Below are 115,343 nucleotides of genomic sequence, written 5' to 3'. Positions count from 1 at the left end.
TCCAAGCGTAACACGAAACAAAGTATCAATACCGCGTTCTGGTTTTTCTTTGTCTTTCTTTTTATTGTCTTCTTCAATTGCAGCGGCAGCTTTTAATTCTTGTTTGTTTATTTTTTTCTGAATCAAAAGCAGGTTTTTTTCTTTTAAAGGCTGCCATTTTCTTAAAGCATAATCCGTATAGAACCTGTGTTTATTTAATAAAAAATTCAGATTTTCTTTTGTCCACTCTGCATTTGTAAAACTAACTATTCCTGTGTTTTTTAATTCTAAACGCAGTAATTCACAGGTTGTCGTATACTCAGTTCCCATCAAATGGGCATAATCTGCATCTTTTATAATTTTTTCTAAATGTGTTTTAGGTTCATATTCTTTTACCGTAGCCAGAATTAAGCTGGAAACAAGTTCTATAAACTTATCTGATTTTCCTTTTTCTTTTAAAAAATCAGATGCAATTTTTACACTCTTGCTTTCATGGTTTTCATAACCTTCAACATATCCTGTGTCATGAAACCAAGCTGCCACTAAAAGTGCCTCTTTATCATCATGTTCAACATCTTCTTTTTTACATAACTCTTTTACCGCAGTAACAACTGTGAAAGTATGGTTAAAATTATGATAAGAATATAAATTAGAAAGTTTATCTTTGAGTAAATTACTGACGAAATCTTCGGATTGTTCTATTAGATTCATAAAAGAATATTTTTACACCACTAAATTATGAAATTGTTTTTGGATAATCATTTTATTGCTAAGATTAAAAACTTTTCATTAGCAATTATAACACTGCTTTTCATTTATTCCTGTGCAACGCGCAAAGCGCAATATGGAAAAAATGTGAGTGCTAACGAAACTGAAAACGCAACAGATACTATAAAAATTGCCCATACTTTTTATCTTGTTGGAGATGCCGGAAATGCTGACGAAGAACAGGCGCAGCAAACATTAGAATTATTGCATGACAGGCTTAAAAAAGCCAGTAAAAAATCGACTCTGCTTTTTTTAGGCGATAATATTTATCCAAAAGGTTTTCCGGCTGATAAAAATGCTGAAGATAAAGAACTTGCAGAAACCAAACTCAAAAATCAGTTAAAACTGGCTAAAGGATATAAAGGCAAAACCATTTTTATTCCCGGAAATCATGATTGGTACAGCGGTATTAAAGGGCTCGAAAGTCAGGCCGATTTTGTGACAAAAAAACTAGATGACAAAAAAGCATTTCTGCCAAGAAAATCCTGTGCCATTGAAGATGTCAAAATTGATAGCATTACAACGTTAGTAACCATTGACAGCGAATGGTTTCTGGAAGATTGGGATAATCACCCTACTATTAACGATAATTGCGAGATAAAAACCAGAGAAGCCTTTTTTGAGGAGCTTGAGAATATCTTAAATAAAAATCAGGAAAAAACAGTTGTTCTTGCCATTCATCATCCTTTGCTGAGCAACGGAACGCATGGAGGACAATTCTCGTTAGAGAAGCAGTTATTTCCGTTAGAGAAAAAAATTCCGCTTCCGGTAATTGGTTCTTTCATCAATTTGCTGAGAAAAACTTCTGGAGTAAGTCCGCAGGATATTCAAAACAAACAATATACTATTTATGCCAAGCGAATTAAAACGCTTTTGCAGAAACAGAAAAATGTAATTGTAGTTTCGGGTCACGATCACAATTTACAATATATCAGCAAAGAAAATATTCAGCAGATTATCAGCGGAGCCGGTTCAAAATCTGAAGCTGCGAGAGCAATCAACGAAAATGATTTTTCATACGGAGGCAATGGTTATGCAGCCTTAACTTTGTATAAAAGCGGCGATGCTAAAGTTTCTTTTTATGGAAATGAAAATAATAAAGAGAAACTGCTTTTTGAAAAAGAAATTATAAAAGCTAAAGAAATTAATTGGGCTTCTGATATTCCGAATAATTTTCCTCCAAGAATTACAACTTCTATCTATTCAACTAAAATGACAGATAAAAGTTTGTTTCATAAATTCTTGTTCGGACAACATTACAGAAAATACTACAGTATGCCAATTGATGTAAAAGTAGCCACTGTAGATACTTTAAAAGGCGGATTGAAACCTATTCGCGAAGGCGGCGGACATCAATCTGTTTCTTTAAGAATGTCTGATCCAAAAGGACGTGAATTTGTATTGCGAGGCATGAAAAAAAGTGCAACGGTATTTTTACAATCTGTGGCTTTTAAAGATCAATATGTGGTAAATGATTTTGAAGATACTTATACAGAAAGTTTTCTGTTTGATTTTTATACAACTTCGCATCCGTATGCTCCGTTTGTAATTGGCAGTATGTCTGATAAAATTGGTGTTTTGCATACTAATCCAATTTTATATTATGTACCAAAACAAAATGGTTTAGGAGAATTTAATGCCGGATTTGGAGATCAGCTTTATATGGTAGAAGAAAGACCAGCTGATAACCATTTAGACGGCAAAAACTTTGGAAATCCAAGTAATATAATTGGTACCGATGATATGATGCTGAATTTACACAAAGATGAAAAATACAGCGTTGACGAAAAGGAATATATAAAAGCGCGTTTGTTTGATATATTAATTGGCGACTGGGACAGACACAGTGACCAATGGCGCTGGGCAGAATTTAAAAAAGACGGTAAAGTTATTTACAGACCAATTCCGCGTGACAGAGATCAGGCCTTTGTAAAATATGATGGTGCTTTGCTTTCTATTTTAATGAATATTCCGGCACTTCGCCACATGAGAACTTTTAAAGACCGAATTGGCAATGTGAAATGGCTGAGCAGAGAACCATATCCAATGGATTTGGCTTTTTTAAGAACATCAGGCGAAAAAGAATGGGTTGAACAGGCTAAGTTTATTCAGGAAAATTTATCTGACAGCGACATCGAAAATGCTTTTAAAAATATGCCTAAAGAAGTTCAGGATGAAACGGTTGCTGAAATTATCCGAAAACTAAAAAACAGGAAAAAAGATCTTCAAAAATACGCAGCCCGATATTCTGATGTTTTAAGCAGAACAGTTATGATTGCCGGAACTGATAAAAAAGACAAATTTGTTTTGAACCATAATGCTAAAAAAAGTATTGAAGTTCAGGTTTACAGAGTTAAAAAAGATGGTGATGAATTGCAATACTCCAAAATACTTACTGATGCTAAAACCAAAAACTTATGGATTTATGGATTAGATGATAATGATGTTTTTGAAGTAAAAGGCGATCAAAAATCAAAAATTAAAGTTCGTTTAATTGGTGGTCAGAATAATGACACTTACAATATTGAAAACGGAAGAAAGGTTATTGTCTACGATTTTAAATCAAAAGAAAACACTTATAAGCTAGATTCGAAAACACAGACGCAGCTGACAGACGATTACGATGTTAACTTGTATAATTATGAAAAACCGAAATATAACGTAATTTCTGGTCTTCCAAATATTGGATTTAATCCTGATGATGGCGTTAAATTGGGTATTAATCTAAATTATACGGTGAATAATTTCAAACAGAATCCGTATACGCAAAGACATATTTTTAATGCTTTCTATTATTTTGCTACTGGTGGTTTAGAATTTAATTATGCCGCTCATTTCCCAGGTTTGTTAGGAAAATGGGTTATTGATGTTGAATCGCTTTATACTACGCCAAACTTTGCGATGAATTATTTTGGATACGGAAATGAATCTCAATATGATGATGATCTAAGTATGGATTACAACCGTGTACGCATTCGTAAATTTAATGCTTCGGGAGCCATTAGACACGTGGGAAGATACGGAAGTGAATTCAGCATTCAGCCTATTTTTCAGAGAATGACAGTTGAGGAAACGAGTAATAGATTTATTGACACTCCAAATATTGTAAATCCGGATGTTTTCAGCAGTCAGAATTACGGAAGCTTGAAAGTAAAATATCTTTTCAAAAATTCTGATTTTGCTGCCAAACCAACTCTTGGAATGTATTTTATGATTGCCGGAACTTGGACAACTAATTTAGACGAAACCAAGAAAAATTTCCCAACTCTTGAAAGTGTTTTAGGTTTTACACACCGAATTGACAAAAACGGTAAACTGGTTTTAGCAACTTATCTAAAAGGAAAAGCGATTTTAAATAATAACTACGAATTCTACCAAGGTGCTTCTCTGGGAGGAGATACTGATTTACGTGGTTTTAGAAATGAACGTTTTTTAGGAAATTCATATTTTTCTCAAAGTTCTGATTTGCGTTTAAGCATAGGCCGAATCAGAAAAACAATTGCTCCGTTTACTTACGGAATTCTAGGCGGTTTTGATTATGGAAGGGTTTGGCTTGACGGCGAAAATTCAAGAAAATGGCATCAGGATTACGGAGGCGGACTTTGGTTAAATGCCATTAATGTTTTAACTGCCAGAATCTCGTACTTTAAATCTCCTGATGAAATAGGACGAGTTATTTTTGGAGCCGCATACAGCTTCTAGCTGTTAGGTTCAGAGTAACAAAGCAACAAAGGCTCAAAGGTTTCTGCTGCGAATTACATCAATTTCCATTAATTTTTTATTAAATATAATTCGGGGAAATTGGTTTAATTCGCGGCAGACTTTTTTTGCAAAACAACTTTGTACCTATGTGACTTTGCCTCTTTGAACCTAAATTATTTCAACCTAAATTCATATACATTCCCTCCTATTTTATCGGCTTTTTCATCTGCGATAAGCAAGGTATTATTGTCTTTAAAAACTATTGCTTCTTTTTGAGAAAAATGATTTAATTCTATTTGGGTTTGAGTTCCTTTGTGGAATAAATCTCCTTTAAAACCTTTAAATAAAAGAACTTTATCGTGGCTTAACAAAGCTACTTTTTTTCCGTCAGGACTTATTGACGCACTGGTCAAAACACAATGATTGTAATTATTGCAGGTTTTAAACTCTCCTATTTTTACGGCTTTTTGAGTTCCGGATGCGTTTTTTATTTTGTAGATAAAGGCTGTTCCGTCAAAACCTTTGCTTCTGTTTTTTGTAAAAAGGTAGAAATATCCTCCATGTTCAAAAAAACCTTCCACATCATAAAACATTTCTTTTTTCTTTGGCGGAAATTCAGTTTGTTCAGGATAAGAAAATGAGATTTTATATTCGGCAGAAGCCACATCTTTACTTAACTGATTTTTAGCAACTTTGTAAATACACAAATCTCTGCGTTTGTTATCATTGTTTCCAAAATCCCCAATATAAATATTACCGGCTTTATCTTTTGTAATATCTTCCCAATCAACATTTGAAGCGTTCGAGATTGTAATCGTTTTTTCTATTTTTCCTTTAGAATTGATGGCATAAAGAGCATTTTTATTACCGCTGTCTTCAAGAGTGTAAATTATATTGGTTTCAGGAAAATAAGTAATTCCCGAAACTTCTTTTAATTTCTTCGGAAGCGAATAAAGCGTTTTCAAATCGTTGCCTGATTGCTGCTGGCAAGCCAATAAAACTATAGAAACGGCTATTAAAAAAGTTTTTTTCATAAGATTGTTTTTTGTTCAGGCACAGATTATGAGGTTTAAAGAATTGCAAAAAATCATTTTAATCTTTGAAATCTACAGCCTAAAAACTTTAAACTAAGTTTGTGTTTTTAAAATTACGCGTAATAAATTCAAAAGCGGCGTGCATGATATGTCCCATCGATTTGGCATTTTTAAATTTCATATCGTTGGTATATCGGTACAATTCCATTTTTAACTGATCTAAATGTTCTTGTGTCGAAATGGTATCGTGGCACATTATATTCAGTAATTTTTTTATTCTGGTCTCGGCAGAATGAATACGTTTTGCCAGAATCGCTCTTTCTTCGTCTTTGTACTGAATAATTGAACGTTCTTCTAATTTCTCTTTAATCAGCTTAATCATTGGATAATTTTCCTTGAAAAACTGCGGACGATAAACTTTGAAATTGCCTTCGTAGCATTGCTGGTCAAAATCAATTGGACGTATTTTATAAACTACCTGATCAAAATCGTGAATTGGGACAATTACATAATTGTACGCTCTCATATCGCCCAAGAGCCTAATCATACAGCGTTCGTTGAATTTTACAAATTCTTTCGCTATTTGTGCTTTCTCCATTTCGGTACATTTGTCCAGCAAAGTATCCATAAAAACATCGCCCGGAATCCCAATAATATGCTCCTCGATTAAAGTATCGTTATAAACCAAAAAGTTGATTTTATCCGGCGAAAGTATATCTTCTAATTCTAATCCGTAAATTCTCGAAGCATCAGCTTTTTTTATGTAAAAATGAACGTAATTGTCGTTTAGAATATTTCTTACTTTAATTCGAAATGGTTTTGAATTTCCAAAAGTGCAATAGTCAATGGCATCGACATTTAAATACTGAATGATCTCATTGTTCCCATCAGAATGTAAAAGAGAATAGATTTTTTTGAGATTTAGATCGATTTCATTTCTTTCAAATTCACTGTAATAAACCCGAATCCATAGAGTATCGGTTTCATTTTTATCGTAAACATTAATCGAACCCGAAAACCGCAGTAAGTCATCATAAAACACAGAAACTTTCGAAATACGTTCGAATCTGTCTAAATAACTTAAAAGTGGCTGTGTTAAAGGAAAAGACGGTTTTTTTAACACCATTAAAGGTTCGCTCATTTTGAATATCTTTATTACAAATTTACATCAATAAGATTATAAAAATAAATTTGGCGTAACAATATGTAAGTTGATTCGTCTTACTTAAAACTAAAACCGAAATAAATTTGGAAACCATCCTTACTATTCAGAATCTCAGTAAAAGATACGGGCGAATTCAGGCTCTTAAAAATGTATCTTTTAGCATACAAAAAGGCCATGTCTACGGAATTCTAGGCCCTAACGGAAGTGGAAAATCAACTACTCTTGGAATTGTTTTAAATGTTGTAAACAAAACTTCGGGCGATTATAAGTGGTTTGACGGAAACGTTGAAACGCATGAAGCTTTAAAAAAAGTTGGTGCTATTATCGAGCGTCCAAATTTTTATCCGTACATGACCGCCGAAGAAAACCTAAAACTGGTTTGTAAAATTAAAAGTATTGATTATTCTAAAATTAAAGAAAAACTTGATCTTGTTGGTTTAACCGAAAGAAAAGATTCAAAATTCAGCACTTTTTCTTTAGGCATGAAACAGCGTCTGGCGATTGCGTCGGCACTTTTAAACGATCCTGAAATTTTAATTCTCGATGAACCAACAAACGGTTTACATCCGCAGGGAATTCATCAAATTAGAGATATTATTAAAGAAATTGCTTCGCAGGGAACTACCATTTTACTGGCTTCGCACTTATTAGACGAAGTCGAAAAAGTATGTTCGCACGTTATTGTTTTGCGAAAAGGCGAAGTTTTATATTCTGGTTCTGTAGATGGAATGTCTGCCAATGAAGGTTTCTTTGAAATTTCTTCAAATGATAACGCTGCATTGAAATCTGTTTTAGAAGGACATCAGGCAATAGCACAGATTAAAGACGAAGACGGAAAGGTTCTGGTGTATTTAAAATCTGATTTATCAGCTTCAGAATTGAATCAGTTTTTATTCTCAAAAAATATTGTTTTAAGTCATTTGGTAAAACGTAAAAATAGTCTGGAAGCACAGTTTTTAGAATTAACCAAAAATACCAATCCAAAAATCTAACTAAGCCATGAACAGACTTATCTCTATAGAATTGCAAAAAATCTGGATGAACAAAGCCAGCCGTATCTTAACATTAACGTATTTTATCCTGCTTTCTTTTATCGCTTTAATTGCCTCAATTAAATTTGATATTGGTCCATTCAAATTTCATTTGGCCGAAATGGGAATCTTTAATTTTCCTTTTATATGGCATTTTAATACTTATGTAGCAGCTATCTTAAAATTGTTTCTTGCTATTGTAATTGTTTCTATGATGGCGAACGAATACAGCTATGGAACATTAAAACAAAACCTGATTGATGGTTTAAGTAAAAAAGAATTTATACTGTCAAAATTCCTTACAGTTGTTTTATTTGCATTTATCTCAACTGTTTTCATTTTTATTATGAGTTTAATATTGGGGCTTATTTTCTCTTCATACACCGAGATTGGTATCATTTTTAGCGATTTAGATTATCTTCTTGCCTTTTTTGTAAAATTAACCGGATTCTTTTCTTTCTGCTTATTCCTTGGGATTTTAGTAAAACGCTCTGCTTTTGCACTAGGTTTTCTTTTAGTCTGGAATATAATCGAAGCCATAATTAAAGGTTTCTTAGCTTTTAAAGTTTTTCCGGGAAGCGATATCGACAAAAAAATTACTCAGTTTCTTCCTTTAGAATCTATGTCAAATTTAATTGTTAATCCAGGTCCAAGATTATCTGTAGTTAAAAATATTGGATCTCAAATGGGAATTGATACAGACATTGATTACAGTGTAAGTTATTTTGCAATTTTAATTGTATTAGTGTGGACATTTTTATTCATATACTTTTCTTACAAACTATTAAAAAATCGAGATTTATAGTATATTTGCTATACTATGAATTATGCAAGAAGTTTTTTTATTATTCTATTTTTATGCATTTCATCTTTAACGATGAATGCTCAAGTTATAACTATTGATGATACAAAAACACCACAGCAGCTCATTGAAGATGTTTTAGTTAACAGCTCGTGTGCTGCTGCCTCGAATTCCACCGGAAAAGGCGATACTTTTAGACCCGGAAAACAAAGCTTTGCTTATTTCAACAGAAACGGAACGAGTTTTCCTTTTGAAGAAGGAATAATTTTAGCAACGTCAACAGCACAAAATGCGAGCGGTCACTTTGTCAGCAATCCAAATGATGGTGCTGATGACAGTGTTTTATGGGGGCGCGACACCGATTTGGATCAGACATTAGGTATAAATTCGATAAACACAACAGTTCTCGAATTTGACTTTATTGCAAATACAAATTCTTTGAGTTTTAATTATATTTTCGCTTCAAATGAATATCAATATAATTTTCCCTGTACCTATTCTGATGGATTTGCTTTTTTAATCAAAGAAGAAGGAACGGCTGATCCTTATAAAAATTTAGCCGTAATACCCAATACAAATATTCCTGTTTCTTCTGTAAATATTCACCCAAAAATTGAACCGGGAGTAAGCGTAGGAGGTATTAATTATCAAGGATGCGCAGCTTCAAACGAAAGTTACTTTAACGGTCTAAATACAAATACAAGTCCAATAAATTTTGCAGGGCAAACCGTTGTAATGACTGCATACAGCACAGTAACTGCAGGAAAAAAATACCATGTAAAACTCGTAATTGGAGATGCTGATGTTAGATATCAGACTTCGGCAATTTTCCTTGAAGCTGGAAGTTTTGCTTCAAAAATTGCCCTTGGAGAAGATCGTACAATTACAAATAACAATCCGGCATGTTTTGGAGAAAAAATTACTTTAGACAGTAAACTATCATCTGCTGATTATACTTTTAAATGGTATAAAAAAGAAAACCCTGCTGTTAATCTAAGTACAGCTTCAACTTATGATGTTACAGCCACAGGAAATTATGTCGTTGAAGCCACCGCAATAGGGACAACTTGTGTATTATCAGGAGAAATAAAAATTGATTATGCTCCTGAAATCCTTTCAACAAATACTACACTTTTACAGTGTGATGATAATACAGATGGGATTTCGATTTTCAACTTAAGCAAAGCCAATAATATTGTAAAAAACAATGTTACCAGCATTACTAATGAAGGATATTATGTAACATTAGCCGATGCTCAGACAAAAAACAACAAAATAACAACGCCGAATAATTATACCAATACAGCAAACAATCAAGTTGTATATGCTCGTTTAGAAAATCAATTTGAGTGTTTTAAAATTGCCGAAGTTACATTACAAATCGCTGCAACATCAATTGCTGATCCTGCTCCTATAAGTACTTGTGATGGAGATGAAACCCAGGATGGACTATATCAGTTTGATCTTAATGCTGAAGTTACTCCAAAAATCACGGCAGGACTTCCGAGTGGTTTAACTGTAAATTATTATTTGACTGCCAATGATGCTTTAACAGAAACAAACCCGCAATTAAATATCTTTAAAAACACAACTCCCTATAATCAAACTATTTACGCCCGAGTTGTAAATGGCCCGGATTGTTATGATGTTGTACCTGTTCCTCTCGTCGTAAATACTTTTGATCCGCCAAATTTTGAAAATGAATCTGAATATTTATGCAAAAATGATCAAATCACTTTAACCGTTGCAGCTGGATTCAGCAGTTATTTGTGGAGTAATGGAGAAACTTCAAATTCAACAATAATTACTACTCCCGGCGATTACTTCGTAACGGTAAAAGATGCAAACGGCTGTGAAAAAACTAAAAATTTTAAAGTTATATTATCAGAACCAGCCACAATAACAAATGCTGCTGTTAAAGATTTTTCCGGAAATGACAATTCTGTTTTAATAGAATATACCGGAACCGGAAACTACGAATTCTCTTTAGATGGATTAACTTTTCAAGATAATCCTTTGTTTACAGCTGTTGCAACAGGAACTTATAATGCAATTGCAAAAGATAAAAATGGCTGCGGATTATCAAATTCATTTTTGTTATATGTTTTAGATTATCCTAGATTTTTTACTCCAAACGGAGACGGTTATAATGACTTATGGGTTATTGAAGATTCTAATGTGCTGCCTAATTACACAATTCATATTTTTGACCGCTATGGAAAATTCTTAAAAGAGATGAATCAAAACAGTCCGGGCTGGAACGGATTATTTAATGGACAGCAGCTCCCGTCTGATGATTATTGGTTTACTTTGACCTTTGCAGACGGCAGAAATGTAAAAGGACATTTTAGCTTGAAAAGATAATGTATTAAAATTTCAATACCTGAAATTCTAAAGTCCGAATCCGAACTATACCATAAAAAAGAATCCCAAACTCCTAATGGAATTTGGGATTTTTTATATTGAAAGTTATAACTAATTAGATTTTATATCTTTTTCTATCAGTTTCACTTAAGTAAATCTTTCTTAAACGAAGAGATTTTGGAGTAACTTCAACATACTCATCTTTTTGAATATACTCTAAAGCTTCTTCTAAAGAGAATTTGATAGCTGGAATAATTCTAGCTTTATCATCAGCTCCAGAAGAACGTACGTTAGAAAGTTTTTTCGTTTTAGTAACGTTAACAGTCATATCGTCGCTACGAGTGTTTTCTCCAATAACTTGTCCTTCGTAGATATCCTCGTTTGGATCAACGAAGAATTTACCACGATCTTGTAATTTATCGATAGAGTAAGGAATTGCTTTTCCGTTTTCCATAGAGATTAACGAACCGTTGTTACGTCCAGGAATTTCTCCTTTGTATGGTTCGTATCCAATGAAACGGTGTGCCATAATAGCCTCACCAGCAGTTGCAGTAAGCAATTGATTTCTTAAACCGATAATTCCACGAGATGGAATGTTAAATTTAATGATCATACGCTCACCTTTACCTTCCATAGAAAGCATTTCACCTTTACGGATTGTTACGAATTCAACCGCTCTACCTGAAAGGTTTTCTGGTAAATCGATAGTTAATTCCTCAATTGGCTCACATTTAACACCATCAACTTCTTTGATGATAACTTGCGGCTGACCAATTTGAAGCTCGTACCCTTCTCTTCTCATTGTTTCGATAAGAACAGATAAGTGAAGTACACCACGACCAAAAACCATGAATTTATCAGCAGAATCAGTTTCTCCAACTTTCATCGCTAAGTTTTTCTCAAGCTCTTTAGTTAATCTTTCACGGATATGTCTAGAAGTAACAAATTTACCTTCTTTACCAAAGAAAGGAGAATCGTTAATTGTAAACAACATACTCATAGTTGGCTCGTCAATAGCAATTGTTTGTAAAGCTTCCGGGTTTTCAAAATCAGCGATAGTATCACCAATTTCGAAACCTTCAATACCTACAACAGCACAAATATCTCCAGCAACAACTTCTTCAACTTTTCTACGGCCTAAACCTTCGAAAGTGTGTAATTCTTTAATTCTTGATTTGATAACTTTACCATCTCTTTTTACTAAAGAAATTGGCATTCCTTCTTTCAAAGTACCTCTTTCAAGACGTCCGATAGCGATACGACCTGTAAAAGAAGAGAAATCTAAAGATGTAATCAACATTTGTGGAGTACCTTCAGAAACTTTAGGAGCAGGAACATTAGCAATAACCATGTCTAATAAAGGCTCGATGTTTTCTGTTTGGTTTTTCCAGTCATCAGACATCCAGTTGTTTTTAGCAGAACCGTAAACAGCAGGGAAATCTAATTGCTCTTCTGTAGCACCTAATTCAAACATTAAGTCAAAAACTTTTTCATGTACTTCTTCCGGAGTACAGTTTTCTTTATCAACTTTATTAATTACAACGCATGGTTTTAAACCTAAGTCAATAGCCTTTTGCAATACGAAACGCGTTTGCGGCATCGGCCCTTCAAAAGCATCTACCAGCAAACATACACCATCGGCCATGTTCAATACACGCTCAACTTCACCTCCAAAATCCGCGTGGCCTGGAGTGTCGATAATGTTGATTTTTGTTCCTTTGTACTGAACAGAAACGTTTTTAGAAGTAATAGTAATACCTCTCTCACGCTCTAAATCGTTATTATCAAGAATTAAATCACCTGTATTTTCGTTTTCACGAAATAATTGACAGTGATACATAATTTTATCAACCAAAGTGGTTTTACCGTGATCGACGTGGGCAATAATTGCAATATTTCTAATAGATTCCATTTGTGATTTTTAATGGGTGCAAAAGTACACTTTATTTTGTAAAAAAAAATGTTTCTGCGATAGTTTGCGTATATACAAGTAATTAGTTCATTAAAACAGTGTTAATTTACCCTCCAAAATGAACTTTACTTATTGTTTAGTTATAGTTAATTTAACTATATTTGATTGATGAAAAGTAAAACTCTCCAAATTACTCTTGTTTACGTTATCATATCGCTAATTATGGCAATTGTATGTCATAATTTAATTACTGACTACTTTTTTCAAACAAAATACTTTTATTTATTTTTCATAAAAGATGTACTTTTCATTATAGCTACTGCATTTATTTTCAAATACATACTTTCAAGAAACGAAAAGAAAAATATTTCAGTTTTTAAAAAATTAAAAAAGACAAATGAAGAAATAAAGGAGTCTAATGAAAAATATGACATAGTTGCAAAAGCAACAAGCGATACTATTTGGGACTGGAAAATACAGGAAGACCGAATAAATTGGAATAAAGGTATCGAGGGAATTTTTGGCTATAATCCGGAAGAAGTTGGAAAAACTTCAAAATGGTGGTTTGATAAAATTCACCCGGAAGATAGTATCCGAATGTCAATAAAACTATATTCATTTATTGAACAAAAAACTGAAAAATGGCAGGATCAATATCGTTTTAGATGTGCAGACGGAACATATAAGTATGTTTTGGACAGAGGTTTTTTACTTAAAGATGAAAACGGAAGAGCCATCAGAATGATTGGAGCGATTCAGGACATCACCAAACAAAAAGAAGAAGAACAGCGATTAAAACTTTTAGAAACTGTAATTACACAATCTAAAGACTCTATTCTTATTACCGAAGCTAATTCTGAAGATCGAAAAATTCCAAGAATAGTTTATGTTAATCCAGCATTTTCTCAAATGTCCGGATACGAATCAAACGAAATCATTGGAAAATCTACCAACATATTTAAAGGGCCAAAATCAGATTCAGAAGAATTAAAAAAACTTTTAAGAGCTATTAAGAACGAAGAAGAATGTGTTATAGAAACCATCACCTATACTAAATCTAAGGAAGAATATTGGGTGCGTTTTGCCATGATTCCAATTTTCAACAACGAAGGTGTAATTACACACTGGATTTCTATACAACGAGACATTACTGACGAGAAAAAGCTGGAAACAGAAAAAGAACATCTTATTCGTGAACTTACACAAAACAACAAAGATTTAAAACAGTTCTCTTACATCACCTCACACAATCTTCGCGCACCATTATCAAATTTAATTGGACTTTTAAATCTTATAGAAGATATTCCAATTGAAAACGAAGAACTTGAAGAAATTCTGGCAGGTTTCACAAAATCAACTCATTTATTAAATGAAACAATAAACGACTTGGTAAAAGTTATCATAATAAAAGACAACCCATCAATGCAAAAAGAGGAGGTTTCTTTAAAAGAGGTTTTTGAAAATGTTTTTAGCCAATTGTCTTTTCAAATCGAACTTCACAAACCTATTATAAAACTTAAATTTGACAAAGTACCGCTTTTAAATACAAATAAAGCGTATATTGAAAGTATTTTACTGAATTTACTAACCAATTCAATTAAATACAAATCAGAAAACAGAAAATTAAAAATATCAATTACTGCTGAGCAAATAGACCATCAGGCGATACTTACGTTCAAAGACAATGGAATTGGGATTGATTTAGAAAGAAATAAAGACAAAGTTTTTGGTCTTTACCAAAGATTTCATAATTATCCCGACAGCAAAGGACTAGGTTTGTATCTTGTAAAATCTCAGGTCGAAACCATGGGAGGAACAATTTCTATAGACAGTGAAGTTAACAAAGGCACCACATTTACTATAACTTTTAAAAACTAAATTCATTATGTTTGAGCAAATCTTATGCATTGACGATGACCCAATTACGTTGATGCTGTGTAAAAAAGTAATTTCAAAATCTTCGTTTGCAAATGAAATTATTACTGCTCAAAATGGAGAAGAAGCACTTCATCACTTCAATACTTTAAAATACAACAACAAAAATAAAGTAGAAAAAAAACCAGAATTAATTTTCTTAGACTTAAACATGCCAATTATGGGCGGATGGGAATTTTTAGATCACTTTACATCTGAAGCTTACTCAGAGTTTAACACCGCAAAAGTTATTGTATTGTCATCTACAATAGATCCTGAGGATTTAGCTAAAGCAAAAAAATATCCTATAATAATAGACTTTCTTTCAAAACCAATTACACAGGCAATGCTCGAATATCTCAAAAAGAAAATTGGGATATAAAATTTAAACCAATATTTAAATCTAATACTTTTTACTTATTTCATTCAAAACTTCAGACATATTGATTCAGGAATTTTTAAATTAAAATTCCAATAATACCTAAACAAAAAAAAGTCCTCGAAAAGAGGACTTTTTATATCTTATAATTGTATTTAATTACAATTTAGCAACGTGTTTCGTTAATTTAGACTTCAAGTTAGAAGCTTTATTATCATGAATGATGTTCTTTTTAGCTAATTTATCGATCATAGAGATTACAGTTGATAATTTAGCAGCAGCATCAGATTTATCAGTAGCTAATCTTAATGCTTTAATAGCATTACGAGTAGTTTTATGCTGATATCTGTTAAGAACTCTTCTTTTTTCGTTACTTCTGATTCTTTTTAATGCTGACTTATGATTTGCCATTTTCTTTTAATTTTAGATGTAATAATTATTATAAATACTAGTTAAAAAAGAAAAACCTCCCACAACTGTAAACAATCACTTTGGTTTTAACTAATAAAACAAGAACCGAGACACCAATTTTTGTTTTACAAAACTTATTTACAACTAATTCTGTAGTCCGTAGGGGAATCGAACCCCTGTTACCAGGATGAAAACCTGGCGTCCTAACCCCTAGACGAACGGACCAATATTCTCCTAAGTTGGAAACTTTTCAATATGTAATATAACTTGTAGTCCGTGGGGGAATCGAACCCCCCTTACCAGGATGAAAACCTGGCGTCCTAACCGATAGACGAACGGACCGCGCTTCTGTATTGCGGATGCAAAGATACATCTATTTTTTATTTGCGCAACACCTAATGCAAAAAAATCTATATTTTTTTAATAAGCCTTTGCAAAAAGCACTCTTTTAGAAGAAGGTTCCCCAGTAAACACGCAGGTTCCCGCCTCTTCAACAGCACCCAAAGGAATGCAGCGAATGGTCGCTTTTGTCAAATCTTTTATCTTTTCTTCAGTAGCTGCAGTTCCATCCCAATGAGCCGAAATAAAACCTCCTTTACCTTCTAAAACTTCTTTAAATTCCTCAAAATTATTTACTTCTGTAATATGAGTATTTCTATAAGTCAAAGCTTTGTCAAATAAATCCTTTTGAATCTGCTCTAATAAATCATTCACATGATCCACTATTTTTTCAGCAGCCACAACTTCTTTTGATAAATTATCACGTCTTGCAACCTCAAAAGTTCCATTTTCTAAATCTTTTGGCCCAACAGCAATTCTAACAGGAACACCTTTTAATTCCCATTCAGCAAATTTAAATCCTGGTTTTTGAGTTGTTCTATCATCATATTTCACAGAAATCTTAAGCTTTCTCAATTTAGCAGTCAATTCATTAACCGCTGCTGTAATTTGAGCTAATTGTTCATCTGTTTTATGAATAGGTACAATTACAACTTGTATTGGAGCTAAATTTGGAGGCAGCACCAATCCCTGATCATCAGAATGTGTCATAATTAAAGCCCCCATCAAACGAGTAGAAACTCCCCATGACGTTCCCCAAACGTGCTCTTGTTTTCCTTCTGCATTAGCAAATTTCACATCAAAAGCTTTTGCAAAATTCTGACCTAAAAAGTGTGAAGTTCCAGCCTGTAAAGCTTTTCCATCCTGCATCAAAGCTTCAATACAATACGTTTCATCTGCTCCGGCAAAACGCTCTGTTTCAGTTTTAAAACCTTTTACAACCGGAATTGCCATAAAGTTTTCTGCAAAATCAGCATAAACATTCATCATTTTCTCCGATTCCTCAATTGCCTCGTCTTTTGTAGCGTGAGCCGTATGCCCTTCCTGCCATAAAAATTCGGCAGTTCTTAAAAACAAACGTGTACGCATTTCCCAGCGAACCACATTAGCCCATTGATTAATAAGCAAAGGTAAATCTCTATAAGACTGCACCCATCCTTTATATGTAGACCAAATAATCGCCTCACTTGTTGGACGAACAATAAGCTCTTCTTCTAATTTCGCATTAGGATCAACCATAAGTTTCCCTGGTCTGTCCTCGTCATTTTTCAGCCTGTAATGCGTTACAACAGCACATTCTTTTGCAAATCCTTCAGCATTTTTCTCTTCAGCTTCGAACATACTCTTCGGCACAAATAAGGGGAAATAAGCATTTTGATGTCCTGTTTCTTTAAACATTCTATCTAACTCTGCCTGCATCTTTTCCCAAATTGCATAGCCGTATGGTTTGATTACCATACATCCTCTAACTCCTGAATTTTCAGCTAAATCTGCTTTGACAACCAGCTCATTATACCATTTGGAATAATCTTCTGATCGTGTAGTAAGGTTCTTACTCATATTATATAGTTTGGCACAAATTTTGTTTTAAATAATTTTAACTAAATAGTTTGACAAAACTAACTATTTTTGTAATGTGCAACAATAAAAAACACCACAGATATGAAAACTTATACTACTCTCCGCCAAAACTCAAGTCATTTTTACTTAATTGGATTACTGAGTTTTCTTTTAGCATCATGTGGTTCTTACCAAAACACATCTTATTATGACAGTGATGGTGTTTATGGTAATTCTACCAACAGATATGCTCAAACAAACAATACCACAGCAGCAAACAATCAATATAGAGATTATTTTAGATCACTACAAGAAGATGATCAGCCAACTGAAATTTTCACAGATGTAGACAATTATGGCAATTATTCTGAAAGCGACAGCACAAGAACCGCTTCTACAGCTTACCCTGCTTGGGGAAGCAGTAATTCAGATGTATCTGTAAACGTATACTCTACTCCGAGCTGGTCATTTGGACTAGGATGGGGATATCCTTATTACGGATGGGGTTACGGCGGATACTGGGGCGGAGGCTACTGGGGAGCCGGATGGGGTTATCCAGGATATGCTTGGGGATACCCTGGCTACTGGGGACCAGGATGGGGTTATCCAGGATACTGGGGAGGCGGCTATTACGGAAACTATTCATACAGCTACGGAAGAAGAGGGTCTGCTGCTTACTACAACAATAGATATTATTCTTCAAACAGAGCGTATGCTTCTAACAGAAACTACCTTTCAAACAGAAGTTATACTACCAACAGAAACAGTTTCTCTAACAGAAACAGCTATACTACAAACAGAAATTACACCAATAGATCAAACAGCTATTCTGACTACAGAAGAAGTTCATCTGTAAATGGAAGAACTTACGATAGTTCGAGCCCAAACTTCACTAATAGAAGAAGCTATTCTACTCAAGGCCAAAACAGCACTTACGATTATTCTAACAGAAGATCAAGCAGCAGTACTATGCCTTCAAACAGAAGCTACAACAACAGCAGCAACAGCAACTCATCAAGAAGCTACTCTCCTAGCCCATCACGTTCAATGAACAGCGGAGGAGGAAGCATGAGATCATCTGGCGGCGGCGGTGGCGGCGGAGGAAGATCTTACGGTGGCGGAGGAGGCGGAAGAAGGTAACATTTTCGCCCTTTTTCCAATCTAATATCACACACTAAATAATTACCCAATGAAAAAAATATTATTCCTATTTATTACAGGACTGACTGTCAGCGTCTCATATTCTCAGGAAGTTTCTGATGCTGTACGATATGCACAAGACAATTTGACTGGAACTGCAAGATTCAGAGCAATGAGCGGTGCTTTTGGAGCTGTTGGAGGAGATTTATCTGCCATTACTGTAAATCCTGCCGGATCTGCCGTATTTAACAACAATCAGGTTGGAGTTTCTTTCAGCAATCAAAATATTAAAAACAACTCTAACTATTTTGGAACACAAACTTCTGATAAAGAGAATTCTTTTATTTTAAATCAAGCCGGAGCTGTTTTTGTTTTTAAAGACCATAATCCAAATAACGGATGGAACAAAATTGCGATTGGCGCCAGTTACGAAAACACTAATAATTTTGACAATAATGTTTTTTCTGCCGGCACAAATCCAACAAATTCTATTGGATCATATTTTGTAAATTTTGCTAATGGAATTGAATTAGGAAATATAACAGGAATTCCTTACAGAGATCAGTTTTACAACGAACAACAGGCTTACTTTGGATATTACGGACACGTAATTAATCCTGTTAACGAAAACAGTAACACAAATACCCAATACACATCAAACGTTCCTGCAGGTGGAAACTACTATCAAGAAAATGGAATTCACACAAGCGGGTACAATAGTAAATTAAGTTTCAATATTGCAAGTTCTTACAAAGACAGACTTTATTTCGGAGCAAACTTAAATGTTCACGTTACAGATTATAGAAGATCGAGCAGTTTTTACGAAGATAACTCTAATCCGTTACAGCCTACTGCAACTATTTCTAATTTACGTTTCAATAATGAACTTTACACATACGGAAACGGCTTTTCTTTTCAGCTAGGAGCTATTGCAAAAGTAACAGAAGCATTCAGACTTGGTTTAGCTTATGAATCGAATACTTGGTACAGTCTTTATGACGAAGTATCCCAAAGCCTTGGCACAACAAGACAAGCAACTGGAGGACCGGAAATTTTTGAAAACATAAATCCAAACGTTGTAAATGTATACGAATCTTATACATTACAAACACCAGGTAAGTTTACTTTCAGCGGTGCTTATGTTTTTGGAAAATCAGGCTTAATTAGTTTAGATTACTCAATTAAAGACTACAGCAACACTAAATTTAAACCAACAAACGACACAGGTTTTAGAGGAGTTAACAACGACATCAGCAATCAGCTTACTACTGCCGGAGAATTAAGAGTTGGTGCCGAATACAAAATAAAACAATTGAGTTTACGAGGCGGATATCGTTTTGAAGGAAGCCCTTATAAAAACGGAACTACAATTGGAGACTTAAACAGCTATTCTGGAGGTTTAGGGTATAGCTTTGGTTCTACAAAATTAGATCTGGCTTACTCTTATTTAGAAAGAAAATCTAACCAAGGTTTCTTTACAACAGGACTTACTGACGGCGCAAACATTACATCAAAGTTAAACAATGTGACTTTGACCTTATTATTTGAATTGTAATTAAGAATAAATAGATGAATGGAAATTTCCGTCAGGTTTACTTGGCGGATTTTTTTTGACTGAAAATTACTAGAAACCTTTATAAAAAACACCTAAATAAAACCGAAACAAGCGGTGTTTGAATAAAAAAGTGTAATTTTGCACTCCAATTTATAAAAGTATGAGAACCAAGTCTTTAAAAAAGAACAAAATTAACGTAATCACTCTTGGGTGTTCAAAAAATGTATATGACAGTGAAGTGCTTATGGGACAACTTCGTGCTAACGGAAAAGAAGTTACACACGAAGCCACTGCTAAGGATGAAGGAAACATTATTGTAATTAACACTTGTGGATTTATTGATAACGCGAAAGCTGAATCAGTAAACATGATTTTGGAATATGCTGATAAAAAAGACAAAGGTTTAGTTGATAAAGTTTTCGTTACCGGATGTTTGTCTGAACGTTACAGACCTGATTTAGAAAAAGAAATTCCAAATGTGGATCAATATTTTGGTACAACTGAGTTACCTCAATTATTGAAAGCTTTAGGAGCCGATTATAAACATGAATTATTAGGAGAAAGATTAACTACAACTCCTAAAAATTATGCCTATTTAAAAATTGCCGAAGGATGCGACAGACCTTGCAGTTTCTGTGCAATTCCGTTAATGAGAGGTTCGCATGTTTCTCAGCCGATTGAAAAATTAGTTAAAGAAGCACAAGGTTTAGCGAAAAACGGCGTTAAAGAATTAATATTAATTGCTCAGGATTTGACTTATTACGGTTTAGATCTTTATAAAAAGAGAAATCTGGCAGAATTATTAGAAGCTTTAGCAGCTGTTGAAGGAATTGAGTGGATTCGTCTGCATTATGCTTATCCTACCGGTTTCCCAATGGATGTTTTGGAATTAATGAAACGCGAACCAAAAATTTGTAATTATATTGATATTCCATTGCAGCATATTTCAGATTCAATTTTGAAATCAATGCGTCGTGGTACAACTCAGGCTAAAACAACTCAATTATTAAAAGATTTCCGTGCTGCAGTTCCAGGAATGGCAATTAGAACCACTTTAATTGTAGGATACCCAGGAGAAACCCAGGAAGATTTTGAAATTCTGAAAGAGTTTGTTCAGGAAATGAAGTTTGACAGAATGGGATGTTTTGCATATTCACATGAAGAAAACACTCATGCTTACTTACTTGAAGACGATGTTCCGGACGATGTAAAACAGGCAAGAGCAAATGAAATCATGGAACTTCAGTCTCAAATTTCATGGGATTTAAACCAAGAAAAAGTTGGGCAAGTATTTAGATGTATCATTGACAGAAAAGAAGGTGCTCATTTTGTGGGAAGAACAGAATTTGACAGCCCGGATGTTGATAACGAAGTTTTAATTGACGCATCTAAGCATTATGTAAAAACAGGCGAATTTGTTAATATCAAGATAATTGAAGCAACAGAATTTGATTTATACGGAGAACCTGCTTAAATTTACCGTAAACAATTGCTAACGCAGACAAAAATATTTTTATGAAACCTATACAAAACTTAATTATTTTAGTTTTTACTTTATTCTGTTTCAACTCTGTTTCTGCCCAATACGGAAATGGATATGGAAATGGTTACGGCGGGTACGGTAACGGTTATGGCGGATATGGAAGAGGCGGCGGAATGGGAATGGACAGAAGCATGATGTCTGGACCACAAGCCAACACCAGTAAACCAAAAGAAATTCCTGTTGAAGAAACTGCTGCTAAAATTGTTGAACAAATGAAACCGGCTGTTAATCTTGACGAGCTTCAGTCAATTGCAATTACAAATGTTTTTGCTGACGGCTTAAGAGAACAAGGAATTCTTTTAAAAAATGAAAGCAGCTCTCAGGATCAGAAAATGGAACAAATGAAAGCTTTAAAAGAAAGCATGACAAAAAAAATCACTGCTTTTTTAAATCCAGATCAGGTAGAAAAATATACTGCTTTTATGGAAAATTTTAAAGAAATCAAAAAGCCAAAATCAAAGAAGAAAAAAGATAAAGACAATAAAGAAGAAGAAAAACCAGCTGAAAAAATTCAGGAATAATTGTTCCAAACTTCATAAAATGTAAACTATCATGGTAAGAAAACTTTTTTGTTATCTGATCTTAGCAATTATTATAACTTCTTGCTCAACAAATCCATATAAGACTACTGAAAAGGCATACGACCAGCAGTTAAAGACTTTAGAAAATCAAATTACAAGTAAAGAAGCACAGACAATACCGTCAGTAAGTCCGCTTATTATCGACACTACTTATGCATCGCAGCTTGGTATCGTAAAAGATACTTTATCAAAAACAGGTTCTACTTCTTTATTAAATGGAATTAGTACAGAATGGATTGGTACTGTAAACTTTAACTTAAGAAAACCAAGTTTTGTAATCATTCATCATACTGCACAGGATTCTTTACAGCAAACTATTAATACATTTACAAAAACAAGAACTCAGGTAAGTTCTCACTATATTATTTCTGAAAATGGAAAAGTAGTTCAAATGCTTAATGATTATTTAAGAGCGTGGCACGCAGGAAATTCAACCTGGGGAAAAAATACCGATTTGAATTCTTCATCTATAGGAATTGAACTTGATAATAATGGTTTTAAACCTTTTACAGAAGCTCAGATAAGCAGTTTGGTAGCTTTGTTGACAAAACTGAAAAAAGATTACAATATACCAACACAAAACTTTTTAGGTCATGCTGATATCGCACCAGGAAGAAAACAAGATCCAAGTGCTTTATTTCCGTGGAAAACATTAGCCGAAAAAGGTTTCGGAATCTGGCCTGACGCTGTTCTTGAAGAAGCACCATTTGATTTTAAAATTGAACCTGCATTAAGAATTATTGGTTATAACACTAAGAATCTTTCGGCAGCAATTCAGGCTTTTAAACTGCATTATATTCAAACCGATACAACTGCAACGCTTGACCGCAAAACAATTGATACGATATATTCTATATATAAAAAACAGATTCAGTAAAGACATCAATTAATAAATATATAAACGCATTTCTAATTTTATTGGAATGCGTTTTTTTTTCGCCGCAGATTAAGAGATTATAAAGATTATTATTCTCTTCTCTAGGCCTATTTTTTGCCTCGAATTTCACGAATTTTCACTAATTATTTACAGAGTAACAAGTACGTAAAATGTATTTCAAAGTTTGTGTAAAGAAAATTTGTAAGATCTTCTATCCTACTATAAAATTTAATTTGTGGAATTCGTGAAATTCACGACAAAAAACCTCAACCAAAGATTAAACAATCTATTTAATTCTTTTATCCCTATATCTATTGGGAACAGCAATAAAAAAGCTGCCAAAACATTAATATGTTTCGACAGCTCCAAAAAAAAAAAAAAAAATATCAATCTTTATCTCTAGAAAGAGTATGTTGTAGCAATTAATCCGAAGAATGAACCTCCTGTTGGAGCACCGTCTTTATCTAAAAAGATATCTTCAGAAGCAGCGTCGTATCTTAACTCGGGAATTATTGTCAATTTCCCTACTTTATAGTTTAATGAAATTGTATTAGCAAATACACTTGATCCTGTTAATGTTCCTAAACTTGGAGCAGCATCTTTAGCATCAAAATATTCCATTCTGTAAGCCAATAACAATGATGGACTGAATGAGTAATTTGCATATCCTACTAATGAGAACCATTCACCGTCTAATGTGCTGTCAAAATCATGTTTTGTTTTAGCATATGTTGCATTTAAACCCAATCCGAAACTATCGCTGATGGTTTTTGAAGCAGTTAAATCGAACTGTGTTTTATTTTCATTTGAAACCGGAATCAAACTTCCCGGCGTAGGGTTTGTACTTCCTGATGTAAAATTCAAATAAGCACTTCCAGTTTCACCTATATATCCAACTTGTCCGATATATGTTTTTTGGCTTGATCCGGCATCCATTGCAGATTTAAAGTCAGTTGGGTTGGTTATACCCAGCATGGCAGTAAATTTACCTGCAGTATATTGTGCTTTTACCCCTGTATTAAAAAATGGCCCATAAGAGAAAGCGTATGACATACTGTAGTTTTTATTGTCTACAGCATCTAACACTTCGTATCCAATGTGAGTACCAAAACTACCTGCAACCACTTTAAATTCGTCTGTAATCTGGTAAGTAAAAAATAATTGTTTAATTAAAAATTTAGCATTAATATCTTTATCTGTTGTTTCATTATATGAAAATTCCCCTGCTCTTTTCCCGAATCCTAAGTCAACAAAAACAGAAGCTTTTCCGAAAGTATGACTTGCTTCGATCGAAGCCATTCCTAATTCAAATGAATCCTGTGAGTTGGTAAAGCTCGTTAATCCATTCATTTGTTTAGAAAAATCATATTTATAGTATGCATCTGCAGACCCTCCCCAAGTTGTTGCCGGCGGAGTTGATGTTTCATCCTCTTGCGCAAAAGCAAAAGAACTCGTTAACGTGGCAGCTAAAACGTAAAATACTTTTTTCATGTGTTAATTGGTTTTTAGTTATTAATTGATTTTGGTTAGTTAATCTTTTATATATCTATTTAATAGTATAAGTCATTTTTAAAACCTTGAATCTTCCCCTAAAACCTCTTCATTTTCATTAGCGAATTTATTAACTTTTGTATGAGTAGAATAATTGAAAACTACTTTTTTGACGTTTTCAATGAAGAATTATGGATTACAAAAATTAAACTGCCAATAATTGTTATTTGGCATTTATAGCGTTTTGTTTTTGAAAAATCAACAACGCATTTCAAACCTTAAAACCAAAAAATACAGGGTAATTTAAAATTTATAATGAAAAAACAGACACAAAACAGACTTAAAAACAATTTAAAAAACAAAATACCCCATAAAAAAATGGGGTACTGATTAAAAAATAAAAAACAACAAACAAAACGACTTAATTTTACACTTATCAAAAACCTCACAAACAGACAATAATTTTTCCTACAAAAACACATACTCAAATTCACTCATTAAAACATGCTTGACTATCAAATTTTAGAGAATACAAAAACAAAAAAGCCTGCTCAAATTTGAACAGGCTTTCAATTTATACAAAGAGCTTTTTATCACTCTTGATTATTATATTTTCTTAAAAACTCTCTAACCTCTATTCCAGATTCTTTTAAATCTTCATCTTTCCACTTCCCTTCAGATTTTGCTGATTTTTTCAGAATAGAACAAGTTTCGTCTTTATCAGAAACTGACCAGGTAATCCAGCTGAGTTTTTTAGCTTCCATCCAGTCAATATATTCCTGCCAGGCTTTTACATTTAGCGGCCCGTCTCCAGAAGCTTCCATTCCTGCTGATTCTGAAATAAAAATCGGCAGACCTCTTTTTATTGCTTTATCTGTTTTATCTCTTAAATCTTTACCATGTGTTGCTGCATAAAAATGCATGGTATACATTATATTATTGTATCCTAAAATTGGATCTTCTGCCGGAAGGTCAACATCCTGATCCCAATGCGGACTTCCAACCAAAATAATATTATTTGGATCATTTTCTCTAATAACGCGTATTACTTCCTCAGAGTAGGTTTTCACTTCCCACCAGGTTTCATAATCGGGTTCATTAAATATCTCATATATAATATTAGGATACTTGGCATATTTTTTAGACATCTCGGCAAAAAAATCTTTTGCCTCTTTAAGGTTGATATTATGACTGTGCCAATCGATAATTACATATATATCTGATTTTATAGCACCGTTTATAACAGCTTCTATTTTTTCTTTTGAAAACTTCGGATCTTTAATATAGGAGTATTCTCCAAGTTCAATTCCCATTGCGGCGCGAACCACATTGCATTTAAAATCTTTTTTCAGCCAGCTTACTGCTTTTTCATTGTAAAATCTAGGCCACATACTATGCCAGCCAAAACTTAAACCACGCAGCACTATTGGCTGATTGTTTTGATCTACTAATTGAGTTCCTAAAACACTTAACCGGCCATGTTCTTTTACAAACTGTGCCTGCGAGAAACAACAGATTAATAAAAGAGCTGCTATAATTAAATTTGTTTTTAACTTAATCATATCATTATTTTTAAAGAGATAGTTTCAATGTTATGCAGTCATGAGAGGCTAATTCTGCCGTAAAGTTCTTTTTGGTATTTCCTGCTTCTTTATTTGTCCAAAGATTTTTTAATTTGAATGTTATTTTATTAAAATCAGCTTCATAACCAAAATCAAGATCTTTAAAAGCATTCTTTTTCCAGTCGAAATTAATCTTTTTAGAAACATCACTTCTATTTAAAAAAGTTACTGCCCAATTTCCATCAGACAAAGGTTTTACCCAAACTTCTAAACCGTCTTCAGCAGAATGTTTAAATCCTTGTATTCCTAATTTATCCTGATTTATCGCGATTAACTCCTTGTTTGTTAAAATTGCTAAGGTTTCTTTAGACATTTTTCTATAGTCATTTCCGGTAAACAATGGTGAAGAAAGCATACACCACATAGCAAAATGCGATTTATCTTCGGTATCGTTCATTTCGTTTCCTACTTCCATCATATCAAAATCATTCCAATGATCCGGGCCGGAATATTTACGGATATCTTTTCGCATTTCGGCAATTTTCATGAATCCCCACGAAGACCAATTTTCAGGGTGTTTGAATTCGCAGTCAAAACAAGGATAAATATCGCCGGATATTCTCCAAAGATTTCCAACTGGTTTTCCCCACTCCCACGGCTGATTATCGCCCCATTCGCAAAGACTGAAAACAATTGGCCTTCCAGCAGTTTTTAAAGCATTACTCATTGTGGTATAAGCTTCTGGCGCTGTAATACCTTTTGTATTACACCAATCGTATTTTAAAAAATCAATTCCAAGTTTGGCATAAAAACGAGCATCCTGATATTCGTAACCGCGAGTTCCCGGATATCCTGCACAAGTCTGCGTACCTGCGCAATTATACAACCCAAATTTTAAACCTTTACTGTGTACATAATCTATAAGAGCTTTCATTCCGTTAGGAAATTTAGCCGGATCAGGAACCAGATCACCATTTGCATCACGCTCCTTTGTCATCCAGCCGTCATCTAACACTATATAATTATAGCCTGCAGCTGCTAAACCAGACGAAACCATAATATCTGCTGTTTCTTTTACCAGTTTCTCATCTATATTAGTTGCAAAAGTATTCCATGAATTCCATCCCATTGGCGGTGTCATGGCAAGACCTTCAAATTTACCTCCTGTTTGTGTGTGCGTATTTCCTTGGCTGAAGCCAAAATTAAATGAGCTCAAAACAGCTAATAGTACTATTGTTTTTTTCATTTTACTTTATTTTTGATATTTTGTTTATTATGGGCTTATAGAAATATTTAAATAATATATAAAAAACTCCAAATCGATGTCTCGAATTGGAGTTCTTTCTTTTAAGAAGAACATTTTTTTTTAATTCACAGCTAAATTTTTAGTCTTCACAGTTCCATTTGCGTATGTTATCTGAAAAATATAAACACCAGTAGTTAATGACGGTATAGCGTTTCTAAGCGGAATGGATGTGTATGAATTAGTTAAAGAAAAGCTTAGTTTTAAAACACCTGAACTGTCATAAATTCTGCATGTTGCTACAGATTGTGAAGAAACTGCATTTGCTGTAATTGTTATATTACCATTACTATATGGGTTTGGTGACAACGTAAAATCATAATTTGTTCCCGGATTAGGAGTAGTATTAGCACAACCTGTTAAATTTAACGAAACCGAATTACCGTATGAAGTCGATGACAAAGTATTTGACTGACATCCTGATATTGGGGTTGTTTCTGTTATATTATATATAAAATAAGGCTGTCCGTTTAATGGCAGTTTTAATTCGAAAACATTTTTAGAGGTTTGAGTTATTACAATACTTGCATCTGCTATAGTTGGTGTAATTGAAAAATTGGTATTTGAACTCGGGTTTGGATTAGGAGTTACTGTAAGTACTATAATATGATATTGAGATGTACAGTAATCATTTGTTTTTGAAACTACATAACTAGGCTGTACGGGCATTTGCGGTGAAATAAACGCTAATTGTCTTTTTGCAACTACTACACCGGCATTTTTAAATTGTGCAGTAAGAGTATCTCCTGTGGCAATAAATCCTGGGCTTTTATATACTACTTTAGAAAGAGACAAAGGCGACGGATTTCCTGTAAAGGTTACTGCAGGATCTGTACACGACCATACTACTTCATCATATACTGTATTTGCCGGAGCAGTAACCGTGTAAGTGGGATTTGAAGCTAAACAGTAAGGATTTAAACCTAAAATTTCCTGAGCATTTAAATTAAAGCTCATTAAAATTAAGATAATGCTCAACAAACGAAATTTTTGTTTTGTTGAAAATTGAGAGTCATTTTTTTTCATATTTTTTTCTTTTTGATTTGTTAGAAGGAATTAAATTTAACCAGAAAAAAACATCAAAAAAGATACTATTTTTTCAAAAAACAATACTAAAACAACCATATAAAAACCTCAATATCAAAACAATAAAAAAATATTCCCTAATTGAGTAGATTAGGGAATATTTAAACAAAACTCAAAACCAAAAAAATGATTTTTATTTTAAAACAAATCCCATGTCATCCATAAGAATTGTATTTCCTCCAAAATTTCCAGACTCCTGAAGTGTCAGCTGATCAAATGTTGTTGGATTTCCAATTTCAGAAAACGGAATTTCAATTGTAGTCCATTTGTTCGTTAATGTTTTTTTAATCTGATATGCCCATCCTCCAAAAACAAATATTACACTAGCATCTGTTTTTGTAGAAACGCTTTTTACTTTTACTCTAAATGCTTTGTATTTTGAAACATCTCTTGAGTTAAATTTCATATCAGCTCCGTTCCATCCTCCAAAAACAAATTTAATTGCAGCTTGTCCCTGCACTACATCATCTTTAAAGTTGGTATCAAAAACATCATCTCCATTCCACATCCAGTGACCTGCATCACCTTGCATAACATCGTCGTACAGAGCAGATCCAACTGCTTCTTCAGAAGTAGTAGTTCCTGAGATATTAGTAACACTTACATATTTATCTGCTGCATTTGCCGGCATTTTAAATTTAATCTCTGTTAAAGTTGAAGAAACTACCTCAGCCTGAGTTGTTCCTACCTTAACTACAGGATCCAGAAAATAATCTCCATATATTGTAACAATATCACCTTCGGCCGCATTGATAGAATTAAAGCTGTTAAACTTAGGCGTTGGCGGCGCGATAACAAAATCATACAAAATTGTACCGTGATTTGTAACCAGTTTCAATTTATTACTTGCATCTGCATAAGGTGTTTTTTCATCAATTAAAACAAAAATTGCAGTATCTGTAACCAATGTTGGATTGAAATAAGTGTCAAAATCATTAAAGTAAATTTTTGTTACTCCAGCAAGACCTTTACCCTGAATGATATAGTAATTTTTTGGATCACCAATTGTAACCGGAACTAAATCACCTTCTACAGATTTTGAAATGCTTGTAATTACAGGCGCTCCTGAACTGCCGGAAGAATCGTCATTATCGCATGATGAAAACACACTCAGTACCACAAATGCCATCGTAATGAAAGGCAAAAGGTATTTTATTTTTATATTTTTCATATTAGTCAAATTTTAGAAATTATTTAAAAGTATACGGAACTGGTGCCTGCAATAACTTAGGGTTTTTAGCCACTTCGTTGTCCGGATAATCCATATAGAAATCATTTGTTGCGTGATCTTCACTATACACAGGTGTATAATGCTGTGCTGCATATCTGTCTCCTCTATTTTGTGCCGACATAATTGAGATTGCTTTTGTTTTGTCGATACGTCCTAAATCAAACCAATAATCTCCTTCAAAACATAATTCTTTCCTTCTTTCTAAAAATATATCATCAAAAGTAACTGAAGTCAAATCTGTTAAACCTGCTCTTTTTCTAACCGCATTGATTGATCTCAAAGCCGATGCATCTGATGTGCTTGCTCCTCCTGCCAAAACTGCCTCGGCATGAATTAAAAGCAGCTCAGCATAACGCATTACATAGGTATTATTATCCATCATGGCCCATGCATCGGCTTGACCTGTAACATTTCCGTTAACTACACCAATACAATATTTTTTAATTGCACCTCCAGATGCCTGAGCAAGATCTTTACCAGTTGGAACTGTAAATCCTATTCCTTGTGTGGTTTTAATTGTTGGGTAAACATCTCCAGCTGCCATTACAGTTTCGTGCTTTCTTACATCTCCTGCATCATATAAAGACAAAAGCACATCTTGGCTAGGACCAAATACTCCCGCATAAGAAGCGTTTGAAGTTGACAATGTTCCATCCTGAAATCCAAATTGTGTATTACAGTTGTTTGCAGACCCGTAATTACCATCACCTTTCCACTGAATAGCAAAAATAGATTCCTCATTATTATTATTTGCATACGTAAACAAATCTGCAAAACTTTTACCAGGAAGCTGATCTCCTCCTAAAAGCTTAAACTCACCGCTGCTGATAACAGTCTCTGCCATTGCTCTTGCTTTTGCATAATCTTTTTGGTACAAATACACTTTTGCCAAAAATGCTCTTGCAGAACCTTTAGAAACGTGCCCGTTATTGGCATAATTTGTCCCTCTGTTTTTTTCTACCAATAAATCAATCGCTTTTAAATAATCAGAAGTAATTAATGTATAAACATCTGCAACCGTATTTGTATTTACATAAGGATTACTTGTATAATCTAATGGGTTTTCGATAATTGGCACCGGCCCCCAAAGTCTTACTAAATCAAAATAAGCAGTGGCTCTCATAAAATAAGCTTCGCCAATAGTATTATTTAATACATCCTGAGATACCGCCGGACCAACTCTGGCAGAAAGGAAATTAATAATCATATTAGACTGCTGTACATTTGCCCATAAAGCCGACCAGCCGTTTACTAATTCAGGGTCGCTTCCATTTAAAGAAAATGTTCGAATACCACTTACGTCTGGCGAACCAGAATACATATTTCCTGAACCAACTTCTAATGCCCACCAAAACTTATTATACATTTGAAACCAGGTTCTGCTGTACATACCATTTGTTGCCGATGCTACCTGATCATTTGTACTGTAATAAGAATCTAAACTTATTCCGTCTTCAGAAGGTCTGTCAGTAAAATCATCCTGACAAGATCCGAAAGTCAAAAATGCCACTGCCATAAAAAGCAGGCTATATCTATTTAAAAAAGATTTCTTTTTCATTTTTCTTTAATTTTTAAAATTCTAGGTTAAGTCCAACTAAAAATGTTCTAGCTACCGGATATCTTCCGTTGTCAATTCCTGATAAAAGCACATTTTGATTAAATGAACCAATCTCAGGATCGTAACCTGAATATTTTGTAAACGTATACAGGTTTTGAGCAGATCCGTACAATCTTAATCTTGATATTTTATATTTTGAAATTACATCCTGAGGTAAAGAATACCCAAGCGTAACATTTTGAATTCTTAAGTAAGAACCATCTTCAACATAACGATCTGAAATAAGCAGGTTATTGTTTGAAGAATTTGCAATTGGTCTAGGGTTATTACTTGCCGTATTAGTTGGTGAATAATAATCTAATGCTTCTACTAATTGATTATCATATAATGAAGCATTTGTTGTACCCGCTCTTTTCGTTAAATTCATAACATCATTTCCGTATGATCCCTGAAGGAAAATAGAAAGGTCAACATTTTTGTATTTGAAATTGTTAGTGAATCCGTAAGTGAATTTTGGATGCGGGTTTCCGATGAAAGTTTTATCATTAGCATCAATTTTTCCGTCACCATTTACATCTACGTATTTAACATCTCCCAAAGCAGTTTCTCCAGCGCCTGTTCCTACAGCTTGTCCAAACTGAAGCGGTGCATTGTTTAAAACAGTTTGATCTTTAAAAATTCCGTCTGTTTTATATCCGTAAAACAATCCAATTGGGTTTCCAATCGTAGTATTGGTAACAACAACCGGCTGATATCCGTTAGTATTAACCTCCTGAGTCAATACAATTCCGTTTGCGATTTCATCCAGATTATTTTTGTAATGAGAAATAACCAAAGAAGTATCCCAATTAAATTTTCCAGTAGATCTTAAATCATATCCCAAAGTAATATCGTACCCTTTATTACTCATTGTTCCTAAGTTAGAATACGGAGCAGAAATTCCTCCATATTGTCCGCCGCCGCCAGTAAGGTATAATGGCAATGGCACCTGAAATAAGAAACCTTTAGATTTTTTGTCGTAAACATCAAAACTTGCAGAAAGTTTATTATTAAACAACGTAAAATCGATACCTAAATTCGTTTGGTTCAATGATTCCCAAACTAAATCAGGATTTGGATAATTTGACGGTAAAAACCCGCTTCCTAAACCTGAATTCTGTGCTCCTAACATAGCTGAATAACTATTGTTTGGAATCTGCTGATTTCCGGTTTCTCCATAACCCACTCTAAATTTGATATTGTCAATATATTTACGGGTTCCTTCCATGAAAGATTCGTTAGATAATTTCCAAGAACCAGAAATCGCATTAAAAACCCCTTTCTGGTTAGCTGTAGTTGGATCGAATTTAGAAGAAACGTCTTGTCTTATAGAAGCCGTAATACTGTACTTATCATTAAAGTCATAAATAATACGTGCAAAAAGAGACGAAAGCGAAGCACTTCCTTTATATTGTGTAATCGTATTATTATCTACATCAGCTAAATTAATGGTATGAATTGAATTTGTTTTAAATCCCTGGGCCGATGCAATTAAACCTTCCCAATGAGAATCATTTGCCTCCTGACCTGCCAAAAGGGTAATTTTATGTTTACCGAAAGTTCTGTCGTAAGTCAATAAGTTTTTAATGTTTGTAGAATACCAGTTTTGTCTTCTTACATCTAAATCTGCTAATAAATTCACCTGGCTTCCCCACGCGTATGATGGTCTAAAATCATCATTCTCAGAAAACTCTGTGTTTGCAGCGATCTCGATACGATATTTTAATCCTTTAAAAATATCAGCCTCAGCATAAATATTTCCTAAGAAATTTTTTCTAACTAATTTATTTTCTCTGGTTAATGCCTCAGCAACAGGATTATAGTAAGTAACACTTTGCTCAGAAGTTGGCGGTCCGGCAAATGAACCGTCAGTATTTCTAACCGGAATATCCGGTGCCTGCAATAAAGTATTTGAAATTAACCCAGAATAACTTTGGTTTACCGTAATTCTTTCATTTGTAATACCTCCAGTTAAATTTCCTCCCACTCTTAACCAAGATTTAATTTTTGAATCTAAGTTTAATCTAACTGTATATCTTTTTAATCCAGAGTTGATAATAGTTCCTTCGTTATTTAAATAACTTCCAGACAAATAGTAGCTCGTTCCGTCTTTAGCTCCCGAAAATGAAAGCTGGTGACTGTTTGAAATTGCGGTTCTATATACCTCATCCTGCCAGTTTGTACCATTACCTAACAATTCAGGATGAGAAAATTCCTGACGAGTCTGGAAGCCCCATTGTTTAGCCAAATTTGTTTTTAAAGTTGCATATTCTGACAGCGTTAAAACATCTAATTTATTAGCTACAGTTGCGAAAGAAGTATAGTTTTCATACGAAATTTTTCCACCGCCTTTTCTACCAGATTTAGTTGTAATAATGATAACACCATTTGCACCGCGAGATCCATAAATTGCAGTTGCCGAAGCATCTTTCAAAATATCCATCGACTCAATATCATTTGGATTAATCATAGATAACGGGCTCATTGCTGTATTACCGCTTCCTCCAGAAGCAGAAAACCCATCTTTACCTGCCAGAGTCTGACCGCTGGTAGATTTACCAGTTGCATCTCCTGAAATTGGCACACCGTCAATTACATATAAAGGTTCGTTTGTTCCGGTAATAGAAGTAGTTCCACGAACTCTAACAGACGCTGCACCACCCGGCTGTCCAGAGTTATTAGTAACCGAAACTCCGGCTGCTTTACCCTGAAGCATCTGATCGATAGAAACTTGTTTTAGATTTTCAATATCTTTTGATCTAACCGAAGATATAGCACCATTTACATCTTTCTTTTTCTGAGTTCCATATCCAATTACAACAACTTCTTTTAAGTCTTCTGAAGTTGATTTTAAAGAAATATTGATTTTTGTTCGGCCTGCAATGGCAATTCTTTGAGAATCAAAACCGATAAAAGTTACGACCAAAGTTCCGTTTGAAGGAGCATCAATGCTGTATTTACCATCAAAGTCTGAAGATGCAGTATTTTTAGATCCAACAACAGAAATGTTGGCTCCGGGAATTGTCATTCCCTTATCATCAGACACTATTCCTGTTATTTTAACCTGGGCAGTAATAAAATTACTAGTCAACAGCAAGAATAAAATCAAAGGAACCGCTCTGTGGTTAGCATTCCAATGAATAAAGTTAGTCATTAGTTTTTTCATAATAAATGTTTGGTTAGTTTAAATTTGTTTTAATCATAATTAAGCAATAAAGTGGTGTGATTTATCTTCTAAATTATTTAACAAATCTATAACACAACGAAACATCAAATCGATAGTATTACATCATTTAATGATAATATTTTTACTATACAGGCTTAAAAAAACATATATCAAAATAAAACCATACAAAAAATACATTATTCGCAATGATACAACTTTAATCCTTAAAAATTATGCATAAAAAGTAACGAAATCATCAAAATCAAACGATTTCGTTAAAAATAATATTTACTTGTGCAAAAAAAGTATCATTATAATATACGCTTCAATCCAGAAAAATCTTCTCTGTATTGGCTTGGTGTACAATTTTTAATAGCCTTAAAACTGCGGTTGAAGTTCGCAATATTATTAAAGCCGGATTTAAATGCAACTTCAGAAACACTCATATCTTTCTCTACAAGCCAGCGCGCAGCATATCCAATTCTGATATCATTTATATAATTGACAAAAGTTTTTCCGGTGCGCTTTTTTATAAATCGGTTAAAAGAAATAATCGACATACTGGCAACATTCGCTACATCTTCTAAAGTAATTTTTTCAGCAAAATGTTTTTGTACATATTCATATACCAGTTTCATTTTATCATAATCATCAAACTTATCATAATCTACTGTATAAGTAGAAAGCAGTCTTTGATTTCTTGAATTAGCAAGATCATATAATAAGGAAGTAATTTCTAAGAAATAATCTATACCATCCAGTTTAGAAAGCCTCACAAGCCTTGGCGTCAATTCTTCGGCCACTTTTTTAGAAAATAAAATTCCGTGAATCGAACGATTAAACATATCCCGAATTGGGTTCATAATACGTCGAGCAAGCAAAGATTCATGAAATAAATCATTATGAAACTGAATCGTAATTTCATGTATTTTTTTATTTGTACACTTATTAAGTTCCCAGCCGTGATATAAATTCGGACCAATTAAAACCAATTCGACGTTATCAATTTCCTCAATATTATCACCCACAACACGCCTTACTCCTTTTCCATTTAAAATAAAATTAATCTCAAATTCAGGATGATAATGAACCGGAAAATCAAAACTGTCTTTCACTCTGTCAAAAACCAAAAAACTATCTCCGGCAGAAAGCGGTGCTATCTCTCTATAAAAATTTTTAGCTGTACTCATTTTCTTAAAAACTGTTTTAGCAAAATTAGATTTCTTTTTTCCTGCAATAATATGATATATAATTGATAAAATAATATTGATTAAGCTATAAACATACATTTATCTTTGAAAAATAAAATTATCAACTTTACAAAAACAGTATTAATAATAAACAATAATCATTTTTAATACTTGACCTTTTTATAGTTTTAATAATTTTATCAGGAAAACAATACTGAATTACAAATAGACAAAAACAGCTTCAGCAGCTATCTGCAAATTTCCAGCAAATAGCAGAAATACGCTGAAAAACAATATTTTCACGAAATGAAAAAATACTTTTACACGCTTTTAATCACTGCTTTCATAGGAACTTCCTGTTCTGCACAGCATAACAATAGTAATACGAATTTGTCACTTTCAGATAAAAAAGCAACAGCCGAAACCGTTCTTCTATATAAAAACCTAAACAAACTGGTACAAAAAGGATATCTTTTTGGTCATCAGGATGACCTTGCTTATGGTGTAAAGTGGAAATACGAAAACAACCGAAGCGATATTAAAGATGTTGCCGGAGATTATCCCGCAGTTTACGGCTGGGACATTGCTGGCTTAGAAAAAGATGATGCCAATAATATAGACGGCGTTCCTTTCGAAAAAATGAAGCAATATATTATCGAAGCCAATGAAAGAGGCGGTATTTCAACCATAAGCTGGCATTTTGATAATCCCGCAACAGGAAAAAATGCCTGGGACAATACTCCAAATTCACTAAAAACAATTTTACCAGGAGGCGAAAACCATCAAAAATTTACTTCATGGCTTGATAAAGCTGCCAATTTCTTTCTTTCGTTAAAAGACAAAAAAGGAAAAAACATTCCAATTCTTTTTAGACCTTATCATGAACTTACCGGAGGCTGGTTTTGGTGGGGAAAAGGAAATTGCACTCCCGAAGAATTTAAAACAGCATGGAAATTTACTTTTGATTACCTTCAGAAAAAAGGCGTTCACAACTTAATTTATGTATACAACACCAGCAGTTTTAATACAAAAGAAGATTTTCTGGCAAATTATCCCGGCGATGATTTTGCCGATATTATAAGCTTTGATTCTTATCAAAACAATAATGATAAAGACGGACAAAAATTTATTGAAGAAGTTCAAAAACAATTGAAAATCATCGACGAAATTGGTCATGAAAAACATAAATTAACAGCCATTGCCGAAGCAGGTTACGAAGCTGTACCAGATCCAAAATGGTGGACAGGAACTCTCTCTAAAGCCATTGGCGATTATAAAATTTCGTATGTTTTATTGTGGAGAAACCACGGCTGGCAGGAAAACGAAAAGAAAATGCATTATTATGCTCCGTTTAAAGGACAAGTAAGCGAAAAAGACTTTATTGAGTATTACAATCTCGACAAAACCCTTTTTGAAAAAGACATAAAAAAAGCTTTAAAATAATTACCAGACTCAAAAATCAAACCTTAAAATAACCACTCAATGCACGACAAAATTAGTTTAAAAGAAAAAATTGGTTACGGACTTGGAGACGCCGCTTCATCAATGTTCTGGAAAATCTTTAGTATGTATCTTTTGTTTTTCTACACCGATGTTTTCGGACTAGCACCTGCCATAGTAGGAACTATGTTTTTGATTACCCGAATTTGGGATTCCTGCTTTGACCCAATTGTTGGCATCATCGCAGACAGAACCAAAACAAAATGGGGGAAATTCAGACCTTACTTATTATGGGTTGCCGTGCCTTTTGCCGTGATTGGAGTTTTAACTTTTTATACACCAGATTTTGACGAAAAAGGAAAAATAATCTACGCCTATGTAACGTATTCTTTAATGATGATGATTTATTCCTTAATCAACGTTCCATACGCATCACTTTTGGGCGTAATGTCGTCTGACAGAAAAGACAGAAATACTTTATCCTCTTACAGGATGGTTTTTGCCTTTGGCGGCAGTCTTTTAGCCCTTTGGCTTATTGAACCTCTTGTAAATTATTTCGGCGGAAACCTAAATTCTAAAACAGGCTGGCTCGCTACTATATCTGTTTTTGGAGTTATTACAACCCTATTTTTCTGGGCTTGTTTTTTCTTTACAAAAGAAAGAGTAAAACCTATCGAAAACGAACAATCAAACTTAAAGGAAGATTTAAAAGATCTTTTAAAAAATAAACCTTGGTGGATTTTATTAGGAGCCGGAATCGGGACTTTGGTTTTTAATTCTATTAGAGACGGTGCTGCCGTTTACTATTTCAAATATTATGTAAGCAGTAATGTAAATTTTGACTTTTCCCTTTTTGGAACTGATTTCCACATGACTCCAACTTCAATTTATCTGGTTTTGGGACAAGCTGCCAATATCATTGGAGTTATTATCGCGACACCAATCGCCAATAAAATTGGTAAAAAGAAAACCTTTTTTGGCGCTATGGCAATCGCTGCCATTCTAAGTTTAATTTTCTATTTCTTCGGAAAAGAAGATGTATTCTTAATCATGAGCTTTCAGGTTTTAATCAGCATTTGTGCCGGCTGTATTTTCCCTTTAATCTGGTCAATGTACGCAGACAGCGCTGACTATTCTGAATGGAAACAAGGACGGAGAGCCACAGGATTAGTTTTCTCAGCCTCATCAATGTCACAAAAATTTGGCTGGACCATTGGCGGAGCCGGAACCGGATGGCTTTTAGGATATTACGGTTTTCAGGCCAATGTCGAGCAGACTGCCGTAACCCAAAACGGAATTCAATTAATGTTAAGCATACTTCCTGCAATCGCAGCCGCAATATCTGTCGTTTTCATTTTATTCTATCCATTATCCGAAGAAAAACTGCAGACAATTGAACAAGATTTAAACGAAAAAAGAGACCAGGCAAACTAAAAAAATAAATCAGATACCGAAATCAAAGAATATGACAACAATATCCTCTGCGACTACTTTTCAAAACCGAAAAGCAGCATTAGAAAAAGAACATAAAACATTAATCGAACAAAAAAATGCACCGCAGGAAAATGCCGGAAACGGAATTTATCAGCGTTATCAAAATCCTGTGGTTACCGCATCACATGTTCCGTTAAACTGGCGTTTTGATTTAAATGAAAAAACAAATCCGTTTTTACAGGAAAGAATCGGGATGAATGCCGCTTTCAATGCCGGAGCCATGAAATGGAACGGAAAATACCTTTTGGCCGTACGCGTAGAAGGTATTGACAGAAAATCATTTTTTGCCATTGCAGAAAGTCCAAACGGCGTAGATAATTTCAAATTTTGGGACAAACCGTGTGTAATTCCTCAAACCGAAGAACCAGACACCAACGTTTACGATATGCGTTTAATAAACCACGAAGACGGCTGGGTGTATGGTATTTTTTGCACCGAAAGAAAAGACCCAAAAGCTCCAAAAGGCGATACAAGTTCGGCTGTAGCCAATGCAGGAATCGTACGCTCAAAAGATTTAGTAAACTGGGAAAGACTGCCGGATTTAATTTCGAATACAGGACAACAGCGAAATGTAGTTTTACATCCTGAATTTATAAACGGAAAATACGCCCTTTATACACGTCCGCAAGACGGTTTTATAGATGTTGGTTCTGGAGGCGGAATTGGTTTAGGATATGTTGATGACATGACAAATCCTGTTGTAAAAGATGAAAAAATCATTTTTGGAAAACAATATCATACCATTTATGAATTAAAAAACGGACTTGGCCCTGCTCCTATTAAAACCGAAAAAGGCTGGTTACATCTTGCACACGGAGTTCGTAACACCGCTGCAGGATTACGATACACTTTATATATGTTCATGACTGATTTAAATGATATTTCGAAAGTAACTCACGTTCCCGCAGGTCATTTTATGGGTCCGGAAGGTATCGAAAGAGTTGGCGATGTATCGAATGTTTTGTTCTCTAACGGATGGATTGAAGATGAAGACGGAACTGTGTATGTATATTACGCATCATCAGACACAAGAATGCATGTTGCTGTTTCTTCTGTAGAAAAATTAGTCGATTATGTTATTAATACTCCGGCAGATACTTTTATTTCAGCAGGTTCTGTTGAAACAATAATCAATCAGATTGAAAAAAATAACGCAATATAATACAACGTGCCAGCAAATCTAAAACAGCTTAAATCTGAATTGACAGCCGAACTTGACTCGATTTTAAATTATTGGTCAAAACATACGCTCGATAATCAAAATGAAGGTTTTGTGGGGCAGATTGATTTCAACGATCATATTGTTGCCAATGCAGAAAAAGGTTCCGTTTTGAATTCCAGAATTCTATGGACATTTTCATCCAGTTATCAGATCACAAAAAAAGAAAAACACAAAGAAATTGCAAAAAGAGCTTTTGAATATCTTTCCAAATACTTCTATGATCCTGAATTTAACGGACTTTTTTGGAGCATAAACGCTGATAAAACACCAAAAGACACTAAAAACCAAATCTATGCCCTAGCTTTTGCTATTTATGGATTATCTGAGTATTATGTTATTTCTCAAGATCAAAAAGCTTTAGAAACTGCTGTTAATTTATATAAAAGCATACAAAAATACAGTTACGATCCTGTAAACAAAGGCTATCTCGAAGCTTTTACACGCAATTGGCAGCCTATTGAAGATTTACGTTTAAGCGACAAAGACGCCAACGAAAAAAAGACGATGAACACGCATTTGCATATCATTGAAGCATATGCCAATTTATTTAAAGTCTGGAAAGATGAAACACTCAAAAAAGACAGCATCGAACTATTAGAAACAATAGAAAAACATTTTATTAATACCGAAACCGGACATCTTCGTTTGTTTTTTGATGAAAACTGGATCGAAAAACCAGACGTAATTTCATACGGACACGACATCGAAGCAGCCTGGCTTTTATTGCAATGTGCCGAAGTTTTAGAAGAGAAAAACCTAATTAACAATTATAAAAAATACGCTGTTCAAATTGCCGAAGTTACCAAAGAAGGATTAGATACTGATGGCGGATTATGGTACGAGTTTGAACCTAAAGAAAACGAATTAATTGCCGAAAAACACTGGTGGGTTCAGGCAGAAGCGCTGATTGGTTTTTACAATGCTTATCAATTAACGGGAAAAGAAGAATATCTGGAGATTGTTTTTGAAAACTGGAATTTCATTAAAAAACACATTCTGGATCATAAAAATGGTGAATGGTTCTGGGGAATTTACAAAGATTATTCATTGATCGAAAAAGACAAAGCTGGTTTTTGGAAATGTCCTTATCACAATAGCCGCGCCTGTTTAGAACTTATTAACCGAATTAAAACTTAAAAAAAATGAAGACTGCATTTCTTAAAATAGCATTTATAAGCCTCACTGTTCTAGCATTTATAAGTTGTTCTTCTGATAAAGAAGCAGGTCCTGTCATCATAATAGATCCAGTGGTAGAAGCAGATCCTTTAACAACTCAAAATGCTCCAACATTTATGGTCGATGCAAATGCAACAAAAGAAACCGTGGCTTTATTTTATAATTTAAAAAGACTTGCCAAAACTAAAACGGCAATTGGCCAGCAAGATGCGTTTAACAGCTTTTACCAGGATGCCGGCGGAGATTCTGACATCAAAAAAAACACAGGCTACGATCCGGCAGTTTTAGGTTCAGATTTCATGTTTATTACAGACAAAAACAATAATAACCAAGCAGATAACTGGTTTTATCAGCAGGAACAAAAAATTGTAAGCGATGTTAAAGCCGCTTACGCAAAAGGAATAATCAACACATTTTGCTGGCATTTGAGAGAACCTAACAAAGAAGATTCTTTTTATGCTGCCGATATGACAGCAGAACAAAAAGCAACAGCATTTAAAAGCATTTTACCCGGCGGAGCAAACAATGAATGGTACAAAAGAAATTAGATAAAATAGCCAGCGTTATTTTAAATCTAAAAGGTTCTAATAGTGAATTGATTCCAGTAATTTTCAGACCCTTTCATGAATTTGACGGAAGCTGGTTTTGGTGGGGTGCCAGTTTTTGCACGCCCGAAGAATACAAGCAGGCTTTTCAGTTTACTGTTGATTATTTAAAAAACACAAAAGGGGTTCACAATATTCTCTATGCTTTTTCTCCTGATAATTCATACACAACCGAAGCCAATTATTTAAGCCGTTATCCGGGAGATAAATATGTCGATATTATAGGAATGGATAATTATGGTGATTTCAATAACCAAGGTCAAACAGGATCTGACAAAGCAAATGCAAAACTGAAAATTCTTTCTGATTACGCTAAAGCAAAAGTAAAAATCGCAGCTTTAACCGAAACAGGTTATCGCGTTACCAGTAGAACGCCGGCCATTACAGATTGGTTTTCGACTTTATTATACAAAGCTTTAACCAAAAATGATATTCAGATAAGTTATGTCATGTTTTGGAACAATAACAAAGACGGGTATTATGTACCAACCGGTTCAGTTTCTAACGCAGTAGATTTTAAAACGTATATTTCTAAAACAAAATCAGCATTATTAAACACACTGCCTAAAATGTATGAAATGCCGAAATAGCACAAAGTAAGTCATTGCGAGGAACGAAGCAACCACACTAACAATAAGCACATTTGCTGATAAAGTAAAGGAATGAGATTGCTTCGTTCCTCGCAATGACAATAACAAAACAAACCATGAAAAATAAACTTCTCAAAACCTTCAGCTTATCTTTAATTTTCTCCATAATTGCTTGTCAGGCACAGGAAAGAATTACTGTAAAAGGAAATGAATTCTTTAAAGGTGATAAACCTTACGCTTACATTGGAACCAATTATTGGTACGGAAGCATGCTTGCCTCAAAGAAAATTGGCGATCGAAAAAGACTGCTTCGTGAATTGGATGTAATGAAGAAAAACGGAATTGATAATTTGCGTATTTTAGTTGGGGCTGATGGCGGAAAATACGATTTTACAGTTCGTCCAGCATTGCAATACGAGCAGGGAAAATATGACGAAGATTTATTAGACGGATTGGATTTTCTTATCAGCGAAATGAGCAAACGTAAAATGTATGCCGTTTTATACCTAACCAATAACTGGGAATGGTCTGGCGGAATGTCACAATATTTAGAATGGAATGGTAAAGGCGCAATTCCAGTTCCGAATATTCCACCAAATACCTGGCCTCAATTTATGTCGTATACAGAACAATTTCACAGCTGCGAACCTTGCATGGAAGCACTGAACAATCATGTAAAATTTATTATTGGCAGAACAAACGCTTATTCTAAAAAGAAATACAACGAAGACAATACCATTATGTCTTGGCAGGTTGGAAACGAACCTAGGCTTTTTACGATAGAAAATGAAGCAAAATTCACCAAATGGCTCAATAATATTGTGGATTTGATCGACAGTTTAGACAAAAATCATTTGGTTTCTACAGGTTCTGAAGGAAAAAACAGTTCTAATGACAGTATGGAAATCTTCGAAAGAACACATAAAAACCCAAATATTGATTATTTAACGATGCACATCTGGCCTAAAAACTGGAACTGGTTTAAAGCAGATAATGCCGAAGCTACAATACCTGCAACAATAGAAAATGCTGGTAAATATATTGATGCCCATATTAAAGTGGCAGACAATTTAAAAAGACCAATCATCATTGAAGAATTTGGACTTCCGAGAGAAAATGAAAACTTGAATGCAGGAGCATCATCTATTTACAGAGATAAATTTTACAGTTATATTTTTGGAAGAGTTGCAGAAAGTGTCAAAAATAACGGTCCTTTAAGAGCTGCAAATTTCTGGGGTTACGGAGGCGAAGGAAAAGCAGTTCATCCAGACGGAAAATGGAATCCGGGAGAGCCTTTCACAACAGATCCACCGCAAGAACCACAAGGTTTAAATTCGGTTTTTAATGAAGATAAATCAACATTGGAAATTGTCAAAAAATACAATTTAGAATTAAAGAAAAAGTAATTTCTCCATATAAGCTGAAATTAAAATTCCGTAGGAATGATTTATATTGCAGCAACGGATTTCAATCCGTTGAATAAAAAGATCAACCTAATAGAAGAGTTCCGTAGGAACGTAACACATGATACTGCAAATAAAATGTTTCGATCCTACGGATCTCTTTTATTGATGCATTTATAAATAACCGGATTGAAATCCGGCCCTAAAATATTAATCGAGCCTTAGGCTATTTTCTAAACTGAACTTATATAACTTATATGGTTTAAAAAACATCCAGATGAAAAATGCAATTATTCTTTTTTGTTTATTATTTCTAAATCTTTCTTTTTCACAGCAAAAACAGAACTTTACTGTTAATTCTCCTAATGGAAAAATCGAAGTTACAGTTGCTGTGAGTGATAAAATTTCATGGACGATTTGGCATCAAAAAGATTTGATTTTGGCACCTTCTGAAATGTCGATGACTTTAGATAAAAATACCGTTTTAGGAAAAAATCCGGTTGTACTAAATACAAAAAAAGAAAGTGTAAATACTGAATTTGAAACACCTTTATACAAAAAGAAAACAGTTCAAAATAAATACAATCAGCTTGTTTTAAATTTTAAAAATGATTTCAGCATCGAATTTCGCGTTTTTGATGATGGCGCTGCTTATCGCTTTATTACCAAAAAGAAAAAGAATATTACTGTAAAATGGGAAAACGTTTCTTTAAATTTCGATCAGGATTACAATACTTTAATGCCGTATGTGCGTGATTTAAGAAACCCTAAAGATCAATTTATTTCTTCATTTGAATCGCATTACGAAAACAAAAAAATAAGCGGATTTTCTAAAGATACTCTAGCTTTTTCTCCTTTTTTAATTGATTATAAAAACCACAAAAAAGCCGTTTTTCTGGAAGCTGATTTAGAAGATTATCCAGGGCTTTTTGTAACCAATAATAAAAACAAAACAGGTTTTGAATCTCGTTTTTCTAAATATCCAACTCAAGAAACCAACGGCGGATTCAACTACCTCAACAAGTTAATTACCGAAAGAGCTGATTATTTAGTTAAAACCAAAGGAACGAGGACTTTTCCGTGGAGAGCGATTGTTATTACTGAAAATGATGCAGCTTTAGCCAATAATGATATGGTTCAGAAATTAGCCGAACCATCCAAAATAAAAGATATTTCGTGGATAAAACCCGGAAAGGTGGCTTGGGACTGGTGGAACGACTGGAATATTTACAACGTTGATTTTAAAGCGGGAATTAATACGCAGACTTATAAATATTACATTGATTTTGCTTCTAAAAACAAAGTTGAATATGTGGTTTTGGATGAAGGCTGGAGTGTTGAAACCGACATTATGAAACACAATCCAAATGTAGATTTGGAAGCTTTAATTGCTTACGCGAAAGAACGAAATGTTGGTATTATTTTGTGGGCTTCGTGGATGGCTTTGCATGAAAATATTGATAGCGTTTTTGACAATTATGCTAAATTGGGTGTAAAAGGTTTCAAAGTTGATTTCATTGATCGTGACGATGCTAAGATGGTCAATTCGGTTTATGAAATTGCTCAAAAAGCAGCCAATCATAAACTGATAATTGATTTTCACGGTATGTACAAGCCAACTGGAATTCAACGAACGTATCCAAATATTTTAAATTTTGAAGGCGTAAAAGGTCTTGAAAATAATAAATGGACACCAAATGATGATGTCCCATTATACGACACCACAATTCCGTTTATCAGAATGATGGCAGGTCCAATGGATTATACGCCGGGAGCAATGAGAAATGCGACAAAAAGCGAGTTCAAACCTAGCCACTCCAACCCAATGAGCCAGGGAACAAGATGTCACCAGCTTGCACTTTACACGATTTTTGAAGCCCCTTTGCAAATGATGGCCGACAGCCCAACTGCTTTTATGAAAGAGCAGGAAAGCACTGATTTTATTGCTAAAGTTCCAACGACTTTTGATGAAACTGCTGCTCTTGATGGAGAAGTTGGAAAATACGTTTCAATTGCCCGAAGAAAAGGAAATACATGGTATTTAGGCGCAATAACAAATTGGGATTCCAGAGACATTACAATTGATTTTTCTTTCCTTGAAAAAGGCAAAAAATTTCAAGCAGAAATTTTCTCAGACGGCTTAAACGCCGACAAAGCTGCAACCGATTATAAAAAAGAAATTGTTACTGTTGATTCATCCACAAAACTAACATATCGATTAGCAAACGGCGGTGGATTAGCGATGATTATCAAATAAAATCCATTTCTATAAACAAAACCGACAGGTTTTAAAAACCTGTCGGGTTATAATATCTAAACATGACGTCGACGCACAGAAGCGCGTATCTACGATTATGTATTTTTACGAATTAACAATTTATAATTCACAATTCACCATTAAGATAATATCTTCTCAATTGCATTCAATTCATCATGCGAAAACTCAGTATTTTGCAGACAATCAATATTATTGCATAATTGTTTTACAGAACTAGCGCCAATTAAAACCGACGTAATTCGTTTATCTTTTTGAAGCCAAGCCAAAGCCATTTGCGCCAAAGACTGGTTTCTATTCTGAGCAATTTCATTCAGCTGCATTAATTTCTGAATGCGTTCCTGTGTTACCTCATCTTCTTTCAAATGTCCGTTTGGATTATGTGCTCTTGAGTTTTCTGGAATTCCGTTTAAATATTTATCCGTTAAAAGTCCTTGTGCCAAAGGCGAAAATGCAATACAGCCCACTCCTTTTTCTTCCAAAACATCTAATAATCCGTTTTCAACCCAGCGCTCCAGCATTGAATATTTCGCCTGATGAATCAAACATGGTGTTCCTAATTGTTTTAAAACATCAACCGCAACTCTGGTTTGTTCGGCAGAATAATTACTAATTCCAACATACAAAGCTTTTCCGCTTCTAACTGCATGATCAAGTGCCATCATAGTTTCTTCAATCGGCGTTTCTGGATCTGGACGATGTGAGTAAAAAATATCAACATAATCAATACTCATTCGTTTTAAACTCTGATCTAAACTCGAAAGCAGATATTTTCGTGAACCCCAATCTCCATAAGGACCGTCCCACATCGTGTAACCTGCTTTAGTAGAAATCACGATTTCATCACGCAGATTTCCCTGAAAATTATGCCACAAGATTTTCCCAAAGTTTTCCTCAGCCGATCCTGGAACCGGCCCGTAATTATTCGCTAAATCAAAATGAGTAATTCCTTTATCAAAAGCTTCAATAGCGATACTTTCGGCATTTTCAAAATTATCAACCGAACCGAAGTTATGCCACAATCCTAAGGAAATCTCTGGAAGAAGCAATCCGCTTTTCCCGCATCTGTTATATTTCATTGTTTTATTTTAAAGTTGGAGTTTTAATAGATTTTAAAAATACAAAAATCTCCCTCAGATTTAGCCGATTTAGGAGATAAAAAAATATGCCTAATTTGCTAAATCTGCGAGAGAAAATTAGAAATCTAATTCATTTTTAATTTTGTAAATTTGTTTAAAATTTAAAATTATGAATAATAATTGGCAAAATTTAATTTCAATAAATCCAGATATCAGATTTGGCAAACCTATAATAACAGGAACTAGAATTTGTGTATCAGATATTCTTTCGTGGTTGTCTACAGGAATGTCTTTTGAAGAAATTATTGAAGACTTCCCAGAATTAAATAAAGAACACATTCTTGCTGCTTTAGCTTTTGCTGCCAATAGAGAGAATATTACAAAAATAATTGCGGCATAATGAAACTTCTTTTAGATGCCAATATATCTTGGAGAATAACCAAACTTATCGAGAATGATTTCTCAGGTTGTTTTCATTCTAAAGATATTCCCGTAAATCAACCTGCAAAAGATTTAGAAATTTGGGATTATGCTAGAAAAAACAGTTTTACTATTCTCACGCATGATGATGATTTTGAAAAATTATTACTTCTTAAAGGAGTTCCTCCAAAAGTAATTATTTTAAAAACCTTTAATAAAAACACAAAACAAATAGCTGAACTTTTAATTTCAAAAAAAGAAATCATTGAATCATTTGTATTAAATGATGAATTAATGATTTTAGAGATTTATTAAATTCAATCTCGCAAAGACGCTAAATCGCAAAGTTTATTTTTTTTATATTTAAGATTGAATTTCGTCCAGCTTTAGCTGGATGTGAAAATAGCAAATATCAAAAAAGGCTTTAGCCAAACTGTCGTTAGTTTGGCTAAAGCCTTTTTCTATTCAAATCTTATTACCCTAGCTGAAGCTAGAGGCTATTCAAAAAAACTTTGAAACTTTGTCCCTTTGCCCCTTTGCCCCTTTTAACCTCAAAAAACTATTCTTTTATCTCAAACCCACTTTGCAAACCTTTATCAGAACTTCCTCCAACCATAATTTTAAAAGTTCCTGGTTCTACTAAATAAGTTCCTTCGTTATTATAAAAACCAAGTTCTTTATCCGTTAAAGTAAAAGTTACCGTTTTAGTTTCACTTTTTTTCAGGTTAACCAATTCAAAACCTTTTAGTTCTTTTATTGGGCGAACGATACTTGCATATTCATCGTGAATATACAATTGCACCACTTCTTTTCCGTCATAATTCCCTGAGTTGGTAACCTCAACACTTACCTGAACCTTTTCTCCTTTTGCAAAAGAAGTTTTATTTAGTTTCAGGTTTTTATAATCAAAAGTCGTATAACTCAATCCAAAACCATACGGAAACTGAGGTGTTTTTTCCACATCCATATAATGCGACCAAAAAACATTTTTATCGCTGTCAATTGGTCTTCCTGTACTGTATTTGTTATAGTAAATTGGAACCTGACCTACATTTCTAGGAAACGACATTGGCAGTTTCCCACTTGGGTTGTAATCACCGTATAAAACCTGTGCAATTGCATTTCCTGCCTGAGTACCTAAATGCCAAGCCTCAACAATTGCTGGAACATTTTCTGCCGCCCACGGAATACTCAACGGACGACCATTATTTAAAACCAAAACCACATTTGGATTTACCTTATAAATTTCTTCTAATAATTCCTGTTGCAAACCAGGCAGGTTTAAATCTGTACGACTTCTTCCCTCACCGCTCTGGAAACCATATTCACCTAAAACCATTACCACAACATCGGCATTTTTTGCTGCTTTTTTAGCCGCTTCAAATCCGCTTTTGTCAGTTGTATTGAAAACTGTTTCCGTTAAGAAAGTTGCTTTTTGTTTTAGTAAATCAACTCCTTTTTCAAAAGTCAGCTGATTGTCTTTGTATTGCTGCATTCCTTCTAAAACCGAAACGGCAGTATCATCAGAAGCCGCAATTCTCCAGCTTCCCAACGGACTGTTTTTATCATTTGCCAAAGCACCTATCAAAGCGATTTTCTGCCCTGATTTCTTTAGCGGAAGCAGATTCTTTTCGTTCTTCAATAAAACGATAGATTTCTTTGCCATATCCAAAACGCCTTCGTTGTTGGCTTTACTTCCAACAACTTCTTTTTCGCGTTTTTCATCACAATATCGGTACGGATCATCAAATAATCCCAATTCAAATTTCACACGAAGAATTCTACGAACAGCATCATCAACCAAAGCTTCTTTTACTTTTCCGGATTTTACCAAATCAACCAGTTTTGCCACATATAAATACGATTCCATATCCATATCAGAACCTGCAATTACCGCTTTTGCTGTTGCATCGGCTTCATCTTTTGCATAGCCGTGTGCGATCATTTCGCGAATCGAAGCATAGTCAGAAATTACAAATCCGTCAAACTTCCATTTTCCTTTTAAAATATCTCTTTGTAAAAAAGCATTTCCCGTTGCAGGAACACCATTCAAAGTATTAAACGAATTCATAAACGTACGAACTCCAGCTTCAACCGTCGCTTCAAAAGGAGGCAGAACTGAATTGTACAATTTAGAATTACTTATATCTACAATATTGTATTCTAAACCAGCTTCAACATAACCATACGCAGCAAAGTGTTTTGCACAAGCCGCAATTGTATTTACTTTTTGAAGATCTGCTACAGTTTCTCCCTGAAAACCTTTTACTCTTGCATAACCAACTTTACTTCCTAAATACGGATCTTCTCCCGCGCCTTCCATCACACGTCCCCAGCGCGCATCATTTGCCACATCTACATTTGGTCCAAATGTCCAGTTAATTCCAGATGCCGAAGCTTCATCTGCCGCAATTGCAGCCGACTTTTTAATCGCTTCTAAATCCCAACTTGCCGCTTCTGCCAACGGAATTGGACTTAACGTTTTATAACCATGTATTACATCAAAACCAATAATTAACGGAATTCCCAAACGCGTTTCTTCAACCGCAATCTTCTGCACGGCACGAACTTCTTTTACACCGCGAACCGTTAACATTGAACCTACCAATCCTTTTCTTAAATGTTCGTATTTTAATTCAGCTGTTCCGCCTTTTGGAGCTGGTCCCGTCACGTCCCAAAAACCGTTATATTGGTTCATCTGCCCCACTTTCTCCTCCAGCGTCATTAAAGGCAAAAGCAAATCAATTCTTTGCTCAATAGTTTTGTTTTTATCCAAATACGGCTTTTTTTGTGCATTCATATTTCCAACAGTAAACAGGGACAAAACCCCAATAATTATTATTTTTTTATTTTTCATGGTTAGTTAGTTTTTTTTAAGCTTCTAAGGTGCTGAGATACTAAGATTCTAAGGTTAACATTTTGGGCGTGTCCCTCCGGGTCGGGCTATCCGTTTCAAGTCCTCGCACTTCCTTCGTCAGGCTGTGGGCTTTTCACTTCTATCCCTCACGCGAACGGATCGACGACAACATTTTCGTTCAGCATGTCATTGCGAGGAACGAAGCAACCTCTCTACAATTTGATTTAGCAACTGTGATTGCTTCGTTCCTCGCAATGACACAAAATGCTAAAAATCTACATTCTAAAATTCTGACGTAAAACAAGAAGCAGGCAGATTCGCTTTATTAAACAAATCCGGCTGAATTGTATTTCCCCAGGCAAATCTCACTTTTACCGGATTTGATACTTTTTTACTTGTCAAAATCACCTCGTTATTTTTAATTGAAGCTTCGGCTGGATAAAAAACTCCATCGGTTCCAGCTGCTTCAAACTGATTCGATTTTTTGTCTTTAAAATATAATCCCTCTGCATAATCAAAAGAAACTGTCACTTTATTTTTATTTGTTTTAATTTCTTTGAAAAGCGGTCCGTTAACCAAATTATGATTTGTTTTGTACGTTTCCGCCAAAGCCAGATCTGCCAAACGAATTCCAACCGACTTTTTGTTTTTTGGATGAATATCAATCGTATCTGAAATATCCGAAGTCAAAACCATTCCTGTTTTTGGAACTTCTTTTAAAATTTTTCTTTGAGAATTTCTAACCGTTACGTTCGAGAAATTATTTGTTCCGTTTTTATAAGGTGCAATCTGAACAAAATAAAAAGGAAATTCCTCATTCCAGGCTTTTCTCCATGAAGCAATCAAAGCCGAAAGCGTTTTATCGTAAACCAAAGAACCCACATTCGATTCGCCCTGATACCAGATTGTCCCTGCAATTTTAAATCCTGTAATTGGAGCAATCATAGCATTATAGGCACGTCCCAGCTGATGTGGTCCATATTCTTGTTCATTTAACTTCTTAGCATTTTCTAATAAAACTGGATCATTTTGAACGACTTCTTCCGGCATCCATATTTCGGCAGGAGTTCCGCCCCAGTTTGAAGAAATCAATCCAATTGGAACATTTTTTAAATCTTCGCGCAAACGTTTGGCAAAAAAATAACCAACAGCACTGAAATACTTCATGGTTTCCGGAGTCGATTCGACCCAATTTCCCAATACATTATTCTGCGGAGTTACGGCAGTAGATTTTGAAACCGTAAAAAATCGAATATTCGAATTTGCGGCATTTTTTACTTCTTCATCGCCATTCTCGATTCCCCAGCTGGCCGACATTTCCATATTCGACTGTCCGGAACAAACCCAGACTTCTCCAATTAAAATATTTTTAAGTACAACTTCATTATATCCTTTAATCGAAATTGTATAAGGTCCGCCCGCCTCAGGAGTTTTAATAATAAGTTCCCATTTCGCCTGATTATTGGCAACGGTTTTATATTCCTGATTGTTCCAGCCGGAAACTAGTTTAATTTCTTCTTTTGGATTTGCCCAGCCCCAGATTTTAACTTCAGAATTGCGCTGTAAAACCATATTATCTCCAAAAATATTAGGAAGCGTAATATTTGCCTTTACTGAAACACAAATCATTAAAAAGAAAACAAATAATAGATTATTTTTCATTTAAAAGCTTTTTTAAAAATGGTCCATATTCATCTGCCAGAACTTTATGATCAGCAACATCTGGATGACCTGTACAGCCTTTTGGCGTCATAGGTTTAAATTTGAAAATCTGAATTGCTTTGTGGTTTTTATCTTCTGCAAAAGCATTTTTTACTTTTTTGAGGCACTCTTCAAAAACTACTGCTTTTTCGCCGTTAACCATTGGACTGTTTGTAATGACGATCTGCACATTCGGATTATGTTCGTACAGCATTTTTATAAAATTGATGTAATTTGAAACATATTTAGCAGCATTAAAAGGCAGACGTTCTTTTTTGCCGTCTCCTCCCGAAAAATCATTTGTTCCTAAAGCAATACTGATAATATCAGGCTGAAAAGCAAAATCGTATTTAGGTTTTGAAGCATCTTTCGTCAGATATAAATTTGGATAAGCGTCTGGCATTATGACTTCATCTTTGTTTTCATCATTCCAGTTTCTGTACATTCCAATTCCCGAAACTGAACTCATTAAATATGCTGCTCCAATTGCTCTTGAAAGTGTTGGTCCATAAGCATAATAACCATTATGATGATCTAAATATTCACCTTTATCACAAGGAACATCAGACGGATCACTTGCGGCGCCACAGGTAATAGAATCTCCAATGAATTCGATTTTCTTTTTCTTTTTAAAAGAAATTGCAGTCAGTTTTGCTGTTGTTCCGGCAAATAAAATACCGCCGCTATGCGCTTCTGTATTTTTATAAATTTCTAAACGATGTTCTTTTTTATTTGAAGTTACTTGTATTGGAAATGACTGTACTGCCCCTTTTTCAATTCTGATTTTCCCAATATATTTTCCGTCCAAAACCAACTGGGCATAATTATGATGTTCATAAGAATCTACGCTTTGAAGTGAAATTGAACATTCGTTTCCTGTAAAATTAAAAGTTACAGAAGAAGCAGTTCCAATTAAAATGACGTTATCATTTTGAAGTTTATCTATTCGGCCTTGATATAAAAAAGTTTTATTTGAATTTTGACTTTGTGAATTCGAAATAAGTGAAATCAGCAAAAACGAAATTAAAACAGCTATTTTTTTAAGAAACATAATTTATTTGTTAAATCTAAATACGATTCACAAATATATTTGAAATGAATTACACAGAAAGATACTAAAATGTCAAAATGCAATAAAAAAACACCACATAAACACATCATTTAACGAGTAATTAATGCTTATTTGTATTTTTTAGGGTGTATTTATCCTTTTTAAAATGAAATAACAGTTTATATTTAGCGTTTCAATATATGATAAGACTAAAAAAAATGAGATCACGCCTATTATTTTTACTGCCTGTTATTTTACTTTCTTCTTTCACCCTAAAAAAGAAAGAACCGCAAATAGTCGTTAAAAACACTAAAATTCAGACAGAAATAAATCGTGATTCTATTATTGCTTTTGCTAAACAATATTTAGGAACTCCCTATGTTTATGCCAGCAGTGACCCAAAAAAAGGATTTGATTGTTCTGGTTTTGTGAGTTATGTTTTTAAAAATTTTGGCATGACTTTGCCAAGAAGTTCAAGCGGTTACAAGAACTTAGGGACTGCCTTAAAACCTGAAGATTTTAAAGTTGGAGATATTTTAGTTTTTTACGGATATAAAGACAGGACAGTTGTAGGCCATTTGGGAATCATCTGCGAAGCTAACGGAATGCAGTCTAAATTTATTCATGCTTCTTCTGGAAAAGCACAACAGGTAACTATAACAGCCCTTGATACAGAACATTATACCAAACGTTTTTATAAATGTATTGATGTTTTGCCTGAATAATTTTTCAGCCACAGATTAAACAGATTAACACAGATATTTTATAATCTCTTAAATCCTTTAATCCGCGGCAGTAGACAATAAACTTTTTTTGAAAATTTGGAATTTCAAAATTGGAGTTTAAATCTTTTTATTCTTCTGTCAATAATTTAAGCAGACTTTCATCTCTTTGATAAATGTCTTTATAAAAATTTAAATTGCCTTCGCGGTCTACCCATGCAGTAAAATATCCTATATAAACCGGGAATTTTTTCTTTATAGTGTACCAGTTTTCCTTTCCTGCATGCATGGCTTTATCAATTCGGGCTTCCGTCCATTTTGGATCTTCTTTTAATATTTCAATTGCCAGTTCTCGAGGTTTTGCTACACGCACGCATCCGTGGCTAAAGGCTCGGCTTTCTCTTTCAAACAAACTTTTTGAAGGCGTATCGTGCAGGTAAATATTGCTTGAATTTGGAAACAAAAATTTCACTAAACCAAGTGAATTATTTTTCCCTGGAAGCTGACGAACGGCGCCATTGTTCCATTCAAGGTTTTTCTGAGCCAGATAGTTTTTATTTTTAGCCATTCCGGGCTTTATCTCTTTAGCAATAATACTTGGAGGCACATTCCAGTACGGACTGAAAACAATATTACTCATTGTTCCGCTGAAAATAACGGTTTTGGTCATCGCTTTTCCAACCACAACCGGAGAAGTAAATGCAATTTGTCTGTCACGGATAAGATATAATTTAAATTCAGGAATATTTACTTCGATATACTGCTGTCCTTTTTCAAGTTTAGGATCAATCCATCGGCAGCGTTCCATATTTACAATAATGGTTTTAATACGGTCTGAAACCGGAATATTCAAATCGGTAATGTGTTCTGGAAGAATCGTATTTTTTGGTGCAAAACCATGATGCAGTTCATAACTTTTTAATCCTTTTATTAAAGTAGAATCGCAGACTGCACTTTTATTGTCTTCTTTAATATCCTGAGTAATAAAAAGTCTTTCTCTTATTTGAGAAACAATTGGAGATGAATCACCAAGTTTTAAACTCTTATAAGTATCATCAATTTCTATGGTTTTCCAGCCTCCATTTTTTTCTATTTCTCTATAACGTTTAAGAGCATCGCGCAGTTTGTAATACTGGCTGAACATTTTACTTTTCTTATCGTCGTTTATAGTCGATTTTTCAAAAATAGAATCAGAGAAAACCTGATAATTTAGTTTTTTTCTCGGCAGAAGCCATTCTAATGAAATCGAAGTTTTTTCATCAAATCCCCTGTATACTTTTTCGGCATAGTAGAAATACAAATTTGTAATCATTAAATCTGTATTCACTTTTGAAAGTTTATTATCAGCATTTCCTTCAAAAACAGCATTGATTTCTTTGTACGGAAAATTTGCTTTTAACCCTTCGTTTTCTAATCCTTTGTATTTATTAAACAAAGTATTTCCAAACTCGACTACACCTTTATTATCAAGCCATAATTGTGTCGCGTTTTTCTTTTTATATAAGGATTTAACCTGCTCTTCAAAATTTTTCAATTTCGGGTAAGTCTCATAAAAACTTGCAATAGCCGTTGTATCTATCGTAAGCCTGAGTTCAGGTACAACTGCTTTTTCTTTCTTTTGATTTTCTTCTTTTTTATCTCCTTTACAGGAAACTGCTAAAAAGAGAAACACAAAAGCGATAAATGAACACCAAATTTTCATACTATTTTTTTTGATAAAAGTAGAAAAGTTTTGATAAAAACAAAGCTCCTCAAAAAATAAAAAAACATTAAATTAAGACAAAAAAAGCTCCAAATACATTACATATTTGGAGCTGCCACGATATAACCAACCTATTTAAAACTTTTTAGATAACTGTACCTTTTAGAGTAAGGATTTTTGGAGCAGTTTCGGCACTAGTTGTTACTGTAACTGTTTTTGTAAAAGCGCCTTTGTTTGCTGCATTGTAAGTTGCTGTAACCTTTGCAGATTTTCCTGGTAAAATTGGTTCTTTGGTGTAATCTGTTGCTGTACAACCGCATGAACCCTGAACTTGTGTAATTACTACAGAAGTTTTTCCTGTATTTTTAAATTCATAAACAATCGCTTTTGGAGTTCCCTGCGGAATTTGTCCAACATCAATTGTTTCGGCTTTCCAAACAATTGTTGAAGCTGTTGTTCCTTCAATTTCTTTTTCATTTACAATTGACTGTACCGGAGCAATTGCCGAAAAAGACATTAGCCCTAAAGCCAAAGCAAGCATTGAGATTTTGATGATTTTCATAGTTAAATATATTAAATGGTTTAAAGTTCGATTTTCATATTACAAAGGTAATTCAGACAAAATCGAATCGCTGTTAACCGCTTTCAAATGTTTGTTAACGACTTGTTAATCGCTTTTTTTAAGTATATTTTTGATTAATATTACACTTTCTAAAGTCTGTTTTCTTGAAAATAAATAAACTCAATAGTATTATAGTTCTAGGACTTGTCGCCATAATAAGTATTTTGGTGGCACAATTGCTTTGGACTAAAGAAGCTTTTACGATTGAACAAAAAAAGCTGAGTCAAAAAGCGCATATTGCACTTCTGGAAGTTGCAAAAAAATTATATGAAGGAACCAATCATGAACTTCCGGCACAAAATCCTGTGCAAAAAATTGCCAACGATTATTATATAGTAAATGTCGACAATGAATTTGAGCCTGATATTCTGGAATTTTATCTCCTGACTGAATTCAAAAAAATGAATATCACGACAGATTTTGAATACGCTATGTACAATTGCCAGAGCGACGAAATGATTTATGGTGATTACATTTCTTTATCGCACAAAAAAAATCTGAGTGTAAAAAAACCGTCTATTTCCCTAAACATAAAAATCTGGTTTATTATTTTGCAGTTCGTTTTCCTAACGAAACCACTTATTTATTCAGTTCAATGCGGTTTTGGTTTATCCTTTCGATTGCTTTAATCTTGATTTTGTTGATTTACGTTTATTCGATTTTTACTCTTTTACAGCAAAAAAAATATTCAGAATTACAGCGTGATTTTATCAATAATATGACACATGAATTTAAAACTCCTCTGTCTTCTATTTTAATTGCTTCAAAATATTTAAGCGAACAAAGCCCGATTAAAGATGATAAGAAACTGTATACTTATACAGAAATCATTATTAATCAAAGCCACAAACTAAATCATCATGTAGAAAAAATTCTAAACGTTGCCAAATCAGATCATACTCCGTTAGAATTAAAAAAAGAAAGTGTTATAATTGTTCCGATAATCGAAGAAGCTATCGAAAATATCCAGTTAAAATGCCCGGAAGCTGTTATTCAAATTGAAAGTTCATCTAAAGAATATATATTAGAAACTGATGTTTTTCATTTTGCTAATTTGATTTACAACCTTTTAGACAATGCGATAAAATACTGCAATAAAAAACCAGAGATTACAATTAGAATCTCAGAAGAAAATTCGACTTTAAAACTAGAATTTATTGATAACGGAATTGGCATTTCTTCTAAAAAAATATCCTTTATATTTGATAAATTTTATCGCGTTCAAAACGAAAAGAGCAATGAAGTAAATGGTTTTGGACTTGGATTATACTATGTTAAAGAAATCTGCAGTCTGCAGAACTGGAAAATAAAAGCTGAAAATAATTCTGAAAACGGAGTTACTATAACTTTGTTAATTCCTTATAAAAAATGAAAAACTTCAAAATACTTTACACAGAAGACGATGAAACTCTGGCATTTTTAACCAAAGATAATCTGGAACAGAATAATTATGAAGTTATTCACTGCACCAATGGAAAATCTGGTTTGGAAACATTTAAAAATGAAGATTTTGATATTTGCATTTTTGACATTATGATGCCAAAAATGGACGGTTTTGAACTGGCCGAAGAAGTAAGAAAAATTGATAATGATGTACCTATTATTTTTCTTTCGGCTAAAACCTTAAAAGAAGACCGCATAAAAGGGCTTCGTCTTGGTGCCGATGATTATTTAGTAAAGCCTTTCAGCATTGAAGAATTAATTTTAAAGATTGAAGTTTTCCTGAAACGTTCACAGAAAAACAATAAAGTAGAAAAATCTGTATATGAAATTGGGAAATATCAATTTGATACCAAAAATTTTATTCTTTTTAATGAAGATGAAAAAGTGGGCCTTACACAACGCGAAGCCGAGTTACTGAAACTTTTTATAGACAATAAAAATCTGGTTTTAAAAAGAGAACAAATTTTAACTGCACTTTGGGGTACAGATGATTATTTTATGGGAAGAAGCCTTGATGTTTTTATTTCGCGTCTGCGCAAAATTTTAGCTAATGAAAAAGGTATTTCAATTGAAAACCTGCACGGAATTGGGTTTCGCTTTTCTATTGAATAAATAATAACAATTCTGTTAAAAATAAAGAAAAATCTGTAAAACAATTTTCAAAAAACTTTGTATTTTTAAGTTCTAATTTTCCCAGATATGAAAATACATCATTTGCGAAATGCCACATTGGTTATTGAAACAGAAGAGCATGTTATTCTGGTTGATCCAATGTTAGGAAAAAGAAAAACAATTGCGCCTTTCACAATTTTTCGTTACAAACCTAAGAGGAATCCGCTGGTAGCTTTGCCAAAAAACAGCAGAGAAATTTTGAGCAGAGTAACTCACTGCCTGATAACACATTTACACCCAGATCATATTGATAAGGCGGGCGAAGTATTTTTACGAAGAAAAAGTATCCCGGTTATCTGCAGTGCAAAAGATGAAAAATCTCTTTCATTAAGAGGTCTTAATATTATGCAGACTTTAAATTACTGGGAACCTCAGCCTTTTTTAGGAGGAAGAATTATTGGTATTCCTGCTCTTCACGGCTACGGTTTTATAGCAAAATTGATGGGAAATGTAATGGGTTTTTATGTTGAGCTTACCAACGAAAAATCAATTTATATAAGTTCAGACACTATTTTTACTGATGATGTACAAAAAGTATTGATAGAATTAAAACCAGACATTGCAACCGTTGCCTGCGGTACTGCCAGATTAGACATTGGCCAGCCATTGTTAATGCGTATGAATGATATTTTGAAATTTGCGGCTCTTGCACCCGGAAAAGTTTTTGCAAATCATCTGGAAGCTCTAAATCACTGTCCTACAACACGCGAAGAATTGAGAAGAGCTTTGACAGAAAATAATCTTTTATATAAAACTGCAATTCCAAGTGACGGAACCAGCGTTGAATATTTATAAAACAAGGAGTCCAAATTCTCGCAGTGTATTTACAGGTTTAGAATACCAAAACAATTCAAAATCGTCCAGCGAAGTTTCAAAATCATTTTTCACTTCCTGAAAATTGTAATTTTTTGTGTTAGAAATTGAAATTTTAGATAAAATCGATATCAGCCATTCGCCTTCTTCTTTGCTCGTTTGAACGGTAAAACTTTCTTTTTTATCATGAAAAGTCAGGGACATCATTTCCCAGCTTCTTCCTTTTTTCGATTTTGTAAAAAGTTCTGCAAAAGGTTTTCCGCCAAGCCAGACTACTTTTGCATTTGGTTTGGTATTAAAATCATTTTGTTCTTCGAGTGCATTAAAAATAAAATCAGGATGGATTTTAGTTTTTGGAATTTTAAAGTCGAACCAATCTTGTAATTCATAGTCAAAACAAATTCCGTGCATGAAATTAAAAAGCGATTTCTTTAATCCAAAACTAAATTTATCGTGATTGATTCCTGTTGAATCTGTATATTCAATATCATTATTAGCAAAAGTACCAATTAGTTCTGTTTTTTTGGTCACACCAAATTGTTCCGGATACAAACCAACGGGACTATGAGCTGTCAAAGCAAACTGATGCCAAAATCCTGACTGCAAAACTCCCGCCTCAAATAACTGACGAACCATTTCGAGACTGTCAATTGTTTCCTGAATGGTTTGTGTTGGATACCCGTACATTAAATACGCATGAACCATAATTCCGGCTTCGGTAAAATTTCGGGTTACTTTTGCGACTTGTTCAACCGTAACACCTTTATCAATTAATTTCAATAATCGGTCTGAAGCAACTTCTAAACCACCTGAAACGGCAATACAGCCAGAAGCTTTCAGCAACAAACATAAATCTTTTGAAAAGCTTTTTTCGAAACGAATGTTCGTCCACCAAGTTACGGCCAGTTTTCTTTTTAGAATTTCCAGCGCCAAAGCACGCATCAATGCCGGCGGTGCCGCTTCATCAACAAAATGAAATCCGTTTTGTCCTGTCTGTTCTATTAATTCTTCCATTCGATCGCAAAGCAGACTTGCCGCAACTGGCTCGTAAACTTTTATATAATCTAAGGAAATATCACAAAAAGTACATTTTCCCCAATAACAGCCGTGCGCCATCGTAAGTTTATTCCAACGCCCGTCACTCCACATTCTATGCATCGGATTTACAATTTCGATTACCGAAATGTATTTATCCAAAGGCAGATCAGAGTAATCTGGAGTTCCAACCTGAGATTGTTTGTAATCGTGTTTTAAAGAATTATTTTTATAAACTACTTCTCCATTTTCTAAAAGAAAAGTTCTTTTATAACGCTTCTCTTCACTTGACTCCGCTCGGGATGACAAATTATCAACAAGTTCTTCAATTGGAACTTCGCCATCATCTAAAGTAATAAAATCGAAAAACTCAAAAACACGTTTGTCTGAAAGTGAACGCAGTTCAGTATTTGGAAAACCGCCTCCCATTGAAATTTTAATTTCGGGATGATTTTGTTTTACCCATTGTGCAGATCGGAAAGCGCTGTATAAATTCCCCGGAAAAGGAACAGAAATTAAGAAAAAAGTTGGTTTTACTTCTTCGATTTTCTTTTTCAAAATAGAAATTAAAATCGAATCAATATAAGTTGGTTCTTTTTGAAGCTCGTTATACAATTCATCAAACGAATTAGCACTTCGTCCTAAACGTTCGGCATATCGGCTGAAGCCAAAATTTTCGTCGACACATTCTACAATAAAATCCGAAATATCTTCGAGATATAATGTTGCCAGGTGTTTTGCTTTATCCTGAGTTCCCATTGTTCCAAAAGCCCAATCGAGTTCTTCCAGCTGTGCAAAACGAGAAGCTTCGGGCAGGAAATCTTCCTGACAAATCTGTAAAGCCAAAGTTGGATTTTTTCCCTGCAGAAACTGAATTACAGAATCGATTGTTTTGATGTATTCGTCCTTTAAAGCAAAAATTCTTTTAGAATTATCTGAAATTTCAGCGTTCAAAACTTCAAACTTGAAACCTGAAACCTGAAACAAATCATAAAGTCCTTTTTTCGAAAACAATTCTAAAATAACATCAATACCCAAATCTGCCTGAACCGATTCGATATTTTTGGTATTTAGGAAACCTTTTATATACGCCGTTGCCGGATACGGAGTATTCAGTTGTGTAAATGGAGGCGTAATTACAAAAAGTTTCGTTTTCAAAAGGATTTATTTTTTTTGCAAAAATACGAGTTCTTTAGAGACTTTTATGGTAAAGATTTTAAAGTCGTTTTAAGTTTAATTTTTTTAATCAAAAAAATCCGCAATCCTGAGAATTATCAGGATTGCGGATTTTATATAAATCTTTAAAAATTCTAAAACTTATGTTCGTCTTTACTTATTACTAAAAATGAAATTAGAGAAATAAGTGCCGCAGTAACTAAATAGAACCCTACATAGCTCACATCGTATTTCTTTGCCAGCCAAATGGCAATCATAGGCGCAAAAGCAGCTCCTAGAATTCCTGCCATATTAAAAGTTAAAGATGCACCAGAATAACGAACGTTTGTTGGAAACAACTCTGATAAAAATGTTCCTAAAGGTCCATAAGTAAAGCCCATTAAAGCCATTCCTATACAGGCAAAAGTTGTTACTAAGGCAATATTTCCTGTACTCAAAAAGAATGAAAAGAAAAATCCAAAAACAGCAATTGCAGCCGTAGCCAGAATAAGCATTTTACGACGTCCTATTTTATCTGCCACAACAGCCGAAACCGGAATAAAAATGGCAAAAAACAATACTGAGAATAACTGAATTAATAATCCGTCTCTTTTAACAATTCCTAAGTCTGAAGTTGCCCAGCTCAATGTAAACACAGTCATTAAATAAAAAACCAGGAAAGTTGTAATTGCTGCAAACGTTCCAAAAATCAATTGGTTTTTATACGATTTTACTAATTCTAAAAAAGGAACTTTTACTTCCTCTTCATGCTTTTTAGCATTTTCAAAAGAAGGTGTTTCTGTAATTTTTGTTCGAATATAAAATCCTACGATTACCAAAAGCGCGCTGGCAATAAACGGAATTCTCCAGCCGTAATCCATAAAATCTTCATTGCTCATGGAATCTGTCAATAATAAAAAAGTCCCGCCCGAAAGCAATAATCCAATTGGAGCACCCAATTGCGGGAACATTCCGTACCAGGCACGTTTGTGCGGCGGTGCATTTTCTATTGCCAATAAAACCGCTCCTCCCCATTCTCCTCCTAAACCAACACCTTGCCCGAATCGGCATAGCATTAATAACAAAGGAGCAGCAACACCAATACTGGCATAACTTGGCAAGAAACCTATTGTTACGGTCGAGATACCCATTGTTAATAAGGCTGCAACCAAAGTAAATTTACGCCCGATTTTATCGCCGTAATGTCCAAAAAAAGCTGAACCTAACGGACGAGATAAAAACGCTATTGAAAAAGTAGCTAATGATTCCAGAGTCGCCATAGTCGAATCTGAACCCGGAAAAAATAATTGCGGGAAAACCAATACCGCAGCATTGGCATAAATATAAAAGTCAAAAAATTCAATTGTAGTTCCAATTAAAGAACCAAAAAGAACATGTTTTAATGAGTTATTCTTTTTCGGGTTAGTTTCCATGTAAAATAGATATATCTTTTTTTTGGTTACAAAAATATAGTTTCATTGTTAATATTTCACGTTTAGAACAATTAGTTTCAAAACACTTCTATATTTTTAACAAATTTGATATATTTTACATTTTAAAGAACATTAATTTATTTGAATTTAAAATACTGATTTTAGGAACTTTAAAATAAAAAGTAAAAATCAAATCATAAGCAATCGTTAAAACCGTTTTTAACTGTATATTTTCATTAAATTTACAGCTGTCAAAAATAAATTTAAAATTATGCCTACCGACTGTATCAGCTATCAAACCTCTGGATATTTTTCTAAATTGATACAAGATTATTTAGATCAAAAATCAGAATTAAAAACGCTGTACAACCATTTTCCAACATTGGAAAATTTCGAAAAACAAATTGCCGAAAAAGCTTCGAATTTTGATAACCATAATCGAATTGCATTAGTTAGTACCTTAAAAAAGCAATATCAAAACATCGAAATCTCGGATTCGACAAAACAAAACATTGAGCTTTTAGCACTCGAAAATACTTTTACAATAACAACAGGTCATCAGTTAAACTTATTTAGCGGGCCTTTGTATTTCTTATACAAAATCATTTCGACCATTAATCTTACCAAAGAATTAAAATCGAAATATCCATCTTATAATTTTGTTCCCGTTTATTGGATGGCAACAGAAGATCATGATTTTGAAGAAATCAATTATTTTAATTTTAAAGGAAAAAAATTCAGATGGAATAAAGAAAGTAATGGTCCGGTTGGCCGACTTTCAACTGAAGGTCTAGCTGAGTTTTTAGAAATTTATTCTTTAGAATTAGGTTCCAGTACGAATGCCAATACTTTAAAAAAGCTTTTTGAAGACACTTATTTAAAACACGATAATCTGGCTGATGCAACCCGATTTTTAGCCAACAGCTTATTTGCTAATTATGGTTTAGTAATTATCGATGCTGATGATGCTGATTTAAAACGTGCTTTTATTCCGTATGCTAAGGAAGAATTAGAAAAACAGACTTCATACAAAGCTGTTCAGGAAACAATTGAACAATTAAAAGAATACACCGTTCAGGTAAATCCGCGTGAGATTAATTTGTTTTATATTGAAGACAATCTGCGCGAAAGAATCATTTTTGAAGAAGATAAATATTTTGTAAACAATACAAAAATCTCGTTTTCTAAAGATCAAATTCTTTCTGAATTAGAAAATCATCCTGAAAAATTCAGTCCAAATGTGATTATGCGTCCGCTTTATCAGGAAATAATCCTGCCTAATTTATGTTACATTGGCGGAGGCGGAGAAATTGCTTATTGGCTGGAATTGAAATCTTTTTTCGATGCTGTAAACATCACTTTTCCGATGATTTTAGTTCGTAACTCTGTTCTTTTAGCAACAGAAAAACAAGCTAAAAAAGCAGACCAGTTAAACTTAAGCTGGAAAGACCTTTTTACCAAACAAGAAAATTTAGTAAACGCGATTACACATAAAATTTCTGCATTTCCAATTGACTTAACACCTCAAAAAGAAATATTGAAAACCCAATTTCAATATCTTTACGAATTAGCAGATCAAACCGACAAATCGTTTTCAGGAGCTGTAAAAGCACAAGAAGTAAAACAAACAAAAGGTCTTGAAAATCTTGAAAAACGTTTATTAAAAGCACAAAAAAGAAAACTGAGTGATCAATTGCAGCGCGTTATTGATTTACAATGCGAACTGTTCCCAAATAATAGTTTACAGGAACGTCAAAGTAATTTTTCTGAATTTTATCTGGAAAAAGGCGAACAATTGGTACCGCTTTTATTACAGAAACTGAAACCTTTAGAAATGAATTTTAACATTATAACAATTTAAAAAACAATAAAGTAATAATTCTGAGAACCAAATAACCACCTATCTTCTCTAAATTATTATCCTTCAAACCAAATAGCGATTTTTAAAATTATTAACTAACCAATTTACCCAAAACCAATGGTAAAAGAACGCTTAATTTCGCTAGATGTCTTTCGTGGACTAACAATTTTATTAATGACAATCGTAAACAATCCCGGCGACTGGGGAAATGTTTATCCGCCATTATTACACGCCGAATGGCACGGCTGCACTCCAACTGATTTAGTATTTCCGTTTTTCATTTTCATCATGGGAGTTGCTGTTCCTCTTGCAATGCCTGATAAATTTTATGACGGCACAACATTCAATAAAATCTTAGTTCGTTCTTTACGAATGCTTTGTTTGGGAATTTTCTTTAACTTTTTTGGAAAAATCCAGTTATTCGGACTCGAAGGAATTTCGCTTTTAATAGGCAGACTAGCAATAACTATTACTGTAGGTTATGCCTTAATGGGAAGTTTTAGTTCAAAAGTCAAAAACATTCTGGCATTTTCAATACTGTTTATTTATCTGTTTTTAGCTTACAGCGGTATTGAAGCTTATCATGATGTAAGACTTCCGGGAGTTTTACAGCGAATTGCAATTGTGTATTTTGTAGTTTCACTTTTGTATTTAAAAACCTCTCAAAGAACCCAGATCATAACCGGAATTGTTTTATTATTTGGTTATTGGGCAATCATGACTTTAATTCCTGTTCCCGGAATCGGCGAAGCCAATCTTGAAAAAGGAACCAATATGGCTTCATGGCTTGACAGCGTTTTGCTAAAAGGCCACATGTACCGCGGTACCGTAACCTGGGATCCGGAAGGAATTTTAAGTACACTTCCATCAATCGTAAACGGAATTATTGGTTTACTAATCGGACAGGTTTTACAGCGTGATACAACTAAAATTCTAAAAGCCCAGAAAATGGGAATTGCAGGAACGATTCTTATATTTTTTGGTTTAATGTGGGATTTGGTTTTTCCAATTAATAAGTCGATTTGGACAAGCAGTTATGTTTTATACACGACAGGATTGGCGACAGTGTTCCTGACAATTTTATACTACACCATCGATATTGCCGATTATAAAAAAGGATTCAAACCATTTTTAATCTGGGGTGTAAATCCAATGATTGTATTCTTTACTTCTCAGATTATTCCACAGGCATTGGTAATGATCGAGTTTCAAAACCCGCATAATCCTTCAGAAAAAATCAACTTATTAAATTATCTGTACAGCTTTTGGATTGCACCGTTTTTCAGCAATCCAATGACTGCTTCGCTCGCAGGCGCATTGGTTTACGTGTGCATCTGGACCTTTATTTTGTGGATATTCTACAGAAACAAATTAATATTCAAGGTTTAAAATTTTCATCATATAAGTTATTTAAGTTCATTTAAATAACACGTGCAGAATATCTCTGCAAAGTATAACGTATTTCTAAAATGAACTTAAATAACTTATATGATTTCAAAAAAACAACTTTTCTTACTCAAAACATTATTCTAACGTGTTTTAATTACGAATTAATTAAAATCAATTCACAAAAAAAGTCTACTTTTGCACAAAATTTAATAAAATAGAAAATGGCAACAAATAGAACTTTTACAATGATTAAGCCAGATGCTGTTGCAAACGGACACATCGGAAATATCTTAGCAATGATCACTAATGGTGGTTTCAAAATCGTTTCATTAAAATTAACTCAATTAACTGTAGCTGATGCTAAAGCATTTTACGCAGTTCACGCAGAAAGACCTTTCTACGGAGAATTAGTTGAATTCATGTCACGCGGACCAATTGTTGCTGCAATTTTAGAAAAAGACAACGCAGTAGAAGATTTCAGAACTTTAATTGGAGCTACAAATCCAGCTGAAGCTGCTGAAGGAACTATTCGTAAAGCATACGCAACTTCTATTGGAGAAAATGCAGTTCACGGTTCAGACAGCGACGAAAACGCTGCTATCGAAAGTGCATTCCACTTTGCTGGAAGAGAGCAATTCTAATAATTAGTTTTCAGTCACAGAATTCAGTGATTGTAAATCATAAAAAAAATCCTGTTTGTTATACAAACAGGATTTTTTTATTTCCTATAATAGATCAAGACTGAAAACTGCAACTAAAAATCAGCGTAATACTACATCCCTCACAACATCACGTCCTAATTCTTCATTAATCATTTTAACGATTTTTGATTTTCCATGACTTAACTCTTCTCTTAAAACAGCCGAACCAAGTTCAACATAAAGCGTACTCCCTTTTAAAACAACATTTCTGGTGTACGTATTCACGCCATTTCCCATTAGTTGTCTCCAAGCCTCACGCACATCAATTTGATCCATTCCAGGCTGTAATTTATTCACCTGAATAATCTGTTGCAAAACAGCCCCAATCGTACTTTCGTTATTTAGTCTTTTTGCCATCGTTTAAAATATTTACTGGTCCTGCTTTTTTATAATGATATTCTTTGTTCTGATCATTTTTTACCACAAAAGTTTCGTCTGAAATCGAAATCAATTCCTCACTCCATTTTGCGTAATCTGTTTTGTAATCCAGAAAAGTTCCTTTGTCTGTAAATCGAACCGAAACATTTTCAAAAGTATCCGTTGTCAAAAAAGTGCCGTCAAGCTGCGCCATTACTTTTGTACGCGTTCCTTTATTGCCTTTAATCTGGAAATAATCAAAATTCTCGTTCATACCGTAAACCTTATCTTCACCTTTATCAAAAACTACTTTTTCAATTTCCCAATATCCGTTTAGTTTTGCAATATCTGCCGGTTTTATTTCCTGTTTACAGCTTGCAAACAAAAGCGATAAAACCAAAATCATAAAAGTGTTTTTCATAATAATTATAATATTAATAAGGAGCTGATCCTGCTGTCTGCTATATCTTTTCCCGGCTAAAGAAGCCAGAAAAAGGATACCGCTCCCATCAGGGCTGTGGCTTCCGTTTTCAAAAGAAATTTAGTGAATACAAAGGTAACTTTATATCATTTAAAAGAAACAAAAAAATCATAAAACCCATTAAACTATTTTACATATTTTTGGTCAAAGCCCTAAACCAAAAACATAAACTATGACCAAAACCATCTGCACATTACTGACAGCCCTATTTTTAATAAGCTGCAGTAAAGATTCAGCCGAACCAGAGCAAAATCCAGACTCGGCAGAAACCATGTACTTTCCTCCATTAACAGGAACTGTCTGGGAAACAAAATCAATCGCCGACTTAAAATGGAATCAGAACGCCGTACAGCCGCTTTTAGATTATCTGGAACTTAAACATTCTAAATCGTTTATTATTTTAGTAAATGGCCGAATTGTTCTGGAAAATTATTTCAACGGACATAGCTCCTCAACAAACTGGTACTGGGCGAGCGCCGGAAAAACATTAACTTCGACAGTTACCGGAATTGCTCAGCAGGAAAATCTGCTAAATATTAACAATAAGGTTTCACAGTATTTAGGAACCGGATGGACCAGTGAAACATTAACACAGGAAAATTTAATTACCTGCAAACATTTACTCACAATGACATCTGGACTTGATGACAGCACTGATGATGTTGATCCTGCCTCTTTAAAATACAAAGCCGATGCAGGAACACGCTGGGCTTACCATAATGTATATGTAAAACTGCAGGATGTGGTGGCAAAAGCAAGCGGACAAACCTGGGGAAATTATTTCAACGCTAAATTAAGAGACAAAATAGGAATGAATGGAACTTGGGTTCAGCTTGGCGTAAACAGCGTTTATACGAGCACAACAAGAAGCATGGCACGTTTTGGATTATTAATGCTGAATAAAGGAAAATGGGAAAACAATATTATTTTAAATGAAGCTTATTTTAACGAAGCAACAACCACTTCTCAAAATATTAATCTAGGATACGGTTATTTGTGGTGGTTAAATGGAAAAAGCTCTTATCATTTACCGCAGTCACAACTTACTTTTCAGGGAAGCATAATCCCAACAGGACCAAGTGATATGTTTATGGCTTTAGGAAAAAACGATCAAAAAATCTATGTAATTCCAAGCAAAAATATGGTTGCCATTCGAATGGGAGACGCAGCAGATGATGAAAATCTTGCATTATCTGATTTTGACAAAGTCCTCTGGGAGAAAATCAGTGCTTTGTACAAATAAAAGCAAATAAAAAATCCGAGAATACTTTATCAAACTAAAATATCCTCGGATTTTTTTTTAAACATAATGTTTTATCGCTTCGTTTTAAGTCTTTTCAAAATTCCCATAAAGAAAAAAACAACTCCCAAAACTAATAAAATATAGTAAAAAGAAAGGCTTTTATCTCTGGTAACATTTGCTAAAACAAAGCACACAACACTCACAAAATAAAAAGTAAGCGGTGTAATATTTTTAAAAGATTCTAAACTCATTATAAATTATTTAAAGAAACTGTCAACGAATTCATATTTATTAAAGACTTGTAAATCTTCAATTCCTTCGCCTACACCAATATATTTTACCGGAATTTGAAACTGGTCAGAAATACCAATTACAACACCGCCTTTTGCTGTTCCGTCTAATTTTGTAACTGCAAGTGAAGTTACTTCTGTCGCAGCGGTAAATTGTTTTGCCTGTTCAAAAGCATTTTGACCTGTTGAACCGTCTAAAACCAAAAGTACATCATGAGGCGCATCTGCAACTACTTTTTGCATAACACGTTTTACTTTAGAAAGCTCATTCATTAAATTGATTTTATTATGCAAACGTCCGGCAGTATCAATAATTACAACATCAGCATTTTGAGCCACAGCAGACTGCAGGGTATCAAAAGCTACAGAAGCCGGATCACTTCCCATATTTTGTCTTACAATTGGAACATTTACACGATCTGCCCAAACTTGCAGCTGATCTATCGCAGCGGCACGGAAAGTATCGGCTGCACCTAAAACAACTTTATAACCTGCTTTTTTGAACTGATAAGCCAGTTTGCCAATTGTGGTCGTTTTCCCAACACCATTTACTCCAACAACCATTAAAACATAAGGTTTTTTATCTTTTGGAATTTCAAATTCTGTTGCTTCACCTGTATTGGTTTCAGACAATAAACCGCCAATTTCATCACGAAGAATTTGATTTAATTCATCTGTTCCTAAATATTTGTCTTCGGCAACGCGTTTTTCGATTCTTTCGATAATTTTCAGCGTGGTGTTTACTCCAACATCTGAACCTACCAAAACTTCTTCAAGATTGTCTAAAACGTCATCATCGACTTTAGATTTTCCTGCAACAGCTTTGCTTAACTTAGAGAAAAAAGTAGTTTTTGTTTTTTCAAGACCTTTATCTAAAGTCTCTTTTTTTTCGGTAGAGAATAATTTTTTAAAAAAACTCATTTTTAATTTATTGTTAGTTTTAGATTGTTCTTGAGTTTTGAAACAATCCTGATGTTTATAGAACGCGTATTGTTTTTAATCTAACCCCGACAGGATCGATATCCTTTGCCTGGCTTTTTTTAGACAGGTAAAGATAAAGAGTATGGCGGGAACAAATGTTTAAAAAAAACACAATTTGTGGTGTTTCTATAAAATTTTAAACAAATATAAAAATAAAAAAGCTACTTCCGAAAGAAAGTAGCTTTTCTATATATTGTATTTGTAATTATTTCTTTTTCAAGAATTCATCAACTAATTCAGGAGCCATAATAGATTCTACGAATATATATGCACCAGTTTTTGGAGATTTTACCATTTTGATGGCTTTTGATAATCTCTTAGAAGATGTTTGTAACGATGCTACGGTTTTCTTTGCCATGATTCAAATGTTATTTGAAGTTTTTATAAAACTCAAATGGCAAACAACCATTGAGATTTACAAAATCTCTAATTATTACTTAATTTCTTTATGAACAGTTACTCTTTTTAAGATTGGATTAAATTTTTTAATCTCTAATCTGTCTGGAGTATTTTTTTTGTTCTTAGTTGTAATATATCTAGAAGTTCCTGGAACACCAGAAGTCTTGTGCTCAGTACATTCTAAAATTACTTGGATTCTATTACCTTTCTTTGCCATCTTGCTATATATTTATTTAGGAAAAGATTATTTGATAAATCCTTCTGACTGCGCTTTTTTCAAAACAGCAGTGATTCCATTTTTATTAATTGTTTTTATCGTAGATGCTGCTACTCTAAGAGTAATCCATCTATCTTCTTCTGGAAGATAAAAACGCTTTTTAACTAAGTTTACAGAAAACTTTCTCTTAGTTTTGTTCATAGCGTGAGAAACGTTATTTCCTACCATCGCTCTTTTACCTGTAAGGTCACAAACTCTTGACATTATACTTATCTTTTATCGTTATTCAAAATCAGGGTGCAAAGAAAAGAAAAATAAACCATTGTAGCAAAAAATTATTGCACAATTTTTAAAATTTCTTTCTGTAATATTTCTAAACTCTTAATAGTCGCCCTATCTATCACTTTTTCACGCGGTTGTCCAAAGTTAAATTCTTCTGTAATTACTCCGTTTGGTGTTGCCAAAGCAATAAAAACAGTTCCAATTTCAGCTTCTGAGTCACCTTTTGACGGACCTGCATTTCCGGTTGTTGCAATTGCATAGTCTGTTTTTAGTATGTTTTTCACATTCAAAGCCATAGCTGCCGCAACCTCAGCACTTACTACCGAAAACTGGTCTATTAAATCCTGCGAAACTCCCAAAACATTAACCTTTGCTTCTGTTGCATACGAAACAACACTTCCTTTAAAATATACCGAAGCGCCCTGAACAGATGCCAAAAGCGACGCAACTTTTCCTCCTGTACAGCTTTCTGCAGTCGAAACGGTTTTATTTTGTTTGGCCAGCAGTTTCCCTACTACAGTTTCGATGGTTTCATTTTCTTCATAACCAACTATAATGTCATGAATTATAGCATCAAGCGACTGAACATTTTCTTCTATTGCTTTTTCAAGCTCTTCTTTATCTGTTCCGCGGGCCGTCATACGAAGGCGGACTCTTCCCGGATTTGGCAGATAAGCCAGTTTTATAAATTCAGGCAGGTTGTTTTCCCAGTTTTCAATACGTTCTGCGACTAAACTTTCACCCTGACCGTACGTTAAAATGGTTTTATGAATTATATATGGGCGTTTATATTCTTTTACAATTTTTGGTATTATTTCGTTTTCTACCAGATATTTCATTTCATACGGAACTCCCGGAAGTGAAACAAACACTGTGTTTTCCTTTTTCATCCACATACCCGGAGCTGTTCCCATTTTATTATGAAGAACGGTGCATTTTGACGGAACAAGTGCCTGATCTTTATTTAACTGCGAAATTGGTCTTTTATAAAATCCTTCGATAAGTTCTGTTACGTGAGCCAAAACTTCTGGATTTACCACCAGTTCATCATCAAAATATTCGCAGAAAGTTTTTTTGGTAACATCATCTTTTGTAGGTCCAAGACCGCCTGTTACAATTACAACATCTACTTTATTCTGTAATTGTGCAAAAGTGTTTAAAATATGCTGTTTATCATCGCTTATCGAAATCATTTCATACGTTTCGACACCAATTCTATCCAGCTCTTTAGCTATAAAATTTGAATTTGTATCTACAATTTGACCAATTAAAATTTCATCTCCAATGGTAACTATTGTTGCTTTCATAGTATTAAAAGTTTTACTTATAAAGTTATAAGTTTATTTATGAAGTAGGATTGCGGAAATGATTTGAGGCAGGAAACAAAGAAACCTTTGTTTATATGTGAAGTAAAATCGTAAACAGAGAAAACAACCCCGCCTTTGGTTAAAAAGCGGGATTATTAAATTTTACAGATCAAAGTCTTTTTTTATTTCTTTGATCGCGTCTTTTACCTGAACTTTTATACTTTTAAAAGTTTCGATAATATCTTTTTTCTTTCCTTCTGCTTTTGTCCACGCTTCGACTTGCAGAATTTCTTCAAATGCCACATTCAGCCCCATTAAATCTAATGTAGGTTTGATTTTGTGCGCATACGAATAAGCATACTTATGATCCTTTTTCTTAATTCCTTCTTTGATTTGTTTTAAATCTTCAGGAACTTCTGTAACAAATAGTTTAAGAATTTCGTTTACAAATTCGGGGTCATTGTCTGAAAGCGCATACACTTTCGAAAGATTGTACTTTAAAGCCATTATTTTACTTGTATTCTGAATAATTTTTTATCTTCTAAAAAGCCTTCCAAAACATCATTTGGTTTTACCGGCCCAACACCTGCTGGTGTTCCTGTAAAAATAATATCTCCAATTTTTAACGTAAAAAACTGCGATACATACGAAATCAGTTCATCAATTTTCCAAAGCATTAAACTTGTATTTCCTTTTTGAACGATTTCAGAATTTTTTTTGAGCTCAAACGTAAGATTTTCTAACGAAACAAAATCACTTTTTGGTAAAAAATCTCCAATTACTGCAGAGCCGTCAAATGCTTTTGCTTTTTCCCAAGGCAGTCCTTTAGCTTTCAATTTATCCTGTAAATCCCTGGCAGTAAAATCGATACCTACGCTGATATCATCATAATATTTGTGCGCAAACTTAGGTTCAATATACTTTCCTACTTTGTTAATTTTCACAATTATTTCTAATTCGTGATGAACTTCTTCAGAAAATTCGGGAATTACAAACGGATGCTGTTTCAATAAAACTGCCGAATCCGGTTTCATAAAAACCACAGGTTCATCTGGACGCTCGTTTTTTAATTCCTCTATATGATTGGTATAATTTCTACCGATACAAATGATTTTCATTTTTTTTAAAGGTACTGAGATACCAAGTTACTGAGCTGCTAAGGAAAAAAACTTAGAACCATAGAAGCTCAGCAACTCAGAATCTTATTTTGTATTTAATTTTCTCAATTTAATTCCTGTCAGAACTTTTTTGGTGTACAAAGGAAAATCAGCGTTTTGAATCCAGCTGAAATATCCTGGTTCTGTCTCCAGCACTTTTTCAACTTTTGCTCCTTTGTGTTTTCCAAAAGTAAAGATTTCTTCATCATCATTATCAAAAGCAATCATTCCGGCAAAATCAGCAATTCGTTTACGAGTTGTAAACTCAGACAATGATTTCATATCGTTTTCTAATTCCGGATAACGATCTAACTGCGCTTTTAAAATTTCGTAAGTTGCCATTGTATCCGCTTCTGCAGAGTGTGCATTATCAAGACTTTTTCCACAGTAAAATTTTAAAGCCGCACTTAATGTACGTTCTTCCATTTTATGAAAAATAGTCTGAACATCTACCGAAACTTTATTTTTCATATCAAAATCAACCCCGGCACGAAGCAGTTCTTCTGCCAGTAACGGAATATCAAAACGATCTGAATTAAACCCTCCAAGGTCGCTGTCTTTTATCATATTATGAACCAGCGGAGCAAGTTCGGCAAAGGTTGGTTCGTTGGCTACCTTTTCATCAGTAATGCCGTGAACTGCCGTAGTTTGTGGAGGAATTGGAATTGTTGGATTAACCAGCCAGGTTTTACTTTCTTTATTTCCGTTTGGAAAAACTTTAAATATCGAAATTTCTACTATTCGATCTTTACCGATATCAATTCCAGTTGTTTCAAGGTCAAAAAAGCAGATTGGTTTGTTAAGTTTTAATTCCATTTTTAATTTTTATAAGATTACAAATGTAATTTTTTAAAGCCAAAGTTCCTGAGCAAATTCTTATTTTTTTGACCAAAATTGGCTTTTTTTGTTGGTTTTAAGTTTAAAATCAAAACAAAACGAGTTGTTTTTCTCCATTTTTTATAAACGAAAAAACCCGAAAAACTTTTAAATTTTTCGGGTTTTCAAATTTTATTTTAAATAAACTAGAAGTCTCTGTCTACATCAAAAGCTTCTAAATATTCTGCTACTCTTTTCACAAAACTTCCTCCTAATGCGCCATCTACCACTCTATGATCGTAAGAGTGAGACAGGAACATTTTTTGACGGATTCCGATGAAATCTCCTTCCGGAGTTTCGATAACCGCAGGAACTTTACGAATCGCGCCAAGGGCTAAAATTCCAACCTGAGGCTGATTAATAATAGGCGTTCCAAAAACACTTCCAAAAGTTCCAACATTTGTTACAGTATAAGTTCCGCCTTGTGTATCGTCTGGTTTTAATTTCCCTGCTTTTGCACGGTTTCCTAAATCGTTAACCGCTTTTGCCATTCCAACAAGGTTTAACTGATCTGCATTTTTAATTACAGGAACAATTAAATTTCCGTTTGGCAATGCAGCCGCCATTCCTAAATTGATGTTTTTCTTTTTGATAATATAATCACCGTCAACAGAAATATTCATTCCTGGGAAATCTTTTAACGCTTTTGCAACTGCTTCCATCATAATTGGTGTAAAAGTCAGTTTTTCGCCTTCTCTTTTTTCGAAAGCCGTTTTAACTTTATCTCTCCATTTTACAATGTTGGTTACATCAACCTCAATAAAAGACTGAACGTGAGCCGAAGTTTGTACAGAAGCTGTCATGTAACCTGAAATCAGTTTACGCATTCTGTCCATTTCTACAATTTCGTCACCACCGTTTACAGAAACCGGAACAGCCTGCTGGCTTTTTTGAGCGACTGGTTCTGCTTTTGGAGTTTCAACAACAGCCTTTGGTGTTTCAACCACTGCTTTTGGAGCTTCTTCAACTGCTTTCGGAGCTTGTACAACACCTGATTTTCGGTCTTCTATATATTTAAAAATATCATCTTTTGTTACTCGGCCGTCTTTTCCTGAACCTTGGATACTATCTAGTTCTGCAACAGAGATACCTTCTTCTTTTGCAATATTTTTTACCAGAGGAGAAAAGAATTTATCTGACCCTGCAAAATCCTGCGGAGCAGTTACGGTTTCTTTTACCGCTTCGATAGTTTTTTCTATTTCCACTGCTTCTGCAGGTGCAGAAACTTCGGCAGCCGGAGTTGCTGCAGGCGCATCACCACCTTCTGTTTCGATAATTGCAATAGTCTGCCCTACCTGAACTAAATCATCTTTGCCAAATAATTGTTCAACTAAAATTCCTGATACTTCACTTGGCACTTCGCTGTCAACTTTATCAGTTGCAATTTCCAGTACAGCTTCATCAGCTTCAATTTTGTCTCCCACTTCTTTCAACCAGTTAGTAATGGTTGCTTCAGCGACGCTCTCTCCCATTTTTGGAAGCTTTAATTCAAATCTTGCCATATTATTATTCTAAAGGGTGATTTTGATTTTCTGATTGCGAAATTACTGAAATTTTTAAATATAAATTACACTTAATATAATTTTTACTCAATTTTAATGATTTGCCCCCTGTCATTTCTTGAATTACTTCCAATAATATAACTTGCCTTTTTAGGGAAAATCTTAAAAGTAATGTTCTTATCTTTAAGAGTTTCTATGATATTGATACATTTTTTGAATGAAACATAGTGATTATCCAAAATGATCTCTGCCTTTTTGCCCTTTAAAATCAGGCACGAATTTACCATTTTTTCTTTTTTGAAATCTAAAAATCGAACTTTATTTTCTAAAATCGAAGCCAGTTTTTTAGACAAATTCGCATTTTCGGAGTACAAAATATAACTTTCCGGCAGCGGTTTTTCTTTTGGTTTTCCCTGAAACATTTTTACAAAAGAAAAAAACCATGTTCCTATTTTGATGAAAAAACTAAAAAACCATGATTTTTTAAAATGCTTTTGATAGAAAAAGTTCATCGCATCCTGAAAACGTTTCATATACAACTCGTCTTTTATGGTGCTTTCTCCTTTATAATGTAAAACAGTGGTTTCGTGAAAATAATAGTTATTTCTTTTCATCTCCAGCGTACGGTAAGACAAATCGATATCATCGGCATACATAAAACAGTTTTCATCAAAACCATTTAATTTTTGGTATAAATCTTTCTCTAAAAGCATAAATGCTCCCACCAAAATCTCAACTTTACCGGTTTGGTTTTCGTCTAAATGCTGGGCATAATAACGATTAAAGAGATTTGATTTTGGAAATATTTTATACAATCCGAAAATCTTTGTAAAAGCAACCCAGGGCGTTGGAATACCGCGTTTACTTTCGGGAAGAAAACTTCCGGTGCCGTCAATTAATTTACAGCCGACAATTCCCAGATCTTGTTTTTCTTCGGCGAAAGCCAAAATTTTAGTAAATGTATCTTCGGCAACGACAGTATCAGGATTTAAAATGCAGATATATTTACCTCCTGCCTGATTAACGGCAATATTGTTTCCTTTTGGAAAACCGAAATTTTCTTTGTTTTCAATTAATTTAACTTCGGGGAATCTTGTTTTCATCATCAAACAACTGTCATCTGATGAATTATTATCGACAACAATAATTTCGGCATCAAGACCAGAAATGGCTTCCTGAACACTTAAAACACATTGTTCCAGAAAGTAACGCACATTATAATTAAGAATAACAACCGATAATTGCATTGAAAATTTAAAATTTGATTTTGGGGAAAGTTAGAAATTTTCGGCTAAACCTAACCGCAATGACCAGTCGTTTTTACTAATTCCGTAATCGAGAACTAAATTACTGTTGTTTTTCTTGTTCCATTTAATCCTTAATCCTGTTCCAATTGCCGGATTCCACTTTTTAAACTGATACGTTTCTAACTTTGAAACCGAGGAAATATTGGTAAAAAATACGGCACCCCAGAATCCGTTTTTTGAAATATCAGTTCGGTATTCCGTTTCAAAATAAATAAGGGCATTACTTCGAAACCTGTTTCTGGTAAATCCGCGTCCGGTTCTGCCATCACGATCCCAGCCAATACTTGGCAGATCTAAATAATGAGGTTTTCCGCCAAAAGTAGACCAGTAAAAGGCACGATAAGCTAAAACCCGATGTTTGTATTTATGAAAAGAATGGTATTTACGGGCATCAAAATAAATTGAATTCCACTTTTTTCCTTCGACACCGCTTGTATTAATTCGGTAATCTGCCTCAACATACAAACCTTGTTCCGGATTTACATTGTTTTCTCTGGAATCATAAAGTCCCTGAATGGCAGCTCCAAAAGAAGTTTCATCTGAAAAATCACCATTCATATATTTAACATAATCTGTATCTTCATCTATATAAGAGTCTTCGGAAATGTTTTGGTAATTATCCAGCAGTAATCCCAGTCCGAGTCTGAAATTACCAATTACTTTTCGGGTTGCAAACTGATAAAAACGCCATTGCTGATAATCCAGAGTTGACATTTTTTCATCTGTATTATGTCCGCCCAAACCGTAAGTATCCTGCGGATAAATCATATACCGATAATCGCCTATAAAATTCCATTTGTTATCTTTTGTATAAATATAACTTTGAACTGGGAAAACATATTGTTTGGTAAAACTAAAATTGGGCGAAAATGAAACCTGCGACATTTTAGTATTGTCGCTGTCTCCAAGATAAAAGGTAGTTAAAAACGACACGACCAAACCGGCATTTTTATTGGCATCAAGTGGTACCGGAAGCAGGGAAAATGCTATTTTTTTATCCTCGCTTTTTCGTAATGAATCGTTTTTATTAAAAAGCTTATACAAAACATCGAGAATGTCTTTGTTATTTCTCGAAATAGAATCGTTTTGGCAATAGCAGACTTGCATTTGAAAAAAGAAAAAGAAACCCAATAGAAGTTTTGCATTTTTCATATCTTAAGTTCTTCAAAAACAATATCTTACAAATTTAAAATTTTATTCAGAATAGACGTTCTTTTAAAAATAATAAAAAGAAAATTCTATTTTTGAATACAGTAAACAATTTCTCTCTTGATGAAAAACAAAATTCTGGCTTTTTTAAGTGTCTTTCTTTTCCTGACTGTATGGTTTGGAATATTAGGTTTCGCTGCTGCAGAAACAACTTCAAATTCCGGTCTTGATTTGGTAAAAACCTCAACCTGGTATATTGCCGGCCCAGCCCTAGAAAATCAGGAAACGATTAACAGGATTCGAAAAGAAAAAGGTATAATAAAAGTTACCGCAAAAGATAATCCGATTGGAGAAATCGAACTGAATGTAATGATTACAGAAGCAGATTCTAACGACGGCGCTCCGACGAATTTGTCTGAAAGTTCAAAATACCTCAGTATTACTTACAAATCTTCTCATCTTATAAAAATTCAGGCAAGAGAAGGAAACGCAGAAGGAACTGGCTGCATTCATGGCGGTTCGCATCCCAGAGTTGATTTACCTGTTTCTGCCAAAAAATTTACAACGATAAAAATCCCATGGACGGATTTTAAACAAGACGGTGATCAAAACGGAAAAACATTAAATATTCATAATCTCTGTAAATTCAATTTTGTGAATTATAATCCGGTTTCGGGAGCGAGTCTGGAGATAAAATCTGTTGTTATAGAATAGTATTCAGTCTCAGTTTACAGTTTACAGTCTCAGACTGAATACTGTGACTGAATACTGTGACTGAATACTGCGACTGTAAACTGTGACTAAAAATTAAAGATGAAGCTGAATTTTAAACTTATTAAAGATTTTCATTACGTAAAGCATTATAATCGAAAACACTAAAGACCAAAGAATTCCAGGAACGCCTTCTCTAAAATATCCGGGAATTATATGAAGATTGACAACTTTGCAGAAATAATAAATAACACCCGGCAGAATATAAATTAATAACGGATTTGCTGCGGCAGGCATAAAAAACTCACTCCATTTAGTTTGTTTTTTAACTTCCATTAACCAATACAAAAAGTAAAACAGAACGGTGCAGATTCCGGCTGAAATTAGTGTCCATGCTGGTGTTCCGTGTATTTTTGAAATTCCATAATATTGACGTAGAAAAAATCCAGCGGCAAAAAACAGAATTATAAAACCTATTACCGGCCAATTGATTTTGTTCTCGATTTTTCTATCAAAAAACAAAAGCGAAATTACGATTCCGGCTGATACTAATGTAGCATGGGTCAAATGGCCTGCAATAAATCCCAGCCATTCCGGCATATTTACACCCGGGGTCAGGTTTGCTGAATTTCCGACAACGCAGACTATCAGAAAAACAATCATTGCCCATAATTTTCCCGAAACCAGCCAATAGTAAATTACTGAAATAAGATAAGCCCAGCCTATTAAACCCAGAATTCCCCACCATTTTGGCGTGATTCCTATTTTTCCTGTTTCTTCCTGAACATATAAAAAATAAAGTGCAATTAAAACCACCATACCGCCATATTGCAGAATGGATTTTAATACAACCGAAAAGTCTTTTGGATATTTATTCCAGATAGGAATTGGCATTGAATAAGCTAAAAGTCCCCAAAAAGCTGGTGTAATTATCATTTTTGAGGCGTCGTAACCTTCACTTGAATTAACCATATAAACACCAATTATAATTAATGCTAAAGCACGTTTTAAGGTATGAGTCCAGATTACTTTTGGACTGTCGCCTTTTATTAATCTGGCGTTAAATGCAAATGGAACTGACATTCCAACTATAAATAAAAAAGCAGGGAAAACTAAATCGACAAAGGTCATCGCATCTGCATCTGCAGGCATGTGTTTCATCCATTGAGGTACATTTTGGATGCTTGCAAGCTCATTTACAAATATCATTACAAAAATGGTAATTCCACGTAAAGCGTCAATCGAAATAATCCTTTGATTATATAAATTCTCTTTAATTTTCATAAAATATTACTTTTTTATCAAATATAATACAATTCTGAAATGTTGTTACATTGTTACATTATTTTATTTTGAAGTATTTTGTGAAGCATAAATAAAAACGAGATCAATTCTTTACTTTTGCACGCATGTTAGCATTCTTTAAATCAAAACCTTTTTTAAAAGATCTTTTAGCGGGCGATTATGTCGACATTCATTCGCATTTGCTTCCGGGAATTGACGACGGTGCAAAGACGATTAAAAAAACGGTTAAACTGGCAAAAGCATTTCAGGAATTGGGAATTTCTCAATTTGTTACTACACCGCATATTAACCATTATGTCTGGAACAATTCTGAACAGGATATTTTAGAGAAATTAAACGAAACTCAGGTTTTATTAAAAGAAGAAAATATACCTATTCCGTTTAAAGCCGCTGCAGAATATTTTATGGATGACTGGTTTGAAAATCATCTAAAAACAGAAAAGCTTCTCACTTTAAAAGACAATTATATATTGGTTGAAATATCGTATTTAAGTGCGCCTTTCAACTTATATAAAATTATTTTTGATATTCAGCTTGCCGGCTATGTTCCGGTTTTGGCACATCCGGAAAGATATACCTATTTTCATAAAAATTTTAGCGAATACGAAAAACTGAAAAAATCGGGCTGTTTGTTTCAGCTTAATTTATTGGCGGCAGTAGGTTATTATGGAAGTGAAATTGCAAAAAGTGCAGAACTTTTATTAAAAAAAGGAATGTACGATTTTACAGGAACAGATGTACATCACAGCAGTCATATAGAGTCTATGCATCAAAAAATCAAAATAGATGCGGCTTCAAACTTAAAGGAAGTTATTGCTAATAATCATTTTTTTAAATTCTAATAGGCGTTTTCATCACCTTTAAGAATGTTTATTACAGTTCTCACTATGATTTTGATATCGAGAAGTAAACTCCAGTTTTCGATATACCAAATATCATATTCTACTCTATTTTCCATATCAGAAAGTTCCTTTGTCTCGCCTCGATAACCGTTGACTTGTGCCCAGCCGGTAATACCTGGCTTTGCAAACTGGCGAACCAAATAATTATTAATCAATTCGCTGTATTCTTTGGCCAGATTTATCATGTGCGGTCTTGGTCCAACAACTGACATATCTCCCCAAAATACATTAAAAAACTGCGGCAGTTCGTCAATACTGGTTTTACGAATAAAAGCTCCAAATTTTGTTACTCGGCTGTCTCCTTTTCCTGCCTGCTTATTGTGCGCAAGATCGTTAACATACATGCTTCTGAATTTTAGACAAATAAAAGGTCTGTTGTCTCGTCCTGAACGTTTTTGCCTAAAGAAAACAGGACCTGGCGATTCTAATTTAATAATCAGCATTACAATTGGAAAAAGCCACGGAAATATCAGCAAAATGACCAAGCCTGCAAAACAAACATCAAAAGCTTTTTTTATCAATTTATTGGTAACAAACTCTAAAGGTTCTCGGCGGAGCATTAATACCGGAGTATTTTCATAAAAAGTAATTTCGACTTTACTTGATTTTGTGTACAACTGAAAATCAGGAACAAATTTAATTCTCACCATATTTTGTTCACAGATTTTAACCAGTTTATTGATTACCGCAATATCATCTATATGCAGGGCAACGTACATTTCGTCTACTTCTTTTTGAACTATAAAATCCTGAATTTCATCAAAACCGCCAATTACCTGATCTGAAAAAACAGGATCGGCTTTTTCATCAAAAAAACCCAAAAACTTATAGCCGTAAGTCAAATCTTTAGCCAAAATTTTTCGCATTCTTTCGCCCGTTTCATTTGCCCCTACGATAATAATTTTTCTAAAATTATACCCTTTAGCTCTAATTTCTTTTAAAAGTTTCATTGAAATATATCTTGAAACCAATAAAATCACAAAAAAGAACAAATAGAAATATAACAGTCGAAGTCTGGAAAGATCAGAGAATTTTAGATATACTACAATAATTGAAATTATCGAAGCATGAATAACTACTTTTCTAATGGTTCGTTTTAAAATAGATTCAATACGTTCAATACGAATCATTCTGTATGAATCCTTATTTAGCAATAGTCCTATCCAAATTAAGTTAGCCAGGACAGAAACTGTTTTTTCTTCTTTTATTAAAAGTTCGTCTAAACTTCCAAATCTGGCTAAAGAAGAAAGCAGTATCGCAGTATTTAACAAAATGACATCCCAGCATACAAACAAAAGTTTGAAATATCTGGACATTCTAAATCTTGACAGTTCTTCTAAAATTCTCATATTTGGGGAAACTCAGTTTAAAGCTAAACTTACAGGTGCAAAATAACATTTTATTTATATTAATAATCTTATTTTTTCAGCTAATCTTTAAAAATTTTACTTTTGCTTTAACCAAAATTTAAGATATGGTAATATTGCGCATTCTATTCTTTTTTCTTTTATCTGTTTTTTCGATTCAGGCCCAAATTTCGGGCTGTACAGACCCTGTTTCTAAAAACTACAATCCAAATGCGACAGAAAATGACGGAAGCTGCGTTTATAAAAATTTAAAGTTAAAACCTGAATATTCAGTAAAGCTGAGCGATTCTGTCAGAGAAACTTCGGGATTAATTGTTTTTGATAATTTACTGTGGACACATAATGACGATCATGACAAAACGATTTACGGATTAGATTCTTTAGGAAAAATCAAAAAGAAAATCATTCTTGAAAATGTTACCAATCATGACTGGGAAGAAATTTCGCAGGACAGTACACATCTGTACATTGGCGATTTTGGAAATAACTACAGTGGAAACCGAACGGATTTAAATATTCTGAAAATCGAGAAAAAGTCGTTTTTAACACAGAATCCAATTATCGAAAAAATTTCATTCAACTATTCTGATCAGACAGATTTATTAGCACAAAAACCAAACACTACTGATTTTGACTGTGAAGCTTTTATAGTTTCTAAAGACAGTATTTATTTGTTTTCCAAACAATGGAAATCGTCTAAAACCAATATTTATGTTTTACCCAAACAACCCGGAAATCATATTGCGAAATTCAAAAACACTTTAGACACAAAAGGTTTAGTAACTGGCGCGACTTATTTAGAAGATAAAAAAATCATCGCTCTCTGCGGTTATTCAAAAACCGGAAAAACCTTTTTATATCTTTTATATGATTTTAAAAACAATGATTTTCTATCCGGCAATAAACGAAAAATCGATCTTAAACTTCCATTTCATCAAATAGAAGGAATTGCGACAAAAGACGGTCTTCATTATTTTATTACAAACGAATCTTTGGTGCGGAAACCCATTTTAAATAATCCGCAGCAAATTCATTATATAGATTTGAGTTCAATCCTGAGTTTGTATCTCCATAAATAATTCGCAAATCGTAAGATAAAAGTTTACTTTTGCAGAAAGTTATGTTTTTCAAAATACTCATAACTCATAATTTATAACTTACAATTACAAAGTGAATTACTTATCTGTAGAAAATATATCGAAGTCATTTGGCGAAAGAGTCCTTTTTGACAACATTTCTTTTGGAATCAATAAAGATCAAAAAATTGCTTTTATTGCCAAAAATGGTTCTGGTAAAACTACCATTATGAGCATTATTAATGGCTTAGACGAACCAGATACCGGACAGGTTGTTTTAAGAAAAGGAATTAGAATGGCATTTCTTTCTCAGGATAACAACCTTCAGGATGAACTTACAATTGAAGAAAGTATTTTCGCTTCAGATAATGAAACGCTTAAAATAATTGAAGCTTACGAAAAAGCATTAGAAAATCCAGATGATGAAGAAGCCTACCAAAAAGCTTTTGACGGAATGGATCAGCATAATGCGTGGGATTTTGAAACGCAGTACAAACAGATTCTTTTTAAATTAAAACTGGAAGATTTTAAACTGAAAGTAAAAAATCTTTCGGGAGGGCAAAAAAAACGTCTTTCACTGGCTATCATATTAATCAATCGTCCAGATTTATTGATTCTAGATGAGCCAACCAACCATTTAGATCTTGAAATGATCGAATGGCTTGAAAGCTATTTTGCCAAAGAAAATATTACCTTATTTATGGTCACGCACGACCGTTTCTTCTTGGAGCGTGTGTGTAATGAAATTATCGAATTAGACAACGGAAAATTATACCAATACAAAGGAAATTACTCTTACTATTTAGAGAAAAAAGAAGAGCGAATTGCTTCTGAAAATTCGAGTATTGACAAAGCTAAAAACTTATTTGTAAAAGAATTAGAATGGATGCGACGCCAGCCAAAAGCGAGAACAACAAAATCTAAATCACGTCAGGACGATTTTTACATTATTAAAGAAAAAGCACAAAGCCGACGTAAAGAAAATAAAGTCGAACTTGAAATTAATATGGAAAGAATGGGAAGCAAAATTATTGAGCTTCATAAACTTTCTAAAAAATTCAAAGACCGTGTTATTCTGGATAATTTTAGTTTTGATTTTCAGCGTGGTGAAAGAATTGGAATTATTGGTAAAAACGGAACTGGAAAATCGACTTTCTTAAATCTGCTTACGGGTACAATTCCGCCAGACAGTGGACGTGTTGTAAAAGGAGATACCATTAAAATTGGTTATTACACACAATCCGGAATTAATCCAAAACCAGGACAGCGTGTTATTGATATTATTAAGGAATACGGAGAATATATTCCGCTTGCAAAAGGAAAAATTATTTCGGCTTCACAATTGTTAGAGCGTTTTCTTTTTGACGCTAAAAAACAATACGATTATGTCGAAAAATTGAGCGGAGGCGAATTAAAACGTTTGTATTTATGTACGGTTTTAATCCAGAATCCAAACTTTTTAATTCTCGATGAGCCTACAAACGATTTAGATATTGTAACGCTTAACGTTCTGGAAAGTTTCCTTTTAGATTATCCGGGCTGTTTATTGGTTGTTTCGCACGACCGTTACTTTATGGATAAAATTGTCGATCATTTATTTGTTTTTAGAGGACAAGGCGAAATCGAAAATTTCCCAGGAAACTATTCTGATTTCCGCGCTTACGAAGACAGTGCGGATGTTGCTCAAAAAGAAGAAAACAAAGCTGAAAAGAAAGACTGGAAACAAAATAACCCAACCGGAAATTTAAGTTTTAACGAACAAAAAGAATATCAAAAAATTGAAAGAGAAATCAAGGATTTAGAAATTGAAAAAGCTAAAATCGAACAGTTATTCTCTGATGGAAAAGTAGCCGATGCTGATATTGAGAAAAAAGCAAACGAGCTTCAAAATATTATAAATAAAATTGATGCAAAAGAAGAACGATGGTTCGAACTTTCTGCAAAGATTGAAGGATAATTTAGTTTTCAGTCGCAGTTTTTAGTCTCAGCCTTAGTTTTTTTATTAAAAAAAGTAAATTTTTTCTTTCTTTTTATTATTCTTGTGGAAAAATAAAAATGGATTTTAAAGAATTACTGGCATATAAAAAGTCATTTGAATTGGCGATGGAAATTTTTGAGATTTCGAAGACATTTCCTAAAGAAGAAACTTATTCCCTGACTGATCAAATACGTCGTTCATCAAGAAGTGTTACAGCTAACATTTCTGAAGCATACAGAAAGAGAAGATATGTAAATCATTTTATAAGCAAGTTAACAGATAGTGACGCTGAAAACTCAGAAACAAATACCTGGCTGGAATTTTCTTTAAAATGTAACTATATAACCCTAGAATTGTTTAACCAATTGAATGCAAAAAACATTGAGATTGGAAGACTAATAAATTATATGATTAATAATCCAAATAGATTTGGCTGCATTTAACACACAGACTGAAAACTGCGACTGCGACTGAAAACTAATTTTATTAAATTAGCTCTTTAAAAAGATAAAATATGAAACAACTTTTAACTGCTTTACTTTCATTAACACTTTTTATTTCTTGTTCTAAAGACAAAGATGAAGTCAAAGATTATACTGCTGAAAATGAGAAAGAGATTGTTGATTATTTAGCTCAGAATAATTTAACTGCACAAAGAACAAATTCTGGTTTATACTACATTATTACCAAAGAAGGTTCAAGTGAAAGCGAAGAAGAAAATACAGGTGAAGGAGAAAACACAGAAGAAAATGAAAACGACGGACATCCTACATTAAATTCTAATATTACCGTTATTTACAAAGGTTACTTTACTAACGGGAAAGTTTTTGATGAAAGTACAGAAGGAGTTTCATATTCGCTTCGCAGTCTTATTCCTGGCTGGAAAGAGGGAATTCCGCTTTTAAAATCAGGCGGCGAAATACAGCTTTTTGTACCTGCTCATTTAGGATACGGCAGCAATGGAAACAAAACTGTTCCCGGAGGCGCTGTACTGATATTTGAAATTACTTTAGTTTCTGTTAATTAAGATCATATTTTAAACCCGCATGTTGTTTCAAATCAAATCGTATTTAAATTTTCTTTGGCATTCTAGAAACGAACACGGCGTACATTCGCCTTTTGTTTTTAATTTACTTACGAAATGTTTTTATGATAAAAAGCCAAAACCAGAATATCAAATTCTAACGAATTACAGAAAATCACTTCTTGAAAATAAAAATTTCATTGAAGTAACAGATTTTGGCGCTGGTTCAAAAGTTTTTAAATCAAACAAAAGACAGATTTCAAAAATTGCATCAACAGCCGGAATTTCTCCAAAACGTGCCGAATTATTATTTCGTGTTACAAATTATTTTAAGCCGCAAAACATTCTTGAAATTGGTACTTCATTAGGATTAGCGAGTTCAGCTCTTACATTAGGAAGTAAAGAATCTTATTTGCTTAGTCTTGAAGGCTGTCAAAATACACAATCAGTCGCGGAAAATTTATTTAACAAACAATTTCCAGATTTTAACTTTGACTTTGTTAATTCAGAATTTAGCAAATTCTTGCAAGAAGGCTCAGCAAATATCTGTAGTTGGGACTTAATATATTTTGATGGGAATCATTCTAAAAAAGCAACTTTAGAATATTTTAATCTTTTACTTCCAACAATAAACAACGATTCTGTCTGGATTTTCGATGACATTCATTGGTCTCCGGAAATGGAAGAAGCCTGGGAGATTATCAAAAATCATCCAAAAGTAAAAGTTACAATAGATACTTTTCAATGGGGATTCGTGTTTTTTAGATACGAACAGGAAAAAGAACATTTTGTAATTAGAGCATAAAATTACTTCCTTTCACTTGAGCATTTAAGAAAACAAATTAAGATAAACCATTCTAAATTTAGATATAATATCTGACAAAAAAAGATGTTTTATAAGATGTTTTTTTATCTTTGAAATTCAGATTTTTTAGTACAGATAGGTTTATCTTTGAACCTCAAGAAAAACGACATTCATTATGGAACAGAAAATTCATCAGGGAAGAAACGTAAAGCGATTCAGAGAAATGCTTGGCATAAAACAAGAAGCACTCGCTTATGATTTGGGAGAAGACTGGAACCAGAAAAAAATTTCTATGCTCGAACAAAAAGAGGTAATTGAAGATAATCTGCTGAAACAAATCTCTAATTCTTTAAAAATTCCTGTTGAAGCTTTTCAAAATTTTGATGAAGAGCAAGCAGTAAATATTATTGCAAGTACGTTCAATGCCCATGATTATGCAACTGGATTAATAATCAACAACTACAATCCAATTGAAAAGATTATTCAATTGCATGATGAAAAAATTGCCTTATATGAGCGTATGCTGAAAGAAAAAGACGAAATGATGGCAAAGCTTGAAAAATTAATTGGCAAATAATTGAGTAAATATTTATTTTATCTGTAAAACCCCCAGCGGGGTGAAATATTTATAGAATTACAATAAAACAATTTAAAAAAAGCTCCAGAGGAGCGGCATATTTAAAACTGTAGAAAACATGTCGCTCCTCTGGAGCTTTATGTTTTAAACATTAATTCTTTGCTATAAATATTTTTTCTATAAATATTTTGCTTCTCCGAAGCAAACAAAAAAAAGACAATCATTTCTGATCGTCTTTTTCATTTCAATAAAAATTTAAGCTTTATTTTTTAGCTTCTTTATTCTCTTCAGATTTAGCACCCATTCTGTTAACAGTATACATTGGTGCAAATTTGATTTTTAAACCGGCAATTTTTCTGTTATCTTCTGCTGTAAGACCTTCTTTTTCAACTGTATTTTTACGGCTGTCAAGTGCTTCATACATCAGTTTAACTTCATCCCAGTCTTCTCTTGAATATTTATCTTTATTATTTTCTACAGTGTGAACGAACTGCTGATAAACGCTGTGAATATTTTTAGCATTTACCCAGCTGAAATTCATATCATCACCAATTTTTCCAGCACCAAATAAGGCATCTCTTAATTGTTGTTTTGGGCTTGGAGCCGGAGGGGCAAAAACGGTGGTCATCTCATTTTTAAACTCTTCATATTTAATTTTGCTGGCGTTTATTTTTTCGGTCGCAGCCGAATTATCTTTAAGATCAGCCAGCGCTGATTGAGCTTCTTGAGATTTTCTATCATATTCTGCTTCAACATTTTTCCAGTTTTCTTTTAAGTTATCTGCTGAAACATTTTTTACAGAATCGACGTAGGCTACATAAGAGTCGATTGTTTTTTGAGCTTTCTCTTGTTTTTCATCTTTACACGATGTTAATCCTAATACTAATAATGTAACTGCCGCAGCTATTTTTATATTTCTCATAATGTTGATTGTTTTAATTAATTAATCAAATGTACCAAATACCCAACCGAACAAATTACATTATTAACACGTTTTTAAATTAAAAAACATCTTAAAACTATAAAATTCATAAAATAATGATAATTATGCAAAACTCTTCCGGAATGATGTAACTGTTTTCAACTTTAAAAAGCATATTATTTTTAATACATATCTATAAAAAAGCTTTTGTAACAAAATCCAATTCTAAACTACTTATCATTTTTATTGAAAAGTGTTTTGTACTTTTAAATCCAAAATTGTAAAATAAAATGGCAGATCCATTAATTAAAATAACCGACATACGACGAAATTTCATATTGGGCAATGAAACTGTATATGTTTTAAAAGGAATTAATTTAGAAATCAACAAAGGCGAATATGTCGCTTTAATGGGGCCTTCGGGATCCGGAAAATCAACTTTAATGAATTTATTGGGTTGTTTGGATACGCCTACTTCCGGAAGATATGTTTTGAACGGAAAAGATGTCAGCCAAATGCGCGATGATGAACTCGCCGGAATACGTAATACAGAAATAGGTTTTGTTTTTCAAACCTTCAATCTTTTACCCAGAACAACAGCGCTCGATAATGTTGCACTGCCAATGATTTATGCCGGATATTCAAAATCAGATAGAAATGTAAGAGCCACCGAGGTTTTAAAACAAGTAAATCTCGCTGATAGAATGGATCACCAGCCCAATCAGTTATCAGGAGGTCAGCGCCAGCGTGTTGCCATTGCCCGTGCCCTGGTAAACAAACCTTCGATTATTTTAGCCGATGAACCTACAGGAAACCTGGACAGTAAGACCTCTGTAGAAATCATGAAACTTTTTGGAGATATTCATGCACAGGGAAATACTGTTATTCTGGTAACCCACGAAGAAGATATTGCTGCATATGCGCACAGAGTTATTCGTTTACGAGACGGTTTAATTGAAAGCGACACGAATAGATCTGTTTAACCGTTTATTTGGTTAATTGTTTAATCGGAAAAAGAAAAACTAGATTTTAGGTTAATTCAAAAGTAGAGAAACCTTAGAATCTTAGCATCTCAGAACCTTAGCATCTTTAAAAAATGAAAGTATACACCAAAACAGGCGATAAAGGAACAACGGCACTTTTTGGAGGCACGCGTGTTCCTAAAGATCATATTAGAATTGACAGTTATGGAACTGTTGATGAACTCAATTCTTATATCGGATTAATTCGCGATCAGGAAATCGATTCGCATTATAAAACTATTTTAATAGAAATTCAGGATCGTCTTTTTACTGTAGGCGCCATTTTGGCAACACCGCAGGAAAAAGAAGTTTTAAAAAACGGAGAACTTCGTTTAAAAAATCTCGGAATAATTGATTCTGATATTGAATTGCTTGAAAATGAAATAGACAAAATGGAAGAAAGCCTTCCGCAAATGACACATTTTGTTTTACCGGGCGGTCATCCTACCGTGTCACATTGTCATATAGCGCGCTGTATATGCCGTCGCGCAGAGCGTTTGGCAGTACATTTAAGTCATAATGAACACGTTCCTGAAATCGCAATTATGTACTTAAACCGACTTTCTGACTATCTTTTTGTCTTGGCACGAAAGTTGTCCTCAGACCTTAAAGCGGAGGAAGTAAAATGGATTCCGCGTAAGTAAAATTTTAGATTTTAGAGTTCAGATTTTAGAATTTTCAAGATTCAATAAATCTAAAATCAACAATCTAAAATCTGCAATTAGCTGGACGTTCTTAAATTTTATTAAAATAAATCAAATTTTACTTGTCTTTTTCAGTAAAAAATTTATTTTTGCACAAACTAAACAGATAACAGATGTATTGGACATTAGAATTAGCATCTTATTTAAGTGATGCGCCATGGCCTGCTAACAAAGACGAACTTATAGACTACGCTATTAGAGCTGGTGCTCCATTAGAAGTAGTAGAGAACCTTCAGTCAATCGAAGATGAAGGGGAGATATATGAATCAATGGAAGAAATTTGGCCTGATTATCCAACAGACGAAGATTATCTTTGGAATGAGGATGAATATTAAAAAATAAACCAAAGGAAAAAGTCTCATCACAGAGGCTTTTTTTTTGGTTCAAATACACATTATATAATTATAGAAATACAATAAATTATGAGTTTCATAAACAGCATCATTAAGGTATTTGTGGGTGATAAGTCTCAAAAAGACGTTAAAGCCCTGCAGCCTTACCTAAACAAAATTAAAACTTTCGAATCGAGCTTAATGAGTTTGTCTCACGACGAATTAAGAGCAAGAACAACATACTTTAAAGAAAGAATTAAAGAAGCAAGAGCAGATAAAGATGCCAAGATTGCTTCTCTTAAAGCCGAAGTTGAAAAAATTGAAGATATCGACAAAAGAGAAGATATTTATGATGCGATAGACGCTCTTGAAAAAGAAGCTTATGAAATCTCTGAAAAAACTTTATTGGAAATTCTTCCGGAAGCGTTTTCTGTAGTAAAAGAAACGGCTCGTCGTTTCAAAGAAAACGCTCATATCGAAGTTACGGCTACTGCAAAAGACCGTGAGTTTTCTGCAACAAAACCTTATATCGTTATTGACGGAGAAAAATCTATTTGGGCTAACAAATGGAATGCTGCCGGAAAAGACATCACTTGGGACATGATTCACTACGATGTTCAGTTAATTGGCGGTATGGTACTGCACGAAGGTAAAGTTGCCGAAATGCAAACGGGAGAAGGTAAAACTTTAGTTGCTACACTTCCTCTTTACTTAAATGCCTTAACTGGAAACGGAGTTCACTTAGTAACGGTGAATGACTACTTAGCAAAACGTGACAGCACGTGGAAAGCACCTTTATTCGAATTCCACGGTTTATCTGTTGATTGTATTGATAATCACCAGCCAAGTACTGAGGCTAGAAAAAAAGCTTACGACGCAGATATCACTTACGGAACCAACAACGAATTTGGTTTTGACTACCTAAGAGATAACATGGCACACTCTCCTAGCGATTTAGTGCAGAGAAAACACAATTTTGCCATTGTCGACGAGGTCGATTCTGTATTAATTGATGATGCAAGAACACCGCTTATCATTTCTGGACCAGTTCCTCAGGGAGATCGTCACGAATTCAACGAATTGAAACCAAAAATTGAAAACTTAGTTGCACAGCAGCGTCAGTTAGCAAATGGTTTCTTGGCAGAAGCTAAAAAATTAATCAAAGAAGGAAATACTAAAGAAGGTGGTTTCTTATTATTAAGAGCTTACCGATCTTTACCTAAAAATAAAGCATTAATTAAATTTTTAAGTGAAGAAGGAATTAAACAATTGCTTCAAAAAACTGAAAATCAATATATGCAGGACAACAATCGCGAAATGCATAAAGTTGACGAAGCTTTATACTTTGTGATTGAAGAGAAAAACAATCAGGTAGAATTAACAGACAACGGTATTAAATACCTTTCTGGAGATACAGATTCAGATTTCTTCGTTTTACCAGACATTGGAACAGAAATCGCTGCAATTGAAAAACAAAAATTAGACAAAGACGCTGAAGCTGAAGCTAAAGAAAGATTATTCCAGGATTTTGGAGTAAAAAGCGAACGTATCCATACTTTAACTCAACTTTTAAAAGCGTATGCTTTATTCGAAAAAGACGTAGAGTATGTTATCATGGACAACAAAATTATGATTGTCGATGAGCAGACAGGTCGTATCATGGACGGACGTCGTTACTCAGACGGTCTTCACCAAGCGATCGAAGCTAAAGAAAATGTAAAAATCGAAGCTGCAACGCAGACTTTTGCTACTGTAACATTACAGAACTACTTTAGAATGTACAACAAACTGGCTGGTATGACTGGTACAGCGGTTACAGAAGCAGGAGAGTTATGGCAGATTTACAAATTAGATGTTGTTGAAATTCCAACAAACCGCGGCATTGCAAGAATTGACAAAGAAGATTACATCTACAAAACAACACGTGAGAAATTCAACGCAGTTATCGAAGATGTTACTGAATTATCACAAGCTGGAAGACCTGTATTGATTGGAACAACTTCTGTAGAGATTTCTGAGTTATTAAGCCGTATGCTTAAAATGAGAGGAATCACACACAACGTATTGAATGCTAAAATGCACAAGCAAGAAGCACAAATCGTTGAAGAAGCAGGTAAAGCCGGAGTTGTAACTATTGCAACAAACATGGCTGGTCGTGGTACCGATATTAAATTATCTCCAGAAGTAAAAGCTGCAGGAGGTTTAGCAATCGTGGGTACAGAGCGTCATGATTCTCGTCGTGTAGACAGACAGTTACGTGGTCGTTCTGGTCGTCAGGGAGATCCGGGAAGTTCTCAATTCTATGTTTCTCTTGAAGATAACTTAATGCGTTTATTCGGTTCTGAAAGAGTTGCGAAAGTAATGGACAGAATGGGATTAAAAGAAGGTGAAGTTATTCAGCATTCTATGATGACTAAATCTATCGAACGTGCTCAGAAAAAAGTAGAAGAAAACAACTTTGGTGTTCGTAAACGTTTATTAGAATATGATGACGTAATGAACTCTCAACGTGAAGTAGTTTACAAACGTCGTCGTCATGCATTGTTTGGAGAGCGTTTGAAACTGGATATTGCTAATATGCTTTATGATACTTGCGAATTAATCGTAAGCAACAGTAAAGTAACAAATGATTTCAAAGGATATGAGTTTGATTTAATTCGTTATTTCGGAATCACATCTCCAATTTCAGAAGCTGATTTCACAAAATTAAATGACATCGAAGTTACTGGAAAAGTATACAAAGAAGCTTTAGCTTTCTACACTGAAAAAACAGAAAGAAGCGCAAGAGAAGCTTTCCCAATTATCAAAGGAGTTTACGAAGAGCCAAACAATCATTTTGAAAGAATTGTAGTTCCATTTACAGACGGAATCAAAACTTTGAATGTGGTTACAGATTTGAAAAAAGCTTATGACAGCGAAGGTGCTCAATTAATCGCTGATTTTGAGAAAAACATCACACTTTCTATTGTTGATGAAGCTTGGAAAAAACACTTACGCAAAATGGACGAATTGAAACAATCTGTTCAATTAGCCGTTCACGAGCAAAAAGATCCATTGCTTATTTACAAATTAGAAGCTTTCAACTTGTTTAGAGGAATGCTTGACAACGTTAACAAAGAAGTTATTTCATTCTTATTCAAAGGTGATTTACCTGCTCAAAACGTTCCAGAAATTCACGAAGCAAGAGAAGTAGCTCGTCCAAAAGAAAATTTACAATTAAGTAAAGACGAAATACCAAACAGCGAAAGTATTAATCGTGAAGCTGGAGAAACACAACAGCGTCAGGTTACAGAAACTATCGTTAGAGATATGCCAAAAATCAACAGAAATGATACTGTTACAGTTCAGGAAGTTGCAACTGGTAAAACAGAAACAATGAAATTTAAAAAAGCTGAAAGCCTTATCGCTGCAGGAACTTGGGTTCTTGTTAAATAATAATTTTTAGTATTCAGTTTTCAGTCGGAGTTTTCAGACTGATAATCAAATTAAATATTCAAAACCGACAAGTTTCAAAAGCTTGTCGGTTTTTTTTATTCAAATTACATTCATTTACAAAACATTAAAAAAAATAAAAAAAGCGCTAAAAAAAACTTAAAAATAAATTCGTTCTAAAATGAATATAACGTATTTTTGCAATCGAAACAACGAAATCAACCTTTGAAGAAGTTTTTTATCATATTACTTTCTTGTATCCTTCTGGTGCCATCTTTTGGCAATTTCTTTGTTTATGCTTCTTTTAAAATCAATCAGGACGAAATTGTAAAAACTATCTGTGTACAGCGCAAACAGGTTTTTAATACATGTAACGGTCGATGTGAACTTCAAAAAAGCTTAAAAAAATACGCTGATAACGAAAAGAAAATGCAGGACAATCTAAAAGAGAAATCAGAGATTGTTTACATTCAAAATACAACAACTGCACAATACAAACTAATTGCACCTGTTGAAACAACAACCAGAAACTTTTCGTTTTTAGATAAAAAACCAGTTTCTGTTTCAATTGCGGCTTTTCATCCGCCTTCCCTTTTTATATAATTTTTTAAATTCTTATTTCAATTTTATTGAAATCAATTTTCATTGTTTAAAAATCAATGAAAAAGCGTTTACGCATACTTTAAATTTAAATTTTTATATAAAAATCCTTAAAATGAAAAACATACTATACAAAGCTTTCGCTATTGCAGCAATCTCTCTATCATTAATTTCTTGTTCAAGCGATGACAACGAAGAAGCAGCAGGAAACGGAAATATTACATTAAAATTTGACAACGCTTACGGAACAAACGACCTTATTTTAAACACTCAGGGAAACACAACTTCTAACAATGAAGTATTAAAAATAAGCCTTGTAAAATATATTGTAAGCAATGTAGTTTTTACAAAAGCTGATGGAAGCACTTTTACTTACCCAAAAAGCAAAAGCTATTTTATTGCTGACGAATCTACTGCAGCCGGACAGCAGTTTAAACTGACAGATATTCCTGCCGGAGATTACGTAAAAGTAAAATTTGGAATTGGAGTTGATGAAGAACAATGGAAATTAGGAGCAGCTGGTCAGGGAGATTTTCTTGCACAGGCAGATGCTGCAGGTATGATGTGGTCTTGGGCTGCAGGTTACAAATTCTTTGCTCTTGAAGGAACTTTTACTTCGCCGACTGTTACAACTGCAACTCCATTTATGATTCATACCGGAAAAACTGGAACTGACTACAACTATACTGAAGTAACTATAGATTTCCCTACTAAAGCTTTGGTTCGTACTAACATTACTCCAGCAGTTCACATCATTACAGATCTTTCTAAAGTCATCGACGGTACAAACAAAATCAAACTTTCTGATAACAACTCAGGCGGAATGGGCGCTATGATTATGGGGGGTGCGAATTTACCTTTAATTACTCAAAACTTCAATACTATGTTTAGAGTAGACCACGTACATAACGACTAAATTTATTTTCAGGAGCACAAAAGTTATAGTTCTTAAGAACTCACTTCCCGCTATCCGCTTTATCTTTTGCGTTTGCTGCTGCAAACACAAAATGATGCCGCGTATCCCGATTGCTATCGGGAGGGCTAACCAGAACTTTTGTGCTTCTTAAAAACTCAAAAATCATGTTGAAAATAAAATATTTTCTATGGCTGATTATTCCGTTGTTATGGAGCTGTTCTAATAATGAGGATGAAGAATATGTAAATGTACCTTTAGAATTTAAAGTACCATCTAACTTTCCTGCTCTGGCTTATAACATCGAACTAAATCCGCCTACAGAAAAAGGATTCGAATTAGGAAAAAAATTATTCTATGACGGTCGTTTAGCTTCAGACGGAGTTGTTTCTTGTGGTTTCTGCCATATACAAGCCAATGCTTTTACGCATCACGGACACACCGTAAGCCACGGAGTAAACGACGCACAAGGAACAAGAAATACGCCGTCAATTCAAAATTTAGCGTATCAAAACATTTTTATGTACGATGGCGCAGCAGATCATTTAGATTTACAGCCAATTATTCCGCTTACAAGTATTATCGAGATGAATGGCGATTTAAATGCCATTTTAAAAATGATGAAAGCTGATAAGGAATATCAAAAATTATTTAGTCAGGCTTTTGATGATGGCGCAATCACAACCGAAAATATGCTGAAAGCCCTTTCGCAGTTTATGGTTATGGTTGTTTCATCAAATTCAAAATTTGACAAATACAGAAGAAACGAAGCCGGCGGTACTTTTACAAGTGAAGAACAGGCAGGATACGATTTATTTAAATCAAAATGCGCTTCGTGTCATGCTACTGATTTACAAACCGATAATTCATTTAGAAATAACGGTTTAGCAGTAAATCCGGCTGTTAATGATGTAGGAAGATATAAGGTTACAGAGCTTGCATCTGACTATTATAAATTTAAAGTGCCAAGTTTACGAAATGTAGAAGTTTCGGGTCCATATATGCACGACGGAAGATTTGGAACTCTCGAAGGTGTTCTGGATCATTATGCCAGCGGTATTGAGGATTCTCCAACATTAGACCCTATTTTAAAACAAAACGGGAAATTTGGAATCCCGCTTTCTGCAACTGAAAAACAACAGATAATTGCTTTTTTGAAAACACTGACTGATACACAGTATTTGACAGATAAACGTTTTGCTGAATATTAGAATAAAAATACAGCCGCAGATTTCACAGATAAAATACAAAGCTTAATCATATCAAAAATCTGCGGCAAAAAAATAATTAAAATGAAAAAATTAATCGTAACATGTTTTCTTTTGGCTGGCTTTTCAGTCTTTAGTTTTACTGAAAAAGACAGTATTTCTGCTTTCACTTTTCATCGTTTAGAAATGATGGAAGATTTTGACTGTGATGCCTGCGGATGTTCTGCAAGCGGCGGAAGTATGGGTTTCAGTTCTATGCTTAACAACAACTTTGTAGGTTTAAGATACTTCAAACAAAGCTATACAAGCCGTGACGGAATTTTTGCTAATTCTCCGTGGATAGATGAAAACTTTAATACCATTCAGGCCTGGGCAAGAATTCCAATTACTGAGAAAATTCAGATTTCGGCTTTGGTTCCGTATCATTTTCATGAAAGAGAATTAACTGCCGGAACGCAAAGTATTGAAGGATTAGGAGATATTACAATTATGGGACTTTATACGGTTTATGAAACTAAAAAAGACAGCACCGTTTTTACTCATAAATTAAATGTTGGCGGGGGAGTTAAAATACCAACCGGAAAATTTAAAGAAATCAACAACCTGGGAACTATAAACCAGAGTTTTCAATTAGGAACCGGAAGCTGGGATTTTCCTTTAGTAACAGAATATGTTATTAAACATAAAAATCTTGGTTTAAATACAACCGTAAATTATATCTTAAAAACAGAAAATACTAAAAACTACCAATACGGCGATCAGTTTAATTATGCCGGTACTTTCTTTTATTTATTCAATGCAAATGATTTTCAGATTGTCCCGCAGGCAGGTCTTGCAGGAGAAGTCTATCAGACAAATAAACAGTACAATCTAGATTTACCCAATACTGCCGGAGATATTTTGTTTGGAAAATTTGGTATCGAAGCAGGTAAAGACCGTTTTTCTATTGGTATAAATGCAATGCTTCCTATTCAGCAGAATCTTTCAAATGGCAATATGGAAGCGAATTACAGATGGAGTATTAATTTGAATTATACTTTGTAGTTTTTAGGTGCTAGGCGCTGAGGAACTAAGGTTCTAAGTTTTTTTTAGCCGTAAATTCGAATTTATGAATTCGAATTTACGGCTAATTTTTATCTTCTAATTATCTTGGGTTATCCTGATAATAACGTGCTTCGATTCTCTTAATATCTCTAATTGAATTTTTAGCCCAGTCAAGACGTTTTTGCAGTATTTCTTCATCCGACAGTTTCCATTTGATATCTGAATTTCGTAATCTGTTGGTTAAGTTTTGGATGATAATTGCAGCCGAAACAGAAATATTCAAACTCTCAGTAAAACCAACCATTGGAATTTTAAGAAAACCATCGGCTTTTTCAAGAATTTCCGGTGAAAGACCGTCTTTTTCAGTTCCAAAAAATAAAGCACTTGGTTTTGAAATATCAAAATCCTGAATCAAGCAGTCATTTTCGTGCGGTGTTGTCGCAATAATTTGATATCCTTTATCTCTTAAAGACGAAATACAGCCGTCGACAGTATCAAATCGGTTTATGTCAACCCATTTTTGAGCGCCCAAAGCGATTTCTTTATCAATTCTTTTTCCAAAACGCTGTTCGATAATATTAAGTTCCTGAATTCCAAAAACTTCACAACTGCGCATTACAGCACTCGTGTTATGCATTTGGTAAACATCTTCGACAGCAATAGTAAAATGCTTCGTACGATTTTCTAATACTTTTAGAAATTTCTCTTTTCGGTTATCTGTTAATATATCTTCAAGAAATGCCAGGTAATCTAAATCAATCATTTTGTATGTATTTGGCGCAAAAATACATTAGAAATAAACAAAATGAAAATTGATTTACATTTTCAACGTTCTGAGTACTCCAAAAGTATATTATTTAAATTCTCAAACAATCTATTAACTTTTTCAAAATCAACATCCAGCGCTTCTTCTTTAAAAGAATCTCCTTTAAAAACTACATTTCCATCTTTAGAATGCTTTTGTAAACGTTCAAACATTTTTTGACGTTCATCAAGACTATAATCGACATGAATAAACGATATGAATTTTTCGATAACATTTTCCATTCCTCCATTATAATTCAAAAGCGTAACATTTTCATCTGTTTCATAAAAATCCAGAAAACCCTTAAAATATTTTTCCAAGACCAAAGCTCCATATTGCTGAAAATTTGTCCCTTCCATTTCCTGAGCGGTGATTCCAAAAACGGTGGGCGGAATTAAATTAGGAACCATGTGCATTCCCATTAACTTTTGGTGCGATTTTAAAACCTCAACAGGATTTCTGTAAAGCAGTGCAAAAGGAATTTCAGGAAAAATAGTTCTTAAATATCCTGCATTAAAAATATGCCAGGCATCGAGTTTTAAAATTAAATTCTTTTGTTCCGGAAATCTTTTTTGTCCCAGAAATTTTAGAACTGCTTTTAAAAGAGCCGCTTTTTTCTCTAAACCAAAATTATCGCTTCTTAAAATCTGGTCAAAAATTGGTCCTTCAGAAATCATAATATTTTCAGATGAAGTTGCCAGACACTGGCTCAGCATAGTCGAACCACAACGGGAAACATGAAAAACCAGCGATTTTAATTCAACCGATTCTAATTCATTAGACCATTCTATCAGGTTCTCAACAGAACTTGCTGCTTTTACTATTTTAGAATTATATTGATGACTTTTACATTTGGAAATAGTTTCATCAAAAAAAGGTTCTGCAAATTTTATATCAGACACATAAAGCCATTCAAAATAAACTTGGTTATCTTTTTCAATTAACTTATATGGAATCCAATTAAAAAGAGGATGATTTATATTTTCCATTTTAATGATGATTATTTTGATTGAAGACTTGCAATAATTTTAGCATTTATTTCTGATGGTTCTTGCAGGGAAAGTTCCTCAATCATTCGCCGTTTCATTTCTTCTGAATATTCTTTTTTTGTCGAAGCATGAATATCAAAACCCATTTCGGCAAACAATTTGTCAGACCATTCATTTCGAATACAATCAAGCGTCAGGTGAATTCTTGGTTCTGAACTTTTATTTTCTACACTATGAGGCAGCTGAAAATTAGCATACCAGCACTCCCCCATTTTCATAGGAACCAATTTATGATCAACATAAAAAAAGACTTGTGAATTGGTTATTATAGGAACGTGAATTCTAAAAAATCCATCTTCATAAGACGTATCATTATCAACATGTTCTTTTATTTCGCTGTCCGGCCCCAAACGAAGCAGTCGTACAGCTTCTTTTTCGCATTGAAACCAATCCATAATTTCTTTAAAATAAACGCAGCGGTCCAAAAGCGGCGTATTTTGATATTCTTTGTTTGGAAAAGAAGTAATATCGTTTACCAAACCCGACTGTGATCTTAAAGCAACACTGGTCCAGTTTCCTTCGTAACGATGGGTATTAAAATGCGGTGTCCACAATTCGCTCTCACATAATGCGAGTTCTTTCTGTAATTTATCTATTGAAAAAGTAATCGGAAGCTGGCTTGACGAAGGATTCATATACTCTAAAGATTAAATTTGACATTGTGGCTTTTGTCTTGTAAATATATAATTTATAAGAATTTAAAAGCCGAATACATCAGCAAAATTTTACAAATTATAAATCTGCTTTTTTTAGGGAGATTACAAAATAGCAGAAATTATAAATTCGTAAAGTTTATGAGTAGAAAGCATAACCGATTCAGAATCAGTTTTAAGAATTAAATCGGCTTTTTGCGGGATTTCAAAAACATCACTTATGCCGGTAAAGTTTTTAATTTTATCTTGATTTCCGTCTGGCAATAATGCTTTTTTGTACAATCCTTTTGGATCTCTTTCTATTAAATTATCCACTGAACAATCTAAAAATACAGTTCTTACAAACTCATGATTTCGCAATTCGTTTCGAATGTCTTCATACGGATTTATGACAGACATGAGAACAATGGTATTTTCTTCAACAAAATTTCGTCCCACATTAAAAAGACGTCTCACATTTTCGCATCGGTCTTCTTTAGAAAACCCTAAATCTTTACAAATTGTTTTTCGGTAAACATCACCGTCAATGATTTCGACTTTATAATTGTTTTCAATTAATAAATGCCGAACATTTTCTGCCAATGTCGTTTTTCCCGAACCCGATAATCCTGTAAATTGTATTAAAAGCATTTAGAAATTTCTTTTCTTAATTGAGACGTTAAAACTAGATAATTTGCAATGCCCAAACAATAAGTAGAATTACGGTTTATGATGTCTGAAATTATTAAAAAAAGAACGCTGTAAAGATGTCTTACATTTTCGAAATTGTTATTTTTATCTTTTAATAAATTTCAAAATGAAAAAGAAACTTGTGGTTTTAACCGGAGCCGGAATTAGTGCCGAAAGCGGTATTAAAACATTCCGCGACAGCGATGGTTTATGGGAAGGACATGACGTTATGGAAGTAGCTACTCCGGAAGGCTGGCAAAAAAATCAGGATCTGGTTTTGGATTTTTACAATAAAAGACGCCAGCAGTTAAAAGAAGTACAGCCCAACTTAGGCCACCAGATTCTGGCTGAATTAGAAAAAGATTTTGATGTTTATATTATCACCCAAAATGTCGACGATTTACACGAACGTGCCGGAAGCACAAAAGTGCTGCATTTGCATGGAGAGTTATTAAAAGTAAGAAGCACCCGAAATCCTGAGCTGATTTTAGACTGGCAGGATGATTTGTTTACAGGTGATGTTGATGAAAACGGACATCAATTGCGTCCGCATATTGTTTGGTTTGGAGAAATGGTTCCTGCTCTCGAACAAGCTATCCCAATTGTAGAAAATGCTGATTATTTTGCCGTTATTGGAACTTCGCTTCAGGTTTATCCAGCTGCAGGTTTAATTTCGTACACATACAGTATTACTCCGGTTTTTTATATTGACCCAAAACCTATTTCTATCCCAAATATTCAAAACAAAGTTGAAGTTATTGCTAAAACTGCTACAGAAGGTGTTGCAGAAATGAGAACAAAATTGTTTGAATTAGAAAACCTGTCATGAATGTAGAATCTCTATTACAGGAATTAGGTCAGTTACATTTCCTGGCTCAGTTTCTTATTTTTTCTCTCGAAAATATAAGTCTGTTATTGATTGCTGTATTAATTGGAAAACTAATTGAACCTCAAAATACTGTTTTAAGCCGCCAAGATCAAAAATGGGTTATATCCACTCTAATCTGCAACATATTAATTACAGTTCTGGGTTTTGAATTGTATCAATTAGAAATAATTAAAATTGATTTCTCTCACAATATAATTTCTATTATTCTTGACACTTTACTGCTGGTTATTTTAATGGACTTTTTTATGTTCTGCTTCCATTATCTGGCACATACTTTAAAATGGTTTCATCCAATTCACAAACTGCATCATACCCATGTCGACACCAATGTTTACAGTTTATTTGTACTTCATCCTGTAGAAACTTTGGGTTTTGGTTTTATCTGGCTCATCTTGATTTCTGTTTTCCAGTTCAATTATATAAGTCTTATAATTTATTTGTTCCTGAATTTAATGTACGGCATATTTGGTCATATCGAAAAAGATCTTTTTCCGGCGTTTTGGTACAAAAGTTATTTTACAAAATGGATTTCTACAACAAAATTTCATTCCGATCATCATAAGAATCAAGCTCATAATTTTGGATTTTATTTTACTTTTTGGGATAAAATCTTCAAAACCATGATTTAAATTGAAAGTTAGGGCATAATAAAGCTTCAGTAATTTTCAGAAGTTTTAACAATCACTTATATTTGCACCTTTCGAAAAACAACATAACAATGACTACTCTAAACGAATTGAATGCTATATCGCCAATTGACGGAAGATATAGAAATAAAACTCAAAATTTAGCACCTTTCTTTTCTGAAGAAGCTTTAATAAAATACCGTGTATTAGTTGAAATTGAATATTTCATAGCTTTATGCGAAATTCCTTTACCACAGCTTTCTGGCGTAAATTCAGATTTATTCGACAGTTTGAGAAACATCTACAAAAATTTCTCTACTGAAGATGCGCTTTGGATTAAAGAAACAGAAAAAGTAACCAACCACGACGTAAAAGCGGTTGAATACTTTATTAAAGATGCTTTCGAAAAATTAGGTTTGTCTCAGTACAAAGAGTTCATTCACTTCGGATTAACATCTCAGGATATTAACAATACCGCAATTCCTCTTTCTACAAAAGAAGCATTTGAACAAGTTTACATGCCGTCTTTAGTAGCTTTAATTGCTAAGCTAAAAGAATTAAGCGTTGAATGGAAAGATATTCCAATGCTTGCCCGTACACACGGACAGCCGGCTTCTCCTACTCGTTTAGGAAAAGAAATTCTTGTTTTTGTAGAGCGTTTAGAAGAGCAGATGCGTTTGTTATTCAATATTCCGTTTGCTGCTAAATTTGGCGGTGCAACCGGAAACTTTAATGCACACCATGTTGCATACCCGCAGATTGACTGGAAAAAATTTGGTGATAAATTTGTTGAAACCGATTTAGGCTTACACCATTCTTTTCCAACAACTCAAATTGAGCATTACGATCATTTCGCTGCTTTTTTTGATGGTTTAAAAAGAATCAACAATATCATTATCGATTTAGACCGTGATATCTGGACGTATGTTTCAATGGATTATTTTAAACAAAAAATCAAAGCAGGAGAAATTGGTTCATCTGCAATGCCTCATAAAGTAAACCCAATTGATTTTGAAAATTCAGAAGGAAACTTGGGAATTGCTAATGCTATTTTCGAACATTTAGCGGCTAAACTTCCAATTTCAAGATTACAGCGTGATTTAACTGACAGTACTGTTTTGCGTAATGTTGGTGTCCCGGTTGGACATACTATTATTGCTTTTGAAGCTACTCTTAAAGGTTTAAACAAATTACTTTTAAACGAAAGCAAGTTTGCTGAAGACTTAGAAAAAAACTGGGCAGTTGTGGCAGAAGCTATTCAAACAATCTTACGTCGTGAAGCTTATCCAAACCCATACGAAGCTCTAAAAGGTTTAACAAGAACTAATGAAGCAATTGATAAAAATGCGATTCATAATTTCATTGCAACTTTAGAAGTTTCTGACGCAGTTAGAGCAGAATTAATGCAGATAACTCCTAGCAATTACACAGGAATTTAAAGAAAACCTAGAATATTTTATCAAAAAAAGCTATCTTTATCGAGATAGCTTTTTTTATTTAACCGGAGCAGTTCAGTGAATCTATTTGAGATTAAAAACTGAATAGACTCCTGAAAACAAATACCACTTTATGATTGCCTTAAATGCCGCTGCCGAATCGACACACCATTTGCAACCCCTGATCAGTGACCTGGGATTAATTTTGATGACTGCCGGAATCGCAGTTCTTATATTTAAAAAAATGAAACAGCCCTTGGTTTTGGGTTACCTGATTGCAGGTTTTTTAGCCGGAAACCATTTTGATTTTTTCCCTTCGATAACCGACATGAAAAGTGTTGAAGTTTGGGCAGAAATTGGGGTTATATTTTTATTATTCAGTTTAGGACTCGAATTCAGCTTTAAAAAATTAATGAAAGTCGGCGGGACATCTTCTGTCACCGCAATAACCCAGATTTTATTCATGACACTTATTGGATATTGTGTGGGTCAATGGATGGGCTGGGGACAAATGGATAGTATTTTTCTTGGTGCAACACTTTCGATTTCCTCAACAACTATTATTATCAGAGCTTTTGACGAATTAGGTGTAAAGGGAAAAAAGTTCGTTGGGATTGTATTTGGAGCCCTGATTGTTGAAGATATCGTAGCCATTTTAATGCTCGTATTGTTATCGACCATTGCAGTGAGCGACCAGGTATCTGGAGGCGAATTATTACAATCCGTTTTAAAATTAGTTTTCTTTTTAATTATATGGTTTTTGGGCGGCATCTTTATTATTCCAACCATTTTGAAAAAAGCCAAACATCTTTTAACCGATGAAATGCTGCTTATTATTTCATTGGCATTATGTTTAATGATGGTAATTTTTGCAGCAAATGTTGGTTTCTCTCCCGCTTTAGGAGCCTTTATAATGGGATCTATTATTGCTGAAACTACAATGGCAGAAAAAATCGAACATTTAATTCAGCCCGTAAAAGATTTATTTGGTGCTGTTTTCTTTGTATCCGTGGGAATGTTAATTAACCCTGAAACATTGGTAACTTATGCCCTTCCGGTGGCTTTAATTACACTTTTAACCATTTTTGGAAAAGCGTTCAGTTCTTCTATCGGAGCTTTAATTTCCGGACAGCCTCTAAAACAATCTGTTCAAACGGGAATGAGTTTAGCACAAATTGGAGAGTTTTCTTTTATTATTGCAACACTGGGCATGACCTTAAAAGTTACAAGCGATTTCTTGTATCCTATAATCGTTGCCGTATCAGCTATTACAACTTTTACAACACCTTTTTTAATTAAATATTCCGAATCTTTTGCTCAGTTTCTGGAACAAAAAATGCCCAAAAGATGGGTTAAAAATATCAACCGTTACAGCGTAAATGCGCAGGCCATTAAATCTGTAAGCACCTGGCAGATTGTATTACGATCATCAATTACACAAATTATACTGCACACTATAATTATTACTGCTATAATTTTATTATCGTCAAAATTTGTAGCGCCATTAGTAGCCGATACCCGATTTGGAAATACATTGGCCGCTTTATTGACACTCGTTGTCATTGCTCCGTTTTTATGGGCGCTTTCACTGCGCCGTGTAAAAGTTGACGAAGTCGAAGCACTTTGGGAAGAACGTAAATACAGAGGCGCACTTTTAATGCTTATTTTAATTAGAATGAGCCTTGGATTATTTTTCGTTGGATTCCTATTGAATATTTTCTTCTCACCTTTAGTGGCTTTTGTAGCCTTGATTATTGCAATTGGAGCGTATCAAATTTTCCCTAAAAAATTAAACGAACAATACCACCGAATTGAAAATCACTTTTTGAAGAACTTAAACGATCGCGAAAACAAAAAGATTGACAGACGATATGCCAATTTAATGCCATGGGACGGTCACATGTCATTTTTTGATATTGGAAAAGAATCTAATTTAGCCGGAAAAACATTAGAAGAATTAAAGATTCGTGAACAATTGGGAATCAATATTGCCTACATTAAACGAGGCGAAGTAACTATTCCGATTCCTATGAAAACTGAACGTTTGTTTCCCGGAGATGAAATCTGTGTTATTGGTACTGATGCCCAAATTACTGAGTTTACCAAGTATTTAAACCACAATGAAACAGAAGCTCCTCCAAAAGTAGAAGAAACCGACATTGTACTGCGTCAGCTTGAAGTTTCTCAGGAAGAATTTATTCAAAAAAGTATCGGCCAGTTTAGAGCCAAAACAAACGGAATGGTTGTGGGAATTGAACGAAACGGAAATCGTATCTTAAATCCTGAATCTAGTTTAATTTTAGAGAAAAACGACATCCTTTGGGTTGTAGGAGACAAAAAAAGAATGACCGCTTTGTTGACGGCAAAATAAAGGTGCTGAGATGCGCTAAGGTTCTGAGGGACTAAGGTTTTTAATATAAAAGCGCCAAGATTTCGAAATTGAAATCTTGGCGCTTTGTTTATTTTCAGAAAAAAATTCTAAAATTCTAAGAAAAAAACTTAGAACCTTAGCATCTTAGTATCTCAGAACCTCAGATTACTTATTAGGCTGCGGTGTCAATCTCAAATAAGGTTTAATAGGCGTGTGTCCTTTTGGGAATTTTGCCGGAATATCGCTGTCAGGAATTGCAGGTGCAATTACTACATCTTCTCCATCTTTCCAGTTTGCAGGAGTTGCAACGCTGTAATTTGCAGTTAATTGTAAACTGTCAATTACACGAAGTAATTCATCAAAATTTCTTCCTGTCGAAGCTGGGTACGTCAATGTTAATTTTATTTTTTTATCTGGTCCAATAACAAAAACTGAACGTACTGTAAATTTATCGCTTGCATTGGGATGAAGCATATCGTATAAATTCGCTACTTTTTTATCTTCATCGGCAATAATTGGAAAATTCACTTCTGTATTTTGAGTTTCATTAATGTCTTTAATCCACTCTTTGTGAGAATCTAATCCGTCTACACTCAAAGCAATAACCTTAGTATTTCTTTTGGTAAATTCCGGAACATAATTCGCCACTGTTCCCAACTCAGTTGTACAAACAGGAGTAAAATCTGCAGGATGCGAAAATAAAACGCCCCAAGAATCTCCTAACCATTCATGAAAATTGATTGGTCCTTGCGTGGTTTCTGCGTGAAAATCCGGAGCTATATCGCCTAATCTTAATGTTGACATAATTTATATTTTTTAGTTCCTCTAAAATTAACTAAAAAATACATTTAGAAAACATGTAAGAATTAAAAAAAAGTTAAAATTCTATCAGCTCTATCTAATTACTATTCTAAATTCATTTGGATGTTAATTAAACACATAGAAACAATTACCCAACGGTTTTATAATAAATTAAATAAAACCAACTACAAAGTACCAGATGGCAAGGGTTACAAACGAAATAGGAATTCCAAAACCAATCATCATACTGCTTAATTTTGGTTTTAAACCATAGGTAGAAGCGAGAATTGCTCCTGTAATCATGGGCGCCATTGCAATTTCAATAATCGTAATTTTTATAGCTTCGGAATGCTGGTTGAAAATAAAAACATACAGAATAAAAATGATAAGCGGTGTTACGATCAGTCTAAAGAAAAGTCCGAGTCTTAAAAATTTCCAATGTTTGCTTTTTCGGTCAAAAGTCAGCTGCAACCCTACCGAAAACAAAGCCAAAGGCGTAACCAGACTTCCTAATTTTAATAATAAGGACTGTATATTGACATCTAAATCGTAATCTAAAATATTTAATAAGCACGAAACAACAAACGTAATAAACGGCGGAAAGAAAATTATCTTTTTAGCTATACTTTTAAAATCAGGACTCCCTTTTGAATAGAAAGCCGCTACAAAAACACCTAAAGTCGAAACAACAACAAAAGTTCCCGGCTGATCTACCAGAACAGCAGTTTCTAAACCTTTTTTTCCAAATAAAGCTTCAACAATTGGATAGCCCAAAAAGGAAGAATTACTTAATCCGGCTGTTAAAACCAAACATCCAATTAATTTATTAGACCAGCCCAGCCTTCTTCCTAAAAAATGAAAAAATACAAAAGCCAGAAAAAAACTAATCCACCCCGCTCCTATTGGAAACAGCAATTCGTTACTCCATTTTATTTTCGGAATATGATATAAGGTAATCGCTGGAAGGCAGATGTAAATGACAATTTTATTTATGCTTTTGTAAATATGAGTTGGAAACCGCTTTACGTTTTGCAAAAGCAATCCTAAAAATAAAAAGAAGAATATTATAATAAAGTTGTTCATATCAAGGCTTCAACGCAAAAATAGGCATTTATAAACAGATGTATAAAACAAATTACACCTTCTATAAGATTTTTGTTATTTTAGTGTGTAATTTTAAAAATCGATGCAGCAAATAAGAGATAATATGGAGCGGATGGCTAAACTTTCAGATGAAGAATGGGCTATTTTTTCGTCTAAGCTCATACGTCGGGAATTTTCAAAAAAAATGCCTTTACTCAAAATGGGGCAAACTGAAAATTATTTGTCTTTTATAGAAAAAGGGATGGTAAGATATTATATTCCCAAAGAAGATAATGATCTCACTTTTGCGTTTGTTTTTGACGGCGAATTTACAAGTGCTTACGATTCATTTATTACCAGATTACCAGCAAATTATACCGTTGAAGCACTTGCTGACACCATACTTTGGCAAATATCATATGCTGACTTACAAGATATTTATACCGAAACAAAAATTGGAAACACGATTGGCCGTTATGCCGGCGAGGGATTATTTCTTAAAAAATCTAAACGTGAACTTTCGCTCCTCAACGATTCTGCAGAACAACGTTATCGCAATTTATTTACAGAACGGCCTGAACTCATTGAAAAAATTCCCCAAAAATATCTCGCTTCTTATATTGGCATTACACCACAGGCTTTGAGCAGAATAAGAAAACGAATTTATTAACCCAGGTTCATTGTTTTTGTTTCCATCACATTGCAACTTTGCATAAAAAAAGATATGGAAACTTTAATTGTGTTGTTAGGGACTTTTACAATTTCGCTGCTTATTATAAAGCTTATAACCAAAAGATTTGAAATTTCGCAAGCAGGCAGAATTGCGATGTCAGTTATGCTGGTATTTACTGCCATAAGTCATTTTGTATTTGCAAAAGGAATGACCATGATGGTTTCATTTCTTCCTTTTCCAATGGCAATTGTATACATTACAGGAATAATCGAATTTATAGCCGCTCTTGGGCTCTTGATTCCGAAAATGAGATTACTTACAGGCTGGCTGCTTATACTCTTTTTTATAGTACTGCTTCCTGCTAATATTTACGCTTCCTATCATAATATAAATTTACAGAGTGCTGACTATACAGGAAAAGGAATCTCTTACTTATGGTTTAGAATCCCTTTGCAACTTCTTTTTATAGCTTGGATTTATTTTTCTTCTATCAGAAATCAATTAAAAATCAAATAGTTATTTCGGAAATGCGCATCATTTATTGAACGTTGTGCATTTCCTTCTGCTCTTCTTTAATGACCTGAAACAAAAGAAATTAATTTTTAGTTAAAAAATATTTTTTATTCCAAAAAAGCGCCTACATTTGTAACATATTTTATTACAGTATGCTTTCAGGTAAATTTGCCATAACGATTCACATTCTTACTCTGCTCAATAAATTTCCGAATGATTATTTATCATCTGAGTTTATTGCGGGAAGTATTAATTTAAATCCGGTTTTGGTTCGAAAAGAAATTGCCAACCTAAAAGCACATCATATTGTAGAAAGTAAAGAAGGAAAAAATGGCGGAACCAAACTGGCCGTTGATTCTTCTAAACTGACTTTAAAAGAGATTTTTGAAATGACTTTTGAGACCATTGGTTTAGGTTATGCTAAAAACCAGCCTAATCCGGATTGTCCTGTTGGAAAAAATATTAATCAGCATCTGGCAAATTTATATGCTGATATGAATGAGAAAGTGAGTGCACAATTAGAAGGAATTTCTTTAGAGGATTTTTCGAACCAATTTTAAAAACTATTTTTTTACCCAAAACTGTAACATTTTTTATTACTAAATAAATTTATATACTATGAAAATCGCAATTATTGGAGCAACAGGATTTGTTGGCTCAGCAATTTTAAACGAATTAGCAGACAGAAAACACGATATTACAGCTATTGCAAGAAACCCAAAAGACACAGCAAATGTGACATGGAAAAGTGCTGATATCTTTAATGTAAATGAATTAGCAGAAATTTTAAAAGGAAATGACGCTGTTATCAATGCGTATAATTCTGGATGGACAAACCCAAACATTTATGATGATTTTATTGCCGGATCAAAAGCCATTCAGGAAGCAGTAAAAAAATCAGGTGTAAAACGCTACATCACAATTGGCGGCGCGGGCAGTTTATTTGTAGCTCCGGGTTTACAAGCGGTTGACACACCAGATTTTCCAAAAGAATATCATGCAGGTGCTACGGCTGCAAGAGATTATTTAAATATCCTAAAAGAAGAAAAAGAATTAGACTGGGCATTTTTCAGCCCTGCTTTTGAAATGCATCAGGGAATTACAACCGGAAGAACAGGAAAATACCGTTTAGGATTAGAAAACCCTGTTTTTAATGATGAGCAAAGAAGTATCTTATCTGTAGAGGATTTAGCAGTTGTTATTGCTGATGAAGCAGAAAATCCAAAACACCACCAGGTTAGATTTACAGCGGCTTATTAATTATTTAAAAGGTGCTAAGGTTCTAAGATGCTAAGTTTTATATGATTTTGAGCTGGAAACGCTGCAATACTACTCAAACCCGACAGGTTTTAAAAACCTGTCGGGTTTCTTTATGTTAAAAATTACTGCTAAACAATCTTTGTCGGGTCTTTTTGTATCAATTCTTCTACTTCGTTTAGAAACAAAAAATAGGATAACAAATTCGTGTAAATTCGTGCAATTACTGGCTAACTAACCTTTTGAAACTGTTTTTGTTTTCTGTACTTTTACAATATTAAAAAAGTATTTTGTCAAGTTTAAAAAAACAGTCGGGAAGTTTAACTGAAAAAGCTGGAATTTCATCTCCTGAAATTACCAATGTTTTGGCTATCAATCAAATTAAAAACAAACGCAGACAACAGCCTTCGGCAGCAGAATTAATTACTGGAATTCTTTCGGGAAACAGAACTGCTTTGAGTCGTGCAATTACGCTCGTTGAAAGCACTAATCCCGAGCATACGGCAAAGGCAGAAGAAGTTATAAACGGTTGTCTTTCTCATGCCAATAAATCTATCCGTATAGGAATTACGGGAGTTCCCGGAGTTGGAAAAAGTACTTTTATTGAAGCTTTCGGAACTTCTTTAACTCAGACAGGAAAAAAAGTCGCTGTTTTGGCTGTTGATCCAAGCAGTTCAATCTCTCATGGAAGTATTTTGGGTGATAAAACCCGAATGGAAGAATTGGTAAAAGATGAAAATGCTTTTATTAGACCAAGTGCTTCGGGCGAAAATTTAGGCGGTGTTGCCCGTAAAACCCGCGAAACTATTATTTTGTGCGAAGCAGCAGGTTTTGATACTATAATTATTGAAACTGTTGGAGTTGGCCAAAGCGAAACTGCGGTTCACAGCATGGTAGATTTTTTTCTTTTATTGAAAATTTCCGGTGCTGGTGATGAACTTCAGGGAATAAAACGCGGCATTATGGAAATGGCAGATGCCATTGTCATTAATAAAGCAGATGGTGATAATATTAAAAAAGCAAATCAGGCGAAACTTGAATTTAACCGTGCTTTGCATTTATTTCCTCCAAAAAAATCGAACTGGCAGCCAAAAGTGACCACTTGCAGTGCGATTACAAAAGACGGCATTTCGGAAATTTGGAATACCATTTCTGATTATTTTGAAATGACCAAAGAGTCTGGATTTTTTCAGGAAAAACGAAACGAACAAAACCAGTTTTGGATGATGGAAACTATCAACGAACAGCTGAAACAAAATTTCTACAATCAGCCTCAAATCATTTCATTATTGGAACAAAATAAAAAAGCGGTGCAAAATAATGAAATATCACCTTTTGCAGCCGCTCAGCTTTTATTAAACGAATATAAAAAGAGCTTCTAATTCCTTAAAGCTTTTTACTATTTCATTTATTTTACATTGATTGAAATTGTATAAGTATCTTCACTTTCTACGATACGATATTTACCAGGAATTAAAATGTCTGAATTGAACTTAAGTGATTTAACTAATTCCGGAGCTATAGTCTGTCCTTCCGGAATTACATAAACGTCTCCATTTTGTAATAATACTTTTTTGTGTTCTGTGGTTAAAGCACTTTTTTGAATTTCCATAACAAAATTCCCTTTTTCATTTGCAACACGTACTGGTGTTCCGTCAGGATTTGGTTTCGCAAAGCCATAGGTTCTCCATTCGTAATAAACAAAATTACAAAACCCTTCCGGCTGACTGCAGTCAATATTATGCGCTCCCCAGGCTCGCACAATAGTTCCTTCATAGTGAGGTAAATATCTTTGAGTATTGGGTTGATTTTCCTGCTCTGTATTTGATAATTGAGCATTTTGATCTTCACTAGAATCGTTGTTGCAGCTTATAAAAAAAGCGGCAAACGCAAAAACTAACATTGCTTTTAATACTTTCGATTTTGTTTGTTGTAAATTTTTCATAATAAATTAATTTAATTGACCTTACTCTATTACTGGCTTTTCAGGTTACGCCTTTTGGTTTAGTATATATCAATTAAATTTATTTTTTGTTACCCTTTTCGTTCGAATTTTAATACAAAAAAAAGCTGCTAAGTATGAAATTACATACCTAACAGCTTTTCTTTTAAATGAATTGAAAATTATTTTTTCGTATCTCTAAGCTTATATTTGTTTTCTTTATATAAATTCCCAGCCGTAATTACGTGTGCCAAAGCATCTTTTGCCAATTCTTCATTTAATTTTACCGGAATTAAAGTTGTGTCGTTTTTGATTTCAAACTGAAGCGGTTTCAAATTTGGCTGCATAATGACAACCTGATTTTCAACTCTAAAAGCATTAATATCATTAAACTGCATAATAGATCTTCCCTGAACTTTCGGATCTAATCTGCTTAAATTTCTTCCTACCATTGGCGTTTCAAAAGGAATTCCTAAATAACTCAATAATGTAGGCGGAATATCAATCTGACTTGCCAGTCTGTCATAAACGGCACCTTTTGGAACTCCCGGCCCCATAATAAATGCCGGAATATGGAATTTATTAATTGGCACTAAATTCTTTCCGTATGTTCTGGTGTTGTGGTCAGCAATTACAATAAAAATTGTGTTCTTGAAATAGGGTTCTTTTTTAGCCATTTCAAAGAATTTCCCAATCGAGAAATCGGCATATTTCATGGCGTTATTCACTGTTGCCGGTTTTGCATCATAAGGTTTAATTCTTCCCGCAGGATATTCAAACGGCTCATGATTTGAAGTTGAAAACATTAAAGAAAAGAACGGTTTATCGCCTTTTGATTTGAAATAATTATTGGCTTTCGTAACCAAATCTTCATCAGAATAACCCCAGGTTCCTTTGAAAGCATATTTATTTCCGTCTGATTCAAAATCGGTCTGGTCTACGATATCTGTAAAACCATTTCCGTTGAAAAACGAAGCCATATTATCAAAATTAGCCATTCCGCCATAAATGAAACTGGTATCATAACCTTTATGTTTTAAAGCATCGGCAAGTGTAAAAAATCCTTGCTGTGAGTTTCCAAGTTTTACAACACTTTCTGATGGTGATGGTAAAAATCCGGTTACAACGGCTTCGATCCCGCGTACACTTCTGGTTCCTGTACAATATAAATTGGTGAACAATAATCCTTCTTTTGATAATTTATCAAATTCTGGTGTTAATGGTTTTCCGCCTAAAATTCCAACGTATTCTGCACCTAGGCTTTCTTGTAGAAATATTACCAAATTATATGGCTTTTTCATAACAGAATCTGGCTGCTGTACATGCAAAAACGGAATTGCTGCATCTGTAAAATCATTTGGACCGGCGATCATGTATTTTTTTACACGGGCAATCGCTTCGGCTTCATCCATTTTACCGTACATTTTAGTGTTTCCTTCGTTCTTAATTGAATAAGCGGCAAAAGCAACCGTATAAAATGAGTTTAATCCTAGAGTATTTGTTAATTGATCTGTTGAGAAAACGGCATTACTGGCATTAATAGGGCGTTTTGAAGTAAGACTTGAACGCGCTCCAAAAAACAATAAAAAAGCAACTAATGGAAAAATCATTAATTTGAATTTATATTGTGTGCTTGTAGTATGGAAATATTTTTTCCCTTTTTTGAAGGCAAAATAAATCACAACTCCCAAAATCAAAAAAGTAACGATAATTGAAGTCAAGTAACTTTTTAAAAGCATTCCCACTACTTCTTTTGGATAAATAAGATAATCTAAGAAAATCTTATTTGGACGTGTATCGTACTGCTTTACAAAATCTGGCGAAGCCAGTTCAACAAAAAGTATTAAAAACAGAAACAAGAAACTGTAAATTACCAGAAACTTATTGGTGAATTTAATCCAGTTGTTTGGCAGAAAAGTGATTAAAACAGCCGGCAGAAATGACAAATAACAAAGTAAAATTAAGTCCATTCGTAAACCGATTGGAAAAATATACCAGAAATCTGGTGTCTGCTCTACTCTTTCTTTAAAAAGAAAAAACAAAAAGATTCGGCTTAAAGTCGTAATCAGTAATCCGATCAATATAAAATTGAAAATAGGTTTTAAGAAACTTAATTTTTTCATTAGATAATTTCAATTAATTTTTGGTTGAAAAATACTGTATCGTTACTCTTCGTAACGATTTACTTCTCTGTCGTAAAACTCGTTTGCTTTTTCAATCAAACCTTCCATTTCAGCATTTAATTCTGCTTCATCAAGATCTTCAGCTTCTTCCAAAAATTCAACCTCATCATCTTTTAGGTTAATTATAAATCTTGGATAATCCAGGTGAATGATAAAAATATCATCTGGAAAATCAGTATTATCTCCGAGTAAAAATTTAGGTAATTCCATATTATTTAAGTTTATTTTAGATGTTACAATTGTCTGTTATCAGACTCGTTTTTTGTTACAGATTAAAATGATTTTTAAATCCTAAAATCTGTTTTATATTATTATTCAAGCTTCAAACTTAATTATTTAAAGGTGAATTTGCGATTAACTTCTTCGTTAGAAAATGAAAG

Annotated in this window: 104 protein-coding genes and 2 tRNA genes (2 of these 106 cut by a window edge); 55 read left to right on the top strand and 51 right to left on the bottom strand. The window is 33.8% G+C overall.

The window, feature by feature from the left end:
- A protein-coding gene (locus ACTJIW_RS08925) for a Pycsar system effector family protein (RefSeq protein WP_440715183.1) crosses the window boundary here: on the bottom strand, positions 1–690 show its 5' portion. Its footprint begins 486 nt before the window's first position; the window shows 690 of its 1,176 coding nt (coding positions 1–690); it begins with the start codon at positions 688–690; its stop codon lies beyond the left edge, outside the window.
- A gap of 27 nt (positions 691–717) precedes the next feature.
- On the opposite strand from ACTJIW_RS08925, the gene ACTJIW_RS08920 reads away from it, so the two are divergent.
- Positions 718–4,449 (top strand): metallophosphoesterase, encoded by a 3,732-nt coding sequence (locus tag ACTJIW_RS08920; protein WP_440715184.1) that lies wholly within the window; start codon positions 718–720, stop codon positions 4,447–4,449.
- Between the two features lie 173 nt (positions 4,450–4,622).
- On the opposite strand, the gene ACTJIW_RS08915 is transcribed toward ACTJIW_RS08920, so the two are convergent.
- On the bottom strand, positions 4,623–5,483 hold the full coding sequence (locus ACTJIW_RS08915; protein WP_440715185.1) for a hypothetical protein: 861 nt from the start codon (positions 5,481–5,483) through the stop codon (positions 4,623–4,625).
- Between the two features lie 88 nt (positions 5,484–5,571).
- On the bottom strand, positions 5,572–6,624 hold the full coding sequence (locus tag ACTJIW_RS08910; protein ID WP_012026896.1) for a hypothetical protein: 1,053 nt from the start codon (positions 6,622–6,624) through the stop codon (positions 5,572–5,574).
- A 107-nt stretch (positions 6,625–6,731) separates the two neighbouring features.
- Between ACTJIW_RS08910 and ACTJIW_RS08905 the strand changes: the two genes are divergently transcribed.
- The 3 genes from ACTJIW_RS08905 to ACTJIW_RS08895 all read left to right on the top strand — a co-directional run bounded on the left by ACTJIW_RS08905 (position 6,732) and on the right by ACTJIW_RS08895 (position 10,845).
- Positions 6,732–7,640, top strand: a complete 909-nt coding sequence (locus ACTJIW_RS08905; RefSeq protein ID WP_440715186.1) for an ABC transporter ATP-binding protein — start codon at positions 6,732–6,734, stop codon at positions 7,638–7,640.
- A 7-nt stretch (positions 7,641–7,647) separates the two neighbouring features.
- On the top strand, positions 7,648–8,484 hold the full coding sequence (locus tag ACTJIW_RS08900) for an ABC transporter permease (protein WP_440715187.1): 837 nt from the start codon (positions 7,648–7,650) through the stop codon (positions 8,482–8,484).
- 72 nt (positions 8,485–8,556) lie between these two features.
- Positions 8,557–10,845 carry a choice-of-anchor L domain-containing protein gene (locus tag ACTJIW_RS08895; protein ID WP_440715188.1) on the top strand — a complete coding sequence of 763 codons (2,289 nt, stop codon included), beginning with the start codon at positions 8,557–8,559 and terminating at the stop codon, positions 10,843–10,845.
- Between the two features lie 115 nt (positions 10,846–10,960).
- Here ACTJIW_RS08895 and typA read toward each other — a convergent pair whose 3' ends face one another.
- On the bottom strand, positions 10,961–12,757 hold the full coding sequence (gene typA / locus ACTJIW_RS08890) for a translational GTPase TypA (protein ID WP_012026900.1): 1,797 nt from the start codon (positions 12,755–12,757) through the stop codon (positions 10,961–10,963).
- Between the two features lie 168 nt (positions 12,758–12,925).
- Here typA and ACTJIW_RS08885 point away from each other — a divergent pair, with 168 nt between their 5' ends.
- Positions 12,926–14,635, top strand: a complete 1,710-nt coding sequence (locus ACTJIW_RS08885; RefSeq protein ID WP_012026901.1) for a PAS domain-containing sensor histidine kinase — start codon at positions 12,926–12,928, stop codon at positions 14,633–14,635.
- Positions 14,636–14,642: 7 nt separating this feature from the next.
- A complete protein-coding gene (locus ACTJIW_RS08880; protein WP_012026902.1) occupies positions 14,643–15,053 on the top strand; it encodes a response regulator in 411 nt (136 codons plus the stop codon).
- Positions 15,054–15,209: 156 nt separating this feature from the next.
- On the opposite strand, the gene rpsT is transcribed toward ACTJIW_RS08880, so the two are convergent.
- The 4 genes from rpsT to proS form a co-directional block, all read right to left on the bottom strand.
- On the bottom strand, positions 15,210–15,461 hold the full coding sequence (gene rpsT / locus ACTJIW_RS08875) for a 30S ribosomal protein S20 (protein WP_012026903.1): 252 nt from the start codon (positions 15,459–15,461) through the stop codon (positions 15,210–15,212).
- Positions 15,462–15,614: 153 nt separating this feature from the next.
- Positions 15,615–15,686, bottom strand: a tRNA-Glu gene (locus ACTJIW_RS08870).
- A 45-nt stretch (positions 15,687–15,731) separates the two neighbouring features.
- Positions 15,732–15,803: transfer RNA gene (locus tag ACTJIW_RS08865), tRNA-Glu, on the bottom strand.
- 78 nt (positions 15,804–15,881) lie between these two features.
- The gene (proS, locus tag ACTJIW_RS08860) at positions 15,882–17,360 is read right to left on the bottom strand and encodes a proline--tRNA ligase (RefSeq protein ID WP_440715189.1); all 1,479 of its coding nucleotides are present in this window, start codon (positions 17,358–17,360) and stop codon (positions 15,882–15,884) included.
- A 102-nt stretch (positions 17,361–17,462) separates the two neighbouring features.
- On the opposite strand from proS, the gene ACTJIW_RS08855 reads away from it, so the two are divergent.
- The 5 genes from ACTJIW_RS08855 to ACTJIW_RS08835 all read left to right on the top strand — a co-directional run bounded on the left by ACTJIW_RS08855 (position 17,463) and on the right by ACTJIW_RS08835 (position 23,056).
- A complete protein-coding gene (locus ACTJIW_RS08855; RefSeq protein WP_121360389.1) occupies positions 17,463–18,500 on the top strand; it encodes a hypothetical protein in 1,038 nt (345 codons plus the stop codon).
- 49 nt (positions 18,501–18,549) lie between these two features.
- The gene (locus ACTJIW_RS08850) at positions 18,550–20,055 is read left to right on the top strand and encodes an OmpP1/FadL family transporter (protein ID WP_149206464.1); all 1,506 of its coding nucleotides are present in this window, start codon (positions 18,550–18,552) and stop codon (positions 20,053–20,055) included.
- Positions 20,056–20,215: 160 nt separating this feature from the next.
- Entirely contained in the window at positions 20,216–21,529 is a 1,314-nt protein-coding gene (gene rimO, locus ACTJIW_RS08845) for a 30S ribosomal protein S12 methylthiotransferase RimO (RefSeq protein WP_012026907.1), read from the top strand.
- A gap of 41 nt (positions 21,530–21,570) precedes the next feature.
- Complete coding sequence (locus ACTJIW_RS08840) at positions 21,571–22,119, top strand: hypothetical protein (protein WP_012026908.1); 549 nt, start codon at positions 21,571–21,573, stop codon at positions 22,117–22,119.
- 31 nt (positions 22,120–22,150) lie between these two features.
- On the top strand, positions 22,151–23,056 hold the full coding sequence (locus tag ACTJIW_RS08835; RefSeq protein ID WP_073408714.1) for an N-acetylmuramoyl-L-alanine amidase: 906 nt from the start codon (positions 22,151–22,153) through the stop codon (positions 23,054–23,056).
- 399 nt (positions 23,057–23,455) lie between these two features.
- Here ACTJIW_RS08835 and ACTJIW_RS08830 read toward each other — a convergent pair whose 3' ends face one another.
- The 8 genes from ACTJIW_RS08830 to ACTJIW_RS08795 form a co-directional block, all read right to left on the bottom strand.
- On the bottom strand, positions 23,456–24,547 hold the full coding sequence (locus ACTJIW_RS08830) for an outer membrane beta-barrel protein (RefSeq protein WP_012026910.1): 1,092 nt from the start codon (positions 24,545–24,547) through the stop codon (positions 23,456–23,458).
- A 593-nt stretch (positions 24,548–25,140) separates the two neighbouring features.
- Complete coding sequence (locus ACTJIW_RS08825) at positions 25,141–26,109, bottom strand: glycoside hydrolase family 5 protein (RefSeq protein WP_440715190.1); 969 nt, start codon at positions 26,107–26,109, stop codon at positions 25,141–25,143.
- 10 nt (positions 26,110–26,119) lie between these two features.
- Positions 26,120–27,355 (bottom strand): glycoside hydrolase family 27 protein, encoded by a 1,236-nt coding sequence (locus ACTJIW_RS08820; RefSeq protein ID WP_440715191.1) that lies wholly within the window; start codon positions 27,353–27,355, stop codon positions 26,120–26,122.
- 120 nt (positions 27,356–27,475) lie between these two features.
- Positions 27,476–28,438, bottom strand: a complete 963-nt coding sequence (locus ACTJIW_RS08815) for a T9SS type A sorting domain-containing protein (protein ID WP_440715192.1) — start codon at positions 28,436–28,438, stop codon at positions 27,476–27,478.
- A 193-nt stretch (positions 28,439–28,631) separates the two neighbouring features.
- Positions 28,632–29,669 carry an IPT/TIG domain-containing protein gene (locus tag ACTJIW_RS08810; protein ID WP_440715193.1) on the bottom strand — a complete coding sequence of 346 codons (1,038 nt, stop codon included), beginning with the start codon at positions 29,667–29,669 and terminating at the stop codon, positions 28,632–28,634.
- Positions 29,670–29,688: 19 nt separating this feature from the next.
- Entirely contained in the window at positions 29,689–31,287 is a 1,599-nt protein-coding gene (locus ACTJIW_RS08805; protein ID WP_440715194.1) for a RagB/SusD family nutrient uptake outer membrane protein, read from the bottom strand.
- Positions 31,288–31,300: 13 nt separating this feature from the next.
- Complete coding sequence (locus ACTJIW_RS08800) at positions 31,301–34,492, bottom strand: SusC/RagA family TonB-linked outer membrane protein (protein WP_440715195.1); 3,192 nt, start codon at positions 34,490–34,492, stop codon at positions 31,301–31,303.
- Positions 34,493–34,803: 311 nt separating this feature from the next.
- Complete coding sequence (locus ACTJIW_RS08795) at positions 34,804–35,682, bottom strand: helix-turn-helix domain-containing protein (RefSeq protein WP_073408829.1); 879 nt, start codon at positions 35,680–35,682, stop codon at positions 34,804–34,806.
- 306 nt (positions 35,683–35,988) lie between these two features.
- Here ACTJIW_RS08795 and ACTJIW_RS08790 point away from each other — a divergent pair, with 306 nt between their 5' ends.
- The 8 genes from ACTJIW_RS08790 to ACTJIW_RS08755 all read left to right on the top strand — a co-directional run bounded on the left by ACTJIW_RS08790 (position 35,989) and on the right by ACTJIW_RS08755 (position 45,869).
- A complete protein-coding gene (locus ACTJIW_RS08790; RefSeq protein WP_440715196.1) occupies positions 35,989–37,125 on the top strand; it encodes a glycoside hydrolase family 26 protein in 1,137 nt (378 codons plus the stop codon).
- Positions 37,126–37,164: 39 nt separating this feature from the next.
- Positions 37,165–38,556 carry an MFS transporter gene (locus ACTJIW_RS08785; protein ID WP_440715197.1) on the top strand — a complete coding sequence of 464 codons (1,392 nt, stop codon included), beginning with the start codon at positions 37,165–37,167 and terminating at the stop codon, positions 38,554–38,556.
- Between the two features lie 31 nt (positions 38,557–38,587).
- Positions 38,588–39,778, top strand: a complete 1,191-nt coding sequence (locus tag ACTJIW_RS08780) for a glycoside hydrolase family 130 protein (protein ID WP_012026920.1) — start codon at positions 38,588–38,590, stop codon at positions 39,776–39,778.
- Between the two features lie 6 nt (positions 39,779–39,784).
- Entirely contained in the window at positions 39,785–40,975 is a 1,191-nt protein-coding gene (locus ACTJIW_RS08775) for an AGE family epimerase/isomerase (RefSeq protein ID WP_440715198.1), read from the top strand.
- A gap of 5 nt (positions 40,976–40,980) precedes the next feature.
- Positions 40,981–41,562 carry a glycosyl hydrolase gene (locus ACTJIW_RS08770; protein ID WP_440715199.1) on the top strand — a complete coding sequence of 194 codons (582 nt, stop codon included), beginning with the start codon at positions 40,981–40,983 and terminating at the stop codon, positions 41,560–41,562.
- Positions 41,544–42,209 (top strand): glycoside hydrolase family 26 protein, encoded by a 666-nt coding sequence (locus ACTJIW_RS08765; protein WP_440715200.1) that lies wholly within the window; start codon positions 41,544–41,546, stop codon positions 42,207–42,209. Before ACTJIW_RS08770 ends, ACTJIW_RS08765 begins: the two co-directional genes overlap by 19 nt.
- A 116-nt stretch (positions 42,210–42,325) precedes the next feature.
- A complete protein-coding gene (locus ACTJIW_RS08760; protein ID WP_440715201.1) occupies positions 42,326–43,615 on the top strand; it encodes a glycoside hydrolase 5 family protein in 1,290 nt (429 codons plus the stop codon).
- 274 nt (positions 43,616–43,889) lie between these two features.
- Positions 43,890–45,869, top strand: a complete 1,980-nt coding sequence (locus tag ACTJIW_RS08755; RefSeq protein ID WP_440715202.1) for a glycoside hydrolase family 97 protein — start codon at positions 43,890–43,892, stop codon at positions 45,867–45,869.
- Positions 45,870–46,009: 140 nt separating this feature from the next.
- Here the strand turns inward: ACTJIW_RS08755 and mgrA are convergent, their stop codons facing one another.
- The gene (gene mgrA, locus ACTJIW_RS08750; protein WP_440715203.1) at positions 46,010–46,966 is read right to left on the bottom strand and encodes an L-glyceraldehyde 3-phosphate reductase; all 957 of its coding nucleotides are present in this window, start codon (positions 46,964–46,966) and stop codon (positions 46,010–46,012) included.
- A 169-nt stretch (positions 46,967–47,135) separates the two neighbouring features.
- Here mgrA and ACTJIW_RS08745 point away from each other — a divergent pair, with 169 nt between their 5' ends.
- Both ACTJIW_RS08745 and ACTJIW_RS08740 read left to right on the top strand, forming a co-directional pair.
- A complete protein-coding gene (locus tag ACTJIW_RS08745) occupies positions 47,136–47,366 on the top strand; it encodes a DUF433 domain-containing protein (RefSeq protein WP_121360374.1) in 231 nt (76 codons plus the stop codon).
- Complete coding sequence (locus ACTJIW_RS08740) at positions 47,366–47,701, top strand: DUF5615 family PIN-like protein (RefSeq protein ID WP_012026927.1); 336 nt, start codon at positions 47,366–47,368, stop codon at positions 47,699–47,701. Before ACTJIW_RS08745 ends, ACTJIW_RS08740 begins: the two co-directional genes overlap by 1 nt.
- 244 nt (positions 47,702–47,945) lie before the next feature.
- On the opposite strand, the gene bglX is transcribed toward ACTJIW_RS08740, so the two are convergent.
- The 3 genes from bglX to ACTJIW_RS08725 all read right to left on the bottom strand — a co-directional run bounded on the left by bglX (position 47,946) and on the right by ACTJIW_RS08725 (position 52,995).
- Complete coding sequence (gene bglX, locus ACTJIW_RS08735) at positions 47,946–50,243, bottom strand: beta-glucosidase BglX (protein WP_440715204.1); 2,298 nt, start codon at positions 50,241–50,243, stop codon at positions 47,946–47,948.
- A 282-nt stretch (positions 50,244–50,525) separates the two neighbouring features.
- Positions 50,526–51,905 (bottom strand): sialate O-acetylesterase, encoded by a 1,380-nt coding sequence (locus ACTJIW_RS08730; protein ID WP_440715205.1) that lies wholly within the window; start codon positions 51,903–51,905, stop codon positions 50,526–50,528.
- Complete coding sequence (locus ACTJIW_RS08725; protein WP_440715206.1) at positions 51,895–52,995, bottom strand: GDSL-type esterase/lipase family protein; 1,101 nt, start codon at positions 52,993–52,995, stop codon at positions 51,895–51,897. Before ACTJIW_RS08725 ends, ACTJIW_RS08730 begins: the two co-directional genes overlap by 11 nt.
- A 218-nt stretch (positions 52,996–53,213) precedes the next feature.
- On the opposite strand from ACTJIW_RS08725, the gene ACTJIW_RS08720 reads away from it, so the two are divergent.
- Positions 53,214–53,720: a C40 family peptidase gene (locus ACTJIW_RS08720; RefSeq protein WP_149206446.1), complete on the top strand. Its 507-nt coding sequence runs from the start codon at positions 53,214–53,216 to the stop codon at positions 53,718–53,720.
- Between the two features lie 127 nt (positions 53,721–53,847).
- Here ACTJIW_RS08720 and ACTJIW_RS08715 read toward each other — a convergent pair whose 3' ends face one another.
- The gene (locus ACTJIW_RS08715) at positions 53,848–55,419 is read right to left on the bottom strand and encodes a L,D-transpeptidase family protein (RefSeq protein ID WP_440715207.1); all 1,572 of its coding nucleotides are present in this window, start codon (positions 55,417–55,419) and stop codon (positions 53,848–53,850) included.
- A gap of 145 nt (positions 55,420–55,564) precedes the next feature.
- A complete protein-coding gene (locus ACTJIW_RS08710) occupies positions 55,565–55,981 on the bottom strand; it encodes a DUF1573 domain-containing protein (protein WP_073408830.1) in 417 nt (138 codons plus the stop codon).
- A gap of 164 nt (positions 55,982–56,145) precedes the next feature.
- Between ACTJIW_RS08710 and ACTJIW_RS08705 the strand changes: the two genes are divergently transcribed.
- From ACTJIW_RS08705 to ACTJIW_RS08690, 4 genes are all read left to right on the top strand, one after another.
- Positions 56,146–56,670 carry a hypothetical protein gene (locus tag ACTJIW_RS08705; RefSeq protein WP_440715208.1) on the top strand — a complete coding sequence of 175 codons (525 nt, stop codon included), beginning with the start codon at positions 56,146–56,148 and terminating at the stop codon, positions 56,668–56,670.
- Between the two features lie 11 nt (positions 56,671–56,681).
- Complete coding sequence (locus ACTJIW_RS08700) at positions 56,682–57,413, top strand: sensor histidine kinase (protein WP_440715209.1); 732 nt, start codon at positions 56,682–56,684, stop codon at positions 57,411–57,413.
- Positions 57,410–58,096 carry a response regulator transcription factor gene (locus tag ACTJIW_RS08695; protein WP_073408735.1) on the top strand — a complete coding sequence of 229 codons (687 nt, stop codon included), beginning with the start codon at positions 57,410–57,412 and terminating at the stop codon, positions 58,094–58,096. The genes ACTJIW_RS08700 and ACTJIW_RS08695 overlap by 4 nt, the downstream gene beginning before the upstream one ends.
- A gap of 87 nt (positions 58,097–58,183) precedes the next feature.
- Entirely contained in the window at positions 58,184–58,951 is a 768-nt protein-coding gene (locus ACTJIW_RS08690) for an MBL fold metallo-hydrolase (protein WP_073408736.1), read from the top strand.
- On the opposite strand, the gene ACTJIW_RS08685 is transcribed toward ACTJIW_RS08690, so the two are convergent.
- Both ACTJIW_RS08685 and ACTJIW_RS08680 read right to left on the bottom strand, forming a co-directional pair.
- On the bottom strand, positions 58,946–61,162 hold the full coding sequence (locus tag ACTJIW_RS08685) for a B12-binding domain-containing radical SAM protein (protein WP_440715210.1): 2,217 nt from the start codon (positions 61,160–61,162) through the stop codon (positions 58,946–58,948). The two genes, ACTJIW_RS08690 and ACTJIW_RS08685, sit on opposite strands and share 6 nt — an antisense overlap.
- 152 nt (positions 61,163–61,314) lie before the next feature.
- The gene (locus tag ACTJIW_RS08680) at positions 61,315–62,592 is read right to left on the bottom strand and encodes an MFS transporter (protein WP_440715211.1); all 1,278 of its coding nucleotides are present in this window, start codon (positions 62,590–62,592) and stop codon (positions 61,315–61,317) included.
- Positions 62,593–62,863: 271 nt separating this feature from the next.
- On the opposite strand from ACTJIW_RS08680, the gene bshC reads away from it, so the two are divergent.
- The 3 genes from bshC to ACTJIW_RS08665 all read left to right on the top strand — a co-directional run bounded on the left by bshC (position 62,864) and on the right by ACTJIW_RS08665 (position 66,483).
- A complete protein-coding gene (bshC, locus tag ACTJIW_RS08675; RefSeq protein WP_440715212.1) occupies positions 62,864–64,453 on the top strand; it encodes a bacillithiol biosynthesis cysteine-adding enzyme BshC in 1,590 nt (529 codons plus the stop codon).
- 117 nt (positions 64,454–64,570) lie between these two features.
- On the top strand, positions 64,571–65,842 hold the full coding sequence (locus tag ACTJIW_RS08670; protein ID WP_440715213.1) for an acyltransferase family protein: 1,272 nt from the start codon (positions 64,571–64,573) through the stop codon (positions 65,840–65,842).
- 221 nt (positions 65,843–66,063) lie between these two features.
- Positions 66,064–66,483: a nucleoside-diphosphate kinase gene (locus tag ACTJIW_RS08665; RefSeq protein ID WP_012026941.1), complete on the top strand. Its 420-nt coding sequence runs from the start codon at positions 66,064–66,066 to the stop codon at positions 66,481–66,483.
- A 120-nt stretch (positions 66,484–66,603) separates the two neighbouring features.
- On the opposite strand, the gene ACTJIW_RS08660 is transcribed toward ACTJIW_RS08665, so the two are convergent.
- Both ACTJIW_RS08660 and ACTJIW_RS08655 read right to left on the bottom strand, forming a co-directional pair.
- Positions 66,604–66,900 carry a DUF721 domain-containing protein gene (locus ACTJIW_RS08660; RefSeq protein WP_012026942.1) on the bottom strand — a complete coding sequence of 99 codons (297 nt, stop codon included), beginning with the start codon at positions 66,898–66,900 and terminating at the stop codon, positions 66,604–66,606.
- Positions 66,881–67,321, bottom strand: a complete 441-nt coding sequence (locus ACTJIW_RS08655) for a hypothetical protein (protein ID WP_121360363.1) — start codon at positions 67,319–67,321, stop codon at positions 66,881–66,883. The genes ACTJIW_RS08660 and ACTJIW_RS08655 overlap by 20 nt, the downstream gene beginning before the upstream one ends.
- Positions 67,322–67,553: 232 nt before the next feature.
- Here ACTJIW_RS08655 and ACTJIW_RS08650 point away from each other — a divergent pair, with 232 nt between their 5' ends.
- A complete protein-coding gene (locus ACTJIW_RS08650) occupies positions 67,554–68,624 on the top strand; it encodes a serine hydrolase domain-containing protein (RefSeq protein WP_440715214.1) in 1,071 nt (356 codons plus the stop codon).
- 71 nt (positions 68,625–68,695) lie between these two features.
- Here the strand turns inward: ACTJIW_RS08650 and ACTJIW_RS08645 are convergent, their stop codons facing one another.
- The 12 genes from ACTJIW_RS08645 to ACTJIW_RS08590 form a co-directional block, all read right to left on the bottom strand.
- A complete protein-coding gene (locus ACTJIW_RS08645) occupies positions 68,696–68,875 on the bottom strand; it encodes a hypothetical protein (RefSeq protein ID WP_044048176.1) in 180 nt (59 codons plus the stop codon).
- A 6-nt stretch (positions 68,876–68,881) separates the two neighbouring features.
- Positions 68,882–69,835, bottom strand: coding sequence for a signal recognition particle-docking protein FtsY (gene ftsY, locus ACTJIW_RS08640; protein WP_012026945.1), 954 nt, complete (start codon positions 69,833–69,835; stop codon positions 68,882–68,884).
- Positions 69,836–70,100: 265 nt separating this feature from the next.
- The gene (locus ACTJIW_RS08635) at positions 70,101–70,253 is read right to left on the bottom strand and encodes a DUF4295 domain-containing protein (protein ID WP_012026946.1); all 153 of its coding nucleotides are present in this window, start codon (positions 70,251–70,253) and stop codon (positions 70,101–70,103) included.
- 75 nt (positions 70,254–70,328) lie between these two features.
- A complete protein-coding gene (rpmG, locus tag ACTJIW_RS08630) occupies positions 70,329–70,511 on the bottom strand; it encodes a 50S ribosomal protein L33 (protein WP_008253902.1) in 183 nt (60 codons plus the stop codon).
- 27 nt (positions 70,512–70,538) lie between these two features.
- Entirely contained in the window at positions 70,539–70,775 is a 237-nt protein-coding gene (gene rpmB / locus ACTJIW_RS08625; RefSeq protein WP_008468080.1) for a 50S ribosomal protein L28, read from the bottom strand.
- Positions 70,776–70,846: 71 nt separating this feature from the next.
- Positions 70,847–72,100, bottom strand: coding sequence for a competence/damage-inducible protein A (locus tag ACTJIW_RS08620; protein ID WP_440715215.1), 1,254 nt, complete (start codon positions 72,098–72,100; stop codon positions 70,847–70,849).
- A gap of 162 nt (positions 72,101–72,262) precedes the next feature.
- Positions 72,263–72,607 carry an Hpt domain-containing protein gene (locus ACTJIW_RS08615; RefSeq protein ID WP_012026948.1) on the bottom strand — a complete coding sequence of 115 codons (345 nt, stop codon included), beginning with the start codon at positions 72,605–72,607 and terminating at the stop codon, positions 72,263–72,265.
- The gene (locus tag ACTJIW_RS08610; protein WP_073408744.1) at positions 72,607–73,218 is read right to left on the bottom strand and encodes a fumarylacetoacetate hydrolase family protein; all 612 of its coding nucleotides are present in this window, start codon (positions 73,216–73,218) and stop codon (positions 72,607–72,609) included. Before ACTJIW_RS08610 ends, ACTJIW_RS08615 begins: the two co-directional genes overlap by 1 nt.
- A gap of 84 nt (positions 73,219–73,302) precedes the next feature.
- Entirely contained in the window at positions 73,303–74,073 is a 771-nt protein-coding gene (locus ACTJIW_RS08605) for a 3'-5' exonuclease (RefSeq protein ID WP_073408745.1), read from the bottom strand.
- A gap of 206 nt (positions 74,074–74,279) precedes the next feature.
- A complete protein-coding gene (locus ACTJIW_RS08600) occupies positions 74,280–75,635 on the bottom strand; it encodes a dihydrolipoamide acetyltransferase family protein (protein WP_440715216.1) in 1,356 nt (451 codons plus the stop codon).
- An 83-nt stretch (positions 75,636–75,718) separates the two neighbouring features.
- Positions 75,719–76,882 (bottom strand): glycosyltransferase family 2 protein, encoded by a 1,164-nt coding sequence (locus tag ACTJIW_RS08595; RefSeq protein WP_440715217.1) that lies wholly within the window; start codon positions 76,880–76,882, stop codon positions 75,719–75,721.
- A 30-nt stretch (positions 76,883–76,912) separates the two neighbouring features.
- Positions 76,913–78,094 carry a hypothetical protein gene (locus ACTJIW_RS08590; RefSeq protein WP_440715218.1) on the bottom strand — a complete coding sequence of 394 codons (1,182 nt, stop codon included), beginning with the start codon at positions 78,092–78,094 and terminating at the stop codon, positions 76,913–76,915.
- Positions 78,095–78,214: 120 nt separating this feature from the next.
- On the opposite strand from ACTJIW_RS08590, the gene ACTJIW_RS08585 reads away from it, so the two are divergent.
- Positions 78,215–78,805 carry a hypothetical protein gene (locus ACTJIW_RS08585; RefSeq protein ID WP_440715219.1) on the top strand — a complete coding sequence of 197 codons (591 nt, stop codon included), beginning with the start codon at positions 78,215–78,217 and terminating at the stop codon, positions 78,803–78,805.
- A gap of 93 nt (positions 78,806–78,898) precedes the next feature.
- On the opposite strand, the gene ACTJIW_RS08580 is transcribed toward ACTJIW_RS08585, so the two are convergent.
- The gene (locus ACTJIW_RS08580; RefSeq protein WP_440715220.1) at positions 78,899–80,086 is read right to left on the bottom strand and encodes a DUF5009 domain-containing protein; all 1,188 of its coding nucleotides are present in this window, start codon (positions 80,084–80,086) and stop codon (positions 78,899–78,901) included.
- A 125-nt stretch (positions 80,087–80,211) separates the two neighbouring features.
- Here ACTJIW_RS08580 and ACTJIW_RS08575 point away from each other — a divergent pair, with 125 nt between their 5' ends.
- Positions 80,212–80,949 carry a tyrosine-protein phosphatase gene (locus ACTJIW_RS08575; protein ID WP_440715221.1) on the top strand — a complete coding sequence of 246 codons (738 nt, stop codon included), beginning with the start codon at positions 80,212–80,214 and terminating at the stop codon, positions 80,947–80,949.
- On the opposite strand, the gene ACTJIW_RS08570 is transcribed toward ACTJIW_RS08575, so the two are convergent.
- Complete coding sequence (locus tag ACTJIW_RS08570; RefSeq protein ID WP_440715222.1) at positions 80,946–82,358, bottom strand: undecaprenyl-phosphate glucose phosphotransferase; 1,413 nt, start codon at positions 82,356–82,358, stop codon at positions 80,946–80,948. The two genes, ACTJIW_RS08575 and ACTJIW_RS08570, sit on opposite strands and share 4 nt — an antisense overlap.
- Positions 82,359–82,483: 125 nt before the next feature.
- Between ACTJIW_RS08570 and ACTJIW_RS08565 the strand changes: the two genes are divergently transcribed.
- The 6 genes from ACTJIW_RS08565 to ACTJIW_RS08540 all read left to right on the top strand — a co-directional run bounded on the left by ACTJIW_RS08565 (position 82,484) and on the right by ACTJIW_RS08540 (position 87,836).
- Positions 82,484–83,455 (top strand): T9SS C-terminal target domain-containing protein, encoded by a 972-nt coding sequence (locus ACTJIW_RS08565; RefSeq protein ID WP_440715223.1) that lies wholly within the window; start codon positions 82,484–82,486, stop codon positions 83,453–83,455.
- A gap of 91 nt (positions 83,456–83,546) precedes the next feature.
- On the top strand, positions 83,547–85,409 hold the full coding sequence (locus ACTJIW_RS08560) for an ABC-F family ATP-binding cassette domain-containing protein (RefSeq protein ID WP_073408753.1): 1,863 nt from the start codon (positions 83,547–83,549) through the stop codon (positions 85,407–85,409).
- 98 nt (positions 85,410–85,507) lie between these two features.
- Positions 85,508–85,873 (top strand): four helix bundle protein, encoded by a 366-nt coding sequence (locus ACTJIW_RS08555; RefSeq protein ID WP_121360354.1) that lies wholly within the window; start codon positions 85,508–85,510, stop codon positions 85,871–85,873.
- Between the two features lie 71 nt (positions 85,874–85,944).
- A complete protein-coding gene (locus ACTJIW_RS08550; RefSeq protein WP_440715224.1) occupies positions 85,945–86,457 on the top strand; it encodes an FKBP-type peptidyl-prolyl cis-trans isomerase in 513 nt (170 codons plus the stop codon).
- A gap of 19 nt (positions 86,458–86,476) precedes the next feature.
- A complete protein-coding gene (locus tag ACTJIW_RS08545) occupies positions 86,477–87,259 on the top strand; it encodes an O-methyltransferase (protein WP_440715225.1) in 783 nt (260 codons plus the stop codon).
- A 175-nt stretch (positions 87,260–87,434) separates the two neighbouring features.
- Positions 87,435–87,836: an XRE family transcriptional regulator gene (locus tag ACTJIW_RS08540; RefSeq protein ID WP_440715226.1), complete on the top strand. Its 402-nt coding sequence runs from the start codon at positions 87,435–87,437 to the stop codon at positions 87,834–87,836.
- A 262-nt stretch (positions 87,837–88,098) separates the two neighbouring features.
- Here the strand turns inward: ACTJIW_RS08540 and ACTJIW_RS08535 are convergent, their stop codons facing one another.
- Positions 88,099–88,758: a DUF6565 domain-containing protein gene (locus ACTJIW_RS08535; RefSeq protein WP_440715227.1), complete on the bottom strand. Its 660-nt coding sequence runs from the start codon at positions 88,756–88,758 to the stop codon at positions 88,099–88,101.
- Positions 88,759–89,048: 290 nt separating this feature from the next.
- Here ACTJIW_RS08535 and ACTJIW_RS08530 point away from each other — a divergent pair, with 290 nt between their 5' ends.
- The 8 genes from ACTJIW_RS08530 (at position 89,049) to ACTJIW_RS08495 (ending at position 98,013) form a co-directional block, all read left to right on the top strand.
- Positions 89,049–89,741 carry an ABC transporter ATP-binding protein gene (locus ACTJIW_RS08530; RefSeq protein ID WP_440715228.1) on the top strand — a complete coding sequence of 231 codons (693 nt, stop codon included), beginning with the start codon at positions 89,049–89,051 and terminating at the stop codon, positions 89,739–89,741.
- Between the two features lie 113 nt (positions 89,742–89,854).
- On the top strand, positions 89,855–90,424 hold the full coding sequence (locus ACTJIW_RS08525; protein ID WP_012026965.1) for a cob(I)yrinic acid a,c-diamide adenosyltransferase: 570 nt from the start codon (positions 89,855–89,857) through the stop codon (positions 90,422–90,424).
- A gap of 173 nt (positions 90,425–90,597) precedes the next feature.
- Positions 90,598–90,819, top strand: coding sequence for a DUF2795 domain-containing protein (locus tag ACTJIW_RS08520; protein ID WP_007138072.1), 222 nt, complete (start codon positions 90,598–90,600; stop codon positions 90,817–90,819).
- An 87-nt stretch (positions 90,820–90,906) separates the two neighbouring features.
- On the top strand, positions 90,907–94,251 hold the full coding sequence (secA, locus tag ACTJIW_RS08515; RefSeq protein ID WP_440715229.1) for a preprotein translocase subunit SecA: 3,345 nt from the start codon (positions 90,907–90,909) through the stop codon (positions 94,249–94,251).
- Positions 94,252–94,473: 222 nt separating this feature from the next.
- The gene (locus tag ACTJIW_RS08510) at positions 94,474–94,851 is read left to right on the top strand and encodes a hypothetical protein (protein ID WP_274251149.1); all 378 of its coding nucleotides are present in this window, start codon (positions 94,474–94,476) and stop codon (positions 94,849–94,851) included.
- 112 nt (positions 94,852–94,963) lie between these two features.
- On the top strand, positions 94,964–95,764 hold the full coding sequence (locus tag ACTJIW_RS08505) for an MbnP family protein (RefSeq protein ID WP_012026968.1): 801 nt from the start codon (positions 94,964–94,966) through the stop codon (positions 95,762–95,764).
- A 164-nt stretch (positions 95,765–95,928) separates the two neighbouring features.
- On the top strand, positions 95,929–96,972 hold the full coding sequence (locus ACTJIW_RS08500) for a cytochrome-c peroxidase (RefSeq protein WP_012026969.1): 1,044 nt from the start codon (positions 95,929–95,931) through the stop codon (positions 96,970–96,972).
- A gap of 81 nt (positions 96,973–97,053) precedes the next feature.
- Positions 97,054–98,013, top strand: a complete 960-nt coding sequence (locus ACTJIW_RS08495; protein ID WP_012026970.1) for a hypothetical protein — start codon at positions 97,054–97,056, stop codon at positions 98,011–98,013.
- 100 nt (positions 98,014–98,113) lie between these two features.
- On the opposite strand, the gene ACTJIW_RS08490 is transcribed toward ACTJIW_RS08495, so the two are convergent.
- From ACTJIW_RS08490 to cysC, 4 genes are all read right to left on the bottom strand, one after another.
- A complete protein-coding gene (locus ACTJIW_RS08490) occupies positions 98,114–98,776 on the bottom strand; it encodes a TrmH family RNA methyltransferase (RefSeq protein WP_012026971.1) in 663 nt (220 codons plus the stop codon).
- Positions 98,777–98,838: 62 nt separating this feature from the next.
- Complete coding sequence (locus tag ACTJIW_RS08485) at positions 98,839–99,807, bottom strand: sulfotransferase family protein (protein ID WP_440715230.1); 969 nt, start codon at positions 99,805–99,807, stop codon at positions 98,839–98,841.
- 11 nt (positions 99,808–99,818) lie between these two features.
- Complete coding sequence (locus ACTJIW_RS08480) at positions 99,819–100,502, bottom strand: aspartyl/asparaginyl beta-hydroxylase domain-containing protein (RefSeq protein WP_149206422.1); 684 nt, start codon at positions 100,500–100,502, stop codon at positions 99,819–99,821.
- 123 nt (positions 100,503–100,625) lie between these two features.
- Complete coding sequence (gene cysC, locus ACTJIW_RS08475) at positions 100,626–101,150, bottom strand: adenylyl-sulfate kinase (RefSeq protein WP_149206421.1); 525 nt, start codon at positions 101,148–101,150, stop codon at positions 100,626–100,628.
- 166 nt (positions 101,151–101,316) lie between these two features.
- Between cysC and ACTJIW_RS08470 the strand changes: the two genes are divergently transcribed.
- The 4 genes from ACTJIW_RS08470 to ACTJIW_RS08455 all read left to right on the top strand — a co-directional run bounded on the left by ACTJIW_RS08470 (position 101,317) and on the right by ACTJIW_RS08455 (position 106,511).
- Positions 101,317–102,018 (top strand): SIR2 family NAD-dependent protein deacylase, encoded by a 702-nt coding sequence (locus ACTJIW_RS08470; RefSeq protein WP_073408762.1) that lies wholly within the window; start codon positions 101,317–101,319, stop codon positions 102,016–102,018.
- Entirely contained in the window at positions 102,015–102,707 is a 693-nt protein-coding gene (locus ACTJIW_RS08465; RefSeq protein ID WP_440715231.1) for a sterol desaturase family protein, read from the top strand. Before ACTJIW_RS08470 ends, ACTJIW_RS08465 begins: the two co-directional genes overlap by 4 nt.
- Before the next feature lie 89 nt (positions 102,708–102,796).
- The gene (gene purB, locus ACTJIW_RS08460) at positions 102,797–104,143 is read left to right on the top strand and encodes an adenylosuccinate lyase (RefSeq protein ID WP_012026977.1); all 1,347 of its coding nucleotides are present in this window, start codon (positions 102,797–102,799) and stop codon (positions 104,141–104,143) included.
- 130 nt (positions 104,144–104,273) lie between these two features.
- On the top strand, positions 104,274–106,511 hold the full coding sequence (locus ACTJIW_RS08455; protein ID WP_012026978.1) for a cation:proton antiporter domain-containing protein: 2,238 nt from the start codon (positions 104,274–104,276) through the stop codon (positions 106,509–106,511).
- Between the two features lie 165 nt (positions 106,512–106,676).
- Here ACTJIW_RS08455 and ACTJIW_RS08450 read toward each other — a convergent pair whose 3' ends face one another.
- Positions 106,677–107,315, bottom strand: coding sequence for a peroxiredoxin (locus ACTJIW_RS08450; protein ID WP_073408764.1), 639 nt, complete (start codon positions 107,313–107,315; stop codon positions 106,677–106,679).
- 168 nt (positions 107,316–107,483) lie between these two features.
- Positions 107,484–108,395, bottom strand: a complete 912-nt coding sequence (locus ACTJIW_RS08445; protein ID WP_440715232.1) for an AEC family transporter — start codon at positions 108,393–108,395, stop codon at positions 107,484–107,486.
- A gap of 103 nt (positions 108,396–108,498) precedes the next feature.
- On the opposite strand from ACTJIW_RS08445, the gene ACTJIW_RS08440 reads away from it, so the two are divergent.
- The 5 genes from ACTJIW_RS08440 (at position 108,499) to meaB (ending at position 112,220) form a co-directional block, all read left to right on the top strand.
- A complete protein-coding gene (locus tag ACTJIW_RS08440; protein ID WP_121360341.1) occupies positions 108,499–109,065 on the top strand; it encodes a Crp/Fnr family transcriptional regulator in 567 nt (188 codons plus the stop codon).
- 54 nt (positions 109,066–109,119) lie between these two features.
- Complete coding sequence (locus ACTJIW_RS08435) at positions 109,120–109,584, top strand: hypothetical protein (protein ID WP_121360340.1); 465 nt, start codon at positions 109,120–109,122, stop codon at positions 109,582–109,584.
- Positions 109,585–109,733: 149 nt separating this feature from the next.
- Positions 109,734–110,141 carry an RrF2 family transcriptional regulator gene (locus ACTJIW_RS08430; protein ID WP_012026981.1) on the top strand — a complete coding sequence of 136 codons (408 nt, stop codon included), beginning with the start codon at positions 109,734–109,736 and terminating at the stop codon, positions 110,139–110,141.
- 58 nt (positions 110,142–110,199) lie between these two features.
- Positions 110,200–110,841: an NAD(P)-dependent oxidoreductase gene (locus ACTJIW_RS08425; protein WP_012026982.1), complete on the top strand. Its 642-nt coding sequence runs from the start codon at positions 110,200–110,202 to the stop codon at positions 110,839–110,841.
- Between the two features lie 287 nt (positions 110,842–111,128).
- Positions 111,129–112,220: a methylmalonyl Co-A mutase-associated GTPase MeaB gene (gene meaB / locus ACTJIW_RS08420; RefSeq protein ID WP_440715233.1), complete on the top strand. Its 1,092-nt coding sequence runs from the start codon at positions 111,129–111,131 to the stop codon at positions 112,218–112,220.
- A 26-nt stretch (positions 112,221–112,246) separates the two neighbouring features.
- On the opposite strand, the gene ACTJIW_RS08415 is transcribed toward meaB, so the two are convergent.
- The 4 genes from ACTJIW_RS08415 to ACTJIW_RS08400 form a co-directional block, all read right to left on the bottom strand.
- Entirely contained in the window at positions 112,247–112,783 is a 537-nt protein-coding gene (locus ACTJIW_RS08415; protein WP_440715234.1) for a hypothetical protein, read from the bottom strand.
- A 179-nt stretch (positions 112,784–112,962) separates the two neighbouring features.
- Positions 112,963–114,903 carry an LTA synthase family protein gene (locus ACTJIW_RS08410; protein ID WP_149206414.1) on the bottom strand — a complete coding sequence of 647 codons (1,941 nt, stop codon included), beginning with the start codon at positions 114,901–114,903 and terminating at the stop codon, positions 112,963–112,965.
- Positions 114,904–114,945: 42 nt separating this feature from the next.
- Entirely contained in the window at positions 114,946–115,173 is a 228-nt protein-coding gene (locus ACTJIW_RS08405; protein ID WP_012026986.1) for a hypothetical protein, read from the bottom strand.
- A 118-nt stretch (positions 115,174–115,291) separates the two neighbouring features.
- A protein-coding gene (locus tag ACTJIW_RS08400) for an MATE family efflux transporter (RefSeq protein ID WP_121360336.1) crosses the window boundary here: on the bottom strand, positions 115,292–115,343 show its final stretch. It continues 1,334 nt past the right edge of the window; 52 of the gene's 1,386 nt are visible here — the last part of the coding sequence; its start codon lies off the right edge, out of view — the gene reads right to left on this strand; the stop codon is at positions 115,292–115,294.

The sequence above is a fragment of the Flavobacterium sp. 22659 genome, from assembly GCF_052044235.1.
GTDB lineage: Bacteria > Bacteroidota > Bacteroidia > Flavobacteriales > Flavobacteriaceae > Flavobacterium > Flavobacterium johnsoniae.
Note: the sequence above shows the minus strand (reverse complement) of the source record. Positions and strands in the feature narration are given on the sequence as shown.

What these genes read in the sequence shown, in the direction of transcription:
- ACTJIW_RS08920 (WP_440715184.1), top strand. Translation starts at nt 718, where the DNA reads ATGAAATTGTTTTTGGATAATCATTTTATTGCTAAGATTAAAAACTTT.
- ACTJIW_RS08915 (WP_440715185.1), bottom strand. Translation starts at nt 5,483, where the DNA reads ATGAAAAAAACTTTTTTAATAGCCGTTTCTATAGTTTTATTGGCTTGC.
- ACTJIW_RS08910 (WP_012026896.1), bottom strand. Translation starts at nt 6,624, where the DNA reads ATGAGCGAACCTTTAATGGTGTTAAAAAAACCGTCTTTTCCTTTAACA.
- ACTJIW_RS08900 (WP_440715187.1), top strand. Translation starts at nt 7,648, where the DNA reads ATGAACAGACTTATCTCTATAGAATTGCAAAAAATCTGGATGAACAAA.
- ACTJIW_RS08895 (WP_440715188.1), top strand. Translation starts at nt 8,557, where the DNA reads ATGAATGCTCAAGTTATAACTATTGATGATACAAAAACACCACAGCAG.
- typA (WP_012026900.1), bottom strand. Translation starts at nt 12,757, where the DNA reads ATGGAATCTATTAGAAATATTGCAATTATTGCCCACGTCGATCACGGT.
- ACTJIW_RS08885 (WP_012026901.1), top strand. Translation starts at nt 12,926, where the DNA reads ATGAAAAGTAAAACTCTCCAAATTACTCTTGTTTACGTTATCATATCG.
- ACTJIW_RS08880 (WP_012026902.1), top strand. Translation starts at nt 14,643, where the DNA reads ATGTTTGAGCAAATCTTATGCATTGACGATGACCCAATTACGTTGATG.
- rpsT (WP_012026903.1), bottom strand. Translation starts at nt 15,461, where the DNA reads ATGGCAAATCATAAGTCAGCATTAAAAAGAATCAGAAGTAACGAAAAA.
- proS (WP_440715189.1), bottom strand. Translation starts at nt 17,360, where the DNA reads ATGAGTAAGAACCTTACTACACGATCAGAAGATTATTCCAAATGGTAT.
- ACTJIW_RS08855 (WP_121360389.1), top strand. Translation starts at nt 17,463, where the DNA reads ATGAAAACTTATACTACTCTCCGCCAAAACTCAAGTCATTTTTACTTA.
- ACTJIW_RS08850 (WP_149206464.1), top strand. Translation starts at nt 18,550, where the DNA reads ATGAAAAAAATATTATTCCTATTTATTACAGGACTGACTGTCAGCGTC.
- rimO (WP_012026907.1), top strand. Translation starts at nt 20,216, where the DNA reads ATGAGAACCAAGTCTTTAAAAAAGAACAAAATTAACGTAATCACTCTT.
- ACTJIW_RS08840 (WP_012026908.1), top strand. Translation starts at nt 21,571, where the DNA reads ATGAAACCTATACAAAACTTAATTATTTTAGTTTTTACTTTATTCTGT.
- ACTJIW_RS08835 (WP_073408714.1), top strand. Translation starts at nt 22,151, where the DNA reads ATGGTAAGAAAACTTTTTTGTTATCTGATCTTAGCAATTATTATAACT.
- ACTJIW_RS08830 (WP_012026910.1), bottom strand. Translation starts at nt 24,547, where the DNA reads ATGAAAAAAGTATTTTACGTTTTAGCTGCCACGTTAACGAGTTCTTTT.
- ACTJIW_RS08825 (WP_440715190.1), bottom strand. Translation starts at nt 26,109, where the DNA reads ATGATTAAGTTAAAAACAAATTTAATTATAGCAGCTCTTTTATTAATC.
- ACTJIW_RS08820 (WP_440715191.1), bottom strand. Translation starts at nt 27,355, where the DNA reads ATGAAAAAAACAATAGTACTATTAGCTGTTTTGAGCTCATTTAATTTT.
- ACTJIW_RS08815 (WP_440715192.1), bottom strand. Translation starts at nt 28,438, where the DNA reads ATGAAAAAAAATGACTCTCAATTTTCAACAAAACAAAAATTTCGTTTG.
- ACTJIW_RS08810 (WP_440715193.1), bottom strand. Translation starts at nt 29,669, where the DNA reads ATGAAAAATATAAAAATAAAATACCTTTTGCCTTTCATTACGATGGCA.
- ACTJIW_RS08805 (WP_440715194.1), bottom strand. Translation starts at nt 31,287, where the DNA reads ATGAAAAAGAAATCTTTTTTAAATAGATATAGCCTGCTTTTTATGGCA.
- ACTJIW_RS08800 (WP_440715195.1), bottom strand. Translation starts at nt 34,492, where the DNA reads ATGAAAAAACTAATGACTAACTTTATTCATTGGAATGCTAACCACAGA.
- ACTJIW_RS08795 (WP_073408829.1), bottom strand. Translation starts at nt 35,682, where the DNA reads ATGAGTACAGCTAAAAATTTTTATAGAGAGATAGCACCGCTTTCTGCC.
- ACTJIW_RS08790 (WP_440715196.1), top strand. Translation starts at nt 35,989, where the DNA reads ATGAAAAAATACTTTTACACGCTTTTAATCACTGCTTTCATAGGAACT.
- ACTJIW_RS08785 (WP_440715197.1), top strand. Translation starts at nt 37,165, where the DNA reads ATGCACGACAAAATTAGTTTAAAAGAAAAAATTGGTTACGGACTTGGA.
- ACTJIW_RS08780 (WP_012026920.1), top strand. Translation starts at nt 38,588, where the DNA reads ATGACAACAATATCCTCTGCGACTACTTTTCAAAACCGAAAAGCAGCA.
- ACTJIW_RS08770 (WP_440715199.1), top strand. Translation starts at nt 40,981, where the DNA reads ATGAAGACTGCATTTCTTAAAATAGCATTTATAAGCCTCACTGTTCTA.
- ACTJIW_RS08765 (WP_440715200.1), top strand. Translation starts at nt 41,544, where the DNA reads ATGGTACAAAAGAAATTAGATAAAATAGCCAGCGTTATTTTAAATCTA.
- ACTJIW_RS08760 (WP_440715201.1), top strand. Translation starts at nt 42,326, where the DNA reads ATGAAAAATAAACTTCTCAAAACCTTCAGCTTATCTTTAATTTTCTCC.
- ACTJIW_RS08755 (WP_440715202.1), top strand. Translation starts at nt 43,890, where the DNA reads ATGAAAAATGCAATTATTCTTTTTTGTTTATTATTTCTAAATCTTTCT.
- mgrA (WP_440715203.1), bottom strand. Translation starts at nt 46,966, where the DNA reads ATGAAATATAACAGATGCGGGAAAAGCGGATTGCTTCTTCCAGAGATT.
- ACTJIW_RS08745 (WP_121360374.1), top strand. Translation starts at nt 47,136, where the DNA reads ATGAATAATAATTGGCAAAATTTAATTTCAATAAATCCAGATATCAGA.
- ACTJIW_RS08740 (WP_012026927.1), top strand. Translation starts at nt 47,366, where the DNA reads ATGAAACTTCTTTTAGATGCCAATATATCTTGGAGAATAACCAAACTT.
- bglX (WP_440715204.1), bottom strand. Translation starts at nt 50,243, where the DNA reads ATGAAAAATAAAAAAATAATAATTATTGGGGTTTTGTCCCTGTTTACT.
- ACTJIW_RS08730 (WP_440715205.1), bottom strand. Translation starts at nt 51,905, where the DNA reads ATGAAAAATAATCTATTATTTGTTTTCTTTTTAATGATTTGTGTTTCA.
- ACTJIW_RS08725 (WP_440715206.1), bottom strand. Translation starts at nt 52,995, where the DNA reads ATGTTTCTTAAAAAAATAGCTGTTTTAATTTCGTTTTTGCTGATTTCA.
- ACTJIW_RS08720 (WP_149206446.1), top strand. Translation starts at nt 53,214, where the DNA reads ATGAGATCACGCCTATTATTTTTACTGCCTGTTATTTTACTTTCTTCT.
- ACTJIW_RS08715 (WP_440715207.1), bottom strand. Translation starts at nt 55,419, where the DNA reads ATGAAAATTTGGTGTTCATTTATCGCTTTTGTGTTTCTCTTTTTAGCA.
- ACTJIW_RS08710 (WP_073408830.1), bottom strand. Translation starts at nt 55,981, where the DNA reads ATGAAAATCATCAAAATCTCAATGCTTGCTTTGGCTTTAGGGCTAATG.
- ACTJIW_RS08695 (WP_073408735.1), top strand. Translation starts at nt 57,410, where the DNA reads ATGAAAAACTTCAAAATACTTTACACAGAAGACGATGAAACTCTGGCA.
- ACTJIW_RS08690 (WP_073408736.1), top strand. Translation starts at nt 58,184, where the DNA reads ATGAAAATACATCATTTGCGAAATGCCACATTGGTTATTGAAACAGAA.
- ACTJIW_RS08680 (WP_440715211.1), bottom strand. Translation starts at nt 62,592, where the DNA reads ATGGAAACTAACCCGAAAAAGAATAACTCATTAAAACATGTTCTTTTT.
- bshC (WP_440715212.1), top strand. Translation starts at nt 62,864, where the DNA reads ATGCCTACCGACTGTATCAGCTATCAAACCTCTGGATATTTTTCTAAA.
- ACTJIW_RS08670 (WP_440715213.1), top strand. Translation starts at nt 64,571, where the DNA reads ATGGTAAAAGAACGCTTAATTTCGCTAGATGTCTTTCGTGGACTAACA.
- ACTJIW_RS08665 (WP_012026941.1), top strand. Translation starts at nt 66,064, where the DNA reads ATGGCAACAAATAGAACTTTTACAATGATTAAGCCAGATGCTGTTGCA.
- ACTJIW_RS08660 (WP_012026942.1), bottom strand. Translation starts at nt 66,900, where the DNA reads ATGGCAAAAAGACTAAATAACGAAAGTACGATTGGGGCTGTTTTGCAA.
- ACTJIW_RS08655 (WP_121360363.1), bottom strand. Translation starts at nt 67,321, where the DNA reads ATGAAAAACACTTTTATGATTTTGGTTTTATCGCTTTTGTTTGCAAGC.
- ACTJIW_RS08650 (WP_440715214.1), top strand. Translation starts at nt 67,554, where the DNA reads ATGACCAAAACCATCTGCACATTACTGACAGCCCTATTTTTAATAAGC.
- ACTJIW_RS08645 (WP_044048176.1), bottom strand. Translation starts at nt 68,875, where the DNA reads ATGAGTTTAGAATCTTTTAAAAATATTACACCGCTTACTTTTTATTTT.
- ftsY (WP_012026945.1), bottom strand. Translation starts at nt 69,835, where the DNA reads ATGAGTTTTTTTAAAAAATTATTCTCTACCGAAAAAAAAGAGACTTTA.
- ACTJIW_RS08635 (WP_012026946.1), bottom strand. Translation starts at nt 70,253, where the DNA reads ATGGCAAAGAAAACCGTAGCATCGTTACAAACATCTTCTAAGAGATTA.
- rpmG (WP_008253902.1), bottom strand. Translation starts at nt 70,511, where the DNA reads ATGGCAAAGAAAGGTAATAGAATCCAAGTAATTTTAGAATGTACTGAG.
- rpmB (WP_008468080.1), bottom strand. Translation starts at nt 70,775, where the DNA reads ATGTCAAGAGTTTGTGACCTTACAGGTAAAAGAGCGATGGTAGGAAAT.
- ACTJIW_RS08620 (WP_440715215.1), bottom strand. Translation starts at nt 72,100, where the DNA reads ATGAAAGCAACAATAGTTACCATTGGAGATGAAATTTTAATTGGTCAA.
- ACTJIW_RS08615 (WP_012026948.1), bottom strand. Translation starts at nt 72,607, where the DNA reads ATGGCTTTAAAGTACAATCTTTCGAAAGTGTATGCGCTTTCAGACAAT.
- ACTJIW_RS08610 (WP_073408744.1), bottom strand. Translation starts at nt 73,218, where the DNA reads ATGAAAATCATTTGTATCGGTAGAAATTATACCAATCATATAGAGGAA.
- ACTJIW_RS08605 (WP_073408745.1), bottom strand. Translation starts at nt 74,073, where the DNA reads ATGGAATTAAAACTTAACAAACCAATCTGCTTTTTTGACCTTGAAACA.
- ACTJIW_RS08600 (WP_440715216.1), bottom strand. Translation starts at nt 75,635, where the DNA reads ATGGCAAGATTTGAATTAAAGCTTCCAAAAATGGGAGAGAGCGTCGCT.
- ACTJIW_RS08595 (WP_440715217.1), bottom strand. Translation starts at nt 76,882, where the DNA reads ATGCAATTATCGGTTGTTATTCTTAATTATAATGTGCGTTACTTTCTG.
- ACTJIW_RS08590 (WP_440715218.1), bottom strand. Translation starts at nt 78,094, where the DNA reads ATGAAAAATGCAAAACTTCTATTGGGTTTCTTTTTCTTTTTTCAAATG.
- ACTJIW_RS08585 (WP_440715219.1), top strand. Translation starts at nt 78,215, where the DNA reads ATGAAAAACAAAATTCTGGCTTTTTTAAGTGTCTTTCTTTTCCTGACT.
- ACTJIW_RS08580 (WP_440715220.1), bottom strand. Translation starts at nt 80,086, where the DNA reads ATGAAAATTAAAGAGAATTTATATAATCAAAGGATTATTTCGATTGAC.
- ACTJIW_RS08575 (WP_440715221.1), top strand. Translation starts at nt 80,212, where the DNA reads ATGTTAGCATTCTTTAAATCAAAACCTTTTTTAAAAGATCTTTTAGCG.
- ACTJIW_RS08570 (WP_440715222.1), bottom strand. Translation starts at nt 82,358, where the DNA reads ATGAGAATTTTAGAAGAACTGTCAAGATTTAGAATGTCCAGATATTTC.
- ACTJIW_RS08565 (WP_440715223.1), top strand. Translation starts at nt 82,484, where the DNA reads ATGGTAATATTGCGCATTCTATTCTTTTTTCTTTTATCTGTTTTTTCG.
- ACTJIW_RS08555 (WP_121360354.1), top strand. Translation starts at nt 85,508, where the DNA reads ATGGATTTTAAAGAATTACTGGCATATAAAAAGTCATTTGAATTGGCG.
- ACTJIW_RS08550 (WP_440715224.1), top strand. Translation starts at nt 85,945, where the DNA reads ATGAAACAACTTTTAACTGCTTTACTTTCATTAACACTTTTTATTTCT.
- ACTJIW_RS08545 (WP_440715225.1), top strand. Translation starts at nt 86,477, where the DNA reads ATGTTGTTTCAAATCAAATCGTATTTAAATTTTCTTTGGCATTCTAGA.
- ACTJIW_RS08540 (WP_440715226.1), top strand. Translation starts at nt 87,435, where the DNA reads ATGGAACAGAAAATTCATCAGGGAAGAAACGTAAAGCGATTCAGAGAA.
- ACTJIW_RS08535 (WP_440715227.1), bottom strand. Translation starts at nt 88,758, where the DNA reads ATGAGAAATATAAAAATAGCTGCGGCAGTTACATTATTAGTATTAGGA.
- ACTJIW_RS08530 (WP_440715228.1), top strand. Translation starts at nt 89,049, where the DNA reads ATGGCAGATCCATTAATTAAAATAACCGACATACGACGAAATTTCATA.
- ACTJIW_RS08525 (WP_012026965.1), top strand. Translation starts at nt 89,855, where the DNA reads ATGAAAGTATACACCAAAACAGGCGATAAAGGAACAACGGCACTTTTT.
- ACTJIW_RS08520 (WP_007138072.1), top strand. Translation starts at nt 90,598, where the DNA reads ATGTATTGGACATTAGAATTAGCATCTTATTTAAGTGATGCGCCATGG.
- secA (WP_440715229.1), top strand. Translation starts at nt 90,907, where the DNA reads ATGAGTTTCATAAACAGCATCATTAAGGTATTTGTGGGTGATAAGTCT.
- ACTJIW_RS08505 (WP_012026968.1), top strand. Translation starts at nt 94,964, where the DNA reads ATGAAAAACATACTATACAAAGCTTTCGCTATTGCAGCAATCTCTCTA.
- ACTJIW_RS08500 (WP_012026969.1), top strand. Translation starts at nt 95,929, where the DNA reads ATGTTGAAAATAAAATATTTTCTATGGCTGATTATTCCGTTGTTATGG.
- ACTJIW_RS08495 (WP_012026970.1), top strand. Translation starts at nt 97,054, where the DNA reads ATGAAAAAATTAATCGTAACATGTTTTCTTTTGGCTGGCTTTTCAGTC.
- ACTJIW_RS08490 (WP_012026971.1), bottom strand. Translation starts at nt 98,776, where the DNA reads ATGATTGATTTAGATTACCTGGCATTTCTTGAAGATATATTAACAGAT.
- ACTJIW_RS08485 (WP_440715230.1), bottom strand. Translation starts at nt 99,807, where the DNA reads ATGGAAAATATAAATCATCCTCTTTTTAATTGGATTCCATATAAGTTA.
- ACTJIW_RS08480 (WP_149206422.1), bottom strand. Translation starts at nt 100,502, where the DNA reads ATGAATCCTTCGTCAAGCCAGCTTCCGATTACTTTTTCAATAGATAAA.
- cysC (WP_149206421.1), bottom strand. Translation starts at nt 101,150, where the DNA reads ATGCTTTTAATACAATTTACAGGATTATCGGGTTCGGGAAAAACGACA.
- ACTJIW_RS08470 (WP_073408762.1), top strand. Translation starts at nt 101,317, where the DNA reads ATGAAAAAGAAACTTGTGGTTTTAACCGGAGCCGGAATTAGTGCCGAA.
- ACTJIW_RS08465 (WP_440715231.1), top strand. Translation starts at nt 102,015, where the DNA reads ATGAATGTAGAATCTCTATTACAGGAATTAGGTCAGTTACATTTCCTG.
- purB (WP_012026977.1), top strand. Translation starts at nt 102,797, where the DNA reads ATGACTACTCTAAACGAATTGAATGCTATATCGCCAATTGACGGAAGA.
- ACTJIW_RS08455 (WP_012026978.1), top strand. Translation starts at nt 104,274, where the DNA reads ATGATTGCCTTAAATGCCGCTGCCGAATCGACACACCATTTGCAACCC.
- ACTJIW_RS08450 (WP_073408764.1), bottom strand. Translation starts at nt 107,315, where the DNA reads ATGTCAACATTAAGATTAGGCGATATAGCTCCGGATTTTCACGCAGAA.
- ACTJIW_RS08445 (WP_440715232.1), bottom strand. Translation starts at nt 108,395, where the DNA reads ATGAACAACTTTATTATAATATTCTTCTTTTTATTTTTAGGATTGCTT.
- ACTJIW_RS08440 (WP_121360341.1), top strand. Translation starts at nt 108,499, where the DNA reads ATGCAGCAAATAAGAGATAATATGGAGCGGATGGCTAAACTTTCAGAT.
- ACTJIW_RS08435 (WP_121360340.1), top strand. Translation starts at nt 109,120, where the DNA reads ATGGAAACTTTAATTGTGTTGTTAGGGACTTTTACAATTTCGCTGCTT.
- ACTJIW_RS08430 (WP_012026981.1), top strand. Translation starts at nt 109,734, where the DNA reads ATGCTTTCAGGTAAATTTGCCATAACGATTCACATTCTTACTCTGCTC.
- ACTJIW_RS08425 (WP_012026982.1), top strand. Translation starts at nt 110,200, where the DNA reads ATGAAAATCGCAATTATTGGAGCAACAGGATTTGTTGGCTCAGCAATT.
- ACTJIW_RS08415 (WP_440715234.1), bottom strand. Translation starts at nt 112,783, where the DNA reads ATGAAAAATTTACAACAAACAAAATCGAAAGTATTAAAAGCAATGTTA.
- ACTJIW_RS08410 (WP_149206414.1), bottom strand. Translation starts at nt 114,903, where the DNA reads ATGAAAAAATTAAGTTTCTTAAAACCTATTTTCAATTTTATATTGATC.
- ACTJIW_RS08405 (WP_012026986.1), bottom strand. Translation starts at nt 115,173, where the DNA reads ATGGAATTACCTAAATTTTTACTCGGAGATAATACTGATTTTCCAGAT.